The organism is Gemmatimonadaceae bacterium, from assembly GCA_016720905.1.
GTDB lineage: Bacteria > Gemmatimonadota > Gemmatimonadetes > Gemmatimonadales > Gemmatimonadaceae > Gemmatimonas.
Genome location: JADKJT010000002.1, coordinates 115,343 through 230,685 on the forward strand (window position 1 = coordinate 115,343; position 115,343 = coordinate 230,685).

Genomic DNA, 115,343 nt, shown 5'->3' on the forward strand with positions numbered 1-115,343 from the left:
CGGGAAAGAGCCGATTCATCAGCGACGACTTGCCCACGCCGGAAGGCCCGGTGAGGGCGGAACTCCTCCCTTCCACCTCGGCGCGCAATTCCTCCAACCCTGCGCCACTGACAACACTGGTCAGGTGCAGCGGATAGCCGGCTGCAATCTGATCCGCGAAGTGCGCGCGAATCGACGACTCGTCAACCAGCTCGCACTTGTTGATCACCACGCGCGCCGACAGATCGTTGGCTTCGGCAATCACCAGAAAGCGATCGAGCATGCGCGGATGGGGTTCGGGCCGGGCCGCCGCGAACACCACCAGGACTTGATCAAGATTGGCCACCATGATGCGTTCGCCGCGTGCGCCACCGGGACTGCGTCGTGCCAGCTGACTGCGGCGCGCATGAATGGCATCGATGGCCCATGACGATTCGCCGGGGATGGTCGTGATCGTGACGCGATCACCGACGGTCAGCTTGAGCGGTTTGGCGGTGTCATCGGAGGGTACGCCGCGTCGCATCGATTCGCGACCGCCTCCGCGATCCTGCATGTCCCGCTCACGCGCGTCGCGCCCTGGCTCGCGTTTCAGTCGCCCCTTGAGTGAAACGTCCATTGTTTCGCCCGCATCCGTGCGCACTTGCCAAACGCCGCCAGTGCCTTGCAGCACCACCGCTTCCTGCGAATTCACGATGGCGTTCCCGTGGACGCGTCATCGTCATCTTCGCTGGCGGCGGCGTCCCACCATGAGCGTTCACTCGGCACGCCGCGGGATTGCGCTCGCCGAATGAGACCGTCCAAGGTGGCCTTGACCGACGCCAGCGGCATCGCGCCCACTTGCCGCTTTGCCAGCGCCTCGCTCAGGCCGGTGGCGAGGAAGTCGGTCTCAAGATGCCCGGCAACCTGCGGCTCGCCCGCGCTCCACCTCACGAAGAACAGGTATGCGCCAAACGGCGCGGTCGCATCGCCGGTATGGTCGGTGAGGATGTCCACGGAGTAGGAGCAACCGTCGACCCCATCGAATGCGGCCGGTCGCGCATGGACAGCCATGTAGCCGCCCAGCGTGCGCTCGTCCCCCTGGCTGTGATCAGGAGGAATGTGGTGTCCCGAATGCCCGCTCAGTGCGCCCCGTTGCGCACGTGCTTGCGCGCCGCGTTGTCGCCTTTGCCGCCGAACATCTCCCTGATGATGTTCCCCGTCATGAAGGCCATGTTGGCGGGGCGCTCGGCCAGACGCCGCATGAGATAGGGGTACCACTGCGTCCCGAATGGCACATACACTCGCATGCGGTACCCGTCGCGCACCAACTGCTCCTGCAGGTCCCGTCGCACGCCGTACAGCATCTGGAATTCGAATCGATCATTGGCGATCCCCTTTTCCTTCGCAAACCGCTTCGCCGCCTCGATGATCGCTTCGTCATGCGTCGCCAGTCCGGGATATCGTCCGTGTTCCATCAGGCGATGCATGGCCTCGACGTAGTTCTGGTCCACGTCCGCCGTGTCCGGAAACGCCACCGTGGCCGGTTCGAGATACGCGCCCTTGCAGATGCGCACCCGACACTGCCATTCATTGGCGCGCGCCACGTCGGCGAGCGTCCGGCGCAGCGAGCTTTGCAGCACCACACCCACGTGGTCGCGAAAGTCGGGGTACAACCGCTGCGCAAACGTATCCAGGGTGCGGTCGGTATACGCGCTCGATTCCATGTCCAAGCGCACGAACGATCCATACTGTTTGGCCCGCTCGAGCACCTGGCGCACCACTTCCACGCCGAGATCGTCGGAGATATCCTGGCCGAGTGCCGTGAGCTTTACCGAGACATTGGCGTCGAGCGTTCGTTCGGCAATCCGGTCGAGAATCTGCAGGTACTGCCGGCCGGTCTCGCGGGCTTCCGCCTCGCTGGACACGCTTTCACCGAGCAAATCCAATGAGGCGGTTATGCCCTTCGCGTTAAGGGCGGCAACCGCGTCGAGCGCACTGTCGATGGTTTCACCCGCAACGAAGCGCGAGGCCATCTTGCGCGCGAATCCAACGTTCTTGATGAAGTTGAAGACGCGCTGCTGGCGCGACAGATAGAGCAGCGACTTACGCAGCATGACGTGATGGAGAGGACGATTTCGGGGTCGCCTGGAATGGCCAGTGACCCAACCACCTGCGGAATATAGTCACTCGCCAAGGCCCGCGATCGCGCGGATCAGCTCGATGTGACGCCGTTCATGGTGCGCGGTGATGAGTCCCCACTGATAGACGTTCAACGGGCCCACGACGGGGTGTGGCGCCAACACACTCGCCAGCGCCAGCCCGGAGGCGCGCTGCAGGGCGTCGATCATGCGGGACCGGGACGCGGTCAGTCGCGCCAGCGCATCACTCGACGACAGTGACTCCTTTGGCGTGACGAACTCCGGCGCCTCGATCCGTCGGCTCACCGTCCACACCTGAAAGCGATCGAGTGAGCGCAGCATCGTCGACTCGTCGGTCTCCTGCTCGCCCGTCGCCTGCACCTGCTTGATCAGCTTTGATATCAGGCGGCCGGCGCCATCCTCCACGATCGCCAGATGTTCGACGTGCTGGGCGATGGACCATCTTCCGTCTTCGGATGGCGCCTCGCGACGGGCGTCCGGGATGGCGGTGAGGACGTCCACCAATTCGCGGTGCGCCTGTTCAAGCGCGTCGATGATTTCGGCCACGCGCGGATGCAGACTGGTCATACTCATGAGAGGGTGAGTCCGGTGGGAGGTCAGGGATGAAAGCGTGTGCCGTGGCGGGCCATGAGGCGCAGACGCTCCACCGGCGTGTACCGCCCGGGGAATCGCGCATCGAGGGTGTCGAGTTGCTGGACGACCGCAGCCGCGCCGAGTGTATCGAAGTACCGGAACGGACCGCCCAGGAACGGCGGGAACCCAATGCCGAAGATGGCACCGATATCGCCATCGCGCGGCGAGCGAATGATGCCTTCATCGAGACAGCGCACCGCTTCGTTGAGCATGGGCAGCACCGTGCGCCGTTGCAGTTCGTCTCTATCGATGGCCTGACGGGTCGAGCCCGCGGCCGTGAGCGCGTACACCCCCTCATCGATGCCCAGGCGCTTGCCGTTGTCGTCATAGCGGTAGAAGCCCCGTTTGGCCTTTCGCCCCAGTCGACCGCTCTCGATGATGCGTCCCAACGCTGCCGACGGCTGCATCCGTGCCCCGAAGGCGGCCGCCATGATGGGGCCGGACTTTCCGGCGATATCCAGACCGACTTCGTCGAGCAGCGTGATGGGGCCAACCGGGAAACCGAACGCCGTCAGCGCCGCATCGATCGCGTCAATGCCCGCCCCCTCGTCAAGCAGCGTGCCGGCCTCGTTGATATACGGTGCCAGAATGCGATTGACGTAGAATCCCGGACCATCGCGCACCACGATCACGGTCTTCCCCAGCGAGCGACCGTACTGCACGACCGTGGCCGTGGTCTCGTCGTTGGTTTCCGGTGTGACGATCACCTCCAGCAACGGCATTTTGTGCACGGGCGAAAAGAAATGCATGCCCACCACGCGTTCCGGATGCGCTGATACTGACGCGATCTGGCGAATGGGAATCGTGCTGGTGTTCGAGGCGAAGATGGCCTGGGGTGCGACGGCGGCGACTTCACGCAGCACCTGTTGCTTGACCGCAAGGTCCTCGAACACGGCTTCGATTACCAACTGCGCACCGGCGAATCCGCTGTAGTCCGTGGTCACGCCAATCTGCGACAGCAGATCGTCCATTTGGAGCCGCGTGATCTGCCGACGCTTCAACCGTTCGCGCACGACGTCTCGCACCGATCGCCATCCGGCCGCCAGACGGTCAAGCGAGGCATCCTTCAGTCGTACCAGCGTGCCCGCCTGCACGGCCACCGCCGCGATGCCCGCTCCCATGAAGCCGGCGCCGAGTATGCCGATCTTTGTGATTTCGCGTGGCGTCGCCGTGACACCATCCGGCAAGCCGTTGTCCTTCTTGAGCGCGGTCGTGGCAAAGAAGATGGAAACCAGGTTACGACATTCCGGCGAGACGGTGAGTTCACCGAATCGTCTGGCTTCTTCACGCAACCCCGCTTCGAATCCGTCGGTGTACCCGCACTGGACCGTTTCCAGCGCGGCCAGCGGTGCCGGGTACTTCCCTTTCGTTTTCTTCAGGACGCCCCCGCGCGCCTGCCGGAACACCAGCATGCGTCCCAGGGCGTTGTCCTCCAGCAGCATGGCGGCGGCGCCGTGCTTGCGTGGTCGCAAGGAGAGCGTCTCGCCCCGGCCCAGCTGCCTCGCGCGCCGCAGGGCCACGTCGCGCAGGATGGACGGATGCACCACTTCGTGCACCAGTCCGATCTGCAGCGCTTTCTTCGCGCGAATGTTCTTGCTCGTAAGGATCATCTCCAACGCATTCTGCAGGCCGACGATTCGCGGCAGGCGTTGCGTGCCGCCGGCTGCCGGCAGCAAGCCCAGTTGCACCTCGGGCAGTGCGAGAATCGACTTGGGGTGATCGGTCACGATGCGGTGCGAGCACGCCAGGGCCACTTCCAGACCGCCGCCAAGCGCTGCACCGTGAATGGCGGCGATGGTTGGCTTGCGCAGCGCGGCCAATCGGTCCAGCAGCATCTGTCCGCCATGCGACAGGTCGGCGCCCTGCTGTGCCGTGGTGACCCGGCTCAGTTCGTCGATGTCGGCACCGGCGATCCACGAATCGACCTTGGCGCTGAGAATCACCAGCGCCGTGATACCCGGATTGGATTCAATCTCGGTGAGGTAGCGCTCGAGGGTGGGGAGAATGCGCGAGTTGAGCGTATTGATCGGCGCACCCGGCGCGTCATACGTGAGCACACCGACCCCGTCGTCGAGCGTCAGCGTCAGTCCGGTCGCGGCATCGTCCATCAGAACCGTCGGCGGCATCATACGCGCTCCACCACCATGGCGTGGCCCATGCCGCCCGCCGCGCACACCGTCAGCATCCCGAACTGCCCGCCACGTCGCGCCAACTCGTTGCACAACGTGGTGACGATGCGCCCACCCGTGGCGCCGAACGGATGTCCAATGGACAGCGAACCACCCAGCACATTCAAGCGGCTTTCGTCAATGACGCCCGTGGCTTCGCTGAATCCGGCGCGCGCCGCCCATTCCTTCGACGCCAAACCCTGAATGTTGCTGAGCACCTGCGCGGCGAATGCTTCGTGCATGTCCACCAGGTCCATATCGCGCAGTGTCAGTCCGGCTCGCTTGAGCGCCACGGGCGCCGCCAGCACGGGCGCCTGCAGCAGCTGCTCGGCGGGGTCAACCGCAGCGTAGGCGTACGACTTGATGAACGCCAGTGGCGTGTAGCCCAACGCGCGGGCCCTGTCCTCGGACATCAGCAACACGGCTGATGCGCCATCGGACAACGGCGACGCATTGCCGGCAGTGACACTGCCATACATCCGGTCAAACACGGGCTTGAGCGCGGCCAGCTGTTCGTAGCTGGTGTCACTGCGAATGCCGTTGTCGGTCGAGAGCATGGACGCATACGACGGCGGCAACGGCACCGGTGCGATCTCCGCCGTGAGTCGGCCATCGGCGGTGCCCGCCGCGGCATTGATGTGCGACTTCAGCGCCAGCCGATCCTGCGCTTCGCGTGAGATCCCGTTCAGCTTCGCCATCTTGTCGGCTGACTGTCCCATCGACTCACCGGTGCTGGGCTCGGCGATGGCCGGGGTGATCGGCACCAGATCCCGGGGGCGCAATCGCGCAAACGTCGACACGCGTTGCGACGTGCTCTTCGCCTTCGACGCGGCCACCAGGACGTCACTCATGCCGCGCGAATGCAGTATGGGCACCTGCGTCAGCGATTCGGCGCCGCCGGCAATCGCAATGTCGGCGTGTCCCAGCGCGATCTGGTCGGCGGCGTCGGTAATGGCCTGGTTGGCCGAGGCGCAGGCGCGACCCACCGTATACGCCTGCACCGTGCGCGGGAAATGCGGCAGCAAGGCCACTTCTCTCGCGATATTGGGCGCGGTGACCGAAGGCAGGACGGTCCCGTACACGAGCATATCGACCAATCGCCCGTCGAGATTTGTCCGCTGCACCAACTCGGCCACCGCCAGCTTACCCAGATCGATGGCCGTGTAGTGGCTGAGCACCGTGCCGAAGCGTGCGAATGGTGTGCGCACCCCGGCGACGATCGCGACGCGACGTCCGTTTCCGAATGAAGGCATGGATCGAAGTTAACGCGTGGCCGGAGTCGCGTCAGGAACACTGCCGGGAGGGCGCACCCTCTGCCCGGCCTCTGGCGCCGATGCCTGCGGAGGGGCATTACTGCAGTCATGGCCGATGAGCTTCCGCGTCCGACGCGTACCCCGTTGCCGGGAGAGATCGCCGCCTCGACCACGGCTGAACGGCTGGCCATGCGGGGACCGTTGGCCGTGGCCGCGCGGCAGGCGACCCTGGCAACGCTGGCCGCCGAGTCGTTCGACCTGGTGGTGATCGACGGTGGCATCACCGGTGCCGGCGTGGCGCGGGAGGCGGCGCTGTCCGGATTGCGGGTGGCACTCCTCGAGCGAGACGATTTCGCCAGCGGCACGTCCAGCCGCTCGTCACGGCTGATTCACGGTGGCGTGCGCTATCTCGAGCACGGCCACTTCTCCCTGGTGTTTGAATCAAGCCGGGAACGCCGGTTGTTGTTGACACTGGCGCCGCATCTCGTGCGACCACTGGCCTTCACCTGGCCGGTGTATCGTGGCGCGCGCGTGCCGCGGTGGAAAGTGCGCGCGGGTTTGTTGCTGTACGATGCGCTCGCGCTATTCAGGAATGTGCATCGTCACGTGGGACTGAACGCCGACGGCGTGCTGAATTTGGAGCCGGCACTCGCCGACAACGGTCTCGTCGGCGGCGCCCGCTACTGGGACGCCTCCACCGACGACGCCCGACTGACCCTGGCCAGCGCGATCGCCGCGCGCGAAGGCGGAGCACATGTGGCCAATCATCTGACGGTGACGGGTGGTGTGCGCACAGGCCCCGGCGCGCGCCTCACCGGCGTGTCCGTCGAAGACCGTCTCAGCGGACAATGGTTCACGGTGGCGGGGCGCATGGTGGTGAACGCCACGGGCCCGTGGAGCGACGCAACGGCGGCGCTGACCGGCGCGGCGCATGGCACGCATATCCGGGGTTCCGCCGGAACGCACATTGCCGTTCCACGCAATCGATTGGGCAACAACGATGCCGTGACCCTGGTGTCACCTGTCGATGGTCGCGTGATGTTCGTGTTGCCGGCGGGTGTCCATGCCATCATCGGCACCACCGAACGCCCGTCGCGGCGTGGTCCCGACGATATTCGCGCGACCGAGCAGGACGTGACCTACCTGCTGCGCACGGCAAACGCGCGGTTTCCGAATGCGCAGCTCACGATGGACGATGTGATCTCGGCATGGGCCGGCATTCGTCCGCTGGCGAGCATGCGGGCCGGCGAACGTTCGGCCAATACGGCCTCGCGCGAACACGCCATTGCCCACCGCGACGACGGTCTGGTGAGTGTCACCGGTGGCAAGCTGACCACCTTTCGCGCCATGTCCCGAGACGTACTGCAGCACGCGATCACCGAGTTGGTGCGGGCCGGCGGCGCGGCGCATGCGGCATCCCCTCGCAGCGCGCTGGAGCCACTCCCCGGTGGCGACATGCTGTCGCGCGCATCGGTCATTCACGACGCGCGCGAAGCCGTCCACGACGCCGCCGTCAGCGAACGACTGGCGCTGGCCTACGGCAGTCGCTGGCGCAACGTCTGGAGCTACGCGCAACGCGATCCGTCATTGGCGCGGCGGTTGGTGGACGACCTCCCGTATCTGCTGGCCGAAGTGCCGCATGCGGTGGAGCGTGAGATGGCGTGCACACTGGCCGACGTGTTGATCCGTCGCACCCACATTGCGTTCGAAACGCGCGATCACGGGCGTGGAGCGGCGAAACGAATTGCGCCACTCATGGCGGTGCTGCTGCAGTGGAGCACGACCGACATGGACGGGCAGCTCTCTGCGTATGACGCCGACGTGGAGCGGTTGTTCGGCATCGACTTGGTCTGAGTGCGAGCGGCGTACGCTTTCGCGAACCGCTTGCGTTGACGCCGCACCGCCAGCGGCGCGTCAACCAGCCCCGCCAGCACCCCAAGGGAACCAGCGAGCACAACCCCAACGGCGACGTTGCCAAGGGTGCTCGATGTACGGCCAGAGCGGCACGGGCGTTCCGCAGACACATCCGGCATCACGCAATCGCCGAAATTGTGCCGGAGCATGAACACCCAGGCACCCACGGTAACCGCGGCCGTACCCATCACCGCGGCAGCGCGCTTCGGCTCGCCCGCATACCAGTGTCCTGCTCCGGGGACGAGATAGCCAATGGCAAGAGCCGCCACTGGAATTCTCGAATACCCCGCCGCACGCGCACTATCGGTGGTGGTTTGCGGCACAGATGACAGGACCCCGGCGGTACTGTCAACCGATTGTGCTTGGGCGAACACCGGCCATGAGATGGTGTGCAGCACCAACCCGCACACTGCAAGGCGCGTCACCCGCCACACCGCCGCCCGGCGCAGACGCTTCACCGCGCCCCTCGCACCTCAAACGTGAGCGTTGCCCACTTCGATTCGTAGTCCACCTTGCCGTCAGTGACCGGGACCATGTGAATGAACTTCACATACCAGCGGCCAGCGCGATCCAGTGGCACGGTCACCGTGCCATCGCTTGCCGAACGCAGACTACGACTGGCCAGACGCACGTCGCCAACCGCGCCAACTCGTCCACCAACCAGCACCAGCTGATTGGCGACGGGCTTGCCATCCACCAGACAGCGGAGCCGCAACGTCTGACCCGTCGCGAGTGCATACGGGTTTTCCAGCGGCACCAGTTCGGCCGGGTAGCCCAGCACCGTTTGCCAGCCGGTCGAGCGCGTTTCACCCACCTGAAAGATGGTCTTGATATGCTTCGAGTACCGCTCGCGCGCCGCCGACGTGAGCAGTCCGTTTGCCCGCCGAGCGGCGAGCACATCCGGAATGCCATCGTCCGCGAGATACTGGTTGAACTCCTTGGCCTCCAATCGGAATTCCCGCGGCCGCGTGGACAAGCCCACCACGTACGTGCCTGTTGATCCCGTCGTGACGCTCAGCCACGAGGTATCGGTGCGCGTATCCCATCGGGCGCTGTCCATGCGGGCGCGCCCGGCGGGCGAGAGGACGGCAAGGTCGGCCACCCGCTCCCACTCGATGGAGTTCTCGCTTCGCGAGAACGTGCCGTTGAGCACCGGCATCCGCACGGCGGTGTTCGGCGACACGAAATAGCTGGTGAGACGCCAGGAACATGTCGTGGGCGGACAATGATGCCGCCGTGATCACCAGCAGAATCGCGGCCGATGCAAGTCGATTACGCACGAAAGCCTCCGGTATTCAGAAACGAGCCAGTGGGATTCTGCCAAATCTACGCGCCCGCAGCGATTCTGGATGGACGTCGGTTGCCCGCCGATGCCGCGAACCGTAAACTCGATGGAGTTGGACCCTCACACGGAGAATCCGCTCGTGTCCAGAATCGCGCGCACATTGTTCGCCGCCCTCGGCCTCACCATCGCCGCATCGTCCCACCTTCCGGCGCAGGGCGGCCCCCTTCCCGACAGCATCAAGGCCAGACGATGGGCCCTTGAAAAGGAATTGCAGTCGCTCGCGGTGATCGATCGGAAAGTGATGATCACCATGCGCGGTGGCGTTCACATTCCGGCCGACATCTATCGCCCGAAGGACGCGTCGAAAACGTATCCCGCCATCTGGGTACGGACGCCGTACAACTTCAACTTCTGGGATGTGCAGAATGGCGTGCCGCGCGACATGACCGCCATTCTCACAGCCATCAAACGCGGCTATGCGTGGGTGGACATGCAGGAGCGCGGTCATTTCTTCGCCGAAGGCAACTACGACATCCTTGGTGCGCCGCTGTCGGATGGCGAGGACGAGCTGACGTATCTCACGAAACAGTCGTGGTCGAACGGCAAGATCGGCACCACAGGGTGCTCGTCGACCGCGGAGTGGCAACCGGCCGTGGCCGCGTTGGGACACCCGGGATTCGCTGCGATGAACGTGCAGGGATTCGGCGCCGGCGTGGGCAAGGTTGGCCCGTACTACGAAATGGGCAACTGGTATCGCGGTGGTGCCGTGCAGATGCTGTTCATCGACTGGCTGATGGGCGAACAGAACCAGATTCGTCCGATGTTGCCGAAGGGACTTTCGCAGGCCGAGTTGATTCGCGTGTCGAAGTCGTTCGATCTCGCGCAGCGCTTGCCACCGGTCGATTGGGACAAGGCGTTCAATCACCTGCCGGTGATGGACCTCATCAAGAACGTCGACGGCCCGAACGGCATTTTCGCCGACTCGATGCCCGTTGCCACCGGTGGGGCGATGATCAAACGCACGCCCAATGATCCGGCGTGGTACAAAGGCGGTCTGTGGCACGAGAACATGCCCATCAACATCCCGGGACTCTGGTTCATGTCCTGGTACGACGTGTCGGTGGGGCCGAACCTGGCGATGTACAATCATGTGCGAAACACAGCCAAGGGCGGCGCGGGCGCGCAACAGTGGGCAGTCATCGCACCAGTGGGACACTGCAGCTACACGCGCGCCACCGATCATACCATTGTGGGCGAGCGCGACATGGGCGATGCGCGCCTGGGCTATCAGGATATCATGTATGCCTTCTTCGACCGCTTCCTGAAAGGCGACGCCAGCAGCAAGACGCTCGACACCATGCCCAAGGTGCGCTACTTCCTGATGGGTGCCAATCAGTGGAAGAGTTCGGATACGTGGCCGCCCAAGGGCGCGTCGCCCATGACGTTCCACCTGGGGAGCAAGGGCAACGCCAATACGCTGAATGGCGACGGCGTGTTGTCCCTGACACCTTCAAAGACGAACACGCCCGACAAGTTCGCGTATGACCCCATGAACCCCGTGAAGTCACACGGCGGCAACGTATGCTGCCAGGGGAATGCGGTGGTCGCGGGCTCCCTCGACCAGAGCAAGGTGGAAGAGCGCCCGGATATCCTGGTGTACACCACCGAACCGTTCAAGGAAGGGGTTGAGCTGAGTGGCCCGATCATTCCCACGTTGTATGTGTCGTCCGACGCCAAGGATACCGACTTTACGGTCAAGATTCTTGACGTGTATCCCGACGGCCGAGCGTATAATCTGGACGAGTCCATCCAGCGCATGCGCTATCGCGATGGCTACGACAAGCCGCCGGTGATGATGAAGAGGGACTCGGTGTACAAGGTCACCTTGCAGCCGCTGAATACCAGCAACTACTTCGCCCCGGGGCATCGGCTGCGCATCGAGGTGTCCAGCAGCAACTTCCCGCGCTTCGACCGCAATCTCAACACGGGCGGGAAGAACTACGACGAAACCCAGGGTGTGGTGGCGCACAACGTGGTGCATCACTCCACCAAGTACCCGTCGACTATCGCCATCACCGTCGTGAAGCCGACCCCAACCATCGTTCCGTAATTCCCATATGACATCTGAATTCTCCGGACGCGTCGCCTTCATCACCGGCGGCGCGTCCGGCCTTGGTCGTGCTGCAGCTCACCAGTTGGCAGCGCAGGGCGCGCTGGTGGCCATTGCCGACGTGCAGCTGGACGCGGCCGAATCACTCGTGCGTGAACTCGCGGCCGGTGGTGCGCAGGCGATCGCCGTAGGATGTGATGTCCGCGATGATCGCGCCGTGGAGATTGCGGTGTCCACTACCGTGGCGCGCTTCGGCCGCATGGACATTGCCATCAATGCGGCCGGCATCGGCGGACCTGAGGTGAGAACCGCTGAGTACGCACCGGACGACTGGAATCGCGTGATTGACGTGAATCTGAATGGCGTGTGGCGGTGCATGCGATACGAGATTCCGGCGATGCTTGCGGTGGGCGGTGGCGCCATCGTGAACGTGGCGTCGGTCGCGGGACTGATTGGATTCCCGCGGCATCCCGCCTATGCCGCCAGCAAGCATGGCGTCGTAGGGCTCACCAAGACCGCGGCGCTGGAATACGGTCGCAAGGGACTGCGCATCAATGCGCTGTGCCCGGGCTTCACGTTGACACCGATGGTGCAGCAGATGATTGACGCGGGGCTGCCGCAGGAAGCGTTGGCCTCGCGCGTGCCACTGGGTCGACTGGGGACGGCCGACGAAGTGGCGGCGGCGGCGCTGTTTCTTTGCTCGGCCGCTGGCGCGTTCATGAGTGGACACGCGCTGGCGATTGATGGCGGGATTGTCGCGGGCTGAGGCGGCAGCGATGGCGCTTCATCAATTCGTCACGAAGCCCTCGTGCTTGCGCGCGGTTTGTCTGTTGCTATCGCCTTTCGGCATGCTGCAGGCGCAGACGCCGCGTGTCATCCGCGAGACGGCCGCGCAGTGGCGATCGGCTCCGGCCCTGACACTGTCGCAGGAGCGCGTATGGTGCGCCGACGGGGATGCCCCCGGATGCGACTTCAAGCGACCGGCATCGGTACGTGCGCTGCCGGATGGTGGCCTCCTCGCCGCCGATGCTCAGGGGCCCCTGAATCGGTTCGGCGCTGATGGTCGATTCATCGCGACGTTGGGTCGCAGGGGACAGGGCCCAGGTGAGTACGGATTCGTGATCGAGGCCAGTCTCGCTTCCAGCGGATTGGTCACCTGGTTCGACAACACCCAGATGCGCATCACCACGGTGAAGCTCGACGGCACGGCCGGGCCGATCACGCGACTGATGCCGCCGTACACTATGGCGCTGATGTTTCTGGTTGATACGTCGCTGGTCGTGCTCGACGTGCCTGCCGCCGCGAGGGTTGGCGAGCTGGTAAATGCGACGTACCGCACGGTGCCCGCGACCGGCGCGCCGCGCATCCTCGCGCGGGTCCGCACGCCTTCAACGTTCACCGTTGGCAACGACATGCGGCCGATGAGTGGCCCGTTCGATGTGCGGGTGATCGGTGATGTCGGGCCGTCGGGCGATGTGGCGCACAGCAACGGCACGCGGTACGAGATCGCGCTGTTCCCCTCCGGCGGCACACCGTGCCGGCTGGAGGTCGACGCGCCGTTGCGCCCCGTGACCTCGGCGGAGCGCGACAGTGCATTGGCAGCCATCATCAATCGATTTCGCGTTTCGAATGCGAACGAACTGCCGCCGACAGTGCGTGCGGCCTATCTGGCACCGCGCGCGAACCATCCGCCGCTGTCGCTGATCAAGGTGTTGCGCGATGGCACCGTGTGGATCCGCCCCACGCCGGCGGCAGGCACGTCGATGGCGCGCTGGGATGTCTTCGCGCGCGACGGCAGACGGCTCGGTGCCGCGAACCTGCCACTGCCGACGCGAGTCTGGGATGGTGGTCGCGACTGGGTGCTGGTCAACGAACTCGGCGACGACGATATCCCGCGCTTCGTGCGGTACCGTGTGGGGCGCTGATCACGGTGATGCTGCGGGTGCATCGGCCTTACCCGAATAGTGCCAGCACTGTAGCGGGGACGATCAGCCCTACACGAGCTCCACCACCGCCCCCAGTCCCGGCGCACGGGCGATTCGCGCATCCCGCGTCATCAACCGCGCACCCAATCCCTCGGCCAACGCCACGTATGCGGCATCATACGCGGAGAAGTTGGCGCGCAGCTGCCAACATCGGCGCCGCAGCGGCGCATGGGGATGCCGCGTGAGCGGCAGTGACTCCAGCACCCCAATGGCCTGTTCGGCGCGCTGCGGCGTGAGCTGGCCCAGCAATGCCGCCCGACGCAGCACATGCAGTACCTCGATGTCCAGCAACTCCGGTGCGTGCAATAGCGCGTTGTCGGCGACGAGTCGCGCCATTGCGGCAGTGCCGGCTTGGGACGCCAGCACCAGCTCCACCACGACGGACGCGTCGAGGACGATCGCGGACGAGCGGCGCGAACCGGGCAGTGGTGCGATCACCGTGAGTTCCGTGCGTCCCGCAAAGTGTCGACAACCGATTCGTCGAGTTCGACCGGTTCAAGTTCCTTGAGTCTCGCGGCGATCTGAGCCAAGGTCGGCCTTGCGGCCATCTGTTCCAGTTCGCGCTTGATGTAGTCGGAAAGCGTCATGTCGGCCTCCGCGGCACGGACCTTGAGTTTCCTATGCAAGGCATCCGGGACGTGCCGGATCTGGATCATCTTTGGCATGTGCCTAACATGCGTGCATGTGCGCGACATGTCAATGGAGACTGGCGACGAGCCGCGACTGGGCCGGGGTGCGCTGCGGCGTATGGGCTGTGCATCGCGCACGATAGCGCCGGCGAGGGGCGGCCGTTTCATCGAGATTTTACTGAAGGCTACTGCCGAACGCAGGTCATGCATGCGTGTCGGCGTCGCGCACGGTGTGGACGGCCGACAAAGTCGGCCACGGCGGCGTTGTTCCTTTGCTCGGCCGCCGGCGCCTTCATGAGCGGACACGCGCCGGCGATTGATGGCGGGATTGTCGCCGGCTGATTATCGCAGCGCGACAATCCCCAGGCTCATCACCAGCATCAGAATCGCCGGCAGCGATTTCATCGCGGCGTCCTTCACCTTGATGTGCATCGCGATGGCGCCGCACATGAGCGCAGCCACCACGCCGGCCGCCAGGCGCACTGGCAGTGGCCACCAGAGCCCGGCCAACAGGATGATGCCGGCGATGACTTTGAGCGCGCCAACCATCAAGCGCGCGGAATCCGGCAATCCGTACGCAGCGAATTCCTCCTTGAGCGACCTCGCGCTGCCTCCGCGATAGGGCGTGCTGCGTCCAGAACGAACGAGCCAGACGTTCAGCAGCCCCAAACCGACGAAGATCTGCAGCACTGCGGGCACTGAAATTGAGTTCACGATGTTCACCCTGCATGTATGAGAATCCTGCGCCTATGCTCTCTGCACCGAGCAGTCACCAAAGGTCGGCACCCGGACGGTTATGCAGATTGCCTATCTCCTAGCAAACGTGCTATCGATCCTGGTGTTCCTCGGGTATGGTCTCCTTTGCCTTTTTTCTGATGGGATGGTGGAGGAGTTCCGTCGCTATGGCCTGAGCCAGTTTCGCCGTCTTGTCGGGTCGCTTGAGGTCGTCGGCGCGCTTGGCCTGATGACGGGATTTGTCGTCCAACCAATCACCGTGCTCAGCGCTACCGGATTGAGTGTGTTGATGTTCTTTGCCGTACTGGTTCGCTTGCGGGTGCGTGACACTGTGTTTCACACACTGCCTGCGCTGGTGTTGCTGCTCGCGAATCTATTTATCGCTGGTAACGCGCGTGGCTGGCCGTGATGCGAGGCGTCTAGGGCGCCCCAGCCGCGGTGGCTCTCGTCACTGCGTCCGTAACGATACCCGACGTAAGCACCGCCGGCAGGACCTCCGCCGCCGCGCCCGCCGTGCGCGGGTACATCACGTACAGCGGCACACCGCTCCGCCCAAATGTGGCGAGCGCCTTGGTGATCTCCGGATCGCGCGACGTCCAGTCGGCCCGTAACAGCAACACGTTGCCGTCGACAAACGCGCGTTCAACCGACGCCGAGTGCAGCGCCACGCGCTCGTTGACCTGACACGACAGGCACCAGGCCGCGGTGAAGTCCACGAAGATCGCTCGGCCTTCGCGACGGGCTTCTTCAACGCGAGCCACCGTGAACGGCTCCCATCCCTGTGGCACCGATTGCGCGCGCACTTCCACCGGCTGCGACCCCACCACATAGCCACCAGCGACGATGGACACGCCCACGGCGATCAACGCCATCGTGCCCAGTCCATGCCGACCCGAGTACTGTGCGCGGCCGGCCAACCACGCGGTCAGCGCTACCAGTACCGTTGCCAGCAACGCCATCGACATGATGTCCGTGCCGGCCTGACGGCCCAGCACCCACAACAACCACACCACCGTCGCATACATCGGGAACGCCAGCAGCTGCTTCAACGTCTCCAGCCACGCCCCAGGCTTCGGCAGTCGCCGCATGAGTTGCGGACTGGATGCGAACACGATGTACGGCAGCGCCAGCCCCAACCCCAGCGCGGTGAACACGGCCATTCCGGCCACCGCCGACTGCGTGAGGGCGAATCCCAATGCCGCTCCCATGAAGGGCGCTGTACACGGCGTGGCCACCACCACCGCCATCAGCCCGGTGAGAAACGAATCGTAGTATCGCGCGCCGCCGCCCACCGCGCCCAAACGCGTGAGCCCCGCTCCCAACACGAATACACCGCTCAGGTTGAGGGCCAGCGCGAACAACACCAGCGCCAGCACCGTTACCACCGCGGGCGACTGCAACTGAAATCCCCACCCCAATTGCGTGCCACCGGCGCGGAGCAGCAGCAGCACACCGGCCAATGCCCAGAACGTGGACAGCACGCCGACCGTGAACACCATGGCGTGGCGTCGACCTTCGCGCGCATCGGCGCCGCCACGTTCCACCAGCGAAAGAATCTTTACCGAAAGCACCGGAAACACACACGGCATCAAGTTGAGCAGCAGTCCGCCCAGCAGCGCCGCGCCCATCGCCAGCAGCAAACCCACAATCCCTTCTCGCTCTGCGGTCGGCGCGACGCGTGCCGCCACGGCCATGTTGGCGCCGCCGGTGCGCTGAACGGTGGCACCGTCCGGGAACACCGTTTGCGCAACGACCGTTGGCGTGACACTCGACAGCTCGACATCGATGTGCCACCCGGGTGAACCAGTGGCGACGTCTCCCAGCACCACGCCCTGCAGCCGCGCGGGCGCAGCGGACTTGATGGCCGACCGGACAATCTCCATACGCAACGTGTCGCGAGACACCAGCACGCGCTGTTCGGCCGAATGATTCACCACCGTCATCGAATCGGCGATGAAGTACGGGGCGCGCAACGCCCGCATGACATCGGCGGGAATTTGTGCTACGAGTGCGTACCCGTCGCGCGTTGGTCGCGCGCTGAGGGTCCAGTTGGTGGACGGACGGACCAACCGGTCGCGCGTGGCCTGAATGGACGACGCCCAGCGAGTGGCGGTCGGTTCCTGCGCACGGACCGGAAGTTCGAGGGCCACGTCCCCGCTGGCGGGCAGACAGATCTCCGCACACACCAGCCAATCGGCCTTTGCCGACAGCCGCACCGTCGATCCCACCGGAGTCGATGCGGGCACGTCGACATCCGCAAGCACCACCAGCTCGTCCTCATACCCGTAGCTCATCAACGGCGGCTGCGGCAACAACTTGGGCGTGGGAAGCTGCAGCGCGGATATGGTCACGCCGGCCGGCGCCTTCCACTGCGCGGCAATCGCGAAGCCTGCGTCGCCGGCGTTGGTCCAGTACGTGTGCCAGCCGGCGTCCATGGTCACGCGCAGTGCCACCGTGGCCCGTGTTCCCGGGCGCACGCTTTTGTGCTCGCCAATCAGGGCAATCTCGCTGTGCGGACTCGGATCATTGCTTGGCACCCTCGACTGCGCCGTCGCCGTTCCGCTCCACGTGCTCAGTGCCGCAACGAGCGCCGCGGTCGATATCAACATTTCCTGCACCGGGGTGAACCGGCGGATCGCGGTGTGTGCTACAACCTCAAGCGTGCGTATGGTCACGATCAGTACAGGCGAGTGCAGTAGTTGGTCGATATCCCGAGGCTGTCTCCGAACGTCTCTCAAGGATAGCAGATTTGAACGAAAAGGGGTCCCTCGCGGTGCTCTGTTCGGCAACGCTTGGCGCGCAGGCCGCGCCGATGTTGGGGCCGATAGACGGCAAGGACCTGCCTCCGACTGAAATCGAGCGGGTCACGATGGGTGCAACGGCCCCGGACTTCACGCTGGCCAAATTTGGCGGCGGCACCGCGACACTCTCCTCACTGGGTGGCAAGAAGAACGTGGACTTGGTGTTCTACCACGGATACTGGTGTCCGTTCTGCGGGCCCCACTCAAGGAGCTGCGCACGCTGCTCGATGAGCCGCTCAAGAAGGAAACGGAACTGCTGATGGTGTCTATTGACGGCGAAAACGAGACCAAGATCGCCATCAGTCGCATGCCGCCGACGCATGCGCTAAGGCCGCTCACATGTTGGCGAGGCACGTGCATCTCCGACGAATGCCACTGCGACCATACAGTGACTGTCAACGCCAACCATCCAGGCGGCCCGGACGCGACTCATCGCTGGCCCAGCCACCGGAACTGGAGCACGATCAGCGCGACGGCAACGGCGAACAGCCCGTATGCGGCGGCATATCGGTACCAGGCCTTCGGCGCCGCCGGATTCCGCGCCGCGTTCGACAAGAACAGAAAACCGAGCACGAGGGCGATCGTTGTGCCAGAGGAACGCATCTGATTCATGTTCGCCCCCGGCCGCCAGCCCTCGACGCCGGCGCGCCAGGCCAGAAACGACTGCGTGAACACGCCGATGGAGATGACAAGCGCCAGAGCGCCCAACACTCCTACGACCCTGAGACTGCGATTCGTGGGCATAGTTTCGGTCATGGGCAAGCTCGCGTTCTGCGGCAGGGCGATACACTCATGAGGACTGTCAGGCAGCACTAACGCTCACACGACGGCATGCGGCCTATCGTGTGAGTCGATTGAATTTGCGCAACACCGCTCGCAGCCGCTCATGGGGCAGCGCAAAGACCCGATTCCCATTCAGGCCGTCCATGTCCTTCGCCGCGACGAGGCTGTTGACGATGGCCTCTTCGGTGGCGTCGACCGTTGCACGAAACACCGGATTGAGACTCTGCTTCGAAAGCGTCCGGGTCGTCGTTGTCCGCGTGGTGGAGTCGTACGCCCCGCTGATGGTTGAGAACGCGACGAAGAGATCACCCGAACCGCTCTCACCGCGCGTGCCCGTTCGTCCCATACCCAATGCGGCTCGCTTGGCCACTAAGTTCAGCTGCGCCCCGGACAGCGGCGCATCGGTGCCGATCACAATGATGATCGACCCGTCTTCCGTCGGCTTCTCAATCGGTTCCAGATCCGCCAACTCGGGCCCCACGGGCACGCCGGCGATCACCAGGTCTTCCAAGCGGCCGAGATTCGCCTGCACCAGCACGCCCACCGTGTAGGTCGCGGCGCCGATCGTAATCGTCCGCGAGGCGGTGCCGGTTCCCGCCTTAAGATAGTACGACATCATTCCAGTGCCCCCTCCCACACTGCCTTCGGCCAGCGGACCGCCCGTAGCGCCGTCGAGTGCGGAGAAGACGTGCGCCGGCTTCACGTGGGCGCCGTTGATCTCGTTCAGAAAGCCGTCCCAGGTCTCGCCCACGACCGGCAGGCCGAACGAGAAGTCTGACGGGCTGCCGGCGCCGAATCGCTGGTGAAGCCAGACGCCAATCGCGTCGCGGACCACGCCGACGCTGTTCGTATTGGTGATCCCGATCGGGCCCCCGCTGCGCCCGTAATCGTGGATGTAAGGCAGTCCGGTCATCTCCCCATCGCCATTGAAGATGAAGTAGCCCGCGTTGTACGACAGGTCGGTCTTGCCCTTAGGAAGTACGACTGTGACCCCCGTCCGGACGGGGCCTGCGCCTCGCTTCCACGCGCCGGTGCCTTGGATCAGCGTTGCATACCCGACCTCAACACCGGGCACGTCGGTGATGGCGTTGTGCCGCCCCGGTACGCCGATGAACGGAATCCCCAGATCGCGCGCTCGGACGGGGGATGGCTGCTGCGCGCGCACCACCGACGCACACGCGGCCGCACATGTGAGGAGCAGGGTAGCACGGACCCCGAGGCGCATCTACGACCTCCAACGCGTGGACCAGCGAGTAGCGACAGACAAACTGACGATCAGGAATGACGATTCACGGTGCTGCCTACGACGTGGCGTCCAGGTGCGAGCGGACGAAATCAATGCAAGCGAAGCGAGCTTCCCGATCGCGATGCGCCGCGCAGCCAAGTTCTGCGGATACTGCAGGTGCTGGTCGGTGGTAATCATCACTTCGAATCCGGCGTCCTCGGCTGCCTGCAGCAATGCTCCGTTTCGCAGGGTCGACCACCCGCGCTCATGGGCAGTCACTACCGCACGCAGCAGGAGCCCGCGGCGGAACGGTGACGGGGTGCCCTGATCGAACAGGACACGCACTTACGCGGCGCTCAGACCACTGCGAGCCGCGTGCTCCAAGACCGCGCGCACTCGCTCGAGGGTGACGCCAGGGGGCAGGAGGACCAGTCAATCATGCCTGAAAGATAGCTGGGGGTGGGCCTTTGGGTACGCCGAACGGTATTCGTTTGCCTATTTGCGCGCCCCACGTGCGCACAACGCCTAGCGCTGAGTCCAGATTGCGGCCCACTTGGCGTCCGGTGGAGCAATCCCGCCGCTGCGCGGCGGTGGCAATCGTGACGCGCTCCCACATTGCGCGCCCGCTGGCCACGAACTCGCCAACGTCCCGGTCGGATCGCCGCGCGCGCCGTACAGCTCCACCGCCTCAACCTCTTCAATCTGAATGGCATCCAACGGCATCCCTGGTCGAGGGATGCCGTTCAGGAACACGCAGGTCGTGACACCCAGTCGAAGTCCCCGCAATGTCATCGACTTCGATCGCACCAACGCGTCGCTCAATGCGCCGCCAGCGGCGCGCAATTCCGATCCCGTCACCAGCGCGGAATTCATGGCGCGCCATCCCACGCGGCGGTCCATCTCGTCGAACATATACTCGCGTCCGGACGGCGCTGTCATGCGCGCCGAGTCCATCATGCGCGACACCTCGACCGCCTTGTTGCGCGGCACCTCCACGGGAAACAGCTGGGGTGCCAGTCCGGGGCTTGTTACGCGCACCATGTACAGCCCGGGCTTGTCGAGCTCGAGAAAGAACCGTCCCACGCTATCAGCGGTTGCGGACTTTCGTGAACCAATAACGTGGATCTTCGCATCCGCGACTGCAGACATTTCCCGCTCGCCAGTGGCATTTCGCCCCGAACCCACGGCGCCGATCCCACCATAGATGGCCGTGACGTTTGCGCGCGTGACAATGGCGCGCAGTTCTGTCGGATCGGCGGTCATGCGAATTGTGAGCTGCGCGTCCCTGTCGCCAACGGCAACCGCCTGTACAATTGCCTGATAGCCCAGACGCAGCACCGAAAGCCGGTAGCTTCCGGTCGGAACCGCGCCAATGCTGAATTGCCCCGTCTCGTCGGAGCGCACCTGACGCGTGAATCGCGTGCCCGATAACTCGAGGATCGCACCAGACAACGGCTTGTCGTCACCTGCAGCGCGCACGACACCGCGTATCGCGAAGGCCGACTGCTGGGCCCGGATCCTCGAGTGCGGAACCAGCACAAGGATCAGCACGGCGGGTAGCGCCACCAGTGGCAGCGGACGCTTCCGGCCGAGCCACGTGAGCAGCATGGCCAACACCAGCAACCCTCCGGAGAGGATTGTCACCGACAGGGTCCGCTTGCGGACACTGTGCTCGAAGGTCGGCCGGTTGGCGCGAAAGAGTTGGTGGAATTTCGACTGCGCCACACGCAACGAAAGACTTTCGGCTGCCGTGCGGGGCATCGTTTTTCCGCGAGCCACAATCGGATTCAGCTGGTATGCAACCCAGAGCGCCTCGGGATCTACGGCGCTGATAAACGGGAGTCGCGTGGTTGACTCCCGATATCCCCCGGCGAGTTCGCGATTCGTCACCTCAAGCACGTAGGCACTGGCAGAATCCGTGCTACGTCCTGCGGCGACCTGACTTCGCCAGATGTAGCCGGCGCGGTCCTTCGCGAGGGCCACTTCCGCATCAACCGCAGCATCAAATTGACCAATGACAGTCGCCGCCCACACTACCGACGCGATCGCCGCCGACCAGGCGACTCCAGTGACCAGGCGTATCGCCGACATGTCAGTAGCCGAATACGGTGACTATGGCACCACCACAATCTTCCCGTCTCTCCCGCCGGCCGCCGCCGCCGCTACCGCCTCCTTGATCTGCGACAACGGATACGTCGCGTGCACCGGTGCCGACAGCGCGCCCTGCGCGATCAGCTGCACCAATTCACCATACAGCGCCTGCTGCTGCGCCTTGGTCGCCTTGCGAAACCAGAACGCCAGCCAGAAGCCGCGCAGCGTGACGTCGCGAAACACGAACGAACCCGGGGCAATCTTGCACGCCTCGCCACTCATGGCCCCGTACGTCACCACCATGCCGCCGATGGCCACGCTGCGGGCCAGACGATCCGTGGCCAATCCACCCGTCGCATCAATCCCCAAACGGATCTTGGCCTTCGCCGTAGCCTCGGCCACGCGCTTCGGCAAGTCGGGTCCGTCCACAAGGACCACATCACCGCCCGCCGCCTCCAGCGACGCGATCGCCTCTGCCCGACGCACCACATTCACGGTGCGCAAACCGCGTCGTTTGGCCAGCTGGATGAGATAGCGGCCCACGGCGGAGTTGGCCGTGTTCTGAATGACCCACTCACCCGGTTCCAGCGTCACGAACTCGGACAGCAACAGCGATGCCGTGGCCGGATTCACCGACAGCATCGACAATTGCACGATGTCACCCTCGGCCGGCAGTGGAATCAGCGCCTCGGCGCGCGCCACGAGATGCGACGTCCACGTGCCAGAACCCACCGGCAGCACCACGCGCTGCCCAACGGACAGTGCGACGCCTTCGCCAACCGCTGCCACGCGGCCAATGCCCTCGTTGCCACCGACGGCGGGAAGCGGCGGCAACATGCCATACTCTCCCGTGAGCGTCAGCACGTCGGACGGATTGATGGGCGACGCCAGCACCTCAACCAGCACCTCGCCCGCCTGCAACGGCGGTAACGTGAATTCGACACACTCGATGGCATCCTGCGGCACGGGGCCGCGCGACGCGTATTGCGCTCGTTGCATGGCGGACTCCTCAGCCGAGTTCGTCGGCGCTGCGATCGTGAATCGTGACCAGTTCAACAATCACCAGACGGCGGATACGCGTAGGCAGCTTGAAGATCGTCTTCTCGCCGACCCCCTTCCCCTGCAAGGCACTACCAATCGGCGACGACATCGTGACATGCCCTTCCTGCAACTCGCCGGCGTCACCGAATACGAGTTCGTAGCTTTCGCGCTGTTTGGTCGCTTCGTCTTCCACCACCACGCGCGAGCCCAATCCAACCTTGTCGGGCGAAATCTGCCCGATGTCGATGTTGGCCAGCTTGGTCACGCGCTGCGTGAGCTGTCCCAGTCTTGCCTGCACGAACTGCTGGCGCTCCAACGCGGCCTTGTACTCGCTGTTCTCCTTCAGGTCGCCGAGTTCGACGGCTTTCCGGATGTCGTGCGGCAACGTGACGTTGAGCTCGTACGAGAGCTTCTCAACTTCACGGGCCATCTTGGCGATGAGTTCCTGGAACATGCGCGGGTGTGCTGTGGTCCGGACAAACGGCGAGCGCCCGGCCGTTTCCGGGCCGGGCGCGCTGGTTCCTTCAAATATGGCATGGAGAGGGTGGGGTTCAACCCCGATCGCCTCCTCGCAGCATGGGCGATCGGTAGATTGATGCACGTCCCTTCCCGGAGTACCCCATGCCCAGCGTCCTGTCCCGCCTGATCCGCGCCGTGGTGGCCCCTGCCCTGGCGACCGCCGTGTTCTCCGCGTGTGCGGGACACCCCGGCGGCGCACACACCGCAGCGGCACCTGTCGCCACCGTTGACTGGTCCGCAGTTGACGCGGCGATGGGTCGCGCCAGCGTTGCGCAGTCGGACAATGTGCACCGCTTCAACATGCCGCGCAGCGATCTGCGCGTCACGGTTGACGGTGTCGTGCTGCGGCCGTCCTTCGCGCTGGGCAGTTGGCTGGCCATGAAACCGGTGGCCGACGGCGTCATGGCGATGGGGGACCTCGTGCTGACCGCCGATGAAATCGAACCGGTGTTGACGCGCCTTCAGGCGGGTGGCATCGAACAGACGGCAATCCACCATCACGTCATACGCGAGTCGCCGCGCGTGCTCTATGTGCACGTCCACGGGCACGGCAATCCGGTTGCCATCGCGCGTGCCGTCCACGACGCCGTCGCACTCACGGCTACTCCTCCCGCAGCCGCACCGGCGTCGGCCACCGTCGTGGCGTTCCCGCTCGATACCATTGCCCTGGTGCGTGCCCTCGGGTACGCGGGTCGCGTGAATGGTGGCGTGTACCAGGTAACCGTGCCGCGCACTGAAGTCATTCGTGACGGCGGCGTGGTCATCCCCGCCATCATGGGACTGGGGACGGCCATCAATTTCCAACCCACCGGCGATGGCAAGGCGGCGATTACGGGCGACTTCGTGCTCACCGCCGCGGAAGTGAATCCGGTGATTCGCGCGTTACGTGACGGTGGTATTGAAGTGACGTCGCTGCACAATCATCTGCTCAATGATGAGCCGCGGCTGTTCTTCATGCATTTCTGGGCCAACGATGATGCAATCCGGTTGGCGCAGGTGCTGCGCGGCGCGTTGGCCCGAACCGCCAGCGCACCGTCGACAATTCGATGAACCAGTGCGCAATGTTCAGTCCCCACCCCTAACTCCCATTCGCCCCAACCGATTTTACCGCAAAGTGCGCGAAGTGTGTGCGAAGGCGAAAACGGAAGTCGCAGATCGGGCTTCGCGAACTTGGCGTACTTCGCGGTAAGAAGCCTCTCGCCCCGCCGACACCGCCGGACGCAGCTCACCGCACCACCCCCTTGAACGCCTCCTGCGCCGCATGCGCATCAATCACCGCCTGTGCTGCCTCGGCCGGATCGTCTGTCAGCAGCACCAAGTCCAGGTCGCCAGCCGAGATCTTCCCTTCACCCACCAGGCGTGACGTAATCCACCGCACCAGTCCCGCCCAGTAGTGTCGGCCGAACAGGATGACCGGAAACTGATAGATCTTGCCGGTCTGGATCAACGTGAGGGCCTCGAACAGTTCATCCAGTGTGCCGAAGCCGCCCGGGAAGATGATGAACGCATTGGAGTACTTGATGAACATCGTCTTGCGAACGAAGAAATACCGGAAGTTCACCAGCGTATCCACGTACGGATTGGCGCCCTGCTCAAACGGCAGTTCGATGTTGCATCCCACCGAGTGTCCGCCGCCCTCCTTGGCGCCCTTGTTGGCCGCCTCCATGATGCCAGGACCCGCACCGGTAATGATCGAGAATCCTTTCTCCGCCAGCAGCTTGGCCGTTTCGCGCGCCGCATCATATTGCGGGTCGTCCGGGCCCGTGCGCGCTGACCCGAAGATGGTCACGCCTTTCGTGATGCCGGCCAGCGCATCGAATCCTTCGACAAACTCCGACGTAATGCGCATGACACGCCACGGATCGGTCGTGGTGAACAAGCCGAGGTCGGACTGCGGCGACTGCAGCAGCTTCTCGTCCTCCGTCAGCATCGGTCGGTCGCGGATGTCCTGGTCAATCAATCGTGGGTCCATGCGCCGCACCTTGCGCGCGCCACTGGACACCAGCGCCGACTCATCCGGCAGGCGCCCCGCCTTGCGATGCCCCTCGCTGGTACGCTCCTTCAGCCCTTCCAGCGACTCGTGTTCGGCGCGCGTGCGCGAATCCGGCGAGGCTTTCTTGCCGGTGGCCGTGCGCGGTTGGGATTTCCGTGGTTTCGCCATGAGGACGCAAGAGGGTGTTCAGCGCGCTCCCGGCAGCAGGGCCGGGAGATGACAACGCGAGCTACTGCGCATGATACCGCCCGGACGCCGCGTTTGCTGGTGGTAGTGGCCGACGGCGTGCGCCCGGATGTACTGGCCGACGAAATGGACGGCGGACGATTGCCCGCCCTTGCCGCACTGCGAGCGGCGGGTGGTATGCACCACATCAGCAGTTCGTTCCCGTCGGTAACGGGTCCCGCCTATGCACCGTTCGTCATGGGACGGCATCCGGCGCACGTAGGCATGCCGGGACTGCGCTGGTACGATCGCGCGCGGGCACTGCGTTGGTCTCGCGCGCGCAGCTACTCGGGCATTGATATCTGGCACGTCGACGGTGACCTCGACCCTCGGGCACCGACATTGTACGATCTGGCGACACCCTCGTTGGCGGGGCTGATGATGATCGCGCGAGGCGCGACGCAGGGTCGCATCGGGCGCGGGGTGGGGTGGTCCATTCGCGCCGCATATGCTCATTTTCGAGGAGACCTTGAAGGGTGGCGGCGGGTGGAGCAGGCGGCCGTCAATGAGTTCATGCGCCGATTCGAACGCGTCCCGCCGCGTCTGTCCATGCTGGGGTTGTTGAGCCCCGACAAACTCGCGCACGCCTACGGTGGCGACTCCGGCGTGGTGCGCGACAGCCTGCAGGACATCGAGGCCGCCATTGCGCGTGCACGCCATGTGGCGGCATCGGGCGGGTGGGGCGACACACTGCATGTGTGGGTGGTGGGTGATCACGGACACGCGTCGGTGGACAACCACGACGACCTGCATGGCTGGCTGGATGGACTGGGATATCGTGTCCTCGCGCACCCGCACATGCACGTGCGAAACGCCGACATCGCGTTGATGGTGGGTGGCAACGCCATGGCGCACGTGTATCTCGAACTCGAACAGCGATCCCGACACTGGTGGCCGCAGCTTTCCTTGCGCTGGCAGCGGGTGCTGGACGGACTGCTGACGCGCCCGTCCGTCGACCTCGCGGCCGTAGCGATCGATGCGAACACCGTGCAGGTGCATCACGCGCGCCGCGGTACCGCTGAGATTCGACGAAGCCACGAAGGGCACGACGCGCGCTGGTCGTACCAAGCGTCCGATGGTGATCCGTTGCAGCTTGGCGGTTCACTGCCCGATCTCGATGCGAACGCCGCCTGGCACGCGTGCGCCGACTCACCGTATCCCGATGCCATTGTGCAACTGGCGTCGCTGGTGCCAACGCCGCGTGGCGGCGATATCGTGATCTCCGCGGCGCCCGATTGGGACTTGCGCGCGCGCTTCGAACCAACGGTTCATGTCTCAACTCACGGGGCGCTGCTGCGGGAGCAGATGCTGGTGCCGCTCTTGTTGGACGCGCCGCCCGCGCGGCTGCCGCAGCGCACCACCGATGTGGTGCCGAGCGCGCTGGCACTGCTGGGGATCGATGCGGGGTCGGTGCCGTTCGACGGGCGGAGCTACCTGTAGTCGCGGGACGACGCGGGCCATGCCGTCGGCGCTCGCCGTCGGTTACTCCGTCCGGTTGCGACTGCGCTCGGTATCGAACCCCTCGGGATAGCGCTTGCGCAGCTTGTCGATGTTGCGCTGCGCGATGTCATCCAACGACAGCCCCAGCACCGTGGCAAAGGCGCCGATATACCACAGGCAGTCGCCAAGCTCCTTGGCCAACGCATCCTGATCCAGCGGCGTGGCGTGAAACAGGTGCTTCTTGATGATCTCGGCCGTCTCGCCGGCCTCACCCGTCAGCCCCAACGCCGCGTTGGCGAGTTGCTGCTCATGGGTACGATCGCGGCCCAGGGTGCGGGCGGCCAGTTCCTGATACTCGTTCATGTTCATGGGGCAATAATGTACATTCCAAAATGCCCTGGCTGCGACTGACCGGCGTGCTGACCCTGCGCGCGCTCCTCAACCCGTTCCTCGCCATCGACCTGCTGCGCGTGGCGTGGCGGTTCCGGCATCGGCATTGGTACCGGCGTTTTCCGTTCCTGCCCTTGCCGGCGCAGAGTTATCTCCGGTGGCGCATGTATACGGCCTACGGCGATGAGGGGGCGATGCCGCCCGCGGAGGACGTGATCGCCTTTGCCCGTTGGGTGGGTCGGCAGCCGTAGGCGCGGTGGTCACTTCCGCAGATCGCCGGTCGTTATCGGAGCGTCTCAAGGCGCAGGCCTACGGACTGGGCTTCGACTTGGCCGGCATCGCCGAGTTGGGTGAACCGGCCACGCGCGATCGGTTTGATGCGTGGCTGGCCGCTGGACACCACGGTGAAATGGCGTATCTCGATGGCGACGGCGCGGAATTGCGCCGCGATGCGCGACGGCCGCACGTCGGCGCCACGCATGCATTGGTTGTGGCCATGTCGTATGGCGGTCGTGAACCCAGCGGTCCGATCGCGCGGTACGCGCGCGGTGACGACTACCATGAGTTGCTGCGTGAGCGTGTGCGCCAATTGCATCACTGGCTGGAACGCGAAACAGGAAAGACCATCAACGCGCGCCCGTACGTCGACTCGGGCCCGATACTGGAGCGCGATCTTGCCCGGCGCGCAGGGCTGGGGTGGTTCGGCAAGAACACGCTGCTCATCAGTCCGCGCATCGGGTCGTTCTTCTTCCTGGCGTCGTTGTTCGTGGAGTTTCCGTTGGAGCCGGACGCGCCGTTCGAGGCCGACCGCTGTGGCACCTGCACGCGCTGCCTTGACGCCTGTCCCACTGACGCGTTTGCGGGACCACGTGACCTTGATGCCAGCAAGTGCATCTCATATCTGACCATCGAGCTCAAGGGGGACATTCCGGAGCATTTACGCCAGGCGATGGGGGCGCTGGTGTTCGGGTGCGACATCTGTCAGGAGGTGTGTCCGTGGAACGTGACGTTCACGACGGAGCTGCGTGAGCCGGCGTTCGCGTCGCGCGAGATGTTTCTCGATGCGGGATCACGCGAGGGCACGCGGGCGTTGGCGCGCGAGATCTTGACGATGGACGCCGCAGATTACGCGGCGGCGTTCAAGGGCGGCGCGATCAAGCGCGCCAAGCTGTGGATGCTCAAGCGGAACGCGTGTGTGGTGCTGGGGAACATCGGTACCACCGACGATGTTTCGGTGCTCGAGGCGATGCTGGCGCATGAGCACGAGGTCGTGCGCGAACAGGCGGCGTGGGCGATGGCACAGGTGCAGCAGCGCCGCTTACAACTTCATCGCCAAGCGGAGTGACCTCGGATCCGTTGGGGCGAGCCGAGTTAAGCCGAAGTTGAGGCCCAGATACCAGTGCATGAGTTGCTCGTTCTTGGGATCCACCACGAGCAGGGGGCCAGCGGTCGTATCGCGCAGCGCCCTTGCCTGTGCGATCGCCGAGGCCACGAGCGGCGCACCGAGCCCATGGCCTTGGTGCTGCACGGCGACGCCCATCTTTCCGAGCAGCCATCCCCCGATAGATAGGTACGGCGCGTGGACGCCTATGCGCTCCATGAGCAATGGCGACAGGCGTACGCTGACGGGCGACAACGTAAAAAATCCGACGATGGCGTCGTTGAGCGCGTTCGCGTTGGTGTCCTCAACGACCCACACCGCCGACAGTCGTGCGGCTTGCTCAATCAGTGCCTGCTCGCGGAGATAGCGGTCGATCTCGGAAGCGCCGGGGCGCGTCCCGCATGTGAACGCCGCCACAGGGTGGTTCGCATCAAGTCGAATCAGCTTCCACGATTGCTGCATTGGGATTTGTGTAGCAGGAAGAATTCGACGCCTCTGTCTCTGTTATACGGCCGACCGAGCGCCGGGCTGATCTGACGCGGCACCCCACAGGGTGTCCGCCCACGCCGTGGCCTGCTCGAGCGCCGGCGTCACGACTGCCGGGGACGCCAAGATGCGCAACAACTCAACTTGCTCCGTCGGGGTGAGCGTGAGCTCTTGAGTCGCCACAATGTCCATGGCCACCTTTTCGGCGAGCATCTCGAGGACGTACTCGCTCAAACTCTCGCCTTTGGCCTTCGCGACGGTCTCCGCATGCCGCTTGAGCGCGGTCGAGATCCTGGTCTCAAACCGCTCGTCCGCTGGCAGCGCCAGATACGCTTGTGCGGCGGATGTCATGTTCCTCTCTCCCTCTTGTGATCGCGACTGACAATGCGCCCGATATGTCCGGGCGCTGTCCGTACACTACATAAACCTAGTGCCGACGTCAACGTCCGTATGGCATCCGTACGTCTCAAGACGATCCTGATCACGCCGCGTAACGCCAGCGAAGCCGACGGGAGTCCACAATCGCGACGAGCATCAGTAGCGGCTAAACCCTTGTTTTTGTTAGGGTTAAAGAGCCTGTCCGGAGTTCGACAAGAAAACGGTTTTGCCGACAGATGTCCTAGGAGGTGTGTCCGTGGAACCTGTCCTTCGCGCAAGAACTCCCAGCAACTGCCTTCTCGGCGCGAGGGATTCGCATGGGCGCGCGGGGCCCCGGGGGGCGGGGTTCAGCGCGCGCTGGCCGGGGGCCCCGGGCAGGAATTGGCGCGTAATGCAGCCGTCGAGCTGGGCAATATTGGTACACGCGACGACATGCCTGCGCTTGAAGGGGGACTGAGGCACGACGAGCCACTTGTGCGCGAGCACGCGGCATGGGCATGGGCACAGATTGCAGAGCGCGAGGGCCACGCAAAAGTCGATGTGCGTACGTAGTGCCGACATCGATTGCGGCGCTCGCACGGGCGGCGGCGGCGTGTACGGCGCGCGAGATCCAGATGACTCGGCAACGTCGGAACCGCGGAAGATCTGCCTCTGTTGGAGGCACTACCGTCGAACCGTGACCACATCGTGCGAACGCACGCGGCGTGGACGTTCGCTCTACGTCACGGCGAATAGCTGTACGACCAGTACGGCCCCGCAATCGGGTTACCGAGCGTGCGCACGCCTCCGCGGACGTACGGGATCAACCAAGCGTAGCCCTGCAATGCGCGATCCCGCACCACCACACTGCTGGCGAAGCTCGCCACGTCAATACGTTGTAGTGTGGCGCCTTGATAGAACGCGCCGTCGCCCCCGCCACCAGCCGTTCGCATAAGCCAAAGTGTGCGCGTGCCACCGCCGCCAGTCACGGTGAAGTCCAGCACCACGCCTTCCCCAGGCACCGCGAGAATCACCCGTGGAGTGAACGTCCTCGCCGCGGAGCCGAACCACACCGTCGTCGGTGCATTGCCGAAGCTGACCGCAGGTTCGTGTCCTCCAGCAACGACGTCAAGGTAGCCATCGCCATCGACATCGACACATTCAACCGAGTAGTACGATCCCGTGACAGATGACAATGGGGACGCCGCATCCGCAGTGGCGACTCCTTCGACACTGATATCGAACACGCGAATCCCGGTCCCGTCTGTCAACAGGAGCTTCATGCCGCCGGTCCGGTGGAGATCGCAGAGCGCGCCGCCGTGACCGAACGCGACGGGCGTACCGAGCTGACGTTGCACGTACGAACCATTCGGCTGACTGAGCAGAATCAGGTTACGCTCGCCGGGAAACGGCGGCGCGTCGTACCCGTGACAAATGAGGACGATGTCTGGACGTCGGTCGCGATTGATATCGGCGACGAGAGCCTTGCGCGTAATGATACAGTTCGGCGCGTCGACCGAGACACTCACGGACGTGGGCGCCCAATTCCGGTTCGGAGATGTCAGCGGCTGCGATGATGAGTCGGCGCGCAGCGACCACCAATCCGCGTTGCCGGGACGCGCTTCGGCGATCGGCCGGGAGGAGTTGGTGACACTCTGGGCCGTGAACAGCATGAGCGTGCCGTTGCCGAGGAAATCGCCGAACGCCAGCGCTGGCGCCCCGTACGGGAACACCGTGGGCCACCATCCTGCACTCTTGAAATTATCGTACGACGTCGGTGCCACCGGTATATGAGAGACGGCGCTGACGGTCTGCGTGCCCTGGCCACCGCTTCCGGTGCACCGCAAACTCCACGTCATCGATCCAGTAGTATCGAGCAGCACCCGGGCGGTGCCGGTCGCGGGTCGAGCGCCAGACCACCGACCTGACGCATCACACCCGTTGGCATCGTTGGCCTGCCATGAGATAGTGGCCGTATCGCCACGAACCGGGTAGGTGTTCAAACCGGAGATCTGCAAACTGATGGACGGCGCCGCGAGGACGGTCACCTCGGCGATACCGGATCTGCCTTCGCTGGTGGCCATCACGGTGGTCTGTCCAGGACGCACCGCCGTTGCCAGTCCCGTACCGGACACGGTTGCAATCGTGGCGTCGGTTGACGCCCAGGTAACCACTCGATCGGGCAGTGCCGTCCCGTCCGCAGCCCGCGCCAGCGCGGCAAGCTGCTGCGTCTGCCCCACCGGAATGGATGTGGTCGTCGGCGTCATTGACACACTGGCAACAGCCATGCGATAGGGTTCGGCGAGCTCGCCGGCCTTGGAGCAGCCGCACAGGAACACCGAGATCAGCAGGGCGAGTGCGTAGACGTTTGTGGATGGCATGGGTAGCAATATGACGCGCCTGCAAGAGGTGTGCGAGAATGCGCCAGCTCGTGCAGAACGGCCTGACGGTGGCGTCGGCGAGCGCAACGTTCGACGGGTCTGTTCGCAGACTGGCAGCCCACGTGTCTTGCCCGTACGTTTGCGAATCCATGCCCCCGGCCGAATGACCAGTACAGTTCCCGAACGACTCGCTGTCGCGCTCGCTGATCGGTATGTCATTGACCGCGAACTTGGCCGCGGCGGCATGGCCACCGTGTATCTCGCGCGCGACGTGCGCCACGCGCGGCAGGTGGCCATCAAGGTGCTGCACCCCGAACTCGCCGCCGTGCTCGGCGCCGAGCGTTGCCTGGCCGAGATCAGGACGACGGCCAACCTGCAGCACCCGCACATCCTGCCGTTGTTCGGAGTGCGGAACTTCTTCGAGGGCCCAAGGCCAGAGTGTCCGTGAAGCGCTGAACACCACACGCACGACGAACCGGAACTGCCGATGAACGACACGCCATCCGACGGCCTCAGTCGTCGCGCCTTCAGCCAGCTGCTCGGCGCCGCCGCACTCACCGGCGCATTGCCGAATGCGGCGCGTGGTGTAGCGTCATCCCCCATGGACACCTCCGAACAATCCGCTCTCCTGCCGCCCGCGGTCGGCGATGAACTGTGCGACCTCACCGCCGTCGATCTCGCCGCGCGCATCCGCCGCAAGCAGGTGTCGGCGCGCGACGTCATGGCCGCGCATCTCGCGCGCATCGACCGCGTGAACCCGACCATCAACGCCATCGTCACGTTGGTCGCTGATCGCGCCATGGCCGATGCCGCGAAGGCCGACGAGCATCAGGCGCGCGGCGGCGTGCTCGGGCCCCTGCATGGGCTCCCGGTGGCGCACAAGGACCTCGTGAACACCGCGGGCATCCGCACCACGTTCGGCTCTCCGCTCTATCGCGACAACGTGCCCACCGTCGATGCCCTCATTGTCCAGCGGGTGCGCGCCGCTGGCGCCATCACTCTCGGCAAGACCAACACGCCCGAATGGGGTGCCGGCTCAAACACCTTCAACGCCGTGTTCGGCGACACGCTCAATCCCTACAACACCGCCAAGACCGTCGGAGGCAGCAGTGGCGGCGCGGCCGCCGCACTGCGTTGTGGCATGGTACCGATTGCGGGCGGGAGCGACACCGGTGGTTCCCTCCGCAATCCGGCGGCATTCAACAACATCGTGGGATTCCGCCCGTCGCTCGGTCGCGTCCCCGATGACGACGGCTCGTGGTCGCCGCTCTCCACCGGCGGGCCAATGGCCCGCACCGTCGCCGATGTGGCGCTGTTCCTGAGCTGCATGGTCGGGCATCACAACCCCGATCCCCTCTGCCTCGATGAAACGGGCGCCACGTTCCGCGCACCGCTCGCGCGCAATGTGAAGGGCACCAGGATCGCGTGGTACAAGAACCTTGGCGGCATTCCGTTCGAGTCCGAGATCACGCGTGTCGTCAGCACCAATCGGCAGACGTTCCTCGACCTCGGCTGCGTGGTCGAGGAGGCCGAACCAGACTTCACGGGCGTCGATGAGGCGTTCCCGATTCTGCGACATCTGTCGTATCACTCGCGCTATGCGAAACAAGCGCGCGAAAATCCCACCATGTTCAAGGACACGGTCAAGTGGGAGATCTCCGAGTGCGAGCGGAACTCGGGTGCGGACGTGGCGCGGGCGGCCGCGCGACAGGCGCAGATGTACCTGGACGTCAGCCGCTTCTTTGACCGGTACGATTACTTCGTGCTTCCCGTGACCCAGGTGGAGCCGTTCGATATCACGACGGAGTATCCTACCTCGGTGGCCGGCGTGCCGATGCCCACATACATCGACTGGATGCGCTCCTGCTGGTACGTCACGTTCATGGCGTCGCCATGCATCTCGGTGCCCGGCGGGTTCACGGCCAGTGGCTTGCCGGTCGGACTGCAGATTGTCGGACGACCGCGCAACGACTTTGGACTGTTGCAGATGGCCTACGCGTTTGAACAGGCGACGAATCACGGCGCGCGCCGACCGGCGCTCTGAGTGAGCCACGCACGCCGTGACTGCGAGGGAATGGACGGTCAGCTCTCGAGCAGCACGCGCAGGAACTCATCGCCATACCGCTCCAGCTTGGCCTCACCAACGCCCGGCACCTGCAATAGCTCGCGCCGGGACGTTGGCCGCCGGGCCACCATCTCCAGCAGCACCTTGTCGCCGAACACGATGTAGGCCGGAACGCCGGCGTCATCGGCCAGCTGTCGTCGCACGACACGCAGTCGCTCGAACAGATCCCGCTCATCGTCGTCCAGCGTTGCGGCATCAGGCCCGCGCGACGTCCGACCGCTCACGCCCCCGCTCGCCGCAGCGCGCCGTCCGCGCACCGTACTTGCCTGCGACTCGACCAGCTCGGCGATGCGCACGTCGATGCGCTGACCGGTACACACGTCGCAGGCGCTCCCGCAGGGCGTGATAATCTCATCGAAGTGCGCCACCAGCGCCTGATGCCGGCAGCGCGTGCGCTCCACCAGGTCAAACAGCGCCACCGTCGCCGCGCGGGTGCGCGCGCGGACGTCTTCGTCGTCCAGTCCGTCCAAAAAACGTTCGTGCAGCTTCACGTCGGCCCACGAATAGAACAGCACGCAGTCGCTGGGCAAGCCATCACGCCCGGCGCGGCCGATCTCCTGATACCACGACTCGATGTCCTTTGGCATGTCGCGGTGAATCACGAATCGAACATTCGACTTGTCGATGCCCATGCCGAACGCCACCGTCGCGACAATCACATCAATATCATCGCGCTGAAACGCCTCCTGATTGCGCGCGCGTTCATCGGACTCCAGACCGGCGTGATAGGGGAGCGCCCGGATGCCCTGCGACGTCAAAAACTCGGCGGTCTGCTCCACGCCTTTCCGGCTCTGGCAATACACAATGCCGCTCTCGCCGGCATGCGCGCGAATGAGTGCGAGCATTTCCGTGCGCGTGTTACCGCCCTGCCCTTTCTTGCGCGTGGCAATCTGCAGGTTGGGGCGAAAAAACGATCCCTTGAATCCGGCGGGCTTACGCATGCCGAGTTGTCGCAGGATGTCCAACGCCACGCGCCGAGTGGCGGTAGCGGTCAGCGCGAGCACCGGCACATCGAGCTGTTCCTTAAGACCCTGCAGGCGCCGATACGACGGGCGAAAGTCATGCCCCCACTGGCTGATGCAGTGCGCTTCATCCACCACCAGCAGCGAAATGGGACACCCGCGTACGAAGTCGCCCAGGTAGCCGTCGAGCGCTTCAGGCGCGAGGAACACCAGTTCGTACTTGCCGGCGCGAAATGCGTCCATGCGGGCGCGGCGTTCGTCGGGTGATAACGTGGAGTTGATGGCCGCTACCGAGAATCCCAGCCCCGCCACCGCGTCCACCTGATCTTTCATCAGCGAGATGAGCGGCGAAATCACCAGCACCGTGCCATCGAGCAGCCGCGCCGGCAACTGATAGGTGAGCGACTTGCCGGCGCCTGTTGGCATCAGGGCAATGCAATCCTTGCCGGCCAATACCGCGTCGATAACCTCACGCTGTCCGGGCCGGAATTCATCGAAGCCGAAAACGTCGCGCAGAACGTCTTCGGGCGTGCGGGCCGCGGTGGAGTGGTGGTGGGGCAAGGCTGTGAGGGTAATCAGTGTTCGGTCGTGAACGCGGAACCATGCTGAGTCCGGTGCATCAGGTCCCTACCACAACGTAGTGACGGGGCCCGTCACGTGCCGCGACTTCGGCTATTGTAGCCGCTGCGGCCATCAGGCAGGGCTCAGGCGTGCTTTCGGTTTGACACGCACGATTTCGATGACACACGGTGCGCGGGCGGACGCCATCCTTGGTGAATCCTTCACCTGGAGGCTCGTATGCTGTACACCGTTCGCTGCAAAGGTCGTGTACTCGGCACGACTGAACTCGAGTTCGAACCCCCTGTACCGGGCCAGCATTCCGGCTGGTTCCATCCCACGCCCGGCGCGGAGCGCCAGCTCGATCTGATATCGATCGGATACCCGCTGATAGACTGGTGGCTGATGCGTGCCGAGTCGCCCCCGAAGGGAGTCCCCCTCATTCTGCCGGACTTCCCGACTTCCCCCGAGTGCGAGGCCATCTCGTCGGCTATCGCGGCGCGTCTGCACTTCGTACTCTCGCTGCATCGCGCAGACGGGTCCGAACTGGCGACACGGGATATCATCCTGCAGGACCGGCACTATTGGCCGGCCCCCTGGATTGACGACCTGGATCCGTACGAGGGGCTCGACGCCCAACAGATCGCGGCGCTCGATGCCGATGTCGAGCATGACATCGCACTGTTCCGCGAATGGCATCCAGCGTCGACCGGCGACTCGCCGAGCACCGACGGCAAAGACCGCGCATTGGACGACGCCCTCAGCGCCATTTCGCAGCACGCGGCGCAGACCCGCTATCAGGTGTACGTACGTCTGGTCGACCCGCGCGATGTCCCGCGATACTCCGGGTGGTTCTCGGGGTTGTCCGAATGACCGCCCGCCCATCCAGGCGTTGCCAACCGTCGCCTGATCGAGTATGGTTCACCCATATGAAAACCACGGTTGATATATCCGACGCACTGTTTGAGAGTGCACGGCGACTGGCCACACGGCGAGGGAGCACGATGCGCGCCCTCATTGAGGAGGGGCTGCGCGCCGTGCTGCAGGCCCATCGTGTCGCACCGGCCCGCTATGCACTTCGGGACGCCAGCGTCGCGGGCGACGGCCTCGTGGACGGCGTTGAGCTGGGCGACTGGGGGCAGGTCCGCGCGCTGATCTACGACGAGGCCGCCCGGTGATTGCCGTGGACACGAACGTCCTCGTGCAAGCGCATCGACAGGATACGCCGTTCCACCGGGCGGCCAAAGACACGTTGGAGCAGCTGGCAGCCGGCCCATCACCGTGGGCCATTCCCTGGCCGTGCGTTCACGAGTTCCTGGCCATCGTGACCCATCCGCGCATCTTTCGGACGCCCTCCCCGCTCACTGCCGCCTGTGATCAAGTGGACGCCTGGCTTGAGGTGCCCACGATACGGCTGCTGAGCGAGGATCGGGACGCCCATTGGCCAAGTCTCAAGCCGTTGCTGATCAGCGGGCGTATCGCCGGTCCGCGTGTCCACGACGCGCGGGTGGCGGCGCTCTGCCTGGCGTACGGCGTGTCAACCTTCCTGAGCGCCGATCGGGACTTCAGCCGATTCCCTGCGCTCGATGTGCGCAATCCGCTGGTGTGACGATCGGCCATTCTGCGCACTACGCCTCCAATAGCATCAACAATCCTTCTGGTGGGCGGCCGACGAGAGACCTCGTCGCCTACTTTGCCGGTAAGTACTTTTGTATCTGAATCCTCCGATCGGTATCGGCGACGCAGCGGGCATTTCTCACGTGACACATCCCTCCCCCGAGTTCCTCGACCTGCAGACCGCGCTGGCCGGCGAGTACTCGCTCCAGCGCGAGCTCGGTCGCGGTGGAATGGGCGTCGTCTATCTCGCGCGCGATGTGCAGTTGGATCGCGACGTCGCCATCAAGGTGCTGCCGTCGCACCTGTCGCTTACGGCCGAGTCGCGCGAACGCTTCGTGCGTGAGGCCCGTACGGCCGCCGGACTGTCACACCCCCACATCGTCCCCATTCATCGCGTCGGTGAAGCGGGCGGCTTTGTGTTCTTCGTCATGAGCTACGTGGACGGCGAGACGCTTGGCGAGCGACTCCGCGCGCGCGGCCCGCTGTCGCCGGCCGACGCCACCCGCGTGCTGCGCGAAGTCGCCTGGGCACTCGCGTACGCGCACGGCCGCGGCATCGTCCATCGGGACATCAAGCCGGACAACATCCTGCTGGAGGCCGGCACCGGCAGAGCACTGGTCACCGACTTCGGCATCGCGCATCGCGGTGCACAGGCTCGTGAGGCAACCGGCGCGGGGATGATCATGGGGACGGCGCATTTCATGAGTCCCGAGCAAGCGGCCAATAGCCCGGTCGACGGGCGCAGCGACCTCTACTCACTCGGCGTGGTCGGCTATCTCGCCGTCAGCGGCCGACTCCCCTTCAACGAAACAAGCGTACCGGCGCTGCTCGCGCGTCAGGCCACCGAGGCGTCACCTGAAGTCGTGCGTGCCGCACCCGGTTTGCCGCCGACCCTTGCCGCCGCCATCGATCGATGTCTCGACCGCGACCCCACGCGTCGGTTCATAGACGGCGAGGCCTTGGCAGCGGCGCTCGCTCCCACGCCTGACGTACGGCCAGTATTGCCGCCGATGTTGCGCGTCTGGCTTGGTGCACGGAATCCCCTCCTCGTCCCTTACCTGGGATGGTCAGGAGGATTCGGCGCCCTCACCCTCGCCAACCTCATCGCCTGGGTGACTGGCAACCGACCCGCCGGGCCAGCGGACATCGTGGTTCTTGCCGCGATCGCGTCACTGCCGCTGCTCCCAATCGTCGGCTTCCACCTCAATCAAGCGCGTCGACAGTTCCAGGCCGGACACACGCTCGCTGACTTGCGTTCCGCACTGGAAATCGCGCGCCGTGAGCGGGAAGAGACCGAATCACTTACCCGAGACACAGGGCAAAGCACCGCCCGGCGACTCCTGCGCGTCGGCACAATGGCCTCGGCGGGCTGGCTTGCCGTCAGCTTCGGGCTGCTCCTTGGTGGTGTCATCCACGAAAATGGGCGTGGGGCCAAAGTTTTCGGCGTGACGTTGGGAGCGGCGTTCATTTTCGCGCCCGTGCTCAGCACGATGCTGCTTGGTGCGATCAGCAACGCACTCGATGTGCAGTTCATTCCCGCCACGATCCGCAACGGATGGCAAGCGGGAATTCGTGAGCGTCTCTGGACCAGCGGGGCGGGAAGGTGGCTCGCGCGACGTCTCGGGGCCCCGGAGCAATCGCGCGCAGTGGGCGGCGGTGTATTCCGGCCCACTGAAGCGGTCCTTGGTGTCGCCGCGTCGGAGCTCTTTGCGGCGCTGCCGAAATCCTTCCGCGAACAACTCGCCGAGTTACCCGCGACCGTCGCGGCGCTGGAGGCCAATGCGGCCGAGGCGAGAGCGGAGCTTGAGGTGTTGGCGGCACTTGCCCCGCACGGGTCCGGCAACGCCGAGGCGCTTGTGCGTCGACGGAGCACGGCCACCGCGCATCTGGCCGCGAGCGTCGGGGCATTGGAAGGCATCCGACTCGATCTGCTGCGCCTGCATGCGGGCGCGAACGATCTGGCCCCCCTCACGACATTGATTGGTGCCGCGCGGCTGCTCGGCGACGACCTGAGCCGGCTTGCCGACGCCCAACGCGAGGTGGACGACGTGCTTGAGCGGCGTCCACTCGGTGCGGCACGGATTCCTTGAACCGCTCACTCCGCCAACAGCAAATCACCACACGCGACAATCTTGCCCATGTTCGCTGCCGATTCGTGAATGTTCACGTAGTACTCCCCGCTGTCCGGTAGCGCCAGACGCAAGACGGAGTTGCCCTCGGCCGCGCCTTTGGTATTCACGATGAGCGGCGTGTAGGCGGTCGCCGCGCCCAGCACGGCACCGCCCTTGGCACAACTGCCAACATGCACATGCCAGGGACGCACCGCGCCGGCAATGTCGCCCGCGTATTTCACCACGGCGCTGGTGGTACCAACGGTCTTGCCCGCTTCCATGGCAATCACGCCACGAATCTTTGATCCGTTCTTGCCCATCACCATGCCGTCCCACGCCACGTGCCGCCGGACCAGTCCATAGGCCAGTGACGAGGAGAGGCCCAGCAGCATCGTGCCGACAATCATGCTTCGCTTCACCGTCGTCTCCTTGAGTGGTGGTGCGGGTGAGCGCGTCAGGCGCGTCACTTGATCTCTCTCAACTCCTGATACTCGCCGCGCGTCTTCAGCGTGATCGTGACCATGCCCTCCGACCGATTGCGCCAGAACCACCCGTGCATGCCGTCGAACGCGGCCACCAGATCACCCTGCTCTCCATCGGAAATGCCGCGTCCATAACTGTGCGAGAATCCCTTGGGTGCATTGGGCGGCTCGCCATGCGCGTTGTACGTCACATCAGGGCTGCTGGCCCGCCACGCGTACGTCGCTCGCTGATTGAGGCGCATGGCCAGCTTGAGTTCAATACTCTTGCCCGGCGCGAGGGTCACGGTCATCGAGTCGCGCCACCCATCGGCCGGCACGGCAGCGATGACGGCGCCACGCGGATCTGCTGCGCCCGACACCAACGCCTTCTCTACCGCCGATGCCTCCTGAGCCTCGCGAGCCAGGGCCATCTTGATCCGACCCATTTCCGTGAGTCCCAGCATCCGCCCAATGCCCGTCGGATCGACGGCATATTCTGCAGGCAGGACCACCGTGACCAGCAGCGCGGCCGCGACCGCCAGCGCCACCACGGTCGAGCGCAGCAGCGCGCGTGATGAAGGCAGCGCATCCAAATCGGGCGTGACCTGATGCATGCGTCGCTCCTAACCTCGACGAGTGACAAAGAAACCTGCGAGCTGATATCCCACGAGCAGGAAACCCGCCGACATGATCACCACGTTGGCCGCGTAGGCGTGCCGCATGAAGCCCGCCGTACGACGCCAGTATCCCATGACGATCAGGATGGCGCTGAGCGCCAGCAACTGGCCCATCTCCACACCCACGTTGAACGCCAGCAGATTCGGGACCAGCCCCTCCGAAGCCATTTCGAAGTCCAACAGCTTGGTGGCCAGACCAAACCCGTGACATAGGCCGAAGATCATGGTGGCCGCCTTGGTGTTGGGTTGCACCCCGAGCCAGCGTTGGAAGGCTCCGAGGTTATCAAGCGCCTTGTACACGACACTGAACCCGATGATCGCGTCGATCACATACGCGTTCACACTGACACCGGACATCACGCCGAACAACAACGTCAGCGAATGTCCCACGGCGAACAGTGTCACGTACACCGCGATGTCCTTCAGGCGATACAGAAAGAAGATCACGCCGAGCAGAAAGAGCAGGTGGTCGTAACCGGTAACCATGTGCTTGGCGCCCAGATACATGAACGGGATGATGCGGGTGCCGAACGTCTCCTGGATGTAGCCCTTGTCGCCGGCGGTAACGCCATGAGCAAACGCGTCGAGTGGGAGCAGGACCGACCACATCACCGCGGCGCTCACCCATCGCCATTGGTGGCGCCGCTGGCGCTCGGCTGCGGCGGGAACCGCTCGTCTACTCAATCGGCGTGGATGCATCATGCCCATGGTCTGAAGACAAGGAGCGCAGTGAGGGTTTCCGCACCCTCGCGTACAGGACCACCCGACCGCGCCGCGTGGCCGGTGCCGCGAGGTTTCGGTTATCGGTGCCGGGCGTCCGTACACTTCGGTCAGGATGTTGCCAGGATGAAAATACTCACATTGCTCGCATTTGCCCTTCCGTCGTTGGCCCAGGCCCAAAGTGGGGAGACACTCGGCAAGGCCGTCGCGGAGATGGAACGACTTGACGCACTGCGCTCGACACTCGCGGCCGCGTTCGCACAGTCCGGCGCGCCGGCCAATCAGAAGTCGTTTGGCGAGGTGTGCAAGCCTGTAGGGCAATCCATGCAGCAGGGCGCGGCAACCAACGGATGGACCGCGCGGCAACTCGCAACTCGCTTCCGCAATCCGGCCAACGCTCCGGATCCCGAAGCCGAAGCCCAACTGCGCCGCTTCCAACTGGATCCGCTGGTCCGTGCCGTGCTGCTCAACACGACGATGAATGGTCGGCCGGGTGTGCGGTACTTGCGTCGGATTACCGTGGAGTCATCCTGTTTGCGCTGTCACGGAAACAAAGCCACCCGCCCCGCGTTTGTCGTCGAGAACTACCAGCAGGATCGCGCGTACGGGTTTCGCGTTGGAGATTTGCGCGGCGTGTACAGCGTGTTCATGCCGTCCACACCCTGATCCGCCACCTCACATGCCGTCATATCGCCGCAAGCCCGTCGACCTCGTCATCGACGTCCGCTCCCGTCTCGAATTCTGGTTGGGGCATCTCGACGGCGCCGTGTGCATCCCGGTTGGCAAACTGGCCAACGCCATGTCCAAACGCGCTGACATCGGCAAGGACGCGCGTATTCTCGTGTATTGCGCGAGCGGCGCGCGCTCGGCGATTGCCGCCAGCGCGCTCACGTCACTCGGCTACCGTCGCGTGACAGACGCCGGCGCCATTACGCAGGCTCGGCAGGCCTACGAGCGGTAACAACCGCCACCGTGGCTCGCCCCTCACCACGGATTGAACTGATAGCCGTCGGCTTGCAGCACATTGATCGCGGTCATCGCCGAGATGGCGACTTTCACGCCCGGAATCAGTTCCTCGCGACGGATTCCGCGCGACCCGGCGGTTTGTCCGCACAGCACCAGCTGTGCGCCGTGCTGCACGAGCTCTTCCACCAGGCGCCGACTCGGGTTAAGCGCCCCGCCGAACCGGGCGGCGAACGCGGAGTCAGTCAGCAGAGCCTGCCATCCGCTGCCATGCACGACCGCGGCAGTGCGGATACGATCCTCGGAGTATCCATGCCGTGCATGGAGGTTGTAGAAGCGCGCCACCGTCGTGAGCTGCGCATTCACTCTCACGGAGTCGCTGCCGCCGGCATCAATCAGGAAGACGGCCTTGAACACATGCCCCTCGGGCACCACAAACGTCGGGTTGTCGACCTTGATCGACATGCCCGTGCTCTGGATGACGGGGCCGGATGGCTGCTGACCCGGGATCGCTTGTGCCGAGACGGCAACCGGCACCCACCATACAAGTGCCACGAGCAGCGTTGACCGCGCCATTGAGGCTGCCTGCATCGTACACCACCTGAAGTTGAAGGGTAAAAGCCGCGAGTAGAGGTCCGCCGATAATCATACGCGCTGTGCCACGAAGCGAGTCACGTGCGCATCCCCGCGGTGTCCGGGGCCCTCATCGAGGTGGGTTTCCCCTTCCCATGCGACGCACTCATCGAACACCGCATCGGGTACGCCGGCGACGTCTGCGCGGAGCATGTCCAGTGTGTACAGCATGGTCACGTCCTTGGGACCGCCGCTGGCACGACCGAGTTGGCGGGGATGAAACGCCTCGAGAATCAGCACACCACCCGCACGAAGGCCCGCCAGCAGCTGCCGATGGATCGAGGTGCGCACCAATGGTGGAAAGTGCACGTACACGAGGACTAACGCGTAAGAGCTTCGCGCCGTTGGCCTCCACAGCCCCAGATCGGCGCACACCGTTTCGATCGACACCCCGCGCTCGCTGGCAAGAGCCTGAGCCTTGGCAAGTCCCACTGTCGAGTTGTCCACGGACGTGACGCGATGCCCTTGCTCGGCCAGCCACACCCCGTTGCGGCCCTCACCATCACCGGGCACCAGCACGGTGCTGTTGGGTGCCAGGCGCGTTGCCTGTTCGCGCAAGAAAGCGTTTGGCGAGGTGCCGTACTTGAATTCAGCGGCAGAGAACTGCTGATCCCAGAAGGACATGATTGGCGGGTGGGACTCGAATTCGTTATAGTATGACTATATCATTATATTGTAACGCTGATTTTACAAGAGCCGACCCCGGAGTCCCCATGAGCACCCTCGTCACGGTCACGCAGCAGCAGGACTATCAGTTTCGCGTCGATTTCGGCACTGCCGTTCCGTCACTCCTGGCCGACGAGCCCGCCCCGCTGGGGACCGGTCTTGGACCGTCCCCCAGCCAGCTACTGCTGGCCGCCGTCGCGAATTGCCTCACGGCCAGCCTGCTCTTCGCCATGCGCAAGTTCAAGCAGGACCCTGGCGGCATTCAGGCCACGGCCAGCGCCCGCATCGAACGCAACGACGAGAAGCGATTGCGCGTCCAGGAAATCACCGTCGCGATTACCCTTGGCAAACCCGGTGCTGAAATCGATCAGCTCGACCGCATTCTCTCGCAGTTCGAGAATTTCTGCACGGTGTCGCAGAGCGTGCGTCAGGGGATTCCGATTGTGGTGACCGTCGACGACGGGGCGGCGGTGCGCGTGAAATAGTCCACCGGGCTACCGGAACTTCGGTGAGCCGATCACCTGCGCCGACACGAGGTTCCAGTCCCCGGCATCGCGACTCAGATCGATCGCAAATTGCGCCACCGTTTTCCGGTTGGCGCCAAACGGTGACCGGAAGTTCAGCGTGGCGTCGAACTGCGCCGACCCACCGCCTTCGGCTCGAGACCGGTTGGTCACGTTGACGTCCGACACTTCCACCCGCCCGGCTCGCAACAGCGCGATCAGCTGATCGTGAACAGATCGATTGGTTCCGGATGCCAGCAGCAGTCGCTCAACGGTTGCCACATCGCGGTCTCGAATGGCCTGCACGAAGAACTCGACCTTTCGCGCGACCTCGGCGCGAAAGCCTGCCTCAGGCGAGACCGCTTCGGCCGGTTTGGATACCACTGGCGGCACAGCGATAATTTCCGGCGGCGCTTCCCCGTGCGGCACGACGGGTTGAGGCTCCTGTGGCCGAGACACCTTGGGAGTGTCCGCCGGCCGTCGACCCCGCCCTCCACTGGGGGGAATGGTGGGAGGCGTCGGAACAGGCTTTCCGCCACCCACGTCCTGAAGGCCGCCGACTTTCGGGATCTGCACACCTCCTCGCGCCGGCGGTTCCACTACGCCGCCGCCCTGAGGCGTGGTCCGTTGAGTGGTGTCTCCCAAACTACCTCGGACAGGAGTTCCCCCCACTGGCGTCTTGCTGTCGTTGCCGTCATCGGGCCCAGCCGACATGTATTTGAGCGCGCTCGCGCCGGTTGCCACAAACAGCAACGCACCGGTCAGCCAGCGCCGCCGGTCGTACTGCCACTTCCGCCCTTCGCGTGCCAACCATCCACCCGTCGGGACGGTCGGCGATTCGGCCGTCGTGAACGACGCCTCCAATCCCAGTCGCGTTGCGGGTACGTCGTGCACAGCAGCTGCCGCATACCGTGTTTCGGGCATGCCGTCCGACGCAGCGGGCGTGCTCGACGCGACTCGGGTGGGTGGCATGCCCGCCGCCACCGATGCCACTACCGGTGCGGCCGCCGGGGTGGCCACGGCCGCCGACTCGCGCGACTCGACGTCAATGCGCGTAGGCGGTACTGCGGCGTGGGCGACCTTTCGTGGCCCCGCCTGCAACGCGTCGCGCAGCGACGCGCGCATGGTGGCGGCATTGAAGAAGCGATCCTCGCGCGCCTTCGCCATGGCCTTGAGGACAATCGCGTCCACGGCGTCCGGCACATCCTTCACGATGGCACTTGGCGGCGTCGGCGGCTCGTGCAGCTGTTTCATCATCAGCGCATAGTCACTGTCCGCCTCAAAGGCCATGCGTCCGGTGATGAGTTCGAACAACACGGCGCCCAGTGCGTACAGGTCGGCACGTCCATCCACGTCTTCACCGCGCAGTTGCTCGGGCGCCATGTACATCGGGGTGCCCACCGCGTGACCGAATTGTGTCTGCCGGTCACGTCCCACCACGCGCGCAATGCCGAAATCCATGACCTTGATCAGGCCGGTGCTGGAGAGCATCACATTGGCCGGCTTGATGTCGCGGTGCACGACACCCTTGTCATGCGCGTGGTCAAGCGCATCGCAGATCTCGACACAGATCTCCACCGCGCGCACCCACGAGAGCCCGCCAGACCTCGCCACCACCTGTTCGAGCGTCTCGCCCCGCACGTATTCCATGATCATCACGTAGTCGACGCCGTTGCGTTCGAGTCCGTGCAGCGTGGCAATTCGCGGGTGATTGAGGCGCGCCAGCGCGATCGCTTCGGCGCGAAAGCGCTCAATGAGACTGGCTTGCCCCGCCAGTTCACTGCGGAGCACTTTCAGCGCAACTTCACGGTCGAGCAATTCGTCGACCGCGCGGTACACGGCGCCCATCCCGCCGTCGCCAAGCTTCTCGACAATGCGATAATTGCCCACCACCGTCCCGATCACGGCGTCACCTCAACGACCCGAGTGGCTTTCACCGGAGCGCTCCCGTTGGACGAGGCGCTCATGGCCAGTACCGCGACGGAAATGTTGTCAAACCCACCATGGTCGCGGGCGAGCGACACCAGTCGATCGCACGCCTCCTGCGTGCCGTACGACAGCACGGCCCCAAGGATGTCGGCGTCCTCCACCAGGTCGTACAATCCGTCCGAACAGATGAGGAAGCGGTCGTTGGCGCGCACGCCAAACGGCTGCGGCCAACTGGTGACCTGGACATCGCGTCGCACGCCGAGCGCGCGCAGAATGACGTTCTTGTCAGGATGATGACGTGCTTCCTCGCGGCTGATGATCCCGCGCCGCACCAGTTCCATCACTTCCGAGTGATCCTCGGTCATCAGAAAAATGTCGCGGTCCCGCACCAGGTACAGTCGGGAATCGCCAACGTGCGCGCAGTAGGCCTGGTCACCCTTCACCAGCAAGGCGGTGCACGTGGTGCCCATCCCTTTCAGTTTTTCATCCTGCTGGGATGCGTCGTAGACGGTGCGATTGGCCTTTTCGACTGCGCGCGCCAATGATGCCGCCGGATCCTTGGCGTCCTCGCGGAAATGTTGCTCGATGGCGTCAATCGCCAGGCGACTCGCCACTTCACCACCCTCATGTCCACCCATGCCGTCGCACACCACGGCCAGCACGCCCACGCTCGCCAGCTGGTCCGGTGCGTCGGGCCGAATCACGCGAATGGCGTCTTCGTTACCGGTCCGCACGCACCCGGTATCAGTGGCAATACCGGATTCGCTGCGCAGCACCGGGCGGGCGCCGGACGCATCAACGGCCGTCAACTCCTGCGTGGACTTGATCGCGGGTGCGCCCGATGAACCGTTGCCGCCAAACAAGCGGCGAAAGAACAGCGCGGCGCCGGCCAAGGCCAACGGGGGCGCGTCGAGAGGTGATTGGGCGGGAACCGCGGGCGCTTTTGGCGGGGCCTCGCGTGCCAACGGAGTCGCTCCGTCCTCCGGCAGGTTTTCGTGCACGACACGCTCGAGTTGGTAGGAGTACTCCGGCTTGCCAATCAGCACGGGAAATTTCACCAGTGAATCGCGGTAGCCGGGACGTTTGAGAATCAGCTGCACTTCGCTCCCGATCTGCCGGGTCACAGTAAAAGGCGTCGTACCAACTTTCCGCCCTTCAATCCACACCTCCGCCGGCAGCTCAAGTGTTTTCACCGAAACGGTCTGGCTGTCGGTGACCGGGGTGGGCGAATAGTCGAACACGGTGGGAGGCACGACCAACTCCACCGGGCCAGGCACCACGGCCACCGTGTCACGGCCAACCAACGTGTCGGCATCCGAGTGCTTGATGTCGCGCGGCGTCAGGCTATACGCGAACAGACCGACCACCGTGGCCAGTCCCAGCACGACGGTCACGGTCGACGCATGCTGCCGTGACAACATTTGGAGCTGTTCACGACGCTCCGGTTTGATGCCCCACGCCGCCGCCCTGGCGCGAAACGATGCGAGCATCGGCGACAGGGGCAGGGGCACCGGCAACATCGCCCGCGCGGGCGCACGTGGTGCCGCAGCCGGCGTCACCGTTGGCGCGCTGATCGACTGCAGGTCACTCAGGATGGCACTGGCCGTCTGGTAGCGCGCTTCCAGTCGCACCGTCAGGCACTGGGCAATGATGCGGTCCACGGCGGGCGAGACGCTGCGATGCGACCGCGATGCCGGCGAGTAGTCGGCGGCGAGTATCCGTTCCGTGAGCTGCGCCACGCCGCCACCATCAAACGGCAGGCGCCCGGTCAGCATCTCGTAGAGCAACACCCCCAGCGCCCACAGATCAGAGCGGGACTCGGCGATGCCGCTCCGCAACTGTTCCGGAGACAAGTAGTGCCACGTGCCGATGACGGCACCAGCGGCCGTCAGCTTGGGGCTCTGGGCTGACTTCGCGATGCCGAAATCCAGCAATCGCGGCGATCCGTCGCGCGCAATCTTCACGTTGGACGACTTGATGTCGCGATGCAGGACGCCACGCTGATGCATGTAACCCACGGCATCAACGATGGCCGCAAACAGCGGAAGTGCCTCACGGGGCGAAAGTCCACCGCGCTGTCGGATACGACTTTCCAGTGAATCGCCTTCGATGTACTCCATGGCGATGGCCGGCGCGTCGTCGGACTCGATGAACTCCCGCATCGCGGCAATGTTCGGATGCCGCAACGCGGCATGAATGCGCGCTTCGTTCCGGAAGCGTTGCAGCATGTCCGCTCCCTGCGCGTTGAGGAGCAGCTTGACGGCCACGATCTCCCCGGTTCGCACGTGCGCGGCGCGATACACCTCGCCCATGCCACCGGCGCCGATGAAGTCCAGGAGCCGGTAGTGTCCGATTGTCGTGTTCGCGAAGTCGCCGGCGGACATCAGTGAAGACTCTGAAGCACGGGAGAAGGAATGTGACACGACGCGGAGTCGCCCGCTGTTCGCGAACGACCCCGCGTGTTCACGACTACTTGACGTTGCCGGTCACCGACATCAACTGCATGCCGTAGCGGATCGGCACCGCAAACGTGATCCGTTGATTTCCCGAGCCGGCTCGCGACGCGAAGAAGAGCCCGATGACACGGCCATAGGCATCGAACATCGGGCCGCCACTGTTCCCGGAACCGGTGGAAGAAATCGTCAGCTGGTACGTGTCCCCGTTGGGCGAGTAGGTCTGCAGCACCTGATCCACCGGTCCGTCGGCGGCCCGAATGATCTTGCCGATGTTCCCCACGGACAGCGTGGGATCGGGAACCACGCGGCTCTGCGCGTCGCGATTGAACATGTCGCGCGACTTGAACACGGCCCGCACTTCGTTGGACAGGCCCGGATAGCCCATGACAATGACTTCATCGCCCACCTTGGTGGCGTCGTAGCTGTCATGCAGCGTGACCGCGGGCACCGGGCCGGGATTGCTGATCTTGATCAGCGCGACGTCGTGGATATCCGACACGCGTGTCACCTGCGCTTCCATCGGCGTCGTGTTCTTCGGGAAGCGCACGAAGATGTACTCCTGCCGTCCCTTGAATACGTCCGTTTCGCGCTTGGGACCGTACTGCTTGGTTTCCGAGGGAATGTAGTCGCCGGGCGGATTCACGACGATGGGTGCTCCCTGTTCGTCAAGCGCGATCTTGCCGTCCTGCAGCAACACTCCCGGTTGATCGCCGAGTCCGAATGGTGCGCGCCAGCCGGCCGCGACATGCCGATTGGTGAGAATGAACCCGTCCGCAGTCACCACAAAGCCGGAGCCGTGCCCGTTCTCCGCGATCCGTTCGGCGCCATCGCCGGCACTCATGGTGAGGGACGGTTCCAGCGCGCCGCCATCAACCCGCACATACGCTTTGAGACGGGCTTCACCGCCCGGAATGATGGCCGTCTTCCGCCCGTTCTTCGCGGTGTACTGGTTGGCCACGGTCTCGTGGTACACCTGCGCACCCGTTGGCGCGTAGATGAGATTCCAGGCCATGTCGATCTGCACCGTTGCACCACCAAACTGCGCGGCGACTTCGGCCGGCGTCAGCATCTTGCCAAGATCACGCGCACGCGCGGTGCTGCCGGCGAGACCCTTCAGGGAATCCGCCGCTGCCGCTTCCGCATCATTGGTCCGCTTCACGGAGTAGGCGCCAACCGCCGCCACCAATACCAATGCCGCGACACCTACCATGATGGTGTGCTTGCGGCCTTCCTGTTTGGTCTGGCCAATCATGCGCTCCACGGTGGCCTTGCCAACCTGATTGGCTCCCTTGGCCGAGCCGCCAATCGGTGCGTTTGACGTGGCACCGGCGCCGGCCGTGGCCGCTGCGCCGCCACCGCCCATCGCCGTGGCGCCGACACGCGTTTCGTTGACGCCACCCACCGGTGATCCCACCGCCATACGGGTGGCCTTCACATATTGCGCCGGGAGCGGATCGATATCGAACTGCAGCTCCGGGCCGCCCGCACCCAGCTGAATGATGTCGCCCGGTTGCACCGGCATCGTACCAACGACGCGCAGCTTGTTGAGATACGTCCCGTTGCGCGTGTTGAGATCCGAAACGGTGAAACGGTGCGGGTCATTCGGGTCGCGAGCAATCCGCGCGTGCTGTCGGCCAACGAGATCATCCTTTTCAGGATCAAACCGAACGCCGGAGTTGGGATCCCGTCCAAGCACGAGTTCGGCGAAGCCCTGGAGTGGAAACTCCTCCACCTGGCTGGCCTTCGACCCCTTCAGATGACGCAGGATGACGCGTTCCATGGCAACCGACCTCCGGTGACGGTAAGGTCCCGGGGGTCCCCCGGGGGCATGATGTTTGAGGTGCGTACAACGGTTCCTGTCCCTAATGCGCAAATCGGGACGAAAACGGATCATTTGCGCGGCGGATGCGTTGCGGTGCAATGTTCTTTCACGTGAATTGCCCTTGCGTACCGTTCGAGATCATGGGGCTCAAACGAGCCAACATCGTGTGCGCGTACTCCCTCGTCGCCTCTGAGGAGATCACATTTATGCTTCGTCGTTCTGCGACCGTTATCCTGTCGCTCTGCGCCGCCGTTGCGGCCTCGGCGCCCTTGTCGGCCCAGTCCGCCCATCGCTGGTCGCTACAGGCGTCCGGACTGTACGTGGGGGTGTACGGCGACGCATATACGGGACTCTCCAATGGAGCCGGCTTCGAGGCGCAGGTGCGCTACAATCCCAGTGCGTTCTCGCTTGGCGTCGGCTACCAGTCCTCGGTGCACGATCTCAACGTGCAGGGCTTCAAGACGGTCGACTTGTCCGGACCGTTTGTCGAGCCGCGCTTTGTGCTGGATATCGGCAGTGACCGCGCCGCGCCGTATCTCGCGGCCCGTGTGGCGTACCTCACGCAGCAGGCGGACATCACGGATCTGGGCGACACCTACACGTTGACGGCCAACGGCACGCAGATCAACGGCGGAGGCGGCGTGCTGGTGCGGATGACGCCACGCGTGAACCTCGATATCGGCGCGACGTTCGGCGCGATCAACTTCGAAGACGTGGTGGTGACCAACTCGGCCGGCGCCACGGTGACCGTGAACGGCTCATCCGGCAGCGGCAAGAATCTGGTGCTGCGGTTCGGCGTGTCGATCGGGCTCGGGAAGTAGTGCCGGAGCGACCCGCGATGGTGGCATAGCGAGCGGAGGTTCGCGACACCCATGCCTGCTCACCATCACCACTCGCATGCACCGGCCAACTACGGTCGGACCTTCGCCATTGGCGTATCACTCAATGTCGCGTTCGTGCTGGTGGAAGCCCTCATGGGCTGGCGCGTGCATTCGCTGGCGCTGGTCGCCGATGCGGGACATAACCTCGGCGACGTGGGCGGCTTGCTGCTGGCGTGGGCCGGGCTTGCCGTCGGCACGCTGCGCTCAAACGAGCGGCGTACGTACGGTTGGCGACGGGCATCGATTCTTGCCAGTTTCGCCAATGCCGTGATCCTGTTGATGGTGATGGGCTCGTTGGCGCTGGCTGCCGTGCAGCGACTGCGCACGCCCGCGCCGATGGAAGGCGGTGTGGTCATGCTGGTGGCCGGTGTGGGCGTCTTGGTGAATGCCGTGACGGCCTGGTTGTTCATGGCGGGCAGTCGCTCCGATCTCAACCTGCGGGGGGCCTATCTGCACATGGCCGCCGACGCGCTGGTTTCGGTGGGTGTTGTGCTGGCCGGCGCACTTTATGTCTGGCGCGGATGGATGTGGATCGATCCGGTCGTAACGTTTGCCATCGTGCTCGTGATTGTCGTTGGCACGTGGTCATTGTTCCGTCAATCACTCCATTTGTTGTTTGACGGCGTGCCGGAAACAATCGACCTGCGCGACGTGGATCGGTATCTGTGCTCGCTGCCCGGTGTCGAAAGTGTTCACGACTTGCATGTGTGGGCGACTGGCACCTCGAGTACGGCGCTCACGGCGCATCTGGTCATGCCGGCCGGATATCCAGGGTCCGCATTTATCGTGGCGGCCTCCAAGGCGCTCCATGATCAATTCGAAATCATCCACCCGACGCTGCAGATCGAAACCGAATTGCTGGATGACGATTGCTGCAAGCCGCTGACATCGCCGTCACCACACTGACATGTCACGGCGTCGCCACCGCGACGCGGTCCGTTCAGGTCAGCGCGGCCGCATACCATCCGGCCACCCTTGCACGCAGCGCCGCATCGCCATCACGGTGCCGATACTCGTTCGTGACGTTCGAGTACGCATAGTCGGCCGCCCACGCGGCCCCATGTCGCATCACGGACTCGACGGCATCGAGCGCATGGTCGATATCGGCCATCGTGGTGCTTGGATGGAATGAGAGCCGCACCCAGCCCGGCTTCTCCGAGAGATCACCGCGGTCAATACGGTCGGTGATCGCTTTCGAGCGCGACGGATCCACGTGCAACAGGAAGTGGCCGTAGGTCCCGGCGCATGAGCATCCGCCACGTGCCTGCACGCCAAAGCGGTCGTTGAGCAGGCGCACCACGAGATTGTAGTGCAGTCCCTCGGTCCAGAACGACAGCATCGCGAGGCGGTGTCGCACCGCAGGCGCGAGCACATGCACGCCGGGGATCGACTGCAACCGATCCATGGCGTACGGCACAATCTGCGCCTCTCGCCGTTGCATCGCCTCCACGGTCATCGCGTCCTTCAGGTCCACCGCGAGCGCCGCCTTGATGGCCTGCAGGAACCCCGGCGTGCCGGCATCCTCGCGCGCCTCGACATCGTCGAGAAAGGCATACTGTCCCCACGGATTCGTCCACGCCACCGTGCCGCCGCCCGCTTCATCCGGAACGGTGTTGTGGTACAGCGCCCGCGTGAAGACCATGACGCCCGAGGCACCCGGTCCACCCAGGAACTTGTGCGGTGAAAAGAGCACGGCGTCGAGCGCGGCCTCCGGATCACCAGCCGGATGCATGTCGATCGTCACGTAGGGCGCGGAGGCCGCGAAATCGATGATCGAGATCCCGCCGGCCCGGCGCATGAGTCGCGCCATCTCGTAGTACGGCGTGAAGACCCCGGTCACATTCGAGCAGGCGCTGAAGGCACCAATCTTGACAGCCCGGTCCCGATACGTGTGCAACTGCGCTTCGAGGGCAGAAAGATCCACCGTGCCCGACGCGTCGGGTGGTACCACCACCACGTCGGCGATGGTCTCGTACCACGACGTGTGATTGGAGTGATGCTCGAGATGCGTCACGAACACCACCGGCCGCTCGGCGGGCGGCAACGCGATGAAGTGACGTAATCCCTGCGGCGCCTTGAGTCCCAGAAGACGCTGCAGCTTGTTCACCACACCCGTCATCCCCGAGCCACTGGTGAGCACAAGGTCGTCGGGTCCGGCGTTGACATGCCGCTTGAGCCGCGCGTGCGCCTCATGATACGCAATGGTCATCGCCGAACCAGTCACCGACGACTCGCTGTGCGTGTTCCCCACGAACGGCCCGAAGTGCTCGCGCAGCGCCGATTCGATTGGCCGATACAGGCGGCCGCTGGCAGTCCAGTCGGCGTACACGAGTCGCTGCTCACCATAGGGCGTCAGAAAGGTGAGGTCGTCGCCGATCGTGTTGGCGCGGAACGGCGCGAAGTACTGCTCGAGATCTGGAATGGCGTTGGGCGCGTTCGACATGGGCAGAATCTACGACTATTCAGCGTTGCTGGGCGGCTTTCCACCGGTGCGCAGGAATTCGGCAAACTCCTCGGGAAGTCCTGCGGCAATCACTCCTTGCGCAGTGGCCGCCACATCGTAGGGGACTCGTACGAACTCCACGCGTGGCGCCGCACCGCCCAGTTCAAGCCGCACGTAGCCGGCGCGCCAATCGCCGTCCTTGGGGCGTCCCACGCTGCCGGTGTTGATGAAGTGGATCCCCTCCACCTCGCGGTGCCACGGCTTGTGCGTATGGCCACACGCCATCACGTCGCCGCGTGTGAGCCCCATACCGGCCGCCATCTTGAGACAGAAGTCGTCGGCGCGATCGGCGGTCCAGTAGACGGTATTGAGCGTTGGGGTGCCGTGTACCAACACCAATCGGGGTCCGGCCGCATGTCCACCCAGGGGACGCACGTCGAGCGAGAATGGCAGGCTGCCAAGATACCGTTTGGTTTCGGGCGTTACGGTGCCGCGCGTGTACTCGTAGCTGAGGTGCGCGAGTTCTTCCTGACGCGGCGTCTCACTCCGGCAACCGCAGTGTTTGTAGTCCGTCGCAACAGTGGAGTCATAGTTGCCAGCGATACCGTGTATGCCACGCACCTTCAGTCGCGCGACGACCTCATTGGGGTTACTGGAGTATCCCACCAGATCGCCCAGGTGATACGTCGCGTTGGTATCCCCGCGCGCATCAATGTCGGCCAGCACGGCATCCAGCGCCTGCAGATTCGCATGAATGTCGGAGATCAGCGCGTAGCGCATCAGGCCGTCCTCCGCGGTCGGAGCGTTGCCGGCGACGGGAAGTAGCGTCGCCGTGCCCACAATGAGACGTACACCAGTCCTACCAGGGCGGGCACTTCAATGAGTGGCCCGATCACAGCCGCCAACGCCTCGCCCGACGCAATGCCAAAGGTCGCGACCGCCACGGCAATGGCCAGTTCAAAGTTGTTGCCCGCCGCCGTGAACGACAGCGATGCCGTGGTGTCGTAGTCGAATCCCAGCCGACGTGACAACCAGAAAGCCAGTCCGAACATCACGCCAAAGTACACCAGCATGGGCATCGCGATGCGCACCACGTCCAGCGGCAGCGAGAGAATGCGATTCCCCTGCATGGCGAACATCAGCACGATGGTATATAGCAATCCGAACAGCGCGGTGGGACCGAACCTCGGCATGAACACGCCGTCGTACCACGCGGCGCCTTTCGACGCCACCAACGTCTTGCGCGTGAGATACCCCGCGACCAGCGGCACACCGAGGAAGATACCGACACTGCGCGCGATCTCGCCCATGGAGACATGCAGCGTGGCCGTATCGGCGCCAAACCAGCCGGGAATCACCGTCAGGAACAACCATCCGAGCACCGAATACGTCAGAATCTGAAACACCGAGTTGAGCGCCACGAGCACTGCCGCCAGTTCGCCCGATCCGCAGGCCAGCGAGTTCCAGATCAGCACCATGGCAATGCATCGGGCAAGCCCGATGAGCACAAGCCCATTGCGATAGGCCGGCAGGTCGGGCAAGAATATCCACGCCAGTGCCAGCATCACGATGGGACCGATGACCCAGTTGAGCACCAGCGAGGTGCCCAGCAACCGGGTGTTGCCAATGTGCTGCCCGATGGTTTCGTATCGCACCTTGGCCAGCACCGGGTACATCATCCACAGCAAGCCAATCGCGATGGGTACCGACACGCCGGCCAGCTGTACGCGATCCAGCGCCGCGCCCAGGTCAGGATACACGCGACCCAGCAGCAGTCCGAGCGCCATCGCCGCGAAAATCCATACCGGCAGGAAGCGGTCGAGTGTCGAGAGGCGCTTGAGGATTGGTGCGTCGGAGTCATCAGTCATCACTGACTCTGGTCCCGGAGCGTGTACACGCGTCGTCATCAGCACGGCTCCGTGAGGCGGTCGCGCACACGCAACACGGCCAGTGCACGTTCGGCATCCAGCGATGGAATGCCGGTAAAACACGAGCGTACGCAGTTAATGAGATTGCGGTGCACCGCGTTTCCCGGTTCGGCCAGCCGATAGTGCGCGTACTTCCATTCCCGCGTGGCCTCCACCAATCGCATGCGGCGCAGGTAGGCCAAGTGACGCGAGACGGCGGGCTGAGGCAGCTGGAGCATATCAACGAGGTCGCAGACACAGAGCTCGCCCGCTGCGAGCACGTTCAGCAAACGCAGCCTCGTCGGGTCGGCAAACCCCTTGAACAGCGCGTCCAGATCGTCCACCGCGCCGGGCGGCCCGTCCATCAGGTGATCATCAGCAGCAGTCGCGCAGGCGGTCATAAAATGGTGGTTTGAGTCTTTCATATTTGCCCTAGGCACATATAATTTGTCTATGCACATATGATCTGTCAAACCGTGAGGAAATACCGTGACTCGCTCGCTCCCAGTCCAGTCGTCACTTTCAATCGCCATGCCGCCCGTTGCTTCCGTCGGCAAGCACACGTTGTCGGGCACGGTTGCCGTGTTCGATCCGGCTATGTGCTGTGCCACCGGCGTTTGCGGGCCCGGCGTGGATCCTGCTTTGCTCACAATAGCGCGTGATCTGCGTTGGCTGGAAGCGCAGGGCGTTAGGGTGCATCGCGCCGGGCTGGGTCAGGAGCCGCAGGCGTTCGTCGCCAACGCCAAGATCACCGGACTGATGCAGGCATTCGGCGACGGCGCACTGCCGGCGGTGCTCGTGAATGACGACGTCCTGGTGTACGGTCGCTATGCTACGCGCGACGAACTGGTGAAGGGACTCTCGGCAACAGCGCTTGAACATGCCAGCAACGCGAAAGCCGATGACAGCGGCGGCCGCGCACCAGGCACCGGATGTCGCTGAACGACATGACCACGCGCCACCTGTTCTTCACCGGTAAGGGTGGCGTTGGCAAGACCACCGTGGCAAGCGCGACGGCACTGCAGTTGGCCGAATGCGGATACCGCACGCTCATCGTGAGCACCGATCCGGCATCGAACCTCGACGATGTCTTCGGAATGGCTGCCGGTACGACCCCCACGTCGGTGCCTGGTGTGTCGTTTCTCTGGATCATGAACATCGACCCGGAGGCCGCCGCGGCAGCATATCGTGAGCACATGGTACGTCCGTATCGTGGCGTGCTGCCCGATGCCGCGATCCGCAGCATGGAAGAACAACTCTCCGGTGCCTGCACGGTCGAGATTGCCGCGTTCCACGAGTTTACGGCATCGCTCGCCGATGCGACGCTGACCGCGATGTTTGATCGAGTGGTGTTTGATACCGCGCCCACCGGACACACCTTGCGCTTGCTCAGCCTGCCCAGTGCATGGAGTGGGTTTCTCGACACGTCGAGCAGTGGCGCCAGCTGCCTTGGGCCGCTGGCCGGACTCGAGCAGCATCGGGCGCAGTACTCGGCCACGGTCGATGCCCTGGCCGATCCGAACGCGACCACCGTCGTACTGGTGACGCGCGCCGAGATGAGCGCCATGCGCGAGGCCGCCCGAGCCGGCGATGAACTCGCGGCACTTGGCATTTCGCGCCAGCGTCTGGTAGTGAACGGCGTCCTCACTGACGATCCGGGCGGTGATCCTGTCGCAGAGGCCTACGCAAGCCGACAGAGCGACGCACTGACCACGATGCCCTCGCGATTGGTGGCGTTGCCAACCATTCATGTGCCCCTCATCGCCAGCAACCTTACGGGACTCGACGCCTTGCGAGTGTTCGCGGCCGCGATGATGGCGCCCCTGAGTCCAGCGTCTGCGCCCGCGAACGCAACGATGTTGACGTCAGGCCGTTCAACGTCAACGCCATCACCGGTGACGCATGCGCCTGCCGGTTCGACTGGCATCGACACGGACATTACTGCCAACTCGGCAATCGCAGGCTACGGCCAACTCCGCGAGCTTGTCGCGCAGATCGCCGCTGATGGCCACGGGGTGGTGATGACCATGGGGAAAGGTGGGGTGGGAAAAACCACCTTGGCCGCATCGCTGGCGCTGGCGCTGGCGCGCGCTGGCCGTCGCGTGCATTTGTCTACCACCGATCCCGCCGCCCATGTGGAGGCAGCCGTTGGTGCCGACGTGCCGACCGCCCTTATTGTAAGTCGAATCGATCCAGTGGTCGAAACGGCGCGATACAGCGCCGACGTGATCGGCGCCGCCGACATGGCCGCTGCCGCAGTTGGCGGATTGGATATCAATGAGCGCGCACTTCTGGAAGAAGACCTGCGGTCTCCATGCACCGAGGAGATTGCGGTGTTTCGCGCGTTCGCACGAACCGTGGCCGAGGCCGGAGATGCGTTCGTCGTGCTGGACACCGCACCCACTGGACACACGTTGTTGCTGCTGGACGCCGCCGAGAGCTATCACCGTGAAGTCGCGCGCACCGCGGGATCTCACGTGCCGGAGGAAGTGCGCGCGTTGCTGCCGCGACTGCGTGATGCGCGCTACACGAAGATGTTGCTGGTGACCCTCGCCGAGTCCACACCGGTGCAGGAGGCGTCACGTTTGCAGGATGACTTGCGACGCGCTGGGATTGAGCCGTATGGCTGGGTGGTGAACGCCAGCCTGGCCGCCAGCGGCACGCAGCATCCGCTGCTGGCGGCGCGTGCGCAGTTGGAGCTGCCGCACCTCGCGCGGGTGCGCGACGAGCTGGCCGCGCGCGCGTGGATTACTCCGTGGACAGCAACACCGGAGCGCTAACGCGCCCACAACAGGCCGACGTTCCGTCCTGCATGGACGGGCACGGCACCGTGCCATACGAGCAATACACGCAGCAGTGACCGGCCAGTGGCCGCAGGAGCGTATGGCAACCTGTGCATTCATGAAAGAATGCACAGGCGTCCGTAGGCATCTCAAGGTCTTCAGCAAATCCGCACGCCGGGCAACGCAGCGTACTGCGGAGTACCACGGCGATGTCTGTCACTCGACGCACCGTGCGATTTGCCCTCGTCGCGTTGCTGATCTGCAGGTCGAACCCGTCGGCATCCCCAGTGGTGACACCAGCATCGCCACGCTGATCAACCGCAGAACTCGTTCGCGCACGGGCCGTCTCGTTACTTGAAAATGTTCAGCAGCGAGCCGACAAATCCGGTGTGTTCCGCATTGCCGGCCGCGAGAATCTCGAGTTCACCCTTGTCCAACCAGATACCATCGCACTGCGGGCACTGATCGATGGTGACATGATTGGTGACTTTGGCCACCAGCGTGGCACCATCGCGTGGGCACTTGTTGCGTTCGGCGGCTACACGCTCCGCACGCTCCGCGTCGGCCTTCTGTCGCAGCGCCTTGCGGAGTTCCGCGTCGACGCGCGCGAAATATTCTTCCTCGTTCTTGCTGGGCTTTGACTCGATCGCCATCGGTACAGTGGGTTGGGGGAGATGGGAGCGCCGGCGACGGAGGGCACCGTAGGCGCGCTCCGTCGCCGGCGTTCAGCCACACTACATCACGGTCGTCATCAGGTCCTGCAGCGCCTTCTTCAACAAGTCCGTCTTCTTGGGGTCACAGCTCCGGTCGCCGTCCAGCTGCGCGCTGAGCTTGGTGAGCGCCGCATTGCGCTGGGCCCCCGACGCCTTCTCCGCACTCGAAATGGATGCGCGAATTTCGCCGATGCGCGCGGCGTTCACGCAGCCCTTCCGCTCGATCTGATCGGTGAACGCCTTGGCCAACGCAAAGCTGGCCGGCCACTCGATCTTCGGCTGTCCTTGCGCGTTCAGCTGGCTCCACTTCACCGTCTTGGCCGCGTCGATCTCGTTCTGCGAGATGTACTGGCTCGGCACCAACTCGGCCACGTCCAACCCGCGCGAGATCTCGGAACTCACGATGCTGCCATTGTACCAGTACACCGACCATGAGCCGCCGCTGGCCATGCGGGTCGCATCCACCGGTCCACGATCGAACGAGGCGATCTCCTGCGGATGCGACGCATCCGTCCAGTCGAACACCGAGATGCCGCCCTGATACCACGACTGCACCATGACGTCGCGTCCCGGGATCGGGATGAGTGAGCCGTTGTGGGCTACGCAATTTTCGTTGGATGTCTGGTACGATGGCAGCTTGTAATAGCTCTTGAACACCAGCTTGCGATTCACGATGGCGAAGATGGCGTCGGCACCCCACTCGGGCTTGTCACCCGCGCGACACTTCGGCGCGCCGCCTCCGCCCCATTCGTCGGAAAACAGCATCTGCGTGCCATCGTTGTTGAACGTGGCCGAGTGCCAGTAGGCGAAATTGGAATCGGCGGCGGCGTCGAGACGCACCGGCGCGATGGGGTTGCTGATGTCCAGCAACAGCCCGTGCCCTTCGCACGCACCGCCCGCCAATCCAAGCGACGGGTACACGGTGATGTCGTGGCACTGTGAGCGCTCGCTCACCGCGCCGTTGCTGGGGGCCGCCCCAGTTGGCGCGGCGGCGAACATCCGGTTGAGCGCATCTTGCACCAGGCCGCGCACGGCGGTGTTGTCGGCACCGTTGGGAGTGGCACCACCGCGTGCCTTCATCACGCTGTCCAGCATCGGCCGCACGATTTGCGGGGGCACGATCTGGTCGGCACCCGACTGCGGATTCCTGGCAATGAATCCGCCGTTGGTCCGCGCGGCCGCCAACTGCGCGACGGCGGCTTCCTTGTCGGCGTCGGAGAGGCCATGACGCGCGGGCTCAGTGAGTCCGGCAAAGATGTTGGCGCGCCCCACCACCGCGGCCTGACTGGGATTGGCCAGCGGCACCTTGATGATCTCGATGCGCAAGCGCGACGTGCTCGGATCGGTGCCCGGCGCGTCGGCGCAGCCGGGAAGCTCTGCTGCCGAACGAATGCCGGATGATCCGGACACATAGATGTAGACGTTCTGCTTGTCCTTCGGATCCTCGAGCACCGTGTGCGTGTGCGAGCCGCGGCACGTCTGCACGTTGGCCACGAGCTTGGGTTCCTTGATGTTCGTGATGTCGAAGACGCGCACGCCGCGCATGCGCTCCTTGCTGACGGTCTCTTTCACGCCACCGGGCTTGCAGTCCACGCGACCACTCTGCGATTCAGCCGACATGAACATCAGGTTCTTGTACACCGAGATGTCGTTCTGCGAGGCCGGGCACTCGTACGCCACCACCAGTTGCGGCTTGGCGGGATTGCTGATGTCCCAGATCACCGGGCCGTTGTAGTTGCCCTGAATGACATAGTTACCGGTGAACGCCAGATCGGAATTCGTGATGCCCGCAAAGCCCGGCGGTGACACCGCCTTGGCCACCAGCTTGAGATTGGACGTGTACTCCTCGGCGTTGTACAGACCGGCCTTCAGGTTATTGCGCGGATCGGCCGCGGGGGCGGGCGCCGGTGTGGTCTTGGGTTTGGCGGGCGCGCACGCGGCCACGCCGACAAGGGTCGCCATGGCGAATGCGGCGCGCGTCATGACGCGAAACGGTGGAGTAGCTGACATGCGAGGTCCTCGGGAGAGACGGGAGACGGGAGACGGGAGACGGGAGACACTGGGCAAGACGGAGCAGACCTCACTCGGTGGGCGGTACGAACCCCATCTCCAGCATCATGGTGAACATGCGCTTGATCTCGGTGGACTGATCCACCTCAACATCGTTGGCGAACTTGAATACGGTTTCGTCCTGCGCGGCGCCGGCATTGGCGTACAACGACTTGACCATCGCGACGGCGCCGCGATGGTGCTGAATCATGTAGGTCAGGAACAGGCGGTTGAATTCGGTGCCACGCGCCGCATCAAGCTCCTTCATCTGCGCGTCGGACAACATGCCGGGCATCATCGGCATGGCCATGCCGGGCATTGACATGCCGGGCATGGAACTCATGTCGTGTCCCGGCATCGACTGACCGCCCGACCCCATGGTGACCTTTCCCGTCGAGTCGACCTGGGGAACCGTCTGACGGCGATCTTCCAGCCACGACTGCATGAGCTTGATCTCATCCGTTTGCGCGTTGATGATTCGCGCCGTCAACCGCTGCACCGCCGCGTCGGCGCCATGGGAAGGCGCCCAGCGGGACATGGTGATCGCCTGCGCGTGATGATGAATCATCCCGCTCATGAAATCGATGTCCGCCTTCGTGTACGGATACCGCAGGCTGTCGGCCTTGGCACGCGCCGTTGCGCCCGCCAAGCCTGTCTGAAATGCCGGGGCGTGTGCGCAGCCGACAAGGCTGGCGCTCAGGACAACACCAGTGAGGAAGGATCGTGTGCTGGGCATGTTGCGTCGGACGGTTCGGGCAGGACCGTAGCGTGTCGAACGGGTGAAACAAGGAATTTACAGCCCGGCGTCCACTGCCGCATGGCGTCGGCCCGGTTGCCGATCCATACTCTGCAGATGAGTATCCTCGATCATGACCCCCTGAACGCGTTCTGCCGTCACACCCACGTGGCGCTTACTGGCGCGCCAATCGGACCGCTGGCCGGGGTGACCTTCGGGCTCAAGGACAATTTCGACATTGCCGGACATAAGACGGGGTTTGGCAGCCCCGACTGGCTGGCCACCCATGACGCCGCGAGCATTTCGGCCTCGGTCGCCACACGGTTGTTGAACGCCGGAGCGACCCTGGCAGGGAAGACGCATACTGAGGAAATGACCTTCAGTCTGACCGGAGAAAACGCGCATTACGGGACGCCGGTCAATCCGGCGGCGCCTGATCGAGTCCCCGGCGGTTCATCCAGCGGGTCGGCGTCGGCAGTGGCCGGTGGGCTGGTGGATTTTGCCATTGGGAGTGACACGGGTGGCTCGGTGCGAGCCCCCGCCAGCTTTTGCGGTATCTATGGCATTCGTCCCACGCACGGGCGCATTCCGCTTGATGGTGTCCGCCCCCTGGCACCGGGTTTTGACACGTGTGGATGGTTTGCCCGCGACGCCAACATGCTGGTCCGTATTGGTGACGTGCTGTTGGGCGGGGCGGCCGCAATGCCAGGGCGACTCCTGCTCGCCCAAGACGCATTTGCGTTCTCGATGCCGGGCGTGGCCGACGCGCTGCAGCCGGCCGTGCAGCGTATTGAAGCATGCCTGGGAGCCGCGCAGGCGGTGACCGTGAGCGACGCAGGGCTGGCCGTGTGGTTCGAGGTGTTTCGCGTGCTGCAGTTTGGCGAGATATGGGACGCGCACGGGGACTGGGTCACGCGCGTTCGTCCCACGTTTGGACCACAGATCAAACCGCGATTCGAAGCCGCTGCCAAGAGTGATCCGGAGCAAATCGCTCGCATGCGCTTGGCGCGAGCCGACATCGTCTCACATCTGGATGCGCTGCTGGCCGACAATGCGGTGCTGCTGTTGCCCACGATGCCGGACATCGCCCCCCTGCTGCAGTCACCACCCGACGCGACGGTCGCGTTCCGCGAGCGATCACTGGCCTTGCTGTGCATTGCCGGCTTGGGCGGCCTGCCGCAGGTGAGCTTGCCCCTCGCCACGTGGAACGGCTGTCCCCTGGGTCTGTCGATGATCGCCGCGCGCGGGAATGACGAAATGCTGCTGGAGATCGCCCGGCAACTTGATTTGCCGTAGGCGCGTTTCCGCCGTTATGAGATGGAGAAGAAGAACTCCTCGTACACGATCTTGACATCCTTCGACGCTCCTCGCGCTCAGCGCGGGCGCATCGCCGCGAACTCGGGCTTGGTCGCGGCCAGAATCTCCCGCACGGCCGTGCGATCGACGTCCGACAATCGCTGGAAATCCGGATTGGCGTCCGCTCCTCCGAGAACCACCCACAGGCGCCGGTAGACTTCCCTGCGGGCCACATCCGGCAACGCGTCGAAACTCTCCGAATAGATCAGGAAGCTCAGCGGATACTTGAACAATCGGTGCTCCAGATCGAAGTCCCGGAGCGACCGACCCGTGCGATCGCGCACACCCTGTCGCGCAAAATCCTCCGTGAAACCGGTGGTGCCGCGCATGACGCCGTCCAATGGCGCCTCGTCGACAAACAGCATCGCGCGCACCAAACGATCCACCGCGTACTTGAGTCGCGCCGCCGGTCCCGTGGAGTAATCGTCGGCCGTCGCGGTGCGTGCGCCATCCGCCGCTGGCGCGAAACGCAGCACGTCACGTGCGGCGTCGTGCGTGATGGTGATGAGATTGTGCACCGTCGTCTGGTGCACCAACACCATCAACGCCACGATGTCACTGTGCCCCGTGAGATGAATGGAGGGGTCGAACTTGTCCGACAGATCCTTGCGCGCGCTCTCGGTGGTGAGACTGAACTGCTTGCGATACTCTTGCTTGTCGTACACTTCGTGGCCGAGTTTCGGCGAAAACACATTTCCCGAGTGGCCTGTCGTGCCGTGCGTGCCCGTGACATACCACCCGCCAAAGCGCTGCTTCACCGGCGTGGCGTCGGTCGTGGTCCCTTCATGCGCACCGACAATCGGATAGCCATAACGATCAGCCAATGTCGACAGCACCATGAACCCCGGCACGCCGCCCGTGGCCGCCTTCGACTGGTGGCACATCAAACACGTCGTCGTTTCACGGGAGAACGTCGGTCGCGCACGCGGCTCATGACTCAGCGTGTAGAACACCGCGCCAGCCTTCGCATCCACCGCCGCAATCTCCAGGAAGTGGCTTTCCGGCACGTACCCGACGTACACGTCGTCGTTGAAAAAAATCGCGCGGGGAGTCCACGGCGCGATCTTGTCCGTTTGCAGGCTGGTGCGCGAGAACACGAGCCCTTGCGACGACAGCGGGATGTTCAACGCCTTCAACAGCGCCGGCAGATACCCGAACGTCGAGTCGCGCGCGAAGACCACGTCACCGGAGTTGATGCGCGCTTGCAGTCGGGCAATCGGATCGGACGGCGCGACGGAGTCGGCGAGGGGCGGCCTTGCGCCCGATCCCTGCGCATCGAGCGTGGTGGCCGACGCCACGCTGACCAGCATGGTCAGGAGCGCGACTCCGCTGAAAACCCGAGATGAACGCATGGCGCAAGACCGTGTGAAGAGGCGATCAGTGACCGACGGATCAGCCAGCCTGAAACAGGTATTCCGAATACAAGTATGCTCGCGTGCGCCTGAAGCGAACGCAATGGCGCGCTTCACTCCGCACACGTGTGTCCGAATTACCGCCTCGCCCGTACCACTTCGCGACGACCCAGTCCTTTGAATTGCACCTCGATGCTGGGGGCCTCAGCACCAGTGAATTCCGAGTCCATGGTCATGGTGTGGGCACCAGCGGCAACGACCGGGAGTGGCGCGGCCAAGGTATATCTCGACTTCGGTTTCCCCAGCGCATCATAGACACGCACGGTCGTCGTGCCATCGCACACCAGACTTTCGCCGTTCGCCAACTCGATTGGCAGCACGACCTCCGTGTAGCGATCCACCTGCATTCTGAGATTGCGCACCGACCCCGACTTGCCCTGCACGTTCAGGCGAAACTGCAGCGGTTGTTCAGTCCACTCCTGCCGCACCTCCCAGATGGTGTGCGTGGGTTCGCCCGGCTGTCGTTCCAGCTTCTCTCGTATGAACACCCCTGACACCGCGTACTGGAAGAGATTCCACTGGCCGTCTCCGGCGGACTCAAGATGGAATTCGTTCTTCGGGTCTTTGAGACGGGATTCCTGTGCGCTATCAAACGCGTGCTGCGTGCGCGCACGCTCCCATTCCCGGATGGCATCCAGCAGCGCCGGCGTGAGCGGGTTCTTCCGCAGCGCTGGCGGACGCGCCACCATCGCAAAGCCCGCCCGATAACCCGCCGCACGGGACAGCATCCACTCCATCTCGGCCAGCGTGGTGTTTTCGGTCAGCAGGTACCAGCCCAGCATATGCGGCATGTAGTTGCGATCGAACAATCCCTGATTGTCGATACGATACTGCTGCATGCTTTCCTTGAAACCGCCATACCAGGGCTCACCCCAATTGTAGTACGAGCCGATGTGCCAGTAGAACGTCTTGCTGGTGCTGGTGCCGTTGATCAGATCATGCCGCGTCTGGTCGAGGACGTCCTTGGCGAACACCGCCAGGGCATAATCGCCCTGACCGGATGCCAAGCCGCCCTCATGGCCGTCAAAATCAATGTGGTCGACGCCGGTGTCATTGAGGAAGTCGGCAAGGTTGCGCGCCACTTCGCGCTGCATGGCGAAGTTCGGGAAGAACACCTTGTAACTGTGATCGAACAACTTCCCCACGGTGTCGCCCGCACGGTGCGCCGACGCGGTGGTGCCAAACGCACCACGCTGACAATTCAGGAGCGTGAACGGTCTGGTAAGGGTGACCGATTGGTATTGAATGAGCTCTTTCCCGATCTTCACGGTATGGAGGTGATTCTCCTTCTCCTCGCGGAAGTACTCGGGCGATGCCACGACGATCTCGCGCTGCCCGGCATCTATGGGGCTCACCAGTGTCGACGATCCGGTCACGCTCAGCCGGTCATCCGGTACGGGCGTGACGTACGGATCGTTGGTGTTGATGAAGTTCGTCAGCGTGTGCACCCCAAAATGCAATCCGGCCGCGCGCGCTTTGTCGACCGCGACCTTCATCCCCTGCCGACCGTTGGGGAACTGCGTTTCCGACAACACGAAGTGCCCCCAACTCGCGAATGGCCCCTCGTGGTACAGCGAGAACAACCCGGCACGTTTGGCATACCCGATCATCTCATCAACATCGGACTCGCCAAACGAGGAAATCATGTACGACTTCTCGAATAGCGGCGACTTCCGGAACCACACACCGTCGATGGTTGGATGCGGCAGCCGCTCGGCGACCTCGATGCGTTCCAGGACGTCCAACGTCTCCGATTCCGCGCAGGTGAACAACGCAATGCTGCTGCCAACGACCGTTTCGCCGACGATGGCCGGCACGGGCATGTCCTTTTGATTGCCGCCCCAAGCATCCACCCGTCGAGCGCGATGGCGGTTGATGGAGTACGCCTGTAGCGCACTGCCTCCGGGCACGGCCACCGCGGCGATCCCCCGCGCCCAGGTACTCCCCTCGCTGTTCGGGAGGTCGCCGCCCAGCGTCTTCATGTTCAGGATTTGCAGCCCCACGGCCACGCGACCGTCGCGCACCACGCCAATCACCTCGCCGATCGTCTGCGTGACAGGGGTGACATACGGACCCCAAACCACGGCGTCGATCTTGCCTTCCGGGATCGCGCTGACGATCTCCAGCGCCAGATGCGTGGGTTCCTCGCGCACACGAACGACAATGCGCACACCGGTCGGGGCGTACTGCAGCGTCAACGTCTTTCCGCTTGGCGATGACGCCACCCTCATCGCGGTGGGCGCGTAACGCTTGGCGTCACTCACCAAGGTCAGCAGCGCGGCGTTGTGCTCCGCCATCAGGAAGTTCACATCCAAGACCGAATTGCGGAATGTGGTCAGTACGCCCCGTTTGTCGAGTGCGACTTGCAACGCGCCGGACGACAAGGCGGTCTGCGCACCGGTCAACGAAGCGGTTGCCTGCGACAGCATCGCGAGTGCAATCGTCGCGGTAATTCGCCTGTTCAGTCGTGTCATGTACGCGCCAGGATTCGGGGAAGGGATTTTCGTCTCACTAATATGCGCTCTGTCCCGCACCTCGTCCCTCTCCCATCAATGTGAAACCAATCTCCAACCCTTCCGTCGTTTCATGACTCTAAGAGTCGTGCCGACGTCCGGCGCCTCGCCACCGTTTCCGCGTCAGCGCCCATGCTCATAGCTACCCTCCTGTTCCAACTGGCCGTCGCCAGTCCGTCCACACCGCCGTCCGTAACGACGACGCGACGGGCGGCGATGACGGCACCCGACGCACCCGCCTATCGCCCGTCAATCGCACCGCGTGCACCGCAGATTGATGGCCGCGACAATGACGACATCTGGCAAACCGTTCCCGTCATCTCGGCGTTTCGTCAATACGATCCAACCGAAGACGGCGATCCCACGATGCGCACCGAGGCCCGCATCGCATACGACGCGCACAACCTCTACGTGTTGGTGCGTAGCTTCGACCCGCGCCCGGACAGCATCCTGTCCGTGCTGCAACGCCGCGACGGGCTGGCGCTCGCCGACGACATCATCATCGGCATCGACTCGTACAACGACAAGCGAACCGGCTACTTCTTCCGGCTGACCGCGGCCGGCACGATGGCGGACGGCTACATCTTCAACGATGGAGAGGAGGACTGGGGGTGGAACGCGGTCTGGCAGGGTGCCACCCGCGTGGATTCCCTCGGGTGGCTGGCCGAATTTCGTATTCCCCTCAGTCAGCTACGCTATGTGCCGCGCGACGTGAATACATTCGGCGTGCTGATTTCCCGACGGGTCGCGCGACGCGGCGAGCGAATGGCGTGGCCGGTGTTTCGCCGCTCGAAAACCGGCCACGTCAGCCAATGGGCCGACATCCCGGGTTTCAGCGGCCTCTCGGCCCCGCGCCGTGCGGAAATCATGCCATACAGTGTCGCACGATACGGCTACAAACCCCTCGGCGACGGCACGCCACGCAACGCCCCGAGCACCCAGTTCGGCGCCGACCTGAAGGTGGGACTGACCTCGAATGTCACGCTTGACGCCGCCATCAATCCCGACTTTGGCCAGGTCGAGGCCGATCCCGGCGTGCTCAATCTCAGTGCGTTCGAGCAGTTCTTTGCCGAGCAACGCCCGTTCTTCCTTGAGGGCAGCGGCATCTTCCGCTACGACATCGACTGCAATGACGGGCAGTGCACGGGCCTGTTTTACTCCCGTCGTATCGGGCGGTCGCCGCAGTTGGGCGATCGCTACGGCGACGCGTCGTCGCCCCAGCAGTCGAGCATTCTGGGCGCGGCCAAGGTCACCGGTCGGCTCAGCAAGGGTCTCTCCATCGGCCTGCTGAACACCGTCACCGATCGCGTTCGTGGAAACCAATCGCGCACCATTGAGCCTCGCACCAACTACGGGGTCGTTCGTTTGCAGCAGGATTTGCGCGGCGGAAACTCCGGCATCGGATTGATGCTCACGAATACCTCGCGACAACTGGACGAATGGACGCGTGATGTCCTCCGCGGCGGCGCGTGGACCGGAGGCCTCGATGCCCGGCACCGGTTTGCCGGAAACACCTGGGAACTCTCGGGCCAATTGGCGGGCAGTCGGGTCACCGGCTCGGCTGCCGCAATCGCGCGCACGCAACGTTCCAACGTGCATCTGTATCAACGCAGCGACGCCGCGCACCTGCAATTCGATAGTGCCCGCACCTCGATGACCGGCTCACTGGCGCAGATGTCCATCAACAAGCAGGGCGGCGGCATCGTGCGCTTCAACGGCAGCGCGTGGTATCTCACGCCGGGATTCGAGATCAACGACCTCGGGTTCCGCACGCGTGCTGACGAGACGGGCGCATCCGCATGGATGGGCATCCGACCCAACAAGCCCTTCAGCATCTTTCGCCGGGGCGGTCTCAACTTCAATGCGTACTCGACCTTCAATACCGAAGGCCTGTCCATCGGGAACGGTGGCAATATCAACGCCAACGGGCAGTTCCTGAATTTCTGGAACGGGTATATCGGCACCGGCGTCAACAACGCGTTCGCCACCTATTCCGATCGGGATGCGCGCGGCGGACCCGCCGTTTTCGACCCGCGTCGCCTGCAGATGTGGATGGGCGTGGAGGGCGACAGTCGGAAGTCACTCGCTCCAAGCCTGAATGCCAGCGGCGGGCGTCGCACGGACGGCCTCGGCAGCAGCTGGAACCTCAGTGCCGGTGCACAGTTCCGCGTGGGCGAGCAACTCAATGGCAGCGTGAAGCTGGGCTATGGTCGCAACATCGACGATCAGCAATGGATTGGGAACTTCACCGATGCCGGAACGACGTCGTACACCTTCGCGCGCTTCTACCAGTCCACCAGCTCCGTCACCTTTCGACTGAACTACACCATCACCCCGGCCTTGAGCCTGGAGAGCTACCTGCAGCCGTTTGTCAGCGTGGGCGAGTACACCGACTGGCGCGCGTTGCAGGATAGTCGCTCGCCTGACGAGGCAAGACGATTCCGCCCGTACACGTCACGCGGAGCACCCGATGGATTCCGCTTTGGCCAGCTGCGCAGCAACAATGTCGTGCGCTGGGAATATCGTCCAGGATCGGTGCTGTTCTTTGTCTGGACGCAGGGCCGAGACACCTTCACCGATGGCCCCAACGACTTCGGCCTGCAGCCGGGATGGAACGATGTGCTGGCGCAGCGACCGCAGAACGTCTTCCTGATCAAGGCCAGCTACTGGCTGGGACGGTAGCGCATTGGTGGGTCGTAGCCCAGACGGCCCGCCTATCGCGGCGCTATGTTTCCGCTCGGTCCGCCGGATGCCCTGCCAACAGGCCGCGGGCCCAACGCTCACCTCGAAAAAGGGAACTGCATGTCTGGGTATGGAGGCAAGGAACTGGCCAAGGCGTTCCGCACTGTGCGGAACAACACGCTGCAGATCGCCGAGGACATTCCGGCGGACCAGTACGATTTCGTACCGGCACCAGGGTTGCGCTCAGTGGGTGCGCTCCTGACGCACATCGCGATGACGGCAAAGCTCCAGGAAGACTTCCATCGGACGCGTCGCCTGACCACGCTGCAAGGTTACGACTTCCCGGCCATCATCGGCGCGCTCGCGGCCGAAGAGCAGAAGCCGCGTTCGAAAGAGGACATCATCGCGCTCCTCAAGGGCGAAGGCGAGCAATTCGCGTCGTGGCTGGAGTCGCTGTCACCGGAATTCCTGGACGAAACGTACGGCGATCACACAGGAGCGAACCCGCGCACGCGGTTTGAAGGATTGTTGTCGCCCAAAGAACACGAGATGCACCATCGCGCGCAGCTGATGCTGGCCCAGCGCCTGATGGGCATCGTGCCGCACCTGACGCGCGCCATGCAGGCACGGATGGCGGCGCGACCCTGAGCGTCAGTTTCGTAGGACGACGCGGCGTACAGGACGTCTAGAACCAGGCGTCCTGCATGTCGAACGGGATCGCGTCCGCCCGCTCCAGCAAGTCGGCCAGCGGCACCGTTCGCGGTAGCTCCCAGCCAAACCAATAGCGCGCGGCCTGCACCTTGCCGCGGTAGAAGGCGTCGTCAGCGGCATGTGTCGACGACGCCAGCGCGCGTGTCGCCACCACCGCCTGACGCAGCCACAGCCAGGCAATCACCGTGCGACTCACCAAATCGAGATACGCACTGGCATTGGCGAGCGCGCGGGCCGGTTCCGCCTTGACCACGAGCAACGCGGCCGTGACGCGCTCAAGCCGCGTCGCCGCATCGGAGAGTTGCATGCCGAGTGCCGCCAGCGACTGATCGGCAGCGGTCGCCGCGGCCACCTCGTGCATGCGCGCGAGGAGGGACTGGAATCCCGTGCCGTTATCCTGTCGCACCTTCCGGCCAAGGAGATCGAGCGCCTGCACGCCGTTTGTCCCCTCGTGAATGGGATTGAGTCGATTGTCGCGATAGTACTGCTCAATGGGATATTCGCGCGCGAAGCCGTAGCCGCCCAGCGTTTGCATTGCCAACGATATGGCCTCCTGCCCCGCTTCACCAGGCCACGCTTTGGCGATCGGAGTCAACATCTCCAGCAGCGCGGCGGCGGTGTGTCGCGCCGTGTCATCGGTGGCTGTTCGCTCCTCATCAACCAGGTGTGCGCACTCGAGAATCAAGGATAAGGCCCCCTCGGCGATGCTCTTCTGCGCCAGCAGCATGCGGCGTACATCGGGGTGCTCGATGATGGCCACGGGTGGACGCAGTGGATCCTTCTCGCCCGCCAATCGCCCCTGCATACGCGTGCGCGCATACGACAAGGCGTGACGATACGCCGCATAGGCCATGGCGGTTCCGGCACGGCCAACGCCAATCCGCGCTTCGTTCATCATCTGGAACATGCACGACAAGCCCCGATGGGGCTGGCCCACCAGTTCCCCGATGCACTCGGTGTGTTCGCCGAAGTTCAGGATCGTGCTGGTGGTCCCTCGCCACCCCATCTTGTGAATGAGGCCGCCCAATACCACGCCATTGGCGATCCGCTCGCCGGTGGCAGACGCGCGATAGCGTGGCACCAGCATCAGGGAAATCCCGCGCACGCCTTCCGGAGCGCCGGCGAGGCGCACCAGCACCATGTGCACGATGTTCTCCGACATTTCGTGCTCGCCGCCGGAGATCCACATCTTGGTGCCCGTAATGCAATAACTGTCGGCGGGATACCCGGCACCGGCCGGCGTCGCCTGCGTGCGCAGGTCGGCCAGTGACGACCCCGCGTCGGGCTCCGTGAGGGCCATCGTGCCAAAGGCCCGTCCGGTCAGCAGCGCTTCCAGATACTGTTCGCGTTGTGCCGGGGTGCCAAAGGTGCGAACGAGATTCGCTACGCCCGTGGTGAGCATGGCATACGACGACGTGGCGACGTTCGCCGCATCGAACCAGAGCATCGCAGCCGTGGCCACCACATGCGGCAATTGCATGCCGCCATCGGCGTAGTCATGCGCAGCCGCAATGAAGCCGGCGTCGGCAATGGCGGCCACTCCGCGCTGCACGGCGTCCGGCGTCACCACTCGGCCGTCCTGTACGAACGGCTCCTGCTCGTCGCTCTCACGACGATGCGGCAGCAGGTGAGTTTCCGCGATCCCGCGCGCGGTGGCAATTACGGCGTCAAACGTCTCCCGTGAATGATCGGCATAGCGCTCACGGCTGGTGAGCGTATCAACCGCCAGCACCTCGTACAGCTGGAATTCGAGATCGCGGGAACTCAGCATCGAGACGGTCATCGACGCTATTGCGGGCCCATTAGGAACAGCCCGAGTAGAAACGACACGGCGTTCATCACGACCGACGTGAGGAGCACGCGATGGTCCCGGCGCAGGGCGTACACCAGCAGCTTCCACTCGGTCACAACCACCACGGTCTCAAACGCCAGCAAAGCGGCCAGATACCAGCCGCGCTCCAGCTCTCTCACCTCCAGCGCCGCCAGTGCAAACGACAAGATCGGATAGGTGAAGACACTCGCCAGCGCGACGGCGGCCAACTCCTCTCGGCGACGGAATCCGAAGAGTGCGGCAATGGGCACCTCAATGACGATGGTGCCCACCAAGGCCACGGCATAGTATAGGAAGCCCATCACTTCTTTCCTGCCCGGATAGCCCGCAGCGCCAGCCAGGAGAGGCCTGAAACGACCAAGACGATCGCGACGCCGACCACCAACTCCGCAGGACTGAGACCCCGGTCAAACGGTGTGGCGACCACGTCAGCGCGTGCGACACGCGGCGCAAGCACCGAGATACATCCCCAGGTGATCCCCGCCGGCAACCAATGACGCCTCTCTCTCATGAAGCGATCCTCCGTGCCCGGTGATTTACGTTGGCGAGGCGATCTGCACGCGCCGTAGTGCTGCGGTCGTTAACAGTGACGCTCGACGGAATCCGAAATAGAGCGCGCCGCAGGCCAATGGTAACGCCAGCAGGCCTGAATTGCGCGGGAGTGTGGACGCGGACGCGCCCACCAGTGCGGGGAGTCCCCCGGCAATCAGCGCCAGCGACACCAGGCCAAAGGCGAAGGCCGGATGTGCCCGAAGTCTGTTGAAAGTGACGGTGGAGGCGACCGGAATCGCCAGGTTCAGCAACACCGCACCAAACACGCCAAGTATGACATGCGTTGCGCCGCTCATGAGCAACGGAATGGCCGCCAGCAGTCCACCCAACGCGATGAGTCGCCATCCGAATGTGTCGGCCAGCACGCCACCTGCGGCGCGGCCAATCGCCACACCCGTCACCACCACGATGGCCAGTGATGGCGTTGACTGCCAGGGAAACCGGAGCGCGAAGCCGGCAAACGACACCAGCGCGATAGAGAGCAGGACAAACAATACCGGGGCGTCTGTATCACGCGCATCGACATTCGACGAGTCCACGTCGCGTGGTGGCTCCGACAGGGTGGACGACACGGCGGCAAGCACCAGAAGCGCACTCCCGCCGATCCACGAATGCGTCAGGGCGTGAGATCCCAGGGTCGTTCCCGCAAACACACCGAGCGCCCCCGGCGCTGCAAAGAGCCCACTCGGCCCCGCGCGTCCCGGCATGAGGCGAAAGCTGATACTGCCGGCACCAACATGAAACAGGGCATTGCCAATCCCCAGCGCGACTACGGCCTCAAATGGGCGGCCGGCAAAAAGCACCGATCCGCAGGCGACCAGCGCGCTGCCGGCCATTGCCGCGTGCCGCGCCGAGTCGCGCGCATCGACGAGCAGGCCCAATAGCGGGCGTGACGCGAACGAAATCAGCCCGTAGGCCAGCAGCAGCGGGGTCCCCGGTGAGCGCCCGTCGCGTTCGAGTATCGCAAACACGGTCGCCGCGCCGATGGCGTCGATCAGGAAGTGCAGCAAGCCATAGACAGCGAGCGACGCGCGCACAGTCCGAGCATGCATGGAAAGGTCGTGGCGGGTGACCGGGCGATGAAAGCGGAGTGCGGCAACGATACCGGTTCATTGCGGACTGTCAAGGAAGCTGTCCCATGGCGCGACCCGTTTCAGTATGGCATACTCGGCGGCAACACGAAGCGCCGACGCAAACTCCGGTGGAGCCCCATGACCCTGTTGACCGTAGTCCGCATCGCAACTCTCGCGGCAATCACGCCGGTCATGCTCTCAGCGCAACCCGATCGCGGCGCGACTGGCATGCGCGCCGATGTTGCGCGCGCGGCGTCGACGATCATGGCGCCGCCAATGCTGGCAGACATCGCCATGCTCGCGTCCGATGCCTTCGAGGGGCGCTCACCGGGTACCCGCGGCGAGGACTCCAGTGTGGCATTTCTGCAGCGTGCGTTCCGAGGTATCGGACTCAAGCCCGGCAATCCGGATGGCACCTACATCCAGCGGGTGCCGCTCGTCGGGACGACGTCGATGATCGACGCGCGTGTCACAACGCAGGGCACCACGAAGACGCTCAAGCCGCTGGACGAGATTGTCGCCTGGTCCTTGCACCCTGAATCGCTGGTGTCGGTGAAGTCCACCGGCATCGTCTTTGTTGGCTATGGAGTGGTGGCGCCGGAATACCAGTGGGATGACTTCAAGGGCGTTGATGTGCGCGGCAAGGTGGTGATCATGCTGGTGGGTGATCCGCCCATCCCCGATGTCCGCGATACCACGCAGTTGGACAGCACGATGTTTCGCGGCAAGGCCATGACGTACTACGGTCGATGGACCTACAAGTACGAAATGGCGGCCGAACGCGGCGCGGCCGCGGTCCTCCTCGTACATCAGACAGGTCCGGCGGGGTATCCCTGGACCACCGTGCAGAGCAATGCGCGCGAAAAACTGGAGATTGCCAACGGTCCGGCGCATGCCAAGGTGGAAGGATGGATCCACCTCGATGCGGCGAAGCGCCTCTTTGCCGAGAACGGCAAGGACTTTGTGGCGCTGGAGCGGACGGCACGGACGCGTGCGTTTCGTCCCGTCACGCTTGGCAGCACCGCGGCCATCACGGTGCACAACACCGTTCGACGCATGGCATCGCGCAATGTGGTGGCGCGCCTGGATGGCGCGGACGCGACGGTCAGGAACGAGTACGTGGTCATGTCGGCGCACTGGGATGGATACGGTATCGGCCGTGCCATCAACGGCGATTCCATTTACAACGGCGCCCTCGACGATGCCACCGGCGTGGCGTGGCTGCTGGCGCAAGCGCGCGCGTTCAAGGCGCGAACGATGCCACCCAGGCGCACGATCATCTTTCTCGCGGTGACCGCCGAAGAGTCGGGATTGCTGGGGTCCCGCTGGTACGGCGCCCATCCACTGTACCCGCTCGCGAAGACACTCGCCAATATCAACATGGATGCGATGAACGCGTATGGCCGCACCAAGGCGATTGTCAGTCTGGGTGTCGGCCAATCATCGCTGGAAGACATCCTGGCGCAGGAAGCGGCCAACGACACGCGGGTGGTGAAGCCCGATCCGGAATCCGAGAAGGGCTACTTCTATCGGGCCGATCATTTCGAATTCGCGCGCCAGGGCGTGCCCGCGCTGTCGTTCCTGTTCCCCGGTACCGATTATCTCGACAAGCCTGCGGGCTACGAGCAGAAGGTGCGCGGCGACTACATCGCACGCGACTACCACAAGCCAAGCGACGACGTGAAAGCCGACTGGGATCTGGCCGGTATCGTGGAGGACACGCGCCTCACGTTTCGCGTGGCCAGTACAGTGGCGGACGGCAGCGTATGGCCCACATGGAAGGCGGGCTCGGAGTTCCGGGCCCGGCGTGAACGGGCCTTGGGGACTCGGCGGTAGCCACCGTGATGCGACGCCTGTTGCGCCTCATCGCGCTCGTTCCGCTGCTGGTGTCGGCACCGGCTCACGCGCAATCGACTGCGGCGCTGCCGGTCGACCGCGTCCTGGCGCTGGTTCGTGAACGACACGTGCTGCGCGACAGCACTGACTGGACCGCCGTCGAACGCGGCGTCCGTGCGGCGGTCGGACGGGCGCGATCCCGCGCCGATTCCATCGATGCGTTGCTGCAGTTGTTCGTGTCGCTGGACGACGTGCATAGCGCGCTGATCGTGAGCGGCCGGTCCTACAGCCATTATCACGCCATGGATGGTGCGCGCGGCGACAGCCTGCGACAGCTCATGGGACGCGCGCAATCTGTCGCCTCGCCGCAGTACACGCAAATGCTGTCCAACGTGGCGTACGTGCGACTGCATCATGTGGCACCAACGGGCGCTGACGCCGCGCCCGTCGCCGCAGCCATTCGGAGCGCGTTGTGCACGCTCGTCGCACAACGTCCACGTGGTGTCATCCTGGACCTTCGGCTGAACACCGGCGGCAACATGTATCCGATGCTGGGTGGATTGGGTCCGCTCCTCGGTGATGGGCCTATCGGCGGCGAGGTCGATGCCACGGGGCGCATGGTGCGGTCCTGGACTATCGTCGGAGGGAACTTCGAACAGGCCGGTGCCGCGCGCACAGGGTTGCGGCAAGACTGCCCGGCAGCGGCAACGTTGCCTGTCGTGGTATTGATTGGCCCGCTGACCATCAGTTCGGGCGAGGCGGTTGCGGCGGCCTTTCGGGGAAGACCGCGAACAGCGCTTCTTGGCGAGTCACCCGAGCCAGGGTACAGCACGGCGAATGGGTGGTTTCCGATAGACGCCGATGTCACGCTCAATCTGTCCACCGAATTCCTCGTTGATCGGCGCGGGGTGGTCGTGCGACGCACGGTGGCGCCGGACCAGGTGGTACGCGGGTGGGACTTCGACCAACTGGACCGCGATCCGGTCGTTCTCGCCGCGATCGCATGGCTGGGTAGAAATCGCTGACCCGCGAGTCGGTCGGCTTGTGCCCCTAGGGCGCTGGCGGTCCGGCGAGTAGTTTCGGCCCGATCCGCAGGCGCGCACGCCTTCCCGCCGCCTGCTCTCCCTATTCGCCGTTCGGAGCATTCGTGAGCCAGTCCCCAGGCTTTTCCTCTCGTTGGGCGATGATGCTCGCCATGCTCAGTATGGCGGTCGGCACCGGCAACATCTGGCGCTTCCCCCGCATCGTTGCCAACAACGGCGGTGGTGAATTCCTGGTGGCGTGGGTCATCTGTCTTTTCACGTGGTCCATTCCGCTCATCCTCATTGAGTTCGGAATGGGACGCATGACACGACTCGGCCCGGTTGGCGCCTTCGTGCGCACACTCGGCCGGAAATCGGCGTGGATGGGCGGCTTCATTGCGTTTGTCGCCATCGCCATCATGGCCTACTACTCGGTCGTCACCGGATGGACGTTGCGCTATGCACTGGCCGCGGGGCTGGGCCAACTCACTGGCGAGAACTCGGTGAGCTTCTGGCGGACATTCTCCACCACCACGGCGCCGGTGCTGCCGCACATCCTGTCCATTCTTGGCGCCACGTTCATTGTGGCCAAAGGCGTCAAAGGCATCGAGCGCACCACGACGATCCTCATGCCAATTCTGATTGGCTTGATCCTGATCCTGACCGTTCGCGCGCTCATGTTGCCAGGCGCCGGCGCGGGCCTCGACTATTTCTACGGCGTCGATTGGCATCGCCTGAGCGATGCGAACATCTGGCTGCAAGCACTCACCCAGAATGCCTGGGACACCGGCGCCGGCTGGGGACTCGTCCTGACGTACGCGGCATACATGCGCCACAATGAGGATACGGCACTCAACGCCTTCATTCTCCCGGCCGCCAACAATCTGGTGTCGTTGTGCGCGGGCATGATGGTGTTCTGCACCGTGTTCACCGTCATCCCGCAATTGGTCTCGTCCATCGCCAGCAACCCGCAGGCACTGGCCGATTTCCCCGACCTGCAGAAAGCGGTGGCCGAAGGCGCCGCCCTTAATGCCGATCTGGTGCAGCGCACGATTTTCGGTGCGGGCAACGAAGGGGTCACGTTCATCTGGATTCCGAAACTGTTCTCCACCCTGCCGGCGGGTGGCCTGTTCATGACCTTCTTCTTCCTCGCGCTCTTCTTTGCGGCGTTCACCTCGTTGATCTCCATGGTGGAGTTGGGCACGCGCGTGTTGCTCGACATGGGATGGACCCGCGCACGTGCCGTGTGGGTGGTTGGCGCATTCGGACTCATCATCGGCTTGCCGTCCGCATTCTCACTGAACTTCCTGCACAACCAGGACTGGGTGTGGGGCGTCGGTCTCATGCTCTCCGGACTGTTCTTTGCCATCGCCGTCATTCGCATGGGGCCGGCAAAGTTCCGCGCCGAGCAGATCAATCACCAGTACTCCAATATCCGTGTGGGCGCGTGGTGGGATCTGTGTATCCGCTATCTGGTGCCGTTCGAAGCCATTGCGCTGATGGCCTGGTGGATGTGGCAGGTGCGTGGACCCGGCGCGCTGGATCCGTTCGGGATCGAGAACATCGGCACGATCATTCTGCAGTGGTCCATCGCCATCGCCTTGCTGCTGCTGTTCAACAAGACGCTCGCCAAGGTGAATCCGGTGGAAACGGCCGAGATGGACGCTGGCCGCATGCCGCCGAGCATCCCGTGACGCGTCGGGGCGTCTTCGCGGCCGTCGCCTTGGCGCTCGCGCCAGTGGCGTTTGCACCGATGACAGCGAGCGCGCAATCGGCTCCGCGCTGGGAGGCGTACGCCATTCGCTACGCCACATTGCCGGCGTTCCGGGTGTCGGGACTTGTCGCCGGCGCCGACACCGCCCGGCGCATCGACGCTGACTGCATGATCTGGCTGTTGAAAGGCCCAAGTGGCCGCACGGTACTGGTTGATGCCGGCTTCAAGCGCGCCGATCTCATCGCGCGTTGGAAACCCACCAACTACGTTCGACCCGACTCGGCGGTGATGCGCGCCGGCGTCAACGCCGGCGACATCACTGACGTCATCGTCTCGCACATTCACTGGGATCACTTCGACGGCGCCGACCTGTTCCCCAACGCGAAGATCTGGATCCAGCGTGACGAAGTGGAGCATCACATAGACTCGACCGGCAAGGTGCTCGATCGCGCCATTGACGGGCCCGATGCGGCCATGCTGCACATGCTGCGAACGGCCGGGCGCGTGGCGTATGTCGATGGCGACGCCCGGGAGATCCTGCCCGGTATCATCGTGTATACGGGTGGCAAGCACACGTTCCAGTCGCAGTACGTTGGGGTGCACACGGCACAGGGCACGGTGATCCTCGCGTCGGACAACATGTACCTGTACGAGAACCTCGATCGACAGGTCCCGATTGCGCAGACGCTGGACGCCGCGTCAAACCTCGCCGCGCAACGTCGAATGGTGACACTGGCCTCGTCGCCGCGACTCATTGTGCCGGGGCACGACCCGGCCGTGCTCGCGCGGTTTGGGACCGTCGCACCCGACGTCGTGCGAATCAAATAACCGAACGGTCGTCAGCGAAAGGCAATGTTCCACACGGCGGCACCACCGCCCGCCGTCGGCACCACCTGCGCCGGCAACAGCCACCGTTCCACGCGCCCGCGCGGTCCGTCATGGTGCCGTCGCACGACCATGCGCCCCGCAACGGTCCCGATGCCCGCCGCCGCCACCACGTCGCTGGCCCAATGCGCATCGTGATACATGCGCGAGATTCCCACCAGGGAGGCGCTACCGAACAGTATTGGGGCAACGACATATGCTACGCGCGGATGACGTGTCGCCAATACCGAGCGCGCCAGTTCCGCGCTGACCGCCGAGGCGGCCGCAAAGGCGACGGTGGTGTGACCCGACGGGAATGAGGTGTAGCCCGAGGCACCACTGGCCGGACGAAACACATCGGCATCGTCGTTGCGCACCAGATTGGGACGCGCGCGCCCGACCAGCTGCTTGAGTACTGCCGACGTGGCACCGCTGAACAGCGCGGCCTCCGAGGCATGCAAGCCCACGTCGGCCAATGTCGGTCGGTGCGCCAGTCGGCCCACGGCAAACGATCCCACGGACAGCAGCAGGGTTCCGGGATCACCAAGCGCGCGAATCGCCCCTGCCGTCCTGTCGACCGTACGGCTCTCATGCAACGATGTGCGTTCGAACTGTCGGGCCAAGCGCGAGTCGAACGGTGCCGCAGCCACCACGCCCAGCGCGAAGGCGCCGAACGTCCACCATTCGCGGGTGATGACCACGCCGCGGTTTGACGTCTGCGGCACGTCTTGCGCCCATGCGGCCGCCGCCGTCGACAGCAGGCATCCGACCAGCGCGACGGCGCACCATGCCGCAGAAAACACCGCGAATCGCAGACGCTGGTGGGTCCGGCGGCTTGGACCGCAAGGGCGTGGCGCAATCAGGGAGCAAGGCATGGGCGGGGGAAAATTACTAGATTCCCGTGTTCACCCCAACGGAGTACGCGTCATGGATGTGCGTGACAGCAATGGCAACCTGCTCGGCGACGGGGATTCCGTCACGGTCATCAAGGATCTCAAGGTCAAGGGCACCTCGGTCACGCTCAAGCGGGGTACGCTCATCAAGAACATCCGCCTCACCGGCAGCACAGGTGAAATCGAGTGCAACGCCGACAAGGTGAAGGGGCTGGTGCTCAAGACGGAGTTCCTCAAGAAGGCCTGACGTCAGTGACCAATTCACCGAATCTGCTTGAAGGTCGGCGCGTGAAAGTGGCGTTTGTCGGCACCCATGGTGTCGGCAAGACGACGCTCTGCTTCGACCTCGCCGCGCAACTCAAGCGACTCGACCTGGGGGTGGATATCGTCAAGGAAGTGGCGCGCCGTTGTCCGCTGCCAATCAACGAAGGCACCACCTACGACGCGCAGGCGTGGATTCTGCACACCCAGATTGCCGAGGAAATCGAGGCGGCGGCGGCGTACGAAGTGGTGGTCTGCGACCGTTCGGTACTCGACAACTACGCGTATCTGGTGGCCCGCGTGGGGCGCCGTTCCGAGCTCGACGCGCTGGTGGCCGACTGGGTGCGCGGCTACGACGTGCTGTTCAAGGTGCCGATACTCGGCGCACCGTCGTTTGACGGTAAGCGCGCGGTGAGTCCAAGCTTTCAGCTGGAGATCGATGTGATCATCGATCAGTTGATCACGGCGTTCGATGTGCCCGTGCAATTTCTTGATCCGGCCGATCGCGATGGCTGGACGTTGCGCGTGCTGGAGTGCCTCGGACTCCCTACTCAGCCACCGCAAATCGACCTGTTCTCGCGCGCGACCTGACGGGTGGCCGGGCTACTGCGGTAACGCGAACGCCACCAGCGTCGCCTGCGCACCAGCACCCGTTGCGATGACCACGTATTGACGGCCGGCGCGACTGCGGTAGGTCATGGGATTGGCATAGGCAATCTGGCCCAAATCATGCTCCCATACCGTGGCACCGGTTTTCGCATCAATCGCGTACAGCACGCGACCACCGCCGCTGATGAACAGCAAGCCGCCCTTGGTGACCAGCGCGCCCGGCGAACCCGCCACACCCAGTTTATCCGGAAGCGCCACGCCCGCCAGCGCCGGGTGCTGCCGATAGGCCGGTGTATCGCCCAACGTGACTTGCCATCGGTGTTCACCGGTGTTCAGGTCGATGGCGGTGAGATTGCCATACGGTGGCTTGTTGATCGGTAAGGTGCGACCACGACCAGCCGTGCCTTCCGGACCATCGCGCAACGTCACGCCCAGCGTGGAGTTGGCGAGATCGACCATGTATGGTGCATCTACGGTGTCGCTGCCAGTGGTGCGCGCGCGCAGCGCGAAGAGCGCAGGGGAGTTGGTACCCTTCACGTACAACCAACCCGTTTCCGGATCGACGGCGGCGCCGCCCCATCCTGATCCGCCAATGGCGCCGGGGTTCACCGCCGTGCCCTTCACCGACGGTGGGGTGTACAAGGGCCCAATCACATACTTCGACAGTTCCTCCAACGCAGCCGCCCTCAACGCCGGCGTGAAGTCGATGACGTCGTTGGCGGTGAATCCCTGTCTCGTGAACGGGGCGGGCTTCGTGGGAAATGGCTGCGTCGGCCACACCACTTCACCGGGCACGTCGCTGGGTGGCACGGCGCGCTCCTCGATGGGCCACACCGGTTCGCCGGTGACGCGGTCGAACACGAACACGAATCCCTGTTTCGTTGGCACCGTCACTACATCCACACGCTTCCCGTTGTGCGTAATCGTCACAAGATTGGGAGGCGCTGGCAAATCATAGTCCCACAGCCCGTGATGCGTGAGTTGATAGTGCCACACGCGCTTGCCGGTACGCGCGTCGAGACACACAATGGATTCGGCGAAGAGATTCGCCCCCTGGCGTTCACCGCCGTACCAGTCGTTGCTGGGCGTCCCCACCGGCAGATACACCAGTCCGCGGGCACTGTCCACGGTGAACGGCGCCCACACGTTCGTGTGTCCTTCGTACACCCAGGCGCTGTCGCGCCATGTGTCATTGCCCAGTTGGCCGGGCCGCGGCACGGTCTGGAAGCGCCACACGCGTCTCCCCGTGCGCACATCGTACGCTTGCACGTCGCCCGGCGGATCGCCGCGATACACCAGCCGATCACCGACGCCATTGCCGACGATCACCAGATTGCCCCACACCACGGGAGGTGACGTGTTGGTGTAGTGTTCCGGGCGCACCGGACGTGATAGTTGCGCCGTGAGATCCACCATGCCGTGGTCGCCGAACCCGGGAATCTCACGACCCGTGGCCGCGTCCAAGGCAAACAGTCTCCAGCGCGAGTTGATGAACACGCGCCGCTCGCGGCCATTGGTCCAGGTGGCCACTCCACGATGCACAAAGCCCGTGCCATTGCTGGGTTGACCGTACGTCTTCCATGCTTGCGGATCAAACGCCCACAGTTCGCGCCCCGTCGTCGCGTCAAGCGCGATAACGCGATTGAACGGCGTGGAGAAGAACAGCGTGTCATGAATGGCCAGCGGCGTCGCCTGAAATTGCCCCGCGCGCGCCGCCTTTTGCCCTTCGCGCGCCGCGATCGGCTCCTCATTGTTTCGCCACGTAAAGGCCACGGCGAGCGACGCAACGTTGCCGCGGTTGATGTCGGTGAGTGGCGAATACTTGAGGCCGCCCGCATCGTTGCCGTACGCGGGCCAGTCCACGGTAGCCCGCGGAAGCGTGGCCGCCTGCGCCCGAACGCGCGACGCGTCCGCGCCAAGGAGGACGGCCATGCTCGTCAGCAGCCACGCGGTCGCGGCGCGAGAAACGAATCGGCGGGAATGGGTCATGGGCGGAATCTGGGTCCGGATTGCGCTTTGTGCATCTGGCCCACATCGTCTTGAGATTGATCGCAGGCGCGCGAACCGCAGACGCCCGACCAGGAGTGAGCCATGCACCCGTTCCTCTACCATGAAGGGCAGCGTGATGTGCAGCGCGAAGCGAACTCCGTTCAATGCGCTGACAATCTCTCGACGTGGGTTGGACCGGTAGTCGACTACGCCAACGAGGCCGATTTGGTGGTGCTGGCGAGCGCCACGCCGGACACACTGCACGTCGCCGCGCTTTCCGGGCCCGCCCCGCTCGTGTCCGCGGCCGGGCATGCGGGCGCGATCGCGGTATCCATGACCAGTGCGCTGGTCGACTTGCTGCCGATCGAACGCCCGTGGGGGGGCATCGTGATCAATCCCGCAACCGCGCGCCGCTCACGGGTTGCCGGTCATCCGCAGCTGCATGGCTCGCTCGTGGAAGTCCCGTGTGGCGTCGCGTTTACGAATTGTCGCAAGTACATGACGCCTACCAGCAGCACCGGCGCGTCCCGACATCTTGGTCCGACGGCTCAGGAACGTCGCGCGCCGGATGATCAATGGGTCGTCGACACCATTGCTCGCGGCGAAACGGCCTTTCTGGTGACCGTGACGCCCGAGGGCGTCGCCGATGTATCCCATCGCGGTGGACAGCCGGGATTTCTCCGCTATGACGCGGTCAACAGCGCCATCAACTGGACCGAGTATCTGGGCGACGGGATGTTCGTGAGCACCGGGAACCTTCGCCGATCCAGGAGATTTGCGCTCCTCGTTCTCGACTACGAGTCGGGCGACGCCGTTCGCCTTGATGGCGAGGCGAACTACACCAACCTGCGGCGCGATCGGCACGAACGCGTGGACGCGTTGCTACAGGCCTCGGAGCCTTTTCCCGTACAAGGGACCATGGAGGCGACGGTTCACTATGCGTCGCGCCTGGTGCAGTTCTGCCAGCCTCGCGTTCGCGTCGAACGACGGACGCGAATCACCTCAGCCGACACGACCGCGGTGCAACATCCGCAGTAGCCGGCCGGCGCCCTACTTGTGCCGGAAGATGATGCGGCCGCGGGCCAGATCGTACGGCGAAACCTCAACCGTAACCTTGTCACCGGCGAGAATGCGGATGCGATACTTGCGCATCTTGCCGGCCACCGTGGCCAGCAGTTCGTGGCCGTTGTCGAGTCCGACGCGAAACATCGCGCTGGGCAGCACGTCGTTCACGACCCCTTCGAATTCGAGCGTTTCCTGTTTCATGCGTGGCCTCAGTCGAGAGAGATCGACGCAACGGGCAAATCCGTTTCGTCGTCGTGCAGAGCGGCCAGTCTACGGACGGATCGTTCGGCCAACGTAACCGAACTGACGCCGTCGACATCCGCGATACCCGATCGCCACGACCATGTGGCTTCACTCGCAGCCGCTGCCACCAGTGTTTCCTCCCACAAGATTGTCGGCGGGATGACCACTCGACGTCGGGCGGAATATTCGGTAGGCTCGCCGCCGCTTTTCGCGATGGTGCCGCGCCAGAGAATGAGCAACAGTTCGCCGTTGGCGGTATTCTCGGCGCCCTTTCGCAACCAGACCATGGTCAACGCGACCGGGCCCAATTGCACGATACAACGTTCCGGTGACTGGCGAATAATGGGTGCCAGCTCCGGCTTCAATTTTGCCTTCGTCCCCACGTCCGCCACAATGGCGGCAATGAGACGGGCATACTCACGCGCAAAGGCGGCCTGACCACGATGCGTGGCCAGGAACGCCTGAGACGGCGCGAAGTCACCGCGATCGGCGATCGCGTCCTGCGGTGACTCGAGCGTCATTACAGCTGCCTCAGCGGCTCATGCGCGAGACGTTCTCGGCGGCCGGACCCTTCTGGCCAGCGACCATGTCGAACTCAACCGTCTCGCCGTCGACCAGCGTCTTGAAGCCGCTGCCCTGGATGGCCGAGTGATGGACGAAGCAGTCCTTCTGGCCGTCGGACGGCGTGATGAAGCCGAAGCCCTTGGCGTCGTTGAACCACTTAACTGTGCCGGTCATGCGCATCGTAATGCTCCTGAAAAAAAATGGTGTACTGAAGTCGGAGCACGGCCCTGGGACCTGATGCAAAACGAAACCGACCCATCGTACTCGTGATCACCCTCACGACGGTCGCCACCACATGGTGACTGCGACACCAACGAAAAAGAGCCCGCTCGCTTTGGCAGGCCCGTTTCGGTCGGAACATGTCCACGCGGTCTTTTGCGTGTATCGCTGATTGGAAGGATACACCCGGCACCGCGCGGGGACAAGCGCCCCGGGGGCCCAGCTTCTCAAAGCCTCCTGAACGGCTAGCTTCCCTTCCAGTGGTTTTCAGGCTTCCCAGGAGATCCGCCCGTGTCGCGCTTCGTGCCATCGCTGGAGGGCCGCCGGTCCCGAGCACTGGTCGCCCTCTTCATGCTGGGTGTCGGCTCGGTGGGGACGCTCGGGTACCCGGCCCACTCGTTCGCCCAAAACCCGCCCTCCTCGGCGTCACACCCCGGGCACCAGGCTCAGGGCCAAGGCGCCCGAGTCAAGGTGACTGACGCTGACATCGCGTTCGTGCAGGGCATGATCGGCCATCACGGGCAAGCGTTGGAAATGACCGCCCTGATCGCCGATCAGAGCCGCGACCAGACGATCGCGATGCTCGGAGAACGGATCACGGTCTCTCAGCGGGACGAGATCGCCATGATGTCGGAGTGGCTCCGCGTGCGCGGTCTTCCCGTGCCGGAGGTGGCCAGCATGCCGTCGATGGCCGGCATGTCCCCAGACCATCGCCTCATGCCGGGTATGCTGTCGGCGGGACAAATGGACACCCTGCGCGCGGCCAAGGGCGCCGAATTCGACCGCCGGTTTCTGATCTACATGATTCAACACCATGAAGGCGCGCTGATCATGGTCAAGCAACTCATGTCCGCGCCGGGCGCGGCACAAGAGCCGCAACTGTTTGGCTTTGCCTCCGACGTCGACACCGATCAACGCGCCGAGATCCGGCGGATGCAGGCCCTGCTGGCAAAGTATCCAAGCCGTCCGGCGGCCCGACGCCGATAGCACCGCGCCACCTCGTGGTATTCACCAGCCGATCACCCTCATCACTTCACAGGCCAACCACTATGACGCTGTCCTCGCCCCTGGTGTCGCGATTCGCTGTGCCACTGCTGCTTTCGCTCGCCTCCGTCTCCGTCGGCGCACAGCAGGATACGACCGGCCGCTCCACGGATCCTCGCGTCGGGCTGGCCGGGGGCTATCAGGACGCGAAGGAGGCCAGCAAAAACCTGCGGCTGGTCGGTCATGGCCCCAAAGCCGAAGGCTGGTACAACCCGCAGAATCTTGGCGACTTCGGGTTCGCGAATTCCGATCTCGCCTTCAGCAAGAACCTGGTCTTTCAGGGCGGTTGGCACGGCTGGAACGCCTGGGACGTGTCAAACCCGAGCGCGCCGAAGATTCGCGCATCGATGGTGTGTCAGGGCGGCCAGGGTGACCCGTCGGTGCTGGGTACCCTGCTGTTCATTTCAGTTGAAGACAATGCAGGCCGCGTCGATTGCGGCACGCAAGGCGTCGCCGACACGGTCAGCGCGGAACGGTTCCGCGGTGTGCGCATCTTCGACATCAGCGACATCGATCATCCTCGACAGGTGGCCGCCGTGCAGACGTGTCGCGGGTCGCATACGCACACGCTGGTAACCGATCCCAAGGACAAGTCCACCGTGTACGTGTACGTGCAGGGGACGGGCCCCGTGCGTTCTCCCAACGAGTTGGCCGGCTGCGTCGGCGCACCGGAAGACCAGAACTCGTCGCTGTTCCGCATCGAAGTGATCAAGGTGCCGCTCGCCGCCCCGCAGGAGGCGAAGGTCATTAACGCCCCGAGAATTTTTGCCGATGCATCGGGCAACATCGCGGGGCTCTGGAAGGGCGGCACGCACGGCGACGGCACGCAGAACACCGGTCGCACCGATCAGTGCCATGATATCACCGCCTATCCGGCCATCGGTCTCGCCGCCGGCGCCTGTTCCGGCAATGGCATCCTGCTGGACATCTCCAACCCGGCCAACCCGAAACGCATCGACGAAGTCATCGATCCCAACTTCGCGTACTGGCACTCGGCCACGTTTAGCAATAGCGGCAAAACGGTCATCTTCACCGACGAATGGGGCGGTGGGACATCACCGCGGTGTCGCTCGACCGACAAGATGGAATGGGGAGCCGACGCGATCTTCACGCTGGGCACCAATCGCAAGATGAAGATGGCGGGCTATTACAAGATGCCGGCTCCGCAGACCGCGGCCGAGAATTGCGTGGCGCACAACGGCGGACTCATTCCCGTGCCCGGCCGCGACATCATGGTGCAGGCCTGGTATCAGGGCGGCATCTCCATCGTGGACTTCACCAATCCGTCCAAGCCCGTTGAACTGGCGTATTTCGACCGCGGCCCCATCGATCCCAAGCTCACGTTGGCCGGTTTCTGGTCAGTGTATTGGTACAACGGCTACTTGTATGGATCGGAAATCGGCCGGGGACTCGACATCTTCGAGCTGACGCCAAACGCGCTGTTGTCGCAGAACGAGATTGACGCGGCAAAGTCGGTGCGGACCGACGAGTTGAACGCACAGTTGCAGCAGCGCATCGTGTGGCCGGCCAGCTTTCCCGTGGTCCGTTCCTTTGTCGACCAGTTGGCACGTGGCAAGGGTCTGTCCGACGCCCGCCTCACGGCGATCTCGCGTGATCTTGCCGCCGCCGAACAGCTGTCCGGTGCGGCGCGACGGTCGGCGCTGACGGCACTCGCGACGCAGCTTGAGGCGGATGCAGGACGTGCCACCGACGCCGCGCGGGTGAAGTCGCTCGCGGGCGCCGTAAGGGAACTGGCGAAGTGAGAGGAAAGACGGGAGAATGGAGACGGGAGAAGGGAGACGCTTTGGCGGTGAGTCAATACCCGCCTCGGCGGACATCTCCCGTCTCCCGTCTCCAGTCTCCCGTCTTCAGTACCGCAGCGTCTTTGGCTGAAACGTCCGCCAACTGTGCCAGAACTCCTGCGAGGCCTGCACCGGCGCGAGGGAACCCGAAGCACCGCGGCCACTCAGTCCATACGCCACGTTGGGTGCAATGAGTGAGTCGCCGCGCATGGTGAAGTGCGTAGTGGTGTCCGGCCGCACATAGGCGAAATAACTCGCATCGTCGGATGCCATCAGCACGACTACCGGTGTGCCGCCAACCACGTCGTTGATCACGCGTTCACGGCGCAGCTGATTCCAATCGTACGCCTTGGACTGATTGTTGACGGCTAGCCCCACCACCCACGCCTTGTCGCTCCAGGAGACCGAGTCGGTCCCCGTGAGCGCGCTGCGACTCTGGCCGGTTTCGTAGTCGAAGTTCTTCGGATAGCGATCTCGCAGCACCGAGTCCGCCTGCATGATGCGCGACGCCGGATACATCTCGAGCCATAGCGCGAGCGTCACCTGTCGACTGGGAATCTCGCGCAGCGTCGTGCCTTTTCGCGCGCCCGTGATGGCTTCGCCGTTGGCCTGGCGCCACCAACTCCCGGTGCGCTGATCTTCCAGCATGGCGTTGAAGTGGTCCATGCCCACCAGTCGAAACCGTTCTTCCTGGCCATCAAGCATGGGTGAGAACACGCGCCCCGTGCGGCACACGGTACAGAACGTAACGAGGATCGGCTCACCGCCCACGGTATCGCGTACCTGATGATGATAGCCGATGAACTGCACCGGATACGCGCGGGCCTCGCCGTTGATATTCACCCCGACGACGAGCCGATTCTTCTCGACCGTGTTGGCGGTCGTCGCCGCCATCATCAGGTGCTCCGGCACCAGGAAGATGTGATCGGCCGCCATGGTGAAGTTCGTCGCATACACCACGCCGCCGGCCATCAGCAATCCCGCCGGCACCAGCGCCCGTTGCCAACCCCCCGCGCGCCAGACGGGGCGCAGCCCCACCAGCATGGAAATACCAAGCACTGCCCGTATCGCCCATCGCCAGGTGTACAACGCATAGGCCACATCGATGCTGCGCACCCTCTGACTGTAGGGTAACGGCATGATGAAGTACACATTGGCGAACTCGAACAGCACCAGTCCCAGCACACCGATCACAAACCACTTCTTCATATGATCCGGTCCGTCACGGGGTTGCGCTCGGCCAGCGCCGCGCGCACGGCCGGTGCGACCGCAGTGCCGAACAGTTCGATGGAACGCATGATATCCGCGTGCTGCATGGGACCGACGCTGAACTGCAGCAGCATGCGCTGATGACCGAACAGCCCGTGCTCATACAGGATCTTGTCGACCACCTGTTGCGGACTGCCCACGAACAGCGCACCGAGTGGTGAGATCTCCGCGTCGAACTGCCGTCGCGTCGGTGGGGGCCAACCACGCTCGCGTCCAATGCGTCCCATCGCATCGAGATACGGCGGGAACGCGATGTCGGCCGCGCGCTGCGGTGTGTCGGCAATGAAGCCATGCGAGTTGATGCTCACCGGCATGGTGGCGGGGTCGTGCCCGGCCCGGCGCGCGGCATCGCGATAGAGTTGCACCAGAGGCGCGAATCGGTCAGGTGACCCACCGATGATGGCGATGGCCAGTGGCAAGCCCAGCGCGCCGGCGCGCATCACGGAAGCCGGAGTGCCGCCCACCGCGATCCACACGGGCAAAGGCTGCTGCAGCGGACGAGGGTATACGCCCCGGGCATCGATGGACGGTCGGTGCACGCCCTTCCAGGTGATCAGCTCGGAGTCCCGCAACTGCAACAACAACTGCAGTTTCTCCGCGAAGAGCGCGTCGTAATCATCAAGATCCTGTCCGAACAACGGATACGATTCGATAAAGCTGCCGCGACCCGCCATGATCTCGGCCCGACCGCCGGAGATCAGGTCGAGCGTGGAGAAATCCTGAAACACACGGACCGGGTCGTCCGAGCTGAGTACGGTGACCGCACTGGTGAGCCGGATTCGCGATGTGCGTGCGGCCGCCGCGGCGAGAATAACCGCAGGCGACGACACCACGAAATCCGGCCGGTGATGTTCGCCAATACCAAAGACGTCGAGGCCAACCTGATCGGCCAGTTCGATTTCTTCGATGAGCTCCCGCACGCGCTGCGCCACCACCTGTGGGTCGTTGGCCGTGCGGGGATCGGTCTCGCCGAATGAGTAAATGCCTAGTTCCATGTGAGGAATATCACACAGGAAGCGGAGCGGTGTTCTGGCGCTGCCGGACTGATCTGATAGCTTCCTTCGTGGACTATCGCGGCGAGATGGAATTGGCACTGGGCAACGGCTTCGCCATCGAGCGGGAACTCGGCGGTGCGGGTGCGTCGCAGGTCTTTGTGGCCGAAGAACTGGCGCTGGGACGACGGGTCGTCATCAAGATGCTGCCCAAATCGCTCACCAGCGGGGTGAACATCGAGCGGTTTCGCCGCGAGATCGCCGTCGCGGCGCGGCTGCAGCACCCACATCTGGTCCCGCTGCTGACCGCCGGCGCGGTCACCAGTTCGGGTGTGCCATGGTTCTCGATGCCCTTTGTGGAAGGGGAATCGCTGCGCGAATTGCTGGCGCGGCGTGGCGCCATGTCGGTTGGAAACGCCGCTCGGCTGATGCGCGAGATCGCGCTGGCCCTCGCCTACGCGCACGGTCGCGGCATTGTGCACCGCGACATCAAACCGGAAAACGTACTGCTGAGTGACGGCGTGGCCATGATCACCGACTTCGGCGTCGCGATGGCCGTGGACACCGCCCTCGCTGAGGATGGTGGCAAAGGTGGGCGACGTCTGACGGGTGCCGGCACCACGTTGGGCACCCCGGCGTATAGCGCGCCCGAGCAGATCGCCTCGGCCGGGGCCGTGGATCATCGCGCCGATTTGTACTCGTTCGGCTGTGTGGCCTACGAGATGTTGACGGGCTCGCCGCCGTTCGTGGGTCGTAATCTGCGCGACGTGCTGATCGCCCAGGTGAACGAACGTCCGGAACCCCTGGAGCGACACCGTCCTGGGCTGCCGCCGGCCATCGTACAGATCGTCATGCGGTGTCTTGAAAAGGACCCAGCCGCTCGACCGCAATCGGCGACGGACATTGTGAAGGTGATTGACGGGCTGACCCTCACCTCGCTCAACGAGACGGGCGAAGTGCCGGCGGTGGCCAGTGATCGCGTGCGAGTGACGCCGGTGTCTCCAACGCCGACCCAGCCGCCGCCGGCCCTGCTCCCCGTACTCCCCGCTTCCCGGCTGATGCTGGCGGCGGTGGTGTTGGTTGTGCTGCTGGCCGCGGTGATGCTGTTGCGTTGAGGCGCCGTGACGGTGATGCGGTGTCCGTCTCAGGTCTCCCGCCTCCCGTCTCCCGCCTTCCGTCTCCATATTGAAGGCTCGGCCCGACGTCCCCGTACGGTCGCCCCCCTCCTGCCCGCCCGACTCATGGCCATCAGTCTCAAAGTCAACGGCACCGCGCGCACCCTTGATGTGCCTTCCGACATGCCCCTGCTCTGGGCGCTTCGTGACGAACTCGATCTCAAGGGCACCAAATACGGCTGCGGCATCTCGCGGTGCGGCGCGTGTACTGTGCATATCGATGGAGTGGCCACCCGCTCGTGCTCCACGCCGGTGTCGCGAGCCGTCGGCAAGGAGATCACAACCGTCGAAGGACTCTCGCCTGATGGGATGCACGCGGTGCAGAAAGCCTGGGAGGAACTGGACGTACCACAGTGCGGTTACTGCCAGGCCGGCCAGATGATGTCGGCCGCTGCGCTGTTGTCGAAGACTCCGAAACCCACCGACGCGGAAATCGACACGGCGATGAATACCAACCTGTGCCGGTGCGCCACGTACTTGCGCATCAAGCAGGCCATCCATCGCGCGGCCGACATCAAGGCCGGCGCGCCGCTTCCTGCTTCCGGCGCCAGCGTCGGCAAGCCCGGTTCCACCGACCTGCGCTGAGGAGCCGACCAATGACCACACGACCCGACGCAACGCAGGCCGTTACACGCCGCGGATTCCTCCGAGTCACGGCCCTCGCCGGCGGTGGCCTCCTGTTGGCCAGCTATGCCGATCCGCTGGAAGCGATTGAGCGCCTCGGCGCCACGCCCACACTGGCCGATCCGGCGCTCAGCGCGTACGTGCGCATTACACCGGATGGTATCGTCACCATCACCGCCAAGAATCCCGAGATCGGCCAGGGCATCAAGACCATGCTTCCCATGCTGATCGCCGAGGAACTCGACGTCGACTGGTCGCAGGTACGCATCGAACAAGGCGATCTCGACTCCACGAAATACCAGGCGCAGATCGCCGGCGGCAGTACGGCAACGCCCACCAACTGGCTGCCGATGCGCCGCGTCGGCGCCGCCGGTCGCGCTATGCTGGTGGCGGCAGCGGCAAAGCAGTGGAATGTATCGGCCAGCGAACTGGTGACCGACAAAGGCGTGGTGCATCACCGCAGCAGCAAGCGCTCCGCGACCTACGGGTCGCTGGCGACGGCAGCGGCCTCCATGCCGGCGCCGGATCTGGCAACGATTCCGCTGAAGGATCCGAAGCAGTTCACGCTCATCGGCACTCGGCAGAAAACCTACGATCTGCGCAACATCATCACCGGCAAACCGATGTTCGGTATCGACGTCATGGTGCCGGGCATGAAGTACGCCACGTTCCTCAAGTGCCCGGTGTACGCCGGCAAGGTGAAGACGGCCAACCTGGACGCCATCAAGGCGATGCCGGGCATCACGCATGCCTTCGTAGTGGACGGGGGTACGTCGTTGACTGGACTGCTGGGTGGCGTGGCCATCGTGGGCAACAGCTGGTGGCTCACGCAACAGGCGCGCAAGAAACTGATCGTGACCTGGGACGAAGGCAGCACGGCGCAGCAGAGCAGCGCGGGCTTCGCCGCCAAAGCCGCCGAGCTTTCCATCCTGCCACCACATCGTTCGCTGCGAAAGGACGGCGATGTCGACGCGGCGCTGGCCAGCGCTGCGAAAATCGTCAAGGCGGAATACGTGTATCCGTTCATCTCGCACGCCCCCATGGAACCCCAGAACTGCACGGCGCACTTCAAGGACGGCAAGTGCGAAATCTGGGCACCGTCGCAGACGCCGGAGAGCGGGCGCGGACTTGTTGCCTCCACGCTCGGCATCAAGGCGGATCAGATCACCGTGCACATGATTCGCGCCGGCGGGGGGTTTGGACGTCGCCTCAACAACGACTACATGGTCGAAGCGGCGTGGATTGCCAAGGAAACCAGGGTGCCGGTCAAACTGTTGTGGACGCGCGAAGACGACATGCAGCACGACTTCTATCGGCCCGGTGGCTTCCACTATTTCACCGGTGGCGTCGATGCCAACGGCAAGGTGGTGGCCTTCAAGGATCATTTCGTGAGCTTTGGCGAAGGGGAGCGGTTCGCCAACAGCGCGGATATGGGTCCAACCGAGTTTCCGGCGCGATTTGTACCCAACCTCGCGTACGACGCATCGGTGATGCCTCTTGGCGTGCCCACCGGCGCACTGCGTGCACCGCGCAGCAATGCGATGTCATTCGCGTTTCAGGGATTCATCGACGAACTCGCGAATGCGGCCGGCAAGGATCCGCTGCAATTCCGCATTGACTTGCTGAACAGCGAAATGCCGGCGGCCGCTCCGGCGGCGGGTGCACCCGCCGGCCCCCCGCAGCAGGCGGGCTTCGACGCCGCGCGCATGCGGGGTGTTCTCGAGCAGTTGCGCGAGGTCTCCGGCTGGGGCAAGGCGACGTTGCCCAAGGGCACTGGGATGGGCGTCGCGTTCTACTTCAGTCATCGCGGATACTTCGCCGAGGTCGTGCAGGCCACGGTCAGCAAAGCCGGCACCATAACCGTGGACAAAGTCTGGGCGGTGGGTGACGTGGGCAGTGACATCATCAACCCGAACCACGCCGAGCAGCAGGTGCAAGGTGCGGTCATGGACGGCCTTGGGCAGGCCTTCGCGCAGGAAATCACGTTCGTGAATGGCGCGGCGGAACAGGCCAACTTCAACACGTATCAACTGCTGCGGATGCGCCAGGCCCCTCCGGTCGAAGTGCATTGGCGCAAGACGGCCTTCTCGCCAACGGGCATCGGCGAACCGGCACTGCCGCCGGTGATTCCGGCGCTGGTCAATGCCATCCACGCCGCCACCGGAAAGCGCGTGCGCACCATTCCCTTGTCCAAGGCCGATCTCAAGTGGACGTAACGGCACCCGTCGCATGACCATTCGAACCATCACGACGTCCCCGTTCGCCGACCAGCGACCGGGGACGTCGGGTTTGCGCAAGCGCACGGCCGTGTTCTCCCAGCCGGGCTATCTCGAGAATTTCGTGCAGGCGCTGTTCGACGTGGCCGCCCTTCCGGCCGACAGCACGCTGGTGGTCGGTGGTGACGGCCGCTACTTCAATCGTGAAGCCATCGTCACGATCATCCGCATGGCGGCGGTGAACGGCATCGCGCGTGTGCTCATCGGACGTGGTGGCCTGCTCTCCACGCCGGCCGCGTCCCATCTGATTCGTCAGCGCGCACAGGGCGGCATGATTTTGTCGGCCAGCCACAATCCGGGTGGTCCCGATGGCGATTTCGGCCTCAAGTACAATGCCGCCAATGGCGGACCGGCGCCCGAGTCGTTCACCAACGCGGTGGCCGAATGTGCCGCCGTCATGGTGTCCTACCGAATAGCCGACCTCCCGGATTTCTCGATCGACACGATCGGCACCCAGGCGTTGGGCACCATGATGCTGGACGTCGTGGACCCGGTGGAAGCGTACGCGGCGTTGATGGAATCACTCTTCGACTTTGCAGCCATTCGGGCGCTGTTTGCCAGCGGCTTCCGCATGACGTTTGATGGCATGCACGCAATCACCGGTCCGTACGCGAAGGACATCCTGGAGCGTCGACTGGGGGCCCCGGCGGGCACCGTCATCAATGGTGAGCCCCTGCCTGACTTCGGTGGTGGGCACCCCGATCCCAATCTCACCTACGCGCACGATCTGGTGGATGAGCTGTTCGGCGCCGATGCACCGGACTTTGGCGCGGCATCGGATGGCGACGGCGACCGCAACATGATTCTGGGCCGGCGGTTTTTCGTGACGCCATCGGACAGCCTGGCGGTGTTGGCCGCGAATGCCACGCTGGTCCCTGGCTACGCGCGTGGCCTCACCGGCGTGGCGCGCTCGATGCCCACCAGCGGCGCGGTGGATATGGTGGCCGCCGCCTTGGGCATTCCCTGCTTCGAGACACCCACCGGGTGGAAGTTCTTCGGCAATCTGCTTGATGCGGGCCGCATTACGCTGTGTGGCGAAGAGAGCTTTGGCACCGGCTCCGACCATGTGCGCGAGAAGGATGGTCTGTGGGCGGTGTTGTTCTGGCTCAACATCGTCGCGGTGCGTGGACAGTCGGTTGAGACGATTGTGCGTGACCACTGGGCGCGCTTCGGACGCAACTACTACACGCGCTACGACTACGAGGGCGTGCCGGTTGATGCGGCCAACGGCGTCATGGCGCATCTGCGCGCGCAATTGGCGCGACTGCCAGGCGTGTTGCTGGCCGGGCGGGTCGTGCGCGCGGCTGATGACTTCGCGTATCTCGATCCCATCGACGGGTCCTCGAGTGCTCACCAGGGGCTGCGCGTGCTGTTCGAAGACGGCGCCCGCATCGTGTATCGATTGTCGGGCACCGGCACCGAAGGTGCCACGATTCGCGTGTACATCGAGTCGCGCGAGACTTCCACAACACGACTGGATGTGCCGGTGGCAGACGCGCTGGCCCCAATGGTGAATGCGGCACTCGCATTGAGCGAGCTCGCCGTGCGCACGGGCCGCACCACACCGACGGTCATCACCTGATCGTCAGGCACTGTTTCCACACCCGGCGTGCGGAACTCAACACAGGGCGCTCAGCGCGCTGCGCACGGCCGACGGAATCGGTGTCTTCGTCCGCGTGGCCCGATCGACGTAGACATGGACGAAATGCCCGGCCGCAGCGGCGGTGGTGTCGTCATTGCGAAACAAGCCAATCTCGTAGCGGACACTGCTGGTGCCCAGATGCGCCACGCGTAGTCCCGCAGTGACCACATCCGGAAATGTGATCGGGGCGAAATACCGACACTGTGTTTCGATCACCAGGCCGATGGCGGGGCTGGCCGCGATGTCCAGCACACCCTGGGCGATCAGCCACCGGTTCACGACCGTGTCGAAGAAACTGTAGTACACCACGTTGTTCACATGCCCGTACACATCGTTGTCCATCCACCGGGTGTCGACGGTGGACAGGTGCCGATAACGGTCCCGGGTTTCCGTGCGCAATGCGAAGGTCATGTCGAAAGCCGGTCAGAAGGCCTGGCGGTACAGTGCCAGCGCGTCGTCGTACGTGACATCGCGCGGATTGTTCACCAGCAGACGTTGCACCTTCATCGCGTCCGCCGCGAGCGTCGGCAGGTCGGCCGCCGTCACCCCGACTTCCCGCAACGACCGCTCCAGGCCGAGCATCGCCACCTGCTCGGTCATCCCCTGCAGAAATGCCTCACCACTCGGTGACGCGCAAACCGGGCGGCCGTCGCGGTGCAGCGTCGCACTGAGTTCCGCGTACAACGCATCGGCCGCCGGCAGATTGAATGCCAGCACCGGCAATAGGACCAGCGCGTTGCTGAGCCCATGCGGCACATGGAAATGGCCGCCGAGGGGATAGGCCAGCGCATGCACCGCAGCCACTGGCGAGTTCGCGAAGGCCATCCCGGCCATCATCGACCCCTGCAGCATTGCGCGACGTGCCGGCAGGTCGCTGCCATCGCGCAGCACGCGCGGCACCTGCTCCGACAACAGGGTCAACGCACGACGAGCCAGCATATCCGACATCAGGTTTTTGCGATGACGCGATGTGTACGCCTCGATGGCATGCACCATGGCGTCGATGCCGGTCATGGCCGTGATGCGGGCCGGCAGGCCCAGCGTGAGCGTCGCGTCGAGCAGCGCCAGGTCGGGATACAGGACGTTCGACACCACACCCATCTTCTCGTTCGTGGGCGTCGTCACGATGGCGATTGGCGTGACTTCCGATCCCGTTCCGGCCGTCGTGGGCACCTGAATGAGTGGCCATCGAGGCCCCGTGGCGCGACCCACACCGTATGCGTCGGCCAACGATTGCGGCGTACGCGCCAGAAGCGCCACCAGCTTGGCCGTATCCAGCGAACTACCGCCACCGATGCCAATCACCCCGTCCACCGCGTCGACTCGGGCCTGCGCCACCGCCGCCAGCACCGTTGCTTCCGGTGGATCGGCTTCCACCCCATCGAAGATGCTGAGGCTGACACCCGACCCGTTGAAGCCGACCACCGCGTCGCCAAGGACACCACTGCTGAGCAGGCCGCGGTCGGTCACCAGCAGGGCTCGCCGCATGCCATGTTCGCGCGCGTACTGTGCCAGGCGAGTCCCAGCGCCATCGGCGCAGACAATGCGCGGGGTGGTCTCAAAGGTGAAGTCAGTCACAGCGCGTCGAGTACCCGGTCGGTGGTGGGAAGGACCTCTGCGTATCTTATCGTGGTGTACCAACTCCCTCCAACGTGGTCGACATGCCCTCCGCGCTGACCCTGCGCGCGGGTCCGCGCGCACTCGCCCTCATCCGCGAGCGCGGCCTTCGGCTGGACGACGTCGATATATTCCCCGGCGCGTCTGGGGGGGCCAAGTGGCTCGCGATCGCCGGCCTTGACCGCTACCTCTTTGGCACGTTTTTGCGCCAACCTTCGACTGACGCATCGGCATCGGCATCGGCACCGGCCCGCGTGCGTCCACTCCACTGCATTGGCTCGTCCATCGGCAGTTGGCGTATGGCGTGCCTGGCACAACGCGACCCGGTGGCCGCGCTCGCTCGCGGACATCACGCGTACATCTACACGCAGCGATACTCGCCCAAGCCCGGACCGCGGGAAGTCACCCAGGTCCTGACGCGATGTCTCGACGACATCCTTGGCGCGCATGGCGTGGACGAGATTCTGTCGCACCCGTTTGCCCGATTGCACATCATTACGGCACAGGGTCGAGGACTGGCGACCAGTCAGCGCCGTTTGGTGCTCGCCACATCCATTGCCCTGGCCGTCACTGCCAACCTGGTGCAACGGCGCTCGTTGTCACTGCAATTTCGTCGCACCGTGTTTCACGGCGAAGGCGATACGTCACCCTTTGCGCAGCTGCGCGACTTGCCCACCACGCATCGCGCACTGACCCGTGATAACCTGCGTGATGCGCTCATCGCCTCGGGGTCCATTCCCCTCCTGGTCGAAGGCGGGCGCATCGCCGGTCGCCCGGGCGAAGTGCACTGGGACGGCGGCGTTCTGGACTATCATCTCGATCTGGATTTTGGATCGGGCGACGGACTGGTGCTCTACCCGCACTTCTACCCGCACGTCGTGCCAGGGTGGTTCGACAAGTCGCTGCCGTGGCGCCGCGCACGCGCCAAGAACTTCGAGCGAGCGTTGCTCATCGCGCCAAGCCCGGAGTTTGTGGCGTCACTGCCCGGCGGCAAGATCCCCGATCGGCGGGACTTCCACGCCTTCCCGTCGGAAGAACGTGAACGGCGATGGCAGACCGTGCTGGATGCGTCGGCGCAATTGGGCGATGAGCTGCACGAACTGATCGCCACGGGGAGAGTCGCCGAACACATTCACCCCTGGTGAATCGCGGACTCGTTCACCTGATGGCCGCCGCTGCGGCTCTCCCGGCGGCCCGCCCCGAAAAAATGCAGCCGCCCAGGAACGTCCCCTCCAGCGAACGGTAGCCGTGCACACCCCCGCCGCCAAAACCAGCCACTTCGCCTGCCGCATAGACCCCGGTCAGCGGCGACCCGTCGGCACGCAGCACCCGCGCCTCAAGATCCGTCTCCAATCCGCCGAGGGTCTTGCGCGTCAACACGTGCAATCGCACCGCGATCAACGGCCCGGCGTCAGGATCGAGCAGTTTGTGCGGTGGTGCCACGCGAATCAGCTTGTCGCCCAAATACGCGCGCGCACCACGCAGCGCGGAAATCTGCAGGTCTTTCGTGAAGGCGTTGTCCATCTCGCGATCGCGCGCACGGACTTCTCGCTCGATCTGCGCCGCATCCAGCAACGGCGTGTCGGTGAGGGCATTCATTTTTGCCACCAGCGTGGGCACGTCGTTGGCCGTCACGAAGTCCGCTCCCTCATCAAGAAAGCGCTGCACCGGCGCGGGCACCTTGCCGTTCGCTCTGCCCAGCACACCGCGAATGCTTTTGCCCGTGAGATCGGGATTCTGCTCTGATCCCGACAGGGCAAACTCCTTCGCGATGATTTTTCTCGACAAGATGAACCAGCTGTGATCGTGGCCGGTGCTGCGCAGGTACGCCAACGTGCCCAGGGTGTCAAAGCCCGGGAACAGCGGGACTGGCAGTCGACGACCTACCGCATCAAACCAGAGCGACGACGGGCCGGGCAATACGCGAATGCCATGTCGACTCCAGACCGGCGCATAGTTGGTGATGCCTTCGACGTAGTGCCACATGCGGTCGCGATTGATCATGTGTCCGCCGGCGGACTCCGTGATGCCCTGCATCAATCCATCAACGTGATCCGGAACACCGGACAACATGCGCACCGGCGGCGCGCCCAGGCGCGACGGCCAGTTCTTGCGCACCAGATCGTGATTGCCGCCAATGCCGCCCGAGGTCACAATGACGGCTTGCGCGCGAAGCGCGAAGTGCCCGGCCACCGTACGCGAACTGGGCGCGCTGCGTTCGACCGCACTGGGTTCGAGGATCTCGCCCTCGACCCCGTCGATGACGCCCGCCTGTTGCGACAGGCCGGTCACGCGATGACGGAATCGCAACGAGACTCGCCCCGCGGCCACCGCCGCGCGCACCCGACGCACGAAGGGCGCAATGATGCCGGGCCCGGTCCCCCACGTGATGTGGAACCGCGGCACGGAATTGCCATGTCCGATGGCACCGTAGCCTCCACGCTCCGCCCAACCAACCACGGGAAAGAATCGCACGCCCTGCGCGTGCAACCACGCGCGCTTCTCACCGGCGGCAAAGTGCACATACGCTTCGGCCCACTTCCGCGGCCACGCATCCTCGTCGCGATCGAATCCGGCCGTGCCCAGCCAATCCTGCCACGCCAGATCAACGGAATCCCGAATTCCCAACCGCCGTTGCTCCGGGGAGTTCACGAAGAACAGTCCACCGAATGACCAGAACGCCTGTCCACCGAGGTTCTGTTCGGGCTCCTGATCAACCAGAATCACGCGCCGACCGGCGTCGGCCAGTTCGGCGGTGGCGACAAGACCGGCCAGGCCGGCTCCGATGACAATGACGTCTGCGTCCATGGCGTATAAGACTGGAGACGGGAGACGGGAGACGGAAGACGTTTCGGCCGTCTCCCGTCTCCCGTCTCCCGTCTTCGTCCCCCGTGACCAGCGACGCCCGGCAATCGTCGCCCACACTATGAAGACCGCTGAATCCGCGCTCGCTTTCTGTGTCGTGGGACTCGCTTGTTTCATCGGCGGGCAGATCGTGGGTACACGACAGGTCACGGCCATGACGTCAACGGGTGCGATCGTTGACGGCGCGGCCGAGCACGCGGCCGCGGAACGTGCCGGGAGCGCCGAAGACGCCGAGTTCTTCGGCACCGCCGCGCCGGAGATGCGTATCAGCGATGCGCCGCACGCGACCATGCCGGCATTGACGCCCATCGACCTGCGTCGCCGGCTCGACCAGGGCGCGGCGGGCACCTACATCAGCGACCTCATCGCGTCACGCGATTCCGCCATCGTACGCTGGCCCGATCGTCTCACCCGGCCGTTGCGTGTATGGATCGCGGAAGACCAGGTGCTGACCGGCTGGAACGGCGACTTCCTGCCGGCCATCCGTGACGCCTTTGACACATGGGTGCAGACGGGCATTCCGGTGCACTTCACGTTCATCACCGACTCCGCCAGTGCCGACGTCCACGTGCGCTTCACCGAGCGCTTCGCCAATGGCATCAGCGGCAAGACCGTGTGGAGTCGAGATCACGCGTGGTGGCTGGTGTCCAGTGACATTCAGCTCGCACTGGCACACCCCGGTGGCGGGTCGGTGTCGCCACCGCAAATGCGCGCCATCGCGCTGCATGAAATCGGACACCTGTTGGGACTCGATCACGCCGTCGCGCCGGATCACATCATGTCGGCGCGCATCCGCGTGCGCGAACTGACGGACGCGGATCGCGCGACGGTGCGGTTGCTCTACAGCGTTCCCGCCGGCGGACTGCGCTAACCCGCGCTACCAGCGGACCGTGACGATGCGCACCGGCGTGTCGCGACCGGACACCGTAAGCTTGACGTCGCGGACGCCGGACCCACTGATCGCGCGCTTGATGGTGGGCAACTCACGCACCGGCGTTCCATTCACGGCGCGAATCATCTCGCCGGCGCGCAATCCCGCCTCGGCCGCCGGTGAACCCGGTTGCACGTGCATGATCAGCACACCGGGCTCGACACCGAAGGTCTGCGCGAACTCGTCATCCACCGCGAACACCTGCGCGCCCAGCAACACCATGGTGGTGGCGTTCGCACCGAACGCGAACGATCCCACGGTACCGTTTGCGAGCGTGGGCAGCGGTGCTCCGCGCACCACTCCGCCGGGTCCCACCCTGGCCGGAACCGGCGTCAGCATACTACCCGGCGCCGGCATGAATCGCACGTTGAATTCCGCCGACTCGGCGGGACGTTCACCCACGGTGACCGGCAGTTCACGAGACTTGCCGTCGCGGCGAATTCGCACGCGAATCACTTTCCCCGGCACGAGCAACTGCGGGTAGTTGACGGTCAGCGCCACCAGATCGCGTCCATTGTACGCGACCACCGTGTCGCCGGCCCGCAAATCCGCGGCGCGCGCCGGCGAACCCACGTCAACGGCTTCGATCATCGGATAGTCGCAGTGCGCCGTGAAGCTGCCGCTGTCTGTCACCATGCGAATCTGCGAACCCGACAGGTTCACGCCCAGATAGCCTGAGGGGGACGCCTTGATCGCTGCGCCTTCGCGCATCGCCGAGAACGCCGCCACCTGCGGTTCGAACGCGCGCAGCGTCACGTCGACATTCGGACGGATCGCCTTGATCGCGGTCTCCATCGATTCCCCCAGCACTCCGGCTGGTAACACCCGGCCGTTCACCACGATCGTGCTGTCGCCGCGACGCACCGTGATGGTGCTGCCCGCCGTCCCATCACCCGTGCGCACGCGCACGAACACCTGCATGAGCGAGTCGACTCCGCGCTGCACTTCCGACATGCGCCGCGCGTCCATCGCCTCCATGGCCGATCCCCGCTGTGCAAACATCGTCGCCACCCCGTCCAGCTCACGCTTGAACGCCAACAGCGTCTGCCCCTCGGGCGTGCGCGCCAGTTCGGACGGCACACTGGTCAGTGATGCGCACGCGCCGTTGAGTGACGACCGACCGGTGGTGGTGCGAATGACCGACCGCGAACCCTGCGCGTGGCCGACGGCCAGCGGAATCACCCAAAGACTCACCGCGAATATCGTGTGAGCACGCATCAGTAACGCTCCAGCGACTTGTCCACAGGCAGTGCGCCACCGAGCGCCTGAAGCGTCGCTTCACGGGCCGTATAGGCCGCGAGGAAATAGTGATTGAGCACCGGATCCTGCGGCGCTTCGCGCAAGGCGGCGCGGGACGCCGTCATCATCTGGTCGAGCGCCGCCAACCGGGCGCGGTAGACATCGCTCGAATGCACGGTCGTGTCGTTGGCGGCCAACCACAGGGAGGCGCGCTCGTAATCGCGTTGCGCGCGATACAGCACATCCGACGCTTGCGGCACCGAGGAGAAACCACCGGTTCCATCCGCCGAGGTGGGGACCGCGCCGATTGACGACGCGGTCGGCAGGAGGCCTGCGCCGGTGGACAGCCGACCCAACAGGGCGCCACCAGCGGTGAATACCAGTGCCGCGGCCACACGCAGCCACGGCGGCGTGACCGCGCGCAGCGGCGGAGGTGCCGTCTGAAGCGTGAGGGACGCGGACGCCACCGCCGCCGAAGGCATGGGTGCCGGCGAGGCCAGCAGCCCCTCGGCACGCAGCCCGGAGGCCAGACGTTCCCACTCGGTCAGTCGCGGCCCGTCCGACGAGGTCGCCATGCCGGCGGCCATCACCTGCAGCGCCACATACGCCTGTCGCTCAGCGCGACACACCGTGCAACCGGCCAGGTGCGCCAGCTCGTCAGTGGTGAGGGCGTCATGATCGAACGCCGCGCAGCGTTCGAGATCGAGATGTTGGTTAGCCTTCTGCATATTCACCAAGTCCGTCCATGTAGCGATGTTCCATCCCGCGTGGCGTTCGGCCCACAGTCGACATTTCCAACAGGGGTGCGAGCAGGCGACGCAGCTTGGCGCGCGCCTTGAAAAGTTGTGACTTCGATCCACCCGAGGTGATGCCCAACTCCGTGGCGATCTCCTCGTGCGTGTACCCCTCGACATCGTGCAGCAGGAACACCGTGCGCGCACCCGGCGACAACTGCCGCGCGGCATCCTCGATGGTCTGCGCCAGCATGGTGCGCTCGGTATCCTGCTCCACTGCGGCCGAGTCCTCCTCGATTCCCGTTTCCATCAACGCCTGGCGTCGCGAGCGTCGCAGCGCATTCAGCGTGCGGTTGATCGCCACGCGGTGGACCCACGTGCTGAACTTTGCATCCCCCCGCCACGATGGGAGGGCGCGAAAGATCTGGATCCATACCTCCTGCGCCACATCCTGCGCGAGGTCGGGATCTCCGGCGAGTCGTCGGACAACAGCGTCGACATGCGGGGCGTGCTGGTTCCACAGCAGCCGCATGGCGCGCTCATCGCCTTCGATCGCCCGGCGGACAATGGCAGCGTCGGTTTCCATGGGTTCCATCGAATCTGTCACCGGAACCTCTCCAGAGGTTGCCTTCGGTCACGCCAATCGTGGTTTCTTCAGGGGAGTGGGTTGGAAACACGTGCAACTCTTTGACTCCCTTCGGGTTCCATCTCTTGACGGACGAGGTCGTTCGTCTTAGATGCATTGGTTGGTCCTCCGCCCCACTTCTCGCAGCCCTCCTGGCCGTGCTTCTGCTCGCTGCTCTGATGGTCGCGTTCAGCGACCCCGCGCCCGGTGGACTCCCAGAACGGGAGCCCTCGGCCGTTGGCATGTCGGCAGCGCGCCTCGGGACCATCGAACGGGTGGTCCAGCGCGGTTTGGACGCTGGTGGCTATCCCGGCGCGTCTGTGGTGGTAGGTCGAAAGGGGTTCTCCGTGTTTTCCCGCGGCTTCGGTTCGTTGGACTGGAGCGGTCGGATGCCGGTGAACGTTCAGGAGAGCATCTACGACCTCGCTTCACTTACCAAGGTGATCGGGACCACGACCGCCATGATGGTGCTGTACGATCAAGGGCGGATCGACCTCGATGCTCCGGTATCGCGCTATCTCCCTGATTTCTCGGGCGGCCTGAAGGATCAGGTCACCCTGCGGCATCTGCTCACCCATCGGGCGGGACTGCCGGCCGGCCGCGAATTGTGGCGCATCGCCCAGACGCCAGCTCAGGCCCGCGCTGCGGTGCTATCGTCGCCAATTCAGTGCGTTCCCGGCAATTGCTACGAGTACTCCGATCTGGGCGCGGACATCCTCGGATTCGTCGCCGAAGCGGTGAGCGGTCAGCCGCTGGATGTCTTTCTCGAACGCAATGTCTTTGCGAAACTCGGGATGAACGACACGCACTACCGGTTGTCGGCGATTGACGCCGCGCGCACGGCGCCGACAGAGATTGCCCCGCCACGGGGCTACCCGCTTCGCGGCGAAGTGCACGACGAGAATGCCTGGGCGTTGGGTGGAGTCGCCGGGCACGCGGGTCTGTTCAGCACTGCCGCCGATCTCTCGGTGTTTGCCCAGATGCTGCTGGACGGCGGCACGTACAACGGGGTGCGAATCGTTGAAGACAGCACGGTGGCGCTCTTTACCCGTCGCGCGGCGGGACATCGTGCCCTCGGGTGGGACACTTGCGACGGCGGTGCCGGCTGCGGCCAGCATCTGAGCGAGCGCGCTTACGGGCACACGGGCTTCACCGGGACGTCCTTGTGGATCGACCCGGACCGTCAGGTCTTCGTCATCCTGCTGACCAATCGCGTGCATGCGGCGCGCGCCCGGCGGCCCAGCAAGGTCATTGCCGATGTCCGCAACGACCTCGCCGATGCCGCCGTGCTGGCCGTCATGGATGACCCGGGCGGCGTATTGGCCATGCCCGTCAGCTTTCGGGCCGATCTAGCCACCGATTGGAATCGGCCGCTGCGGTCGAGCCGCGCACGGAGTTCGCTGGCCAGCCGTCGGGCAGCGGCGCGACGTGCTGCCGCAGCCAAGGCGGCACGGTCCAAAAAAGCAGGCGCCTCGGCAGGTCGTAGCTCGACCGCGTCCAACCGGAGCGCGTCGGCGACCAGTCGGGCTACCGTGAAGAAGTCAGCAACGGCCAAGTCGGCGCCAACCAAGCGTCCCCCTGGGGCGGCGGCCAAGAAGAAGCCGCCCACTGTCAAAAGGCGACAGCGATAGTCCCCGTTGTTATCTTCCGACCATGGAAGAGCACATGACGGAAGAGACCGTGAGCGACGGCACGGCCAGCGACGGGATTACCGTCGATCAGGCGAGACTGGTATTGCGTCGCGTAAAAGACCCTGAGCTGAATCTCAACATCGTCGATCTCGGCCTGATCTACGACATTCAGGTCGAAGGGACCACCGTCAGGATCGACATGAGTCTCACCTCTCCCGGATGCCCGTCGGGACCGGAGATCATGGGTGAAGCGGAACAGCAGCTTCGCTCGATCCCCGGAATCGGTGATGTCGAGATGAACCTCGTGTGGTCGCCGCCCTGGACGCCTGAACGCATCGAACCACGTGTGCGCGCCTACATGGGGTTCTAGGAGCGCGCTGACCGTTCGGCGCGCACAGCGCTCACCAGTCGCACCACGACCGGCACCAGCAGCAGAGCCCCGCCCCACAGCAGCAGGTCCGCGACGTTCATGACCACCGTGGCACTGTCGCCCAGTTGCACGGCAAGGAAATCCGCGACGCCTTCAGGGCCGGTCAGCATGCTGGCCAGATTTCCGAAAGCGCCGCCCGTCAATAGTCCCAGAGCGAGCGTGGCGCGTGGATCCACCGCAGCGAGCGGCGACACGATACGTACCACCATCGCGATCGCTGCCAGCGTCACCAGAACATTGAGGCCCCACGTGAGGGTCCCACGGTCACTCCACCAGCGCCGCCAGTGTTGTAGACCAGCATGAGGGCAAACCGCTCAGTCAGTGCGACGGCCCGTCCGTCCCCAAGCAGACCAGCGGCGAGCGCCTTGGTGAGCAGATCGACTGACGCCGCCAAGGCCGCAAACACCATGAAACGCGTCCGTACACCGCCAACGGTGGCCAGTGTGGTCGTCGCGGTGTGGCTGAGTGCTGAGGTCGACGGTGCGATCTGTATGGGAGCGATTCGGGGCGGGAGGCTTCAATTCCGAACTGCATCGTTCGGCCTTGACCTCATACTTGGGCACTCATCATGCCGCATTTTCGCTTGGTCTCCCACCGATGCACAATTGTCAAGCTTGCCAATCAAAGCTATACCTGCCAGCTAGTTCCACTATTTGGAACCCGATACGCCGTACATTTGGTCAACGCGATACAAAGCTCATGTGTTGCGTTGTCAGCACAACTATCTAGCGTGTCGCCACAACGCAACAGCCTACTCCTTATACGGTGAATCGGCCGGTGCCGCGGGCGCTTTCGTGGGCGACCCGGCCGCCGCCGAGGCGGCTGACGGCGCCTTGGCCAGTGTCTTCACGAAGCGTTCGCCCAGGACCTCGGCCTGCCACTGACGGAGCTCGGGGATTTCTGCCAGCTCGTCCACGTGCCGAGGATTTCGGCGCGCGACCGCTTCCATGCGATCCCGTGAACACAACACGCCGGGGTCCAGGTCCAGTTCGGTCGCCACCGCATCCCTCACCGTCTTGAGGCGAGCCACACGGTCGTCAAACTCCGGGTCCTTGTCCCAGCGCTGTGCTTTCGGGAATCTCGGCAGGTCGGCATCGGCCACGGCGTTGCCACGAGCGATCGCTTGCAGCGCTTCCTGCGCCCGGACGTCCGACATGCCTCGCGGAAATCCTTTGACCGCGAACAGTCCCTCACGCGCCGTCGGCCCAAGCCGCGAGAGTTCGAGCAACACATCATTGCCAGCCACGCGAAACGTCGCGCGATCGAGCTCGGCCGCGATACTGTCGCGCCATTTCGCGAGTTCGCGCAAGCGTGCTAATTCACGTCGCGTCAGGTCGCGTGCGCCTTTCAGGCGCAGGAATGCCACGTTGGGTTCTTCGTCGTCCCAGCGCGTCCCTTCCGCGCGACGAAATTCTTCTTCGGCCCAGTGCCAGCGGCCTTTCTTTTCCAGTTCGCGTCGCAGCTTCTCGCGCAGACCCAGCAGATGCCGAGTGTCCTGCGCAGCGTAGTCCAGCATGTCGGCGGTGAGAGGACGCATGCTCCAGTCGGCACGCTGGTGCTTCTTGTCCAGCTTGAGGCCGAAGTACTGCTCAAGCAGCGCGGCAAGGCCGAATGCCCGCAGTCCCAGCAACTGCGACGCAACGCGCGTATCGAATAAATTCGTCACGCGCCATCCGTAGTCCTGATGCAACAAACGCAGATCGTAGTCGGCGTCATGCAAAATGACTTCCACCGCACGATCCTCAAGCAATGCACCGAGACGCGCCGGGATGCCGATGGGCAGCGGATCGATGACGGCTTCGTGATGGGCGGTGGAGAGCTGCAGGAGATAGACGCGATCGACGAAGCGATGAAAGCTGGCGCCCTCGGTATCGAGGGCGATGGCCGTGACGCCGGTCAGGCCAGCCAGGAAGCGATCGACGGCGTCAGCCGTATCGAGATAGAGCGGTGCAGACGAGGACATGGATCGGTGAAAGGTACACTGCCGCCGCCGCACGGGGTGCCCTTCAGGGAACTGCGCCTGCCCCTTGCAGGCCGGGGGGCCTTCGTGGAGAGTTTCCAGTCGGCTCCCATGACCAATACTGAACACGATCATTCGCTCGAGGCACTGCCTCGCGACACGCACCGATGGCGCACCGGCGATGTCGGCCGGGCCGCTCTGGTAGTCTTCGGCGTCTGGTTTGGTCTGCAGCTCCTCTGGTCGGTGAGCTCGCTCTTCTTTCTTGTGTTCCTGTCGGTGCTGTTTGGACTGGCCGTTGGTCGCGGGGTGGATTTCCTCCAGCGGTACCGGATCCGGCGTGGGGTGGCATCGGCGCTGATCGTCTTCGGGACGCTAGCGGTCATCGGTGGCGGACTGGCGCTTTCGGCGCCAACGCTGATTGAACAGGGCAAGGAGTTGCAGACCGAGTTCCCCGACGCCGTCTCCAAGGTCCAGGACTGGATCGATTCCAAGCAACGCACGGGCGCGATGGGGGCGCTGATCAAGGCGGCAACCCAGCCCGAGGTGCCGGCTGGAGCGGTGGCCCCGCCGCCGGCGGCGGCAACGCCGGGCAAGGCCAAGGCGGTGTCTCGTCCAAGCGATGCCATCAAGCAGAAGTTGGCTGACGGGCTCGCGAAGGCCAGCGGCTACCTGTTCTCGTTCGTGTCCAGTACGCTGGCTGTGCTGGCCGCGTTCTTCCTGCTGGTGTTTCTGGCCATCTATGTCGGGGCGGAACCCGAGGTTTATCGGGGCTGGATGTTGGCCGCGATTCCCGCACAATCACGACCGCGTGCACGACTCATCCTGTCCGAAATTGCCAATGTGCTGCGGAAGTGGTTGGTCACGCAGCTGATCGCGATGGTCGTGATTGGCACAGTGTGCACCGTTGTCCTGCTGATCCTCGGTGTCAAAGCGCCGTTTGCGCTGGGTTTCATTGCCGGCCTGATGGAGTTCATCCCGAATCTCGGACCGGTGTTGAGTGCCGTACCGGCGGTTGTCATGGGCTTCGTCGACTCGCCGGAGAAGGCGGCGGCGGTGGCACTCGCCTATTGGGCGATACAGTTCCTCGAAAACAACCTGCTCATTCCGTACCTGATGCGCGGCGAGATGGACCTGCCTCCGGCAATCACGTTGGTGGGCCAGGCACTGATGGCCGTGCTCTTCGGGTTCCTCGGACTGATGGTGGCGGTCCCGCTCATTGCCGTCGTGTTGGTTCCCATCCGCATGATCGCCGAGCGCGAGAATGCACGGGAAAAGGAACTGCTTCGCGTGGCACGCCGCACCGGCGATTTCCGGTCGTTCGCAGCCAGCATGCGCGTCACGGCCGAGCACGCGCTCGCGGAAGCGGATCGCGGACCCAATCCGGGTGATCTCGCGGAAGACGACACATGATCGCGTCGTTGTCGCAGGTGACCCTGGGCTTCGATGATCAGGGAAGCGGACTGCCGATAGTGCTGCTGCACGGCTTTCCGCTCGACCGCTCGCTCTGGTCGCAGCAGCGCACGGCCTTGTCGTTGCGCGGGCGATGCATCACTCCCGATCTGCGCGGATTCGGTGAGTCGTCCACCGATGGTCCGTTTTCCATGGATCAGTACGCGGACGACGTCGCGTCGCTGCTGGACTGGTTGGAGATCGAACAGGCGGTGGTGTGCGGACTGTCGATGGGTGGCTATATCGCCATGGCCATGTGGCGCCGACATGCGGACCGGATACGGGCACTCGTGCTATGCGACACGCGCGCCACCGCCGACTCGGACGCCACACGGGCGGCACGGAATACGCTGATCGCGTTGGCGCGCGAACGGGGCGCGGCGGCCGTCGCCGAGCAACAACTTCCCGGGTTGATCGGTGCGTCAACGCGCGCCCGACATCCGGAGATGGTCGACGTGATGCGGGCCATGTTGGAACGCCAACCCGTAGCGGGCATCGTTGGCGCCCTCGAAGCACTGCGCGACCGCCCGGACTCACGTTCGACGCTCGAGTCGATTACCGTTCCGACGCTGGTCGTGGTTGGCGAGGAGGATTTGCTTACGCCCATCAGCGACGCGCGGGCGATGATCGACCTGTTACCGGTGTCAACGCGCGCGATCCTTGAGTGCATTCCCCACGCCGGCCACTTGTCGTGTGTGGAACGCCCGGCGGCATTTACCCACGCGCTTGCCGAGTTCCTTGCCGGGCTCGCGGCCGACCGCGACTGAGTCGTTCCATTCCATCATCGCATCCGATGACCGATACCATATCCGAATCCGAACGATCGCCGGCAGCTCGCTGGGGACAGGTGCTCTTCAAGAACCGCGGCTGGCTACCCGTCCCGTTTCTGGCAATTCCCTTGTTGCTGCCGGGTCTTCAGACATCGACCACGTGGACGGCGGGGCTGTTGCTGGTGCTGCTGGGCGAACTGGTGCGAATTGCCGGTGTGGCCGCGGCCGGGACGGTGACGCGCCGCCGCTCACGCGACGTCCAGCGCCTGGTGACCTATGGCGCGTTCGCGTGGTGTCGGAATCCGCTCTACGTCGGAAATTTCCTGGCGTGGATGGGATTCACCGTGATCTCCGGGGTGTATTGGTTCCTGCCCGTGGCCATCATCATCTTCGCGATCGAATACACGCTTATCGTGCGCTACGAAGAGGGCGTGCTGGAGTCGATCTTCGGGCAGGAGTATCTGGACTACAAGGCGCGCACGCCGCGCTGGTTCGGACGGCCGCCCGCCAACAGCACCGCCGGACAGCACGACTGGCAGGAAGCGATCTGGAGCGAGCGCTCGACGTTCCTGCAGTACGTGGCGCTCGGACTCGTGTTCTGGTACAAGGCGGGGCGGTGGGGCTGACGTCACCCCACCGGGGCGACTATCGCGTCGGCTTGCCCGGCGGATTGGGCCCGTCGAATACGTCCTTGTTGATCTTGATGTAGCTCTTCAACTGCACCGGGACGTCTTCCTCCGGGAAGATCGCCGTGACCGGGCATTCCGGCTCGCAGGCGCCGCAGTCGATGCATTCATCCGGGTGAATGAAAAGCTGCTCCGGTCCCTCGTAGATGCAGTCGACCGGGCACACGTCGACGCAGGACTTGTCCTTGACGGAAATGCAGGCTTCGGTGATGACGTAGGGCATGGATGAAGTCTCGGGTCAGGCGCACGGAACGGGCTCGTAACGGGCGCAAGTTAGTCGGTCGGTAAACGCTGCTACAAGAGCGCGACGCGCAGTCAATCAGCCCACCACGCTACCCGCGCCAGGGCGGCAACTCGCCACGCTTGAGATCCGGGTTTTCGCGATAGAGTGTAAACGTGCGGCCGATCACCTGGATCACCTCGGCACCGACTCGGCCAGCAAGGTCGTTCGCGGCTTCCTTGGCCGACAGCTCTCCCGCCTTTGCCACCTGCACCTTGACCAGCTCGTGGGTGCGAAGGACATCGCCGAGCGTGGTCATCAAGGCAGGGGTCAATCCCTGATGGCCGACGTGCACTTGCACTGCCAGGTGATGGGCCTCGGCGCGCAGCGCGGCGCGCTCCTTTCCGGTCATGCTCATTCTGAACTCGAAATCGGTGACGACGGTGGTCGCATGGTATCAGGGACGGACGCCGTCAAAGGCAAAGAACGACAGCGGATTGATGGAAGGTCCATCCCACCACACCCGACCCGGAGCGCGCTTCATCACTTGGAAGTGGAGATGCGGCGTGTCGGGAGGGGCGTTGCCCGTGGTCCCAACGTAGCCGATCACCGATCCCTTTGCGACTCTGTCCCCCACGGCGAGCCCTCGACGGTAGCGTTGCAGGTGCGCGTAGTAGTAGACGAACCGCTCCGAGAGGTCGGTGGCGTACACTACAATGCCCCCCACCGGGCCGGTGAAAAGGCGCCCGATGACGCAATCGTCGGACGCCAGCACGGCCGTGTAGCGGGGCGCCAGCAAATCAAGCGCACCATGAATGCGGTCGCCGCGCTTGGCGCTGAAGTCATCGCGGAGCGAGAGCCGACTCAGGTTCTCCACCGGCACCATCAACTGACGCTCCCACAGCGCGTCCAGATCAGCGTCCGTCACCGCGTCGTCGCGGGGGGAGCGATACTCGGGGCGTCGGCCAATCACCGTCGCCATGGCGGGTGGCTTGTCGGCACCCGGGGAGGGCGCGGGCGAAGGAGCGGTTGCCGGCGGCATCGCCGCGCCGCCGCGACTGCACGCTGTGACGACCAGTAGTGTGACCGCCAGCAAGAGCCGAGACACCGACGTGGCGGACCGCCGCCGCAATCAGCCTCTCACCACCTCGGGCCGGAAGAACGGCTCGAGGAAACGAAGCATATCCTCCACCGTGCGGATGCCTTTGGTCTTCAACTCATCCAGCTCAGCCGATTTCGGCAGACGGGCTCCGGCCCGATCGGCAATCACCAGCACCGCGTCTTCCAAATCGAGATCCACCAACCCGTAGACCCGCTCAAGATCGTCGTTGGGCAACACCTTGTAGTGCGGACCCACCACACCATGGCGCTCTGCCAGATACTGATATGTCTGGGCGAGTAGCAGTTCGGGGAATCGCCCGCGAAAACTGTCGCGAAAGCGCGACAGGCCGTCGCGCTCAATCGACTGTTGGTTCATGATGCGGGCTCGCACGAACAGGATGACCGCAAGCGCCAGCATCATGGTGGTACCCACGAGCATCAGGCGCACAGGCGGTCAAACCTCGTAGTGCGAAGCGAGAATGCTGACAAAGTGCCTCGGATGGGGCGGCCAAGCGACGAAATCGTGGCAATCCGGCGTCGAATTGCCCTCAATGACTCGGAAAATGCGAGGTAGCGATCATCTGCAAACATTCGCGATGGGGTCGAATCTGCCCCGCAATCGACGATCGGCAAGACGCTTTTGATAAAGTCTTTAGACGGCCGGAATTCGTCAACGGTTTCGTTGACTTAGTCGCCAATGCCGAGGTATATTGTCCCGATGGAAGAAGTGATCGGGGCGCTGGGCGGCTTTCGGGGTATTCGCGCCGAATTGCTGGTGGCGCTCAAACGGGCGCAGCCGATGACGGCGCATGAGTTGGGCGTGCAATTTGGTCTGACCGCCAATGCGCTTCGACGGCATCTCAAGGTGCTGGAGGAGGACGGCTTGGTGGACTTCGCCCGTGAGGTACGCGGCGTCGGCGCACCGGTCTACACATATTCGTTGACTGATGCGGGCGAGGCGCTGTTCCCTCGACGCTATATGTCGGTGCTCGCCACGGCATTGGACGCGCTGCAGGTGGTGAGCGGCCCGAAGGCGGTGACATCGGTGCTGGAAGCGGAGTGGCAGCGGTTGGCCGACGAGGCCGGTCCCGTCGTTGACGCGCTGCCGCTGGTTGAGCGCGTCGCGATGGTGGCGGAGTTGCTGACGGCCCGAGGGTATATGGCTGAGGCGGTCGAGATCACACCGCCGGGTGAAGCGGCGATCACCACGCTGCGCATTCACAATTGCGCGCAGGGTGAAATTGCGGCGCGCTTCCCGGATGCGTGCGTGGTGGAAGCGCGGGTGTTGGAGCGGTTGCTGGGCGTTCCATTGGTACGTGGCGCGCATCGCATGGATGGGTGTGGGCGCTGCGAGTATGGAGTGTTGAGTCAGATCATCGCTGAGAAACAGGCCGACACCACGGCCGTGAAACAGGAGCAGTCATGAGTACGTCGATCGACGCGCTGGTCAACCGTGAGTACCAGTACGGCTTCACTACCGACATTGAATCGGACACGTTGCCGCCCGGGCTGTCCGAAGACACGGTCCGCTTCATCTCGGCCAAGAAGCAGGAGCCCGAGTGGCTACTCGACTGGCGCCTGAAGGCCTTCCGGCGCTGGCAGACCATGACGGAACCGCATTGGGGCAACGTCCAGTATCCGCCCATCGACTATCAGGCCGCCAGCTACTACTCGGCGCCCAAGTCGACCAAGCCGCTGGGGTCGCTGGATGACGTGGATCCGGTACTGCTGGATACCTACAAGAAGCTGGGTATCTCGCTGAACGAGCAGAAGCGACTGAACAACGTCGCGGTGGACGCTGTGTTCGACTCCGTCTCCGTCGGCACCACCTACAAGGAAGAACTGGGCAAGTACGGCATCGTCTTCATGTCGTTCGGCGAGGCGGTGCGCGAGCATCCCGAGCTGGTGCGGAAGTATCTCGGCTCGGTGGTTCCCTACAGCGACAATTTCTTCGCGGCGCTCAACAGCGCGGTGTTTTCCGACGGATCATTCTGCTACATCCCCAAGGGCGTACGCTGCCCGATGGATCTCTCCACGTACTTCCGCATCAACTCCGCGGAAACGGGGCAGTTCGAGCGCACGCTGATTGTGGCCGACGAAGGCGCGCACGTGAGCTATCTGGAAGGGTGCACGGCGCCCAAGCGCGACACGAACCAGCTGCACGCGGCCGTGGTGGAGATCATCGCGCTGGAAGGGGCGACGGTGAAGTACAGCACCGTGCAGAACTGGTACGCGGGCGACGAGCACGGCGTGGGCGGCATCTACAATTTCGTCACCAAGCGTGGCAAGGCGATGGCCAACGCGAAGATCTCCTGGACGCAGGTCGAGACCGGTTCGGCGATCACCTGGAAATACCCCAGCGTCATCCTGCAGGGCGACAACAGCGTGGGCGAGTTCTACTCGGTGGCGGTGGCGTCCAAGCGGCAGCAGGCCGACACCGGCACGAAGATGATCCACATCGGCCGCAACACGAAGTCGACGATCATCTCCAAGGGCATTTCGGCCATGCAGGGGCAGAACAGTTATCGCGGCAAGGTGCAGATTTTGCCCAAGGCGGAAGGCGCGCGCAATTACACGCAATGCGACTCCATGCTGGTGGGCAACCAGTGCGGCGCGCACACGTTTCCGTATGTCGAAGTGGGCAACAACAGCGCCATGCTGGAACACGAGGCGTCCACGTCGAAAATCGGTGAAGACCAGATTTTCTACCTGAAGGCGCGGACTCGACGCCGAACAGGCCGTGTCGATGATCGTCAGCGGTTTCTGCAAGGAAGTGTTCAAGGAACTGCCCATGGAGTTCGCACTGGAAGCGCAGCAGCTGCTGGGCATCACGCTGGAAGGCAGCGTCGGTTGAACACTAGTACTAAGTACTAAGTACTAAGTACTAAGTACTAAGTACTAAGTACCAAGTACCAGGTACTTAGTACTTGGTACTCGGTACTTCTTTCCCAACTTTCCTCCTCTACCATGCTCCAGATAAACAACCTCCACGCCTCCATCGACGGCAAGGAAATCCTCAAGGGAATTTCGCTTACCGTCAACGCGGGCGAAGTGCACGCCGTCATGGGCCCGAACGGTTCGGGCAAGAGCACGCTCGCCCAGGTCCTCGCCGGCCATCCGGCGTATGAAGTCACCAGCGGCGAAGTGCTGTACCGGGGCACAAACCTGCTGGACATGGCTCCTGAGGTTCGCGCC

Annotated in this window: 110 protein-coding genes and 1 pseudogene (2 of these 111 running past the window's edge); 49 read left to right on the plus strand and 62 right to left on the minus strand. The window is 64.2% G+C overall.

Annotated elements, in window-relative coordinates; genetic code table 11:
- From rsgA to fadI, 6 genes are all read right to left on the minus strand, one after another.
- A protein-coding gene (gene rsgA / locus IPP90_02800) for a ribosome small subunit-dependent GTPase A (protein MBL0169646.1) crosses the window boundary here: on the minus strand, window positions 1-670 show its 5' portion. Its footprint begins 344 nt before the window's first position; the window shows 670 of its 1,014 coding nt (coding positions 1-670); it begins with the start codon at window positions 668-670; its stop codon lies off the left edge, out of view.
- Window positions 667-972, minus strand: coding sequence for a hypothetical protein (locus IPP90_02805; GenBank protein MBL0169647.1), 306 nt, complete (start codon window positions 970-972; stop codon window positions 667-669). The genes rsgA and IPP90_02805 overlap by 4 nt, the downstream gene beginning before the upstream one ends.
- Window positions 973-1,097: 125 nt before the next feature.
- Entirely contained in the window at window positions 1,098-2,072 is a 975-nt protein-coding gene (locus IPP90_02810; protein MBL0169648.1) for a proline dehydrogenase family protein, read from the minus strand.
- 69 nt (window positions 2,073-2,141) lie between these two features.
- On the minus strand, window positions 2,142-2,690 hold the full coding sequence (locus tag IPP90_02815) for a DinB family protein (protein MBL0169649.1): 549 nt from the start codon (window positions 2,688-2,690) through the stop codon (window positions 2,142-2,144).
- Between the two features lie 23 nt (window positions 2,691-2,713).
- Window positions 2,714-4,876, minus strand: a complete 2,163-nt coding sequence (fadJ, locus tag IPP90_02820; GenBank protein ID MBL0169650.1) for a fatty acid oxidation complex subunit alpha FadJ — start codon at window positions 4,874-4,876, stop codon at window positions 2,714-2,716.
- Complete coding sequence (gene fadI, locus IPP90_02825) at window positions 4,876-6,171, minus strand: acetyl-CoA C-acyltransferase FadI (protein MBL0169651.1); 1,296 nt, start codon at window positions 6,169-6,171, stop codon at window positions 4,876-4,878. The genes fadJ and fadI overlap by 1 nt, the downstream gene beginning before the upstream one ends.
- A 189-nt stretch (window positions 6,172-6,360) precedes the next feature.
- On the opposite strand from fadI, the gene IPP90_02830 reads away from it, so the two are divergent.
- A complete protein-coding gene (locus IPP90_02830; GenBank protein MBL0169652.1) occupies window positions 6,361-8,025 on the plus strand; it encodes a glycerol-3-phosphate dehydrogenase/oxidase in 1,665 nt (554 codons plus the stop codon).
- A 514-nt stretch (window positions 8,026-8,539) separates the two neighbouring features.
- Here IPP90_02830 and IPP90_02835 read toward each other — a convergent pair.
- Window positions 8,540-9,268 carry a DUF4198 domain-containing protein gene (locus IPP90_02835; GenBank protein MBL0169653.1) on the minus strand — a complete coding sequence of 243 codons (729 nt, stop codon included), beginning with the start codon at window positions 9,266-9,268 and terminating at the stop codon, window positions 8,540-8,542.
- Between the two features lie 208 nt (window positions 9,269-9,476).
- On the opposite strand from IPP90_02835, the gene IPP90_02840 reads away from it, so the two are divergent.
- The 3 genes from IPP90_02840 to IPP90_02850 all read left to right on the plus strand — a co-directional run bounded on the left by IPP90_02840 (window position 9,477) and on the right by IPP90_02850 (window position 13,405).
- Window positions 9,477-11,480 carry a CocE/NonD family hydrolase gene (locus tag IPP90_02840; GenBank protein ID MBL0169654.1) on the plus strand — a complete coding sequence of 668 codons (2,004 nt, stop codon included), beginning with the start codon at window positions 9,477-9,479 and terminating at the stop codon, window positions 11,478-11,480.
- 7 nt (window positions 11,481-11,487) lie between these two features.
- Window positions 11,488-12,246 (plus strand): SDR family oxidoreductase, encoded by a 759-nt coding sequence (locus tag IPP90_02845; protein MBL0169655.1) that lies wholly within the window; start codon window positions 11,488-11,490, stop codon window positions 12,244-12,246.
- Between the two features lie 64 nt (window positions 12,247-12,310).
- Window positions 12,311-13,405 carry a hypothetical protein gene (locus IPP90_02850; GenBank protein ID MBL0169656.1) on the plus strand — a complete coding sequence of 365 codons (1,095 nt, stop codon included), beginning with the start codon at window positions 12,311-12,313 and terminating at the stop codon, window positions 13,403-13,405.
- Window positions 13,406-13,474: 69 nt separating this feature from the next.
- Here IPP90_02850 and IPP90_02855 read toward each other — a convergent pair whose 3' ends face one another.
- The 3 genes from IPP90_02855 to IPP90_02865 form a co-directional block, all read right to left on the minus strand.
- A complete protein-coding gene (locus IPP90_02855) occupies window positions 13,475-13,864 on the minus strand; it encodes a type II toxin-antitoxin system VapC family toxin (protein ID MBL0169657.1) in 390 nt (129 codons plus the stop codon).
- 35 nt (window positions 13,865-13,899) lie between these two features.
- On the minus strand, window positions 13,900-14,121 hold the full coding sequence (locus IPP90_02860; GenBank protein ID MBL0169658.1) for a hypothetical protein: 222 nt from the start codon (window positions 14,119-14,121) through the stop codon (window positions 13,900-13,902).
- Between the two features lie 315 nt (window positions 14,122-14,436).
- Window positions 14,437-14,799 (minus strand): DoxX family protein, encoded by a 363-nt coding sequence (locus IPP90_02865; protein MBL0169659.1) that lies wholly within the window; start codon window positions 14,797-14,799, stop codon window positions 14,437-14,439.
- 118 nt (window positions 14,800-14,917) lie between these two features.
- Here IPP90_02865 and IPP90_02870 point away from each other — a divergent pair, with 118 nt between their 5' ends.
- Entirely contained in the window at window positions 14,918-15,238 is a 321-nt protein-coding gene (locus IPP90_02870; protein ID MBL0169660.1) for a DoxX family protein, read from the plus strand.
- A 10-nt stretch (window positions 15,239-15,248) separates the two neighbouring features.
- On the opposite strand, the gene IPP90_02875 is transcribed toward IPP90_02870, so the two are convergent.
- Window positions 15,249-17,504, minus strand: a complete 2,256-nt coding sequence (locus IPP90_02875) for a thioredoxin family protein (protein ID MBL0169661.1) — start codon at window positions 17,502-17,504, stop codon at window positions 15,249-15,251.
- A gap of 74 nt (window positions 17,505-17,578) precedes the next feature.
- Here IPP90_02875 and IPP90_02880 point away from each other — a divergent pair, with 74 nt between their 5' ends.
- Entirely contained in the window at window positions 17,579-17,890 is a 312-nt protein-coding gene (locus IPP90_02880) for a redoxin domain-containing protein (GenBank protein ID MBL0169662.1), read from the plus strand.
- 169 nt (window positions 17,891-18,059) lie between these two features.
- Here the strand turns inward: IPP90_02880 and IPP90_02885 are convergent, their stop codons facing one another.
- From IPP90_02885 to IPP90_02905, 5 genes are all read right to left on the minus strand, one after another.
- Window positions 18,060-18,374, minus strand: a complete 315-nt coding sequence (locus IPP90_02885) for a hypothetical protein (protein MBL0169663.1) — start codon at window positions 18,372-18,374, stop codon at window positions 18,060-18,062.
- A gap of 94 nt (window positions 18,375-18,468) precedes the next feature.
- Window positions 18,469-19,638 carry a P1 family peptidase gene (locus IPP90_02890; GenBank protein MBL0169664.1) on the minus strand — a complete coding sequence of 390 codons (1,170 nt, stop codon included), beginning with the start codon at window positions 19,636-19,638 and terminating at the stop codon, window positions 18,469-18,471.
- 525 nt (window positions 19,639-20,163) lie between these two features.
- A complete protein-coding gene (locus IPP90_02895) occupies window positions 20,164-21,729 on the minus strand; it encodes a carboxypeptidase regulatory-like domain-containing protein (protein ID MBL0169665.1) in 1,566 nt (521 codons plus the stop codon).
- A gap of 21 nt (window positions 21,730-21,750) precedes the next feature.
- Window positions 21,751-22,728, minus strand: coding sequence for a zinc-dependent alcohol dehydrogenase family protein (locus tag IPP90_02900; protein ID MBL0169666.1), 978 nt, complete (start codon window positions 22,726-22,728; stop codon window positions 21,751-21,753).
- Between the two features lie 10 nt (window positions 22,729-22,738).
- Window positions 22,739-23,224: a GreA/GreB family elongation factor gene (locus IPP90_02905; protein ID MBL0169667.1), complete on the minus strand. Its 486-nt coding sequence runs from the start codon at window positions 23,222-23,224 to the stop codon at window positions 22,739-22,741.
- Between the two features lie 167 nt (window positions 23,225-23,391).
- Here IPP90_02905 and IPP90_02910 point away from each other — a divergent pair, with 167 nt between their 5' ends.
- Entirely contained in the window at window positions 23,392-24,339 is a 948-nt protein-coding gene (locus IPP90_02910) for a DUF1259 domain-containing protein (GenBank protein ID MBL0169668.1), read from the plus strand.
- Window positions 24,340-24,514: 175 nt separating this feature from the next.
- On the opposite strand, the gene IPP90_02915 is transcribed toward IPP90_02910, so the two are convergent.
- Complete coding sequence (locus tag IPP90_02915) at window positions 24,515-25,261, minus strand: TIGR00730 family Rossman fold protein (protein ID MBL0169669.1); 747 nt, start codon at window positions 25,259-25,261, stop codon at window positions 24,515-24,517.
- Between the two features lie 237 nt (window positions 25,262-25,498).
- On the opposite strand from IPP90_02915, the gene IPP90_02920 reads away from it, so the two are divergent.
- Window positions 25,499-26,947 carry an alkaline phosphatase family protein gene (locus IPP90_02920; protein MBL0169670.1) on the plus strand — a complete coding sequence of 483 codons (1,449 nt, stop codon included), beginning with the start codon at window positions 25,499-25,501 and terminating at the stop codon, window positions 26,945-26,947.
- A 42-nt stretch (window positions 26,948-26,989) separates the two neighbouring features.
- On the opposite strand, the gene IPP90_02925 is transcribed toward IPP90_02920, so the two are convergent.
- The gene (locus IPP90_02925; protein MBL0169671.1) at window positions 26,990-27,316 is read right to left on the minus strand and encodes a nucleoside triphosphate pyrophosphohydrolase family protein; all 327 of its coding nucleotides are present in this window, start codon (window positions 27,314-27,316) and stop codon (window positions 26,990-26,992) included.
- A 23-nt stretch (window positions 27,317-27,339) separates the two neighbouring features.
- Here IPP90_02925 and IPP90_02930 point away from each other — a divergent pair, with 23 nt between their 5' ends.
- Entirely contained in the window at window positions 27,340-27,588 is a 249-nt protein-coding gene (locus IPP90_02930) for a hypothetical protein (GenBank protein MBL0169672.1), read from the plus strand.
- Between the two features lie 5 nt (window positions 27,589-27,593).
- Window positions 27,594-28,682 (plus strand): tRNA epoxyqueuosine(34) reductase QueG, encoded by a 1,089-nt coding sequence (queG, locus tag IPP90_02935; GenBank protein MBL0169673.1) that lies wholly within the window; start codon window positions 27,594-27,596, stop codon window positions 28,680-28,682.
- Here the strand turns inward: queG and IPP90_02940 are convergent.
- The 3 genes from IPP90_02940 to IPP90_02950 all read right to left on the minus strand — a co-directional run bounded on the left by IPP90_02940 (window position 28,656) and on the right by IPP90_02950 (window position 31,942).
- On the minus strand, window positions 28,656-29,135 hold the full coding sequence (locus IPP90_02940; GenBank protein ID MBL0169674.1) for a hypothetical protein: 480 nt from the start codon (window positions 29,133-29,135) through the stop codon (window positions 28,656-28,658). The genes queG and IPP90_02940 overlap by 27 nt on opposite strands.
- An 87-nt stretch (window positions 29,136-29,222) precedes the next feature.
- Window positions 29,223-29,555 carry a DUF1778 domain-containing protein gene (locus IPP90_02945; protein MBL0169675.1) on the minus strand — a complete coding sequence of 111 codons (333 nt, stop codon included), beginning with the start codon at window positions 29,553-29,555 and terminating at the stop codon, window positions 29,223-29,225.
- Window positions 29,556-30,304: 749 nt separating this feature from the next.
- A complete protein-coding gene (locus tag IPP90_02950) occupies window positions 30,305-31,942 on the minus strand; it encodes an Ig-like domain-containing protein (protein ID MBL0169676.1) in 1,638 nt (545 codons plus the stop codon).
- Window positions 31,943-32,105: 163 nt separating this feature from the next.
- Here IPP90_02950 and IPP90_02955 point away from each other — a divergent pair, with 163 nt between their 5' ends.
- Together IPP90_02955 and IPP90_02960 are read left to right on the plus strand one after the other, a co-directional pair.
- The gene (locus tag IPP90_02955; GenBank protein MBL0169677.1) at window positions 32,106-32,390 is read left to right on the plus strand and encodes a hypothetical protein; all 285 of its coding nucleotides are present in this window, start codon (window positions 32,106-32,108) and stop codon (window positions 32,388-32,390) included.
- A gap of 153 nt (window positions 32,391-32,543) precedes the next feature.
- Window positions 32,544-33,986 (plus strand): amidase, encoded by a 1,443-nt coding sequence (locus IPP90_02960; GenBank protein MBL0169678.1) that lies wholly within the window; start codon window positions 32,544-32,546, stop codon window positions 33,984-33,986.
- 38 nt (window positions 33,987-34,024) lie between these two features.
- Here the strand turns inward: IPP90_02960 and IPP90_02965 are convergent, their stop codons facing one another.
- Window positions 34,025-35,590 (minus strand): ATP-dependent DNA helicase RecQ, encoded by a 1,566-nt coding sequence (locus IPP90_02965; protein MBL0169679.1) that lies wholly within the window; start codon window positions 35,588-35,590, stop codon window positions 34,025-34,027.
- Window positions 35,591-35,827: 237 nt separating this feature from the next.
- On the opposite strand from IPP90_02965, the gene IPP90_02970 reads away from it, so the two are divergent.
- The 4 genes from IPP90_02970 to IPP90_02985 all read left to right on the plus strand — a co-directional run bounded on the left by IPP90_02970 (window position 35,828) and on the right by IPP90_02985 (window position 39,294).
- Window positions 35,828-36,460, plus strand: coding sequence for a hypothetical protein (locus IPP90_02970; GenBank protein ID MBL0169680.1), 633 nt, complete (start codon window positions 35,828-35,830; stop codon window positions 36,458-36,460).
- Window positions 36,457-36,765 carry a type II toxin-antitoxin system VapB family antitoxin gene (locus IPP90_02975; protein ID MBL0169681.1) on the plus strand — a complete coding sequence of 103 codons (309 nt, stop codon included), beginning with the start codon at window positions 36,457-36,459 and terminating at the stop codon, window positions 36,763-36,765. Before IPP90_02970 ends, IPP90_02975 begins: the two co-directional genes overlap by 4 nt.
- A complete protein-coding gene (locus IPP90_02980) occupies window positions 36,762-37,196 on the plus strand; it encodes a PIN domain-containing protein (protein MBL0169682.1) in 435 nt (144 codons plus the stop codon). Before IPP90_02975 ends, IPP90_02980 begins: the two co-directional genes overlap by 4 nt.
- Window positions 37,197-37,347: 151 nt before the next feature.
- Window positions 37,348-39,294: a serine/threonine protein kinase gene (locus IPP90_02985; GenBank protein ID MBL0169683.1), complete on the plus strand. Its 1,947-nt coding sequence runs from the start codon at window positions 37,348-37,350 to the stop codon at window positions 39,292-39,294.
- Between the two features lie 5 nt (window positions 39,295-39,299).
- Here IPP90_02985 and IPP90_02990 read toward each other — a convergent pair whose 3' ends face one another.
- From IPP90_02990 to IPP90_03000, 3 genes are read right to left on the minus strand one after another with little or no spacing between them, the layout of a single operon-like run.
- Window positions 39,300-39,782 (minus strand): hypothetical protein, encoded by a 483-nt coding sequence (locus IPP90_02990; GenBank protein MBL0169684.1) that lies wholly within the window; start codon window positions 39,780-39,782, stop codon window positions 39,300-39,302.
- A complete protein-coding gene (locus IPP90_02995; GenBank protein MBL0169685.1) occupies window positions 39,779-40,390 on the minus strand; it encodes a transmembrane anchor protein in 612 nt (203 codons plus the stop codon). Before IPP90_02995 ends, IPP90_02990 begins: the two co-directional genes overlap by 4 nt.
- A 9-nt stretch (window positions 40,391-40,399) precedes the next feature.
- A complete protein-coding gene (locus tag IPP90_03000; GenBank protein MBL0169686.1) occupies window positions 40,400-41,062 on the minus strand; it encodes a HupE/UreJ family protein in 663 nt (220 codons plus the stop codon).
- 237 nt (window positions 41,063-41,299) lie between these two features.
- Here IPP90_03000 and IPP90_03005 point away from each other — a divergent pair, with 237 nt between their 5' ends.
- Entirely contained in the window at window positions 41,300-41,839 is a 540-nt protein-coding gene (locus tag IPP90_03005; protein ID MBL0169687.1) for a DUF3365 domain-containing protein, read from the plus strand.
- Window positions 41,840-41,852: 13 nt separating this feature from the next.
- Window positions 41,853-42,134 (plus strand): rhodanese-like domain-containing protein, encoded by a 282-nt coding sequence (locus IPP90_03010; GenBank protein MBL0169688.1) that lies wholly within the window; start codon window positions 41,853-41,855, stop codon window positions 42,132-42,134.
- A gap of 23 nt (window positions 42,135-42,157) precedes the next feature.
- Here IPP90_03010 and IPP90_03015 read toward each other — a convergent pair whose 3' ends face one another.
- Complete coding sequence (locus IPP90_03015) at window positions 42,158-42,727, minus strand: DsrE family protein (GenBank protein MBL0169689.1); 570 nt, start codon at window positions 42,725-42,727, stop codon at window positions 42,158-42,160.
- 54 nt (window positions 42,728-42,781) lie between these two features.
- On the minus strand, window positions 42,782-43,396 hold the full coding sequence (locus tag IPP90_03020; protein ID MBL0169690.1) for a class I SAM-dependent methyltransferase: 615 nt from the start codon (window positions 43,394-43,396) through the stop codon (window positions 42,782-42,784).
- A gap of 86 nt (window positions 43,397-43,482) precedes the next feature.
- Here IPP90_03020 and IPP90_03025 point away from each other — a divergent pair, with 86 nt between their 5' ends.
- A complete protein-coding gene (locus IPP90_03025) occupies window positions 43,483-43,920 on the plus strand; it encodes an OsmC family protein (GenBank protein ID MBL0169691.1) in 438 nt (145 codons plus the stop codon).
- A gap of 9 nt (window positions 43,921-43,929) precedes the next feature.
- Here IPP90_03025 and IPP90_03030 read toward each other — a convergent pair whose 3' ends face one another.
- The 3 genes from IPP90_03030 to IPP90_03040 all read right to left on the minus strand — a co-directional run bounded on the left by IPP90_03030 (window position 43,930) and on the right by IPP90_03040 (window position 50,103).
- Window positions 43,930-45,843 carry a protein kinase gene (locus tag IPP90_03030; protein MBL0169692.1) on the minus strand — a complete coding sequence of 638 codons (1,914 nt, stop codon included), beginning with the start codon at window positions 45,841-45,843 and terminating at the stop codon, window positions 43,930-43,932.
- Entirely contained in the window at window positions 45,840-48,251 is a 2,412-nt protein-coding gene (locus tag IPP90_03035; protein ID MBL0169693.1) for a Stp1/IreP family PP2C-type Ser/Thr phosphatase, read from the minus strand. The genes IPP90_03030 and IPP90_03035 overlap by 4 nt, the downstream gene beginning before the upstream one ends.
- An 85-nt stretch (window positions 48,252-48,336) precedes the next feature.
- The gene (locus tag IPP90_03040) at window positions 48,337-50,103 is read right to left on the minus strand and encodes a trypsin-like peptidase domain-containing protein (protein ID MBL0169694.1); all 1,767 of its coding nucleotides are present in this window, start codon (window positions 50,101-50,103) and stop codon (window positions 48,337-48,339) included.
- A gap of 248 nt (window positions 50,104-50,351) precedes the next feature.
- Here IPP90_03040 and IPP90_03045 point away from each other — a divergent pair, with 248 nt between their 5' ends.
- Entirely contained in the window at window positions 50,352-50,966 is a 615-nt protein-coding gene (locus IPP90_03045; GenBank protein MBL0169695.1) for an outer membrane beta-barrel protein, read from the plus strand.
- Window positions 50,967-51,017: 51 nt separating this feature from the next.
- On the plus strand, window positions 51,018-51,932 hold the full coding sequence (locus IPP90_03050; protein MBL0169696.1) for a cation transporter: 915 nt from the start codon (window positions 51,018-51,020) through the stop codon (window positions 51,930-51,932).
- A gap of 34 nt (window positions 51,933-51,966) precedes the next feature.
- Here IPP90_03050 and IPP90_03055 read toward each other — a convergent pair whose 3' ends face one another.
- Genes IPP90_03055 through IPP90_03070 form a run of 4 tightly spaced genes read right to left on the minus strand, consistent with a single transcriptional unit; the run spans window position 51,967 to window position 55,741 of the window.
- Window positions 51,967-53,469, minus strand: a complete 1,503-nt coding sequence (locus tag IPP90_03055) for an aminotransferase class V-fold PLP-dependent enzyme (protein ID MBL0169697.1) — start codon at window positions 53,467-53,469, stop codon at window positions 51,967-51,969.
- A 15-nt stretch (window positions 53,470-53,484) separates the two neighbouring features.
- Entirely contained in the window at window positions 53,485-54,249 is a 765-nt protein-coding gene (locus IPP90_03060) for a metallophosphoesterase family protein (GenBank protein ID MBL0169698.1), read from the minus strand.
- Window positions 54,249-55,337, minus strand: a complete 1,089-nt coding sequence (gene arsB, locus IPP90_03065) for an ACR3 family arsenite efflux transporter (protein MBL0169699.1) — start codon at window positions 55,335-55,337, stop codon at window positions 54,249-54,251. Before arsB ends, IPP90_03060 begins: the two co-directional genes overlap by 1 nt.
- Before the next feature lie 38 nt (window positions 55,338-55,375).
- Window positions 55,376-55,741, minus strand: coding sequence for a winged helix-turn-helix transcriptional regulator (locus tag IPP90_03070; protein MBL0169700.1), 366 nt, complete (start codon window positions 55,739-55,741; stop codon window positions 55,376-55,378).
- A gap of 166 nt (window positions 55,742-55,907) precedes the next feature.
- On the opposite strand from IPP90_03070, the gene arsD reads away from it, so the two are divergent.
- Window positions 55,908-56,318: an arsenite efflux transporter metallochaperone ArsD gene (gene arsD, locus IPP90_03075; protein ID MBL0169701.1), complete on the plus strand. Its 411-nt coding sequence runs from the start codon at window positions 55,908-55,910 to the stop codon at window positions 56,316-56,318.
- Window positions 56,309-58,156 carry a TRC40/GET3/ArsA family transport-energizing ATPase gene (locus tag IPP90_03080; protein MBL0169702.1) on the plus strand — a complete coding sequence of 616 codons (1,848 nt, stop codon included), beginning with the start codon at window positions 56,309-56,311 and terminating at the stop codon, window positions 58,154-58,156. Before arsD ends, IPP90_03080 begins: the two co-directional genes overlap by 10 nt.
- 353 nt (window positions 58,157-58,509) lie before the next feature.
- On the opposite strand, the gene IPP90_03085 is transcribed toward IPP90_03080, so the two are convergent.
- From IPP90_03085 to IPP90_03095, 3 genes are all read right to left on the minus strand, one after another.
- Window positions 58,510-58,812, minus strand: a complete 303-nt coding sequence (locus IPP90_03085) for a zf-TFIIB domain-containing protein (GenBank protein MBL0169703.1) — start codon at window positions 58,810-58,812, stop codon at window positions 58,510-58,512.
- An 81-nt stretch (window positions 58,813-58,893) separates the two neighbouring features.
- Window positions 58,894-60,882, minus strand: coding sequence for a hypothetical protein (locus tag IPP90_03090; protein MBL0169704.1), 1,989 nt, complete (start codon window positions 60,880-60,882; stop codon window positions 58,894-58,896).
- A 70-nt stretch (window positions 60,883-60,952) separates the two neighbouring features.
- Entirely contained in the window at window positions 60,953-61,657 is a 705-nt protein-coding gene (locus IPP90_03095) for a DUF305 domain-containing protein (GenBank protein ID MBL0169705.1), read from the minus strand.
- A gap of 117 nt (window positions 61,658-61,774) precedes the next feature.
- On the opposite strand from IPP90_03095, the gene IPP90_03100 reads away from it, so the two are divergent.
- Entirely contained in the window at window positions 61,775-62,953 is a 1,179-nt protein-coding gene (locus IPP90_03100) for an amidase (protein ID MBL0169706.1), read from the plus strand.
- 77 nt (window positions 62,954-63,030) lie between these two features.
- Here IPP90_03100 and IPP90_03105 read toward each other — a convergent pair whose 3' ends face one another.
- Together IPP90_03105 and IPP90_03110 are read right to left on the minus strand one after the other, a co-directional pair.
- Entirely contained in the window at window positions 63,031-64,365 is a 1,335-nt protein-coding gene (locus IPP90_03105) for a hypothetical protein (GenBank protein MBL0169707.1), read from the minus strand.
- Between the two features lie 137 nt (window positions 64,366-64,502).
- Window positions 64,503-66,899: a hypothetical protein gene (locus IPP90_03110; protein ID MBL0169708.1), complete on the minus strand. Its 2,397-nt coding sequence runs from the start codon at window positions 66,897-66,899 to the stop codon at window positions 64,503-64,505.
- Between the two features lie 171 nt (window positions 66,900-67,070).
- Here IPP90_03110 and IPP90_03115 point away from each other — a divergent pair, with 171 nt between their 5' ends.
- Together IPP90_03115 and IPP90_03120 are read left to right on the plus strand one after the other, a co-directional pair.
- Window positions 67,071-69,620 carry a carbohydrate binding family 9 domain-containing protein gene (locus IPP90_03115; GenBank protein ID MBL0169709.1) on the plus strand — a complete coding sequence of 850 codons (2,550 nt, stop codon included), beginning with the start codon at window positions 67,071-67,073 and terminating at the stop codon, window positions 69,618-69,620.
- A 120-nt stretch (window positions 69,621-69,740) separates the two neighbouring features.
- Entirely contained in the window at window positions 69,741-70,268 is a 528-nt protein-coding gene (locus tag IPP90_03120) for a DinB family protein (protein ID MBL0169710.1), read from the plus strand.
- Window positions 70,269-70,305: 37 nt separating this feature from the next.
- On the opposite strand, the gene IPP90_03125 is transcribed toward IPP90_03120, so the two are convergent.
- The 3 genes from IPP90_03125 to IPP90_03135 all read right to left on the minus strand — a co-directional run bounded on the left by IPP90_03125 (window position 70,306) and on the right by IPP90_03135 (window position 73,766).
- Window positions 70,306-72,114 carry an acyl-CoA dehydrogenase gene (locus tag IPP90_03125; GenBank protein MBL0169711.1) on the minus strand — a complete coding sequence of 603 codons (1,809 nt, stop codon included), beginning with the start codon at window positions 72,112-72,114 and terminating at the stop codon, window positions 70,306-70,308.
- Between the two features lie 5 nt (window positions 72,115-72,119).
- Window positions 72,120-72,464: a hypothetical protein gene (locus IPP90_03130; GenBank protein MBL0169712.1), complete on the minus strand. Its 345-nt coding sequence runs from the start codon at window positions 72,462-72,464 to the stop codon at window positions 72,120-72,122.
- A gap of 234 nt (window positions 72,465-72,698) precedes the next feature.
- Window positions 72,699-73,766 carry a hypothetical protein gene (locus IPP90_03135; protein MBL0169713.1) on the minus strand — a complete coding sequence of 356 codons (1,068 nt, stop codon included), beginning with the start codon at window positions 73,764-73,766 and terminating at the stop codon, window positions 72,699-72,701.
- A gap of 249 nt (window positions 73,767-74,015) precedes the next feature.
- Between IPP90_03135 and IPP90_03140 the strand changes: the two genes are divergently transcribed.
- The 4 genes from IPP90_03140 (at window position 74,016) to IPP90_03155 (ending at window position 79,187) form a co-directional block, all read left to right on the plus strand.
- Window positions 74,016-75,623 carry a M20/M25/M40 family metallo-hydrolase gene (locus IPP90_03140; protein MBL0169714.1) on the plus strand — a complete coding sequence of 536 codons (1,608 nt, stop codon included), beginning with the start codon at window positions 74,016-74,018 and terminating at the stop codon, window positions 75,621-75,623.
- Window positions 75,624-75,631: 8 nt separating this feature from the next.
- Window positions 75,632-76,648, plus strand: a complete 1,017-nt coding sequence (locus IPP90_03145) for a hypothetical protein (protein ID MBL0169715.1) — start codon at window positions 75,632-75,634, stop codon at window positions 76,646-76,648.
- A 158-nt stretch (window positions 76,649-76,806) separates the two neighbouring features.
- Window positions 76,807-78,339, plus strand: a complete 1,533-nt coding sequence (locus IPP90_03150) for a sodium-dependent transporter (protein MBL0169716.1) — start codon at window positions 76,807-76,809, stop codon at window positions 78,337-78,339.
- Entirely contained in the window at window positions 78,336-79,187 is an 852-nt protein-coding gene (locus tag IPP90_03155; GenBank protein MBL0169717.1) for an N-acyl homoserine lactonase family protein, read from the plus strand. The genes IPP90_03150 and IPP90_03155 overlap by 4 nt, the downstream gene beginning before the upstream one ends.
- Window positions 79,188-79,198: 11 nt before the next feature.
- On the opposite strand, the gene IPP90_03160 is transcribed toward IPP90_03155, so the two are convergent.
- Window positions 79,199-80,026 (minus strand): phosphatase PAP2 family protein, encoded by an 828-nt coding sequence (locus IPP90_03160; GenBank protein MBL0169718.1) that lies wholly within the window; start codon window positions 80,024-80,026, stop codon window positions 79,199-79,201.
- Window positions 80,027-80,150: 124 nt separating this feature from the next.
- Here IPP90_03160 and IPP90_03165 point away from each other — a divergent pair, with 124 nt between their 5' ends.
- Window positions 80,151-80,363, plus strand: coding sequence for an alkylphosphonate utilization protein (locus tag IPP90_03165; GenBank protein MBL0169719.1), 213 nt, complete (start codon window positions 80,151-80,153; stop codon window positions 80,361-80,363).
- The gene (locus IPP90_03170; protein ID MBL0169720.1) at window positions 80,360-80,968 is read left to right on the plus strand and encodes an AAA family ATPase; all 609 of its coding nucleotides are present in this window, start codon (window positions 80,360-80,362) and stop codon (window positions 80,966-80,968) included. Before IPP90_03165 ends, IPP90_03170 begins: the two co-directional genes overlap by 4 nt.
- A gap of 12 nt (window positions 80,969-80,980) precedes the next feature.
- Here IPP90_03170 and IPP90_03175 read toward each other — a convergent pair whose 3' ends face one another.
- Window positions 80,981-82,975: a pyrroloquinoline quinone-dependent dehydrogenase gene (locus IPP90_03175; GenBank protein MBL0169721.1), complete on the minus strand. Its 1,995-nt coding sequence runs from the start codon at window positions 82,973-82,975 to the stop codon at window positions 80,981-80,983.
- A 102-nt stretch (window positions 82,976-83,077) separates the two neighbouring features.
- On the opposite strand from IPP90_03175, the gene IPP90_03180 reads away from it, so the two are divergent.
- Entirely contained in the window at window positions 83,078-84,013 is a 936-nt protein-coding gene (locus IPP90_03180; protein ID MBL0169722.1) for a pyridoxamine 5'-phosphate oxidase family protein, read from the plus strand.
- A 12-nt stretch (window positions 84,014-84,025) separates the two neighbouring features.
- On the opposite strand, the gene infA is transcribed toward IPP90_03180, so the two are convergent.
- From infA to IPP90_03195, 3 genes are read right to left on the minus strand one after another with little or no spacing between them, the layout of a single operon-like run.
- Window positions 84,026-84,241 (minus strand): translation initiation factor IF-1, encoded by a 216-nt coding sequence (gene infA, locus IPP90_03185; GenBank protein ID MBL0169723.1) that lies wholly within the window; start codon window positions 84,239-84,241, stop codon window positions 84,026-84,028.
- 8 nt (window positions 84,242-84,249) lie between these two features.
- Window positions 84,250-84,804 (minus strand): hypothetical protein, encoded by a 555-nt coding sequence (locus tag IPP90_03190; GenBank protein ID MBL0169724.1) that lies wholly within the window; start codon window positions 84,802-84,804, stop codon window positions 84,250-84,252.
- Window positions 84,805-84,814: 10 nt separating this feature from the next.
- Complete coding sequence (locus IPP90_03195; protein ID MBL0169725.1) at window positions 84,815-85,021, minus strand: cold-shock protein; 207 nt, start codon at window positions 85,019-85,021, stop codon at window positions 84,815-84,817.
- 336 nt (window positions 85,022-85,357) lie between these two features.
- On the opposite strand from IPP90_03195, the gene IPP90_03200 reads away from it, so the two are divergent.
- Both IPP90_03200 and IPP90_03205 read left to right on the plus strand, forming a co-directional pair.
- Window positions 85,358-86,053: a DUF305 domain-containing protein gene (locus tag IPP90_03200; protein ID MBL0169726.1), complete on the plus strand. Its 696-nt coding sequence runs from the start codon at window positions 85,358-85,360 to the stop codon at window positions 86,051-86,053.
- Between the two features lie 62 nt (window positions 86,054-86,115).
- Entirely contained in the window at window positions 86,116-87,873 is a 1,758-nt protein-coding gene (locus IPP90_03205; GenBank protein MBL0169727.1) for a hypothetical protein, read from the plus strand.
- A 105-nt stretch (window positions 87,874-87,978) separates the two neighbouring features.
- On the opposite strand, the gene IPP90_03210 is transcribed toward IPP90_03205, so the two are convergent.
- Together IPP90_03210 and IPP90_03215 are read right to left on the minus strand one after the other, a co-directional pair.
- On the minus strand, window positions 87,979-89,121 hold the full coding sequence (locus IPP90_03210; protein MBL0169728.1) for a DUF3179 domain-containing protein: 1,143 nt from the start codon (window positions 89,119-89,121) through the stop codon (window positions 87,979-87,981).
- Complete coding sequence (locus IPP90_03215) at window positions 89,118-90,176, minus strand: LLM class flavin-dependent oxidoreductase (GenBank protein MBL0169729.1); 1,059 nt, start codon at window positions 90,174-90,176, stop codon at window positions 89,118-89,120. The genes IPP90_03210 and IPP90_03215 overlap by 4 nt, the downstream gene beginning before the upstream one ends.
- A 68-nt stretch (window positions 90,177-90,244) precedes the next feature.
- Between IPP90_03215 and IPP90_03220 the strand changes: the two genes are divergently transcribed.
- From IPP90_03220 to IPP90_03235, 4 genes are all read left to right on the plus strand, one after another.
- Window positions 90,245-91,288, plus strand: a complete 1,044-nt coding sequence (locus IPP90_03220; GenBank protein MBL0169730.1) for a serine/threonine protein kinase — start codon at window positions 90,245-90,247, stop codon at window positions 91,286-91,288.
- A gap of 126 nt (window positions 91,289-91,414) precedes the next feature.
- Window positions 91,415-91,933: a (2Fe-2S)-binding protein gene (locus IPP90_03225; protein MBL0169731.1), complete on the plus strand. Its 519-nt coding sequence runs from the start codon at window positions 91,415-91,417 to the stop codon at window positions 91,931-91,933.
- An 11-nt stretch (window positions 91,934-91,944) separates the two neighbouring features.
- On the plus strand, window positions 91,945-94,188 hold the full coding sequence (locus tag IPP90_03230) for a xanthine dehydrogenase family protein molybdopterin-binding subunit (protein ID MBL0169732.1): 2,244 nt from the start codon (window positions 91,945-91,947) through the stop codon (window positions 94,186-94,188).
- 13 nt (window positions 94,189-94,201) lie between these two features.
- A complete protein-coding gene (locus IPP90_03235; protein MBL0169733.1) occupies window positions 94,202-95,830 on the plus strand; it encodes an alpha-D-glucose phosphate-specific phosphoglucomutase in 1,629 nt (542 codons plus the stop codon).
- Between the two features lie 36 nt (window positions 95,831-95,866).
- On the opposite strand, the gene IPP90_03240 is transcribed toward IPP90_03235, so the two are convergent.
- Together IPP90_03240 and IPP90_03245 are read right to left on the minus strand one after the other, a co-directional pair.
- Window positions 95,867-96,301, minus strand: a complete 435-nt coding sequence (locus IPP90_03240) for an acyl-CoA thioesterase (protein MBL0169734.1) — start codon at window positions 96,299-96,301, stop codon at window positions 95,867-95,869.
- Between the two features lie 12 nt (window positions 96,302-96,313).
- The gene (locus IPP90_03245; protein MBL0169735.1) at window positions 96,314-97,468 is read right to left on the minus strand and encodes an iron-containing alcohol dehydrogenase; all 1,155 of its coding nucleotides are present in this window, start codon (window positions 97,466-97,468) and stop codon (window positions 96,314-96,316) included.
- An 83-nt stretch (window positions 97,469-97,551) separates the two neighbouring features.
- On the opposite strand from IPP90_03245, the gene IPP90_03250 reads away from it, so the two are divergent.
- Window positions 97,552-98,652, plus strand: a complete 1,101-nt coding sequence (locus IPP90_03250; protein ID MBL0169736.1) for a patatin-like phospholipase family protein — start codon at window positions 97,552-97,554, stop codon at window positions 98,650-98,652.
- Between the two features lie 13 nt (window positions 98,653-98,665).
- Here IPP90_03250 and IPP90_03255 read toward each other — a convergent pair whose 3' ends face one another.
- Window positions 98,666-100,315: an FAD-binding dehydrogenase gene (locus IPP90_03255; GenBank protein ID MBL0169737.1), complete on the minus strand. Its 1,650-nt coding sequence runs from the start codon at window positions 100,313-100,315 to the stop codon at window positions 98,666-98,668.
- Window positions 100,316-100,433: 118 nt separating this feature from the next.
- On the opposite strand from IPP90_03255, the gene IPP90_03260 reads away from it, so the two are divergent.
- Window positions 100,434-101,243, plus strand: a complete 810-nt coding sequence (locus tag IPP90_03260; GenBank protein ID MBL0169738.1) for a matrixin family metalloprotease — start codon at window positions 100,434-100,436, stop codon at window positions 101,241-101,243.
- A gap of 6 nt (window positions 101,244-101,249) precedes the next feature.
- Here IPP90_03260 and IPP90_03265 read toward each other — a convergent pair whose 3' ends face one another.
- Genes IPP90_03265 through IPP90_03275 form a run of 3 tightly spaced genes read right to left on the minus strand, consistent with a single transcriptional unit; the run spans window position 101,250 to window position 103,883 of the window.
- On the minus strand, window positions 101,250-102,521 hold the full coding sequence (locus tag IPP90_03265; GenBank protein ID MBL0169739.1) for a PDZ domain-containing protein: 1,272 nt from the start codon (window positions 102,519-102,521) through the stop codon (window positions 101,250-101,252).
- On the minus strand, window positions 102,521-103,270 hold the full coding sequence (locus IPP90_03270; protein ID MBL0169740.1) for a hypothetical protein: 750 nt from the start codon (window positions 103,268-103,270) through the stop codon (window positions 102,521-102,523). The genes IPP90_03265 and IPP90_03270 overlap by 1 nt, the downstream gene beginning before the upstream one ends.
- The gene (locus IPP90_03275; protein MBL0169741.1) at window positions 103,257-103,883 is read right to left on the minus strand and encodes a sigma-70 family RNA polymerase sigma factor; all 627 of its coding nucleotides are present in this window, start codon (window positions 103,881-103,883) and stop codon (window positions 103,257-103,259) included. Before IPP90_03275 ends, IPP90_03270 begins: the two co-directional genes overlap by 14 nt.
- Before the next feature lie 176 nt (window positions 103,884-104,059).
- Here IPP90_03275 and IPP90_03280 point away from each other — a divergent pair, with 176 nt between their 5' ends.
- Together IPP90_03280 and IPP90_03285 are read left to right on the plus strand one after the other, a co-directional pair.
- Window positions 104,060-105,532, plus strand: coding sequence for a serine hydrolase (locus tag IPP90_03280; GenBank protein MBL0169742.1), 1,473 nt, complete (start codon window positions 104,060-104,062; stop codon window positions 105,530-105,532).
- A 34-nt stretch (window positions 105,533-105,566) separates the two neighbouring features.
- Entirely contained in the window at window positions 105,567-105,902 is a 336-nt protein-coding gene (locus IPP90_03285; GenBank protein MBL0169743.1) for a metal-sulfur cluster assembly factor, read from the plus strand.
- Here IPP90_03285 and IPP90_03290 read toward each other — a convergent pair.
- The 3 genes from IPP90_03290 to IPP90_03300 all read right to left on the minus strand — a co-directional run bounded on the left by IPP90_03290 (window position 105,899) and on the right by IPP90_03300 (window position 107,925).
- Complete coding sequence (locus IPP90_03290) at window positions 105,899-106,192, minus strand: signal peptidase II (protein MBL0169744.1); 294 nt, start codon at window positions 106,190-106,192, stop codon at window positions 105,899-105,901. The two genes, IPP90_03285 and IPP90_03290, sit on opposite strands and share 4 nt — an antisense overlap.
- Complete coding sequence (locus tag IPP90_03295) at window positions 106,189-106,371, minus strand: hypothetical protein (protein MBL0169745.1); 183 nt, start codon at window positions 106,369-106,371, stop codon at window positions 106,189-106,191. Before IPP90_03295 ends, IPP90_03290 begins: the two co-directional genes overlap by 4 nt.
- Before the next feature lie 342 nt (window positions 106,372-106,713).
- Window positions 106,714-107,925 carry a ribonuclease D gene (locus IPP90_03300; GenBank protein MBL0169746.1) on the minus strand — a complete coding sequence of 404 codons (1,212 nt, stop codon included), beginning with the start codon at window positions 107,923-107,925 and terminating at the stop codon, window positions 106,714-106,716.
- Window positions 107,926-108,033: 108 nt separating this feature from the next.
- On the opposite strand from IPP90_03300, the gene IPP90_03305 reads away from it, so the two are divergent.
- From IPP90_03305 to IPP90_03315, 3 genes are read left to right on the plus strand one after another with little or no spacing between them, the layout of a single operon-like run.
- A complete protein-coding gene (locus IPP90_03305; protein MBL0169747.1) occupies window positions 108,034-109,332 on the plus strand; it encodes an AI-2E family transporter in 1,299 nt (432 codons plus the stop codon).
- Window positions 109,329-110,138, plus strand: coding sequence for an alpha/beta fold hydrolase (locus tag IPP90_03310; GenBank protein MBL0169748.1), 810 nt, complete (start codon window positions 109,329-109,331; stop codon window positions 110,136-110,138). The genes IPP90_03305 and IPP90_03310 overlap by 4 nt, the downstream gene beginning before the upstream one ends.
- Window positions 110,139-110,164: 26 nt before the next feature.
- Entirely contained in the window at window positions 110,165-110,767 is a 603-nt protein-coding gene (locus IPP90_03315) for an isoprenylcysteine carboxylmethyltransferase family protein (GenBank protein MBL0169749.1), read from the plus strand.
- Window positions 110,768-110,786: 19 nt separating this feature from the next.
- Here IPP90_03315 and IPP90_03320 read toward each other — a convergent pair whose 3' ends face one another.
- The 4 genes from IPP90_03320 to IPP90_03335 form a co-directional block, all read right to left on the minus strand.
- Window positions 110,787-111,050: a ferredoxin family protein gene (locus IPP90_03320; protein ID MBL0169750.1), complete on the minus strand. Its 264-nt coding sequence runs from the start codon at window positions 111,048-111,050 to the stop codon at window positions 110,787-110,789.
- A 109-nt stretch (window positions 111,051-111,159) separates the two neighbouring features.
- On the minus strand, window positions 111,160-111,465 hold the full coding sequence (locus IPP90_03325) for a YhbY family RNA-binding protein (GenBank protein MBL0169751.1): 306 nt from the start codon (window positions 111,463-111,465) through the stop codon (window positions 111,160-111,162).
- A gap of 39 nt (window positions 111,466-111,504) precedes the next feature.
- A complete protein-coding gene (locus IPP90_03330; protein MBL0169752.1) occupies window positions 111,505-112,155 on the minus strand; it encodes a M23 family metallopeptidase in 651 nt (216 codons plus the stop codon).
- Window positions 112,156-112,179: 24 nt separating this feature from the next.
- Window positions 112,180-112,596, minus strand: coding sequence for a hypothetical protein (locus IPP90_03335; GenBank protein MBL0169753.1), 417 nt, complete (start codon window positions 112,594-112,596; stop codon window positions 112,180-112,182).
- Window positions 112,597-112,866: 270 nt separating this feature from the next.
- Between IPP90_03335 and IPP90_03340 the strand changes: the two genes are divergently transcribed.
- The 3 genes and pseudogenes from IPP90_03340 to sufC form a co-directional block, all read left to right on the plus strand.
- Window positions 112,867-113,574 carry a helix-turn-helix domain-containing protein gene (locus IPP90_03340; GenBank protein MBL0169754.1) on the plus strand — a complete coding sequence of 236 codons (708 nt, stop codon included), beginning with the start codon at window positions 112,867-112,869 and terminating at the stop codon, window positions 113,572-113,574.
- Window positions 113,571-115,002 (plus strand): annotated as a pseudogene (gene sufB, locus IPP90_03345) (Fe-S cluster assembly protein SufB). Before IPP90_03340 ends, sufB begins: the two are co-directional and overlap by 4 nt.
- A gap of 113 nt (window positions 115,003-115,115) precedes the next feature.
- Window positions 115,116-115,343 carry the beginning of a Fe-S cluster assembly ATPase SufC gene (sufC, locus tag IPP90_03350; protein MBL0169755.1) on the plus strand. 519 nt of this gene lie beyond the right edge of the window, so only the first 228 of its 747 coding nucleotides appear in the window; its start codon is at window positions 115,116-115,118; the stop codon falls past the right edge of the window.

Coding starts and splice junctions, on each gene's coding strand:
- IPP90_03100 (MBL0169706.1), top strand. CDS start 61,775: ATGAGTATCCTCGATCATGACCCCCTGAACGCGTTCTGCCGTCACACC.
- IPP90_03150 (MBL0169716.1), top strand. CDS start 76,807: ATGATGCTCGCCATGCTCAGTATGGCGGTCGGCACCGGCAACATCTGG.
- IPP90_03295 (MBL0169745.1), bottom strand. CDS start 106,371: ATGGTGTTTGCGGCCTTGGCGGCGTCAGTCGATCTGCTCACCAAGGCG.
- IPP90_03225 (MBL0169731.1), top strand. CDS start 91,415: ATGGCCATCAGTCTCAAAGTCAACGGCACCGCGCGCACCCTTGATGTG.
- IPP90_03325 (MBL0169751.1), bottom strand. CDS start 111,465: ATGAGCATGACCGGAAAGGAGCGCGCCGCGCTGCGCGCCGAGGCCCAT.
- IPP90_03315 (MBL0169749.1), top strand. CDS start 110,165: ATGACCGATACCATATCCGAATCCGAACGATCGCCGGCAGCTCGCTGG.
- IPP90_02920 (MBL0169670.1), top strand. CDS start 25,499: ATGACAACGCGAGCTACTGCGCATGATACCGCCCGGACGCCGCGTTTG.
- IPP90_03300 (MBL0169746.1), bottom strand. CDS start 107,925: ATGTCCTCGTCTGCACCGCTCTATCTCGATACGGCTGACGCCGTCGAT.
- IPP90_03210 (MBL0169728.1), bottom strand. CDS start 89,121: ATGAAGAAGTGGTTTGTGATCGGTGTGCTGGGACTGGTGCTGTTCGAG.
- IPP90_02975 (MBL0169681.1), top strand. CDS start 36,457: ATGACCGCCCGCCCATCCAGGCGTTGCCAACCGTCGCCTGATCGAGTA.
- IPP90_03260 (MBL0169738.1), top strand. CDS start 100,434: ATGAAGACCGCTGAATCCGCGCTCGCTTTCTGTGTCGTGGGACTCGCT.
- IPP90_02925 (MBL0169671.1), bottom strand. CDS start 27,316: ATGAACATGAACGAGTATCAGGAACTGGCCGCCCGCACCCTGGGCCGC.
- IPP90_02955 (MBL0169677.1), top strand. CDS start 32,106: ATGACCAGTACAGTTCCCGAACGACTCGCTGTCGCGCTCGCTGATCGG.
- IPP90_03270 (MBL0169740.1), bottom strand. CDS start 103,270: ATGCAGAAGGCTAACCAACATCTCGATCTCGAACGCTGCGCGGCGTTC.
- IPP90_03265 (MBL0169739.1), bottom strand. CDS start 102,521: ATGCGTGCTCACACGATATTCGCGGTGAGTCTTTGGGTGATTCCGCTG.
- IPP90_03120 (MBL0169710.1), top strand. CDS start 69,741: ATGTCTGGGTATGGAGGCAAGGAACTGGCCAAGGCGTTCCGCACTGTG.
- IPP90_03045 (MBL0169695.1), top strand. CDS start 50,352: ATGCTTCGTCGTTCTGCGACCGTTATCCTGTCGCTCTGCGCCGCCGTT.
- IPP90_03165 (MBL0169719.1), top strand. CDS start 80,151: ATGGATGTGCGTGACAGCAATGGCAACCTGCTCGGCGACGGGGATTCC.
- IPP90_03080 (MBL0169702.1), top strand. CDS start 56,309: ATGTCGCTGAACGACATGACCACGCGCCACCTGTTCTTCACCGGTAAG.
- IPP90_03040 (MBL0169694.1), bottom strand. CDS start 50,103: ATGGAACGCGTCATCCTGCGTCATCTGAAGGGGTCGAAGGCCAGCCAG.
- IPP90_02810 (MBL0169648.1), bottom strand. CDS start 2,072: ATGCTGCGTAAGTCGCTGCTCTATCTGTCGCGCCAGCAGCGCGTCTTC.
- IPP90_02900 (MBL0169666.1), bottom strand. CDS start 22,728: ATGCAACGAGCGCAATACGCGTCGCGCGGCCCCGTGCCGCAGGATGCC.
- IPP90_03095 (MBL0169705.1), bottom strand. CDS start 61,657: ATGCCCAGCACACGATCCTTCCTCACTGGTGTTGTCCTGAGCGCCAGC.
- IPP90_02815 (MBL0169649.1), bottom strand. CDS start 2,690: ATGAGTATGACCAGTCTGCATCCGCGCGTGGCCGAAATCATCGACGCG.
- IPP90_03230 (MBL0169732.1), top strand. CDS start 91,945: ATGACCACACGACCCGACGCAACGCAGGCCGTTACACGCCGCGGATTC.
- IPP90_03190 (MBL0169724.1), bottom strand. CDS start 84,804: ATGACGCTCGAGTCACCGCAGGACGCGATCGCCGATCGCGGTGACTTC.
- IPP90_03085 (MBL0169703.1), bottom strand. CDS start 58,812: ATGGCGATCGAGTCAAAGCCCAGCAAGAACGAGGAAGAATATTTCGCG.
- IPP90_03130 (MBL0169712.1), bottom strand. CDS start 72,464: ATGGGCTTCCTATACTATGCCGTGGCCTTGGTGGGCACCATCGTCATT.
- IPP90_03105 (MBL0169707.1), bottom strand. CDS start 64,365: ATGCGTTCATCTCGGGTTTTCAGCGGAGTCGCGCTCCTGACCATGCTG.
- IPP90_02930 (MBL0169672.1), top strand. CDS start 27,340: ATGCCCTGGCTGCGACTGACCGGCGTGCTGACCCTGCGCGCGCTCCTC.
- IPP90_03215 (MBL0169729.1), bottom strand. CDS start 90,176: ATGGAACTAGGCATTTACTCATTCGGCGAGACCGATCCCCGCACGGCC.
- IPP90_03135 (MBL0169713.1), bottom strand. CDS start 73,766: ATGCATGCTCGGACTGTGCGCGCGTCGCTCGCTGTCTATGGCTTGCTG.
- IPP90_03175 (MBL0169721.1), bottom strand. CDS start 82,975: ATGACCCATTCCCGCCGATTCGTTTCTCGCGCCGCGACCGCGTGGCTG.
- IPP90_03240 (MBL0169734.1), bottom strand. CDS start 96,301: ATGACCTTCGCATTGCGCACGGAAACCCGGGACCGTTATCGGCACCTG.
- arsB (MBL0169699.1), bottom strand. CDS start 55,337: ATGACTGATGACTCCGACGCACCAATCCTCAAGCGCCTCTCGACACTC.
- IPP90_02840 (MBL0169654.1), top strand. CDS start 9,477: ATGGAGTTGGACCCTCACACGGAGAATCCGCTCGTGTCCAGAATCGCG.
- IPP90_03055 (MBL0169697.1), bottom strand. CDS start 53,469: ATGTCGAACGCGCCCAACGCCATTCCAGATCTCGAGCAGTACTTCGCG.
- infA (MBL0169723.1), bottom strand. CDS start 84,241: ATGAAACAGGAAACGCTCGAATTCGAAGGGGTCGTGAACGACGTGCTG.
- IPP90_03015 (MBL0169689.1), bottom strand. CDS start 42,727: ATGCAGGCAGCCTCAATGGCGCGGTCAACGCTGCTCGTGGCACTTGTA.
- IPP90_03035 (MBL0169693.1), bottom strand. CDS start 48,251: ATGTCCGCCGGCGACTTCGCGAACACGACAATCGGACACTACCGGCTC.
- IPP90_03205 (MBL0169727.1), top strand. CDS start 86,116: ATGACGCTGTCCTCGCCCCTGGTGTCGCGATTCGCTGTGCCACTGCTG.
- IPP90_03010 (MBL0169688.1), top strand. CDS start 41,853: ATGCCGTCATATCGCCGCAAGCCCGTCGACCTCGTCATCGACGTCCGC.
- IPP90_03000 (MBL0169686.1), bottom strand. CDS start 41,062: ATGTGGTCGGTCCTGCTCCCACTCGACGCGTTTGCTCATGGCGTTACC.
- IPP90_03250 (MBL0169736.1), top strand. CDS start 97,552: ATGCCCTCCGCGCTGACCCTGCGCGCGGGTCCGCGCGCACTCGCCCTC.
- IPP90_02945 (MBL0169675.1), bottom strand. CDS start 29,555: ATGACATCCGCCGCACAAGCGTATCTGGCGCTGCCAGCGGACGAGCGG.
- IPP90_02890 (MBL0169664.1), bottom strand. CDS start 19,638: ATGCGCCTCGGGGTCCGTGCTACCCTGCTCCTCACATGTGCGGCCGCG.
- IPP90_02895 (MBL0169665.1), bottom strand. CDS start 21,729: ATGTCGGCGATACGCCTGGTCACTGGAGTCGCCTGGTCGGCGGCGATC.
- arsD (MBL0169701.1), top strand. CDS start 55,908: ATGCCGCCCGTTGCTTCCGTCGGCAAGCACACGTTGTCGGGCACGGTT.
- fadJ (MBL0169650.1), bottom strand. CDS start 4,876: ATGCCGCCGACGGTTCTGATGGACGATGCCGCGACCGGACTGACGCTG.
- IPP90_03195 (MBL0169725.1), bottom strand. CDS start 85,021: ATGACCGGCACAGTTAAGTGGTTCAACGACGCCAAGGGCTTCGGCTTC.
- IPP90_02830 (MBL0169652.1), top strand. CDS start 6,361: ATGCGGGGACCGTTGGCCGTGGCCGCGCGGCAGGCGACCCTGGCAACG.
- IPP90_03005 (MBL0169687.1), top strand. CDS start 41,300: ATGAAAATACTCACATTGCTCGCATTTGCCCTTCCGTCGTTGGCCCAG.
- IPP90_03235 (MBL0169733.1), top strand. CDS start 94,202: ATGACCATTCGAACCATCACGACGTCCCCGTTCGCCGACCAGCGACCG.
- IPP90_03140 (MBL0169714.1), top strand. CDS start 74,016: ATGCGCGCCGATGTTGCGCGCGCGGCGTCGACGATCATGGCGCCGCCA.
- IPP90_02910 (MBL0169668.1), top strand. CDS start 23,392: ATGCCCAGCGTCCTGTCCCGCCTGATCCGCGCCGTGGTGGCCCCTGCC.
- IPP90_02970 (MBL0169680.1), top strand. CDS start 35,828: ATGCTGTACACCGTTCGCTGCAAAGGTCGTGTACTCGGCACGACTGAA.
- IPP90_03090 (MBL0169704.1), bottom strand. CDS start 60,882: ATGTCAGCTACTCCACCGTTTCGCGTCATGACGCGCGCCGCATTCGCC.
- IPP90_02905 (MBL0169667.1), bottom strand. CDS start 23,224: ATGTTCCAGGAACTCATCGCCAAGATGGCCCGTGAAGTTGAGAAGCTC.
- IPP90_03180 (MBL0169722.1), top strand. CDS start 83,078: ATGCACCCGTTCCTCTACCATGAAGGGCAGCGTGATGTGCAGCGCGAA.
- IPP90_03285 (MBL0169743.1), top strand. CDS start 105,567: ATGACGGAAGAGACCGTGAGCGACGGCACGGCCAGCGACGGGATTACC.
- IPP90_03125 (MBL0169711.1), bottom strand. CDS start 72,114: ATGACCGTCTCGATGCTGAGTTCCCGCGATCTCGAATTCCAGCTGTAC.
- IPP90_03320 (MBL0169750.1), bottom strand. CDS start 111,050: ATGCCCTACGTCATCACCGAAGCCTGCATTTCCGTCAAGGACAAGTCC.
- IPP90_03255 (MBL0169737.1), bottom strand. CDS start 100,315: ATGGACGCAGACGTCATTGTCATCGGAGCCGGCCTGGCCGGTCTTGTC.
- IPP90_03340 (MBL0169754.1), top strand. CDS start 112,867: ATGGAAGAAGTGATCGGGGCGCTGGGCGGCTTTCGGGGTATTCGCGCC.
- IPP90_03305 (MBL0169747.1), top strand. CDS start 108,034: ATGACCAATACTGAACACGATCATTCGCTCGAGGCACTGCCTCGCGAC.
- IPP90_03060 (MBL0169698.1), bottom strand. CDS start 54,249: ATGCGCTACGCGCTGATCTCCGACATTCATGCGAATCTGCAGGCGCTG.
- IPP90_03310 (MBL0169748.1), top strand. CDS start 109,329: ATGATCGCGTCGTTGTCGCAGGTGACCCTGGGCTTCGATGATCAGGGA.
- IPP90_02995 (MBL0169685.1), bottom strand. CDS start 40,390: ATGCATCAGGTCACGCCCGATTTGGATGCGCTGCCTTCATCACGCGCG.
- IPP90_02845 (MBL0169655.1), top strand. CDS start 11,488: ATGACATCTGAATTCTCCGGACGCGTCGCCTTCATCACCGGCGGCGCG.
- IPP90_03070 (MBL0169700.1), bottom strand. CDS start 55,741: ATGGACGGGCCGCCCGGCGCGGTGGACGATCTGGACGCGCTGTTCAAG.
- IPP90_03050 (MBL0169696.1), top strand. CDS start 51,018: ATGCCTGCTCACCATCACCACTCGCATGCACCGGCCAACTACGGTCGG.
- IPP90_03110 (MBL0169708.1), bottom strand. CDS start 66,899: ATGACACGACTGAACAGGCGAATTACCGCGACGATTGCACTCGCGATG.
- fadI (MBL0169651.1), bottom strand. CDS start 6,171: ATGCCTTCATTCGGAAACGGACGTCGCGTCGCGATCGTCGCCGGGGTG.
- IPP90_03025 (MBL0169691.1), top strand. CDS start 43,483: ATGAGCACCCTCGTCACGGTCACGCAGCAGCAGGACTATCAGTTTCGC.
- IPP90_02885 (MBL0169663.1), bottom strand. CDS start 18,374: ATGCCCACGAATCGCAGTCTCAGGGTCGTAGGAGTGTTGGGCGCTCTG.
- IPP90_02860 (MBL0169658.1), bottom strand. CDS start 14,121: ATGATCCAGATCCGGCACGTCCCGGATGCCTTGCATAGGAAACTCAAG.
- IPP90_02950 (MBL0169676.1), bottom strand. CDS start 31,942: ATGCCATCCACAAACGTCTACGCACTCGCCCTGCTGATCTCGGTGTTC.
- IPP90_03145 (MBL0169715.1), top strand. CDS start 75,632: ATGCGACGCCTGTTGCGCCTCATCGCGCTCGTTCCGCTGCTGGTGTCG.
- IPP90_02915 (MBL0169669.1), bottom strand. CDS start 25,261: ATGGACCCACGATTGATTGACCAGGACATCCGCGACCGACCGATGCTG.
- IPP90_02960 (MBL0169678.1), top strand. CDS start 32,544: ATGGACACCTCCGAACAATCCGCTCTCCTGCCGCCCGCGGTCGGCGAT.
- IPP90_03115 (MBL0169709.1), top strand. CDS start 67,071: ATGCTCATAGCTACCCTCCTGTTCCAACTGGCCGTCGCCAGTCCGTCC.